Genomic DNA, 115,343 nt, shown 5'->3' on the forward strand with positions numbered 1-115,343 from the left:
AGAATCAATACTTGAGCGATTATATCAAATGGAAGGGGCTTACAGAGGATTTTGAATACTTCAAAGCTCATGCCCATAAGGTTCGTCTTGATGAGGACCTGCCATTCGAAAACTATGTATTATAACTAAAGTAACTCGGGGAATGCTGCTATTGCGGTGTTCCCCATAACAAGAAACTTGGTGGTAAACTTTTTCGGTAGCGTTAGTGGTAAACTTTTTCAGTATCGCTACTGGTAAACTTATTCACCAGCGAAAAATGGTCAAATGGTAAAGTTTTTCGCTAGCGAAGTGGTAAACTAATTCGGTAGCGAGTGGTAAACTTTTTCATTGACGTTTACACTTGACAAAGTAGAGGCTCAATATGCGTTGGAATCAAGTAGCCAACCTATTGGCGTATCCAGTTACGAATTATCAAAGTTGATTCCAGAAGAATTTAAAGGAAGTATGCCAACGATTGAAGAAATTGAAGCAGAGTTTGGAAATATTGATTGAGCTTAGGATTAGACAATGTAAGAAATAAGGCTCACGTTTAAATGAGACTAAATTTTGCAACTGTATCCAGATGAAATTATCCCTCAACTTGAGGGATAATTTGAGAGTAGTTACACCAAATTTTTTGAAATAAAAAGCTTACATAGAGCAGTTATCTCAAACGAGGTAGCTGCTTTTTTGCGCTCATTTTGAGCCTAAAACTATTTACTTTCAGAAGGAGGTAGGCGATGAACTACGAAGAATTCAAAGACAAGGTAGTAGAAGATGTAATAAGAGAGTTAGAGACAAGAACCGGACAAACATCATTTAAGAACCCATATTATTTATGACTCCGTCCACTAGGTCCATTCCCTAGGTTCATTACTGCATGTTTTTACAAATCCGTCCTGACATGGTAATATATATTCGCTGTGTCAGGACTATTTTTATGTCATAATAGATAAATGGTGCCCAGCGTGGTACTCGGTACAATAAGCTGAGATAACAAATGGCTTAAATAAAGCATTTTTAAAAGGAGATACATAAAAAATGAAACTAGGAATCGTGGGACTTCCGAACGTCGGAAAGAGTACACTCTTTAATTCACTTACAAATGCAGGAGCGCTTGCTGCGAACTATCCGTTTGCTACGATTGACCCTAACGTGGGTGTTGTTGCTGTTCCGGATAACAGACTTAAGCAGCTTGGGGACCTTTATCATTCCAAGAAGGTGACACCTGCTACTATAGAGTTTGTCGATATCGCGGGACTTGTTAAGGGAGCATCTAAGGGTGAGGGACTTGGAAACCAGTTTCTTGCAAATATTCGTGAGACTGATGCAATCGTGCATGTGGTTAGATGCTTTGATGACACAAACGTTATTCACGTTGACGGAAGTGTCGATCCCGTGCGTGATATAGAGACAATCAACCTTGAGCTTGTATTTGCCGATCTTGAAGTTCTTGAGCGCCGAATCGCCAAGACTGCCAAGACTGCAAGAATGGATAAGACTGCAGCAAAAGAGCTTGATATATTAAATAGGATAAAAGAGGTTCTTGAAGCTGATAAGATGGCAAGAGAACTTGAGTTTGAAGATCCGGAGGAGAAGGCATTTGTAAACAGCCTTGACCTTCTCACATGGAAACCCGTAATTTATGCGGCTAACGTTAAGGACGAAGATCTTGCGGATGACGGTGCATCAAACAAATATGTTGCTGCCGTTAAAGAGTTTGCATCCAAGACAGGAAGCGAAGTATTCGTTATCAGTGCGCAGATCGAGGCTGAGATCTCAGAACTTGATGAAGACGAGAAGGCTGAGTTCCTTGAAAGCCTTGGTCTTACAGAGTCGGGACTTGATAAGCTCATTGCCGCAAGTTACAAGACTCTCGGACTTATGAGCTTCCTTACATCGGGAGAAGATGAGACAAGAGCCTGGACTATCAAGATCGGAACAAAGGCACCTCAGGCAGCAGGTAAGATTCACACTGACTTTGAGAGAGGCTTTATCAAGGCGGAAGTTATCAATTATCAGGATCTTCTTCGCGAAGGCTCTATTGCGGCAGCAAAAGAGAAGGGACTCGTACGTATGGAAGGAAAAGAGTACGTGGTTCAGGACGGAGATGTTATTCTGTTCAGATTCAATGTTTAATACGGGAGGAATACTATGACAGCCGGTGATATGGGGAGAATGGACATAGATTTTCCTAATCTGCACATATATCTGCACAATGTCCCTAAAAGCTTTGAAGTGTTCGGATTTACCATTGCACTTTACGGAGTGATAATCGGACTCGGCTTTTTGTTTGCTCTTTTTCTTATAGCGAATGTTGCGAAAAAGACAGACCAAGACCCCGATATTTACTGGGATCTTGCGGTATATGTAATTATCTTTTCCATAATTGGAGCGAGATTGTATTACGTCATCTTTTCGTGGGACAGTTACAAGGATGATCTTCTTGGAATCCTTGCGATAAGAAACGGCGGACTTGCGATATATGGCGGTGTTATTGCGGGATTTGCGACGATATACATTTTTTCAAGAGTGAAAAAATGCAAGTTCTTAAAGCTTACCGATACCGTTATGCCGGGACTTCTTCTCGGGCAGGTAATGGGAAGATGGGGGAATTTTACCAACAGAGAAGTTTTCGGTGAGTATACGGACGGCCTTCTTGCAATGAGACTTCCTATTGAAATGGTCAGAAGCAGCGATGTTTCGGATCTCATGATAGAGCACATGAACGGAGCAAACTACATTCAGGTTTCTCCGACATTCCTTTATGAAAGCTTGTGGAACCTGGGGCTTCTTATAATAATTCTTCTTTATACAAAGCATAAGAAGTTCGACGGCGAGATCACACTCATGTATCTGGGCGGATACGGAATCGGAAGAGCATGGATAGAGCATGTGAGAACGGATAGGCTCTTTTTCGCCAATACCAAGATACCGATTTCCATGATGATAGGATTGTGCTGCTTTGTATTTGCGGCTGTTGCTGAGGTAGTCACGAGAGTAAGACTTTCAAAGGTTGCAGTTGGTGGCACAGAAGCCGTGGAAGACCGGGAAAAAGAAGCGGATAAAGAATCTGAGCCTGAATCCGAAGCAATTGAGGGTGAAAAAGCTCAGAAAGAAATGAATAACGAAATTGAATCAGAAAATAAAGAATAAAAAGATAACGGAAACACAATAGCAGAAATTACTTTAGCTTAAAATCGATTAAGAGGAGTCTCGAAAGAGGCTCCTTTTTTATGCTAAAAATGTGCTAATTACGACAATATCTAAGCTAATTACTTTACTAATTTTTTATGTTTTTAAGGTTGTTTAATGATTAATTTTGTTTTATAATGACTTCAGGTGGTAAAAAGTGTTAAAAAGTGGTTGAAAGTGGGAGATAAGTGGGAACAGCATTTAAAGGTGAATACAGCCATTCCATCGATGCTAAAGGAAGGCTCATAATTCCTGCTAAATTCCGTGAACTTCTTGGTGAACAATTTGTGGTTACTAAGGGGTTTGACGGCTGTCTTTTCGTATTCGCCGAAGAAGGCTGGGAACAGTTTGAAGCAAAACTACAATCACTTCCTATGGATAAACCCGAAGCCAGAATGTTAGGGCGTTTCTTTATCGCCGGTGCTATTGATGCGGAGATTGACAAGCAAGGAAGAATACTTCTTCCCGCGAATCTTTTGCAACATGCCAAGATCGAGAAGGAGGCTATAATTGCCGGAGTCGGCAACAGAGCTGAAATCTGGAGCAAGGCTGAATGGGAGAAGGCAAGCACATTTGATGATATCAATTCAATTGCTGCCAAGATGAGCGAATACGGCTTAAGTATCTAAGGTAAACACATGGAATTCAATCACTATTCTGTACTTCTTGAGGAAGTGCTTGATAATTTGAATATTAAACCGGATGGATTATATCTGGACGGAACTCTCGGAGGGGCCGGACACTCTTTTCACATTGCGGAGAGACTTACGGCCGGAGGACACCTGTACGGAACGGATCAGGATGCAGACGCTATCGAGGCTGCAACAAAGAGACTTCAGCCGTTTGAGGACAGAGTAACTGTCATAAGAGACAATTATGAAAATGCGGTAAGCAGGCTGAAAGAACTCGGAGTGACCGGAGTTGACGGGATTTTGCTCGATCTTGGTGTGTCATCATACCAGCTTGACAACGCTGAGAGAGGCTTTACCTACAAAGAAGATGTTCCTCTTGACATGAGAATGGACCGAAGACAGGAACTTACAGCGAGAGATATAGTCAATGAATATTCGGAGACAGAGATCTTTCATATTATAAGAGACTTTGGCGAAGACAAGTTCGCTAAGAATATAGCAAAGCACATCTGTATAGAGCGTGAGAAGAGTCCTATAGAGACGACCTTCAGACTCAACGAGATCATCAAGGCGGCGATACCTGCGAAGATGAGAGAGAAGGGCGGACATCCTTCAAAGAGGACTTATCAGGCATTACGAATTGCTTTGAACAGAGAACTTGATGTTTTGTCAGGTTCACTTGACGGATTCATAGACTTCTTGAATCCGGGTGGAAGACTCTGCGTTATCACTTTCCATTCGTTGGAAGACAGGATAGCGAAGAATAATTTCAGGACCAATGAAAACCCATGCACATGCCCACCGGATTTCCCGGTCTGTGTCTGCGGCAAAGTTTCAAAGGGCAAAGTAATAACAAGGAAGCCGATTCTTCCGAGTGGGAAAGAGCTTTCTGAGAACAAGAGATCACAGAGCGCAAAGCTTAGAGTTTTTGAAAAAGCCCTGTGATGAGATGATCACACACTAAACGGAAAGGAGAATGAATATGGCTAACGCATACATCTATGGCAACACAGTCAGACGTACATATGAACCCGATCATGTGCGTAGAAGAGTCCATGTTCAGGAGCCTTTAAGAAGACATAAAAAACGCCATCATATGAGTTTTGGATACTTATTGTTCTTGTCTTTTGCAATGATTGTAATGGTAGGAACTTTGGCTTTTTATATTTCTCTTCAGTCAAGAGTTACTGCCAGTATGAAGAATATAGCCCAGCTTGAGAAGCAGCTGAACAGTTTAAAGCAGGATAATGACGAGAACTATAACAGAGCCAATGGCAGGATGAGTCTTGATGAGATAAAAGAGGCAGCTATTGGTTTTGGTATGACTTATGCTGATGACGGTCAGATCGTGAAATATACTGACGATGGCGGTGACGACTATGTAAGACAGCTCGCCCCCATACCACAGGCGTCAAATAAGTAATAAGGAAATATCTTTTGCCATGAAAAATATTAAAACTAAAAATGTGCAGAAATTTACAATAGGAATGAAGAAAAAGCTGGTAGTACTTTTTATGTTGGTATTACTGGCTTTTGCTGGATTAGGAGCGAGACTTATCAGTATCACCACCAATAACGGTAAGGAATATGAGAAAAAAGTTCTTTCGCAGCAGCAATATGATTCGAGATCAATTGCATATAAGAGAGGTTCAATCCTTGATTGTAATGAAAGCACGCTTGCATGGAGCGAGAAGGTGTACGACCTTATCCTTAATGCGAATGTTCTTGTGAGTGATGAAGAGAAGATCGAGCCTACACTCAATGCGCTCAATAAATTTTTTTCAAAGCAGATGAGCGCAAACGGGATTGATCTTAAATGGATACAGGATTATGTGCAAAAAAATCCGGATAAGAAATATTATATTCTGGCAAAAAAATTGAGCTATGACGAGATAAAAGGTTTTCAGGATTATGCGTCAAAAGAAAAACTAAAGGGTGTATATTTTGAAGATAATTATATAAGAAAATATCCCGAAAATACTCTGGCAAGCGATGTTATCGGATTTACTTCGGCCGACGGCGTGGGCCAGTGGGGACTTGAAAAGCAGTATAACGACATACTGGGAGGAGTTGAAGGAAGAGAATACGGTCATCTCGACGATGACTTGAAGCTTGAGAGAACTACCATCCCTGCGATAGACGGTAACAGTATAGTTACTTCCATAGACAGTCATCTTCAGTCGGTTGTTGAGAAATATCTCAATGTATTTAATGAAGAGAATAAAGGAAAAGCCCGTCCGGGTAACGGTGCGATGAATGTCGGATGCATCATGACGAACATCAATACCGGCGAGATCCTTGCTATGGCAAGCTACCCGAATTTTGACCTCAATAATCCCTGGGATGCATCTAAGTTGGTAGGAATGCCGGAACTTAGAGTGATTCGGGAAGATATAAAAGATGAAGACGGCAATATCAAAAAGCATAAAGGTGAAGTAGAACAGGTTAAAGACGAAAAAGAAAATCCCGTCTATATCACACAGGAAAGAGCTGATGAGTTTAACAACAGCGACAGCCCCGAACTTTATGAGCAAAAAGTAACCAATCTTCAGAGACTCTGGAAAAATTTCTGCGTATCCGATACATATGAGCCCGGATCGGTCTCTAAGCCGCTTACTGTTGCCATCGGCCTTGACAGTGGCAAGATAACAGGTAACGAAACATACAACTGCGGTGGATATCTTGAAGTCGGCGGACATAAGATTCACTGCCATAACACGGGCGGCGACGGACTTATCTCGGTTCAGCAGGGTATCCAGAAATCTTGCAACGTTGCGATGATGTATGTTGCCCAGGCGACCGGAATACACATTTTTTCCCAGTATCAGAAAAATCTTGGATTGGGACTTAAGACAAATATCGATCTTCCGGGTGAACCTTTCACGGATACGGATGTAATGATCCACAGAGAAAACGGCGAGAACAGTAAAGACGGACAGGTTGTAATGGTTCCTGCCGATCTTGCGACATATTCTTTCGGTCAGGGTTACAACTGTACGATGATAGAGATGATAACAGCTTTCAATTCCTTAATTAATGGAGGAAAGTTCTATCAGCCTCATGTTGTAAAAAAGATTCTTTCAAGCAGCGGAAGCACGATAAAGAATATAGAGCCAAGGCTCTTGAAACAGACTGTTTCGGACAGCACTTCGAAAAAGATAATCGAGTATTGCAACACGGTTACTCAGGAAGGTGGTACAGGTACAACTGCAGTGCCCATCGGATATAGGATAGGCGGCAAGACCGGAACGGCCGAGATGAGTATCAACGGTCGACGTGATAAGAAGAACTATGTTGTTTCTTTCATGGGATATGCACCTGCGGATAAGCCGGAAATCTCGATATATGTTGTTGTTGACAGACCCAATACGATTGCGCAGGATAATGCAAGATTTGCAACAGTTATTGTAAAAAATATCCTCACGGAGGCACTTCCTTATCTGGGATATCCGATGACAGAGGAAATCAGCGAGAAACAGCAGCAGGAGCTTAATGAGCACAGAGAAAAATTCGGTATAACTTCGGCACCTCCCAAAGTAGAAACTGAGCAGGAAGAGGGCGAAGCAGCCGAGGGAGCTTCATCTGAAGAGAAAACAGAAGAAACTGAAGAAAAAAAGGAACCTATCTGGAAATCATTTGACGTTGACCCTGAGACGGGGTATTATATTAACCCGAATACAGGAAATTTAATCGATCCTGACAGTGGATACGAATTGGGCAGCACCGCATTTGAGGATGACCAGGCAGAGGATGCGCCCGAGGAAACAACAAATAATTAAGATTCAGTGGGGGTATTTACGTGAATGATTATATTGTAAGAACTTTGATACCGGTATGTGCATCATGCCTTATTGCCGTACTTGCGGGGCCTAAGATCATATCGATCCTTAAAAAGCTCAAAGCGGGACAGACTGAGAGAGAAGAGGGGCTTGAATCTCATCAGAAAAAGACGGGAACTCCGACAATGGGAGGAATTATCTTTTTGCTTCCCTTCTTTATTATAGGTGTTATCTATGCTGCATTTCATAAGGAAGTAATTCCTGTTCTTATACTTACTTTCGGATTTGGCGTGATCGGATTTATCGATGATTACATCAAGGTTGTAAAAAAGCATAACCTTGGACTCAGAGCCTGGCAGAAGTTTTTGGGACAGCTCATTGTTGCGATTGCTTTTTCATTATATGTAGAGAATTGTACGGATATGACACTTGCAATGCAGGTTCCATTTTTGGGAAACACGATAGATTTTGGAATTTTTAATATTCCTGTTTTGTGTTTCATATCACTTGGTACCGCTAACGGAACAAACTTCACCGACGGAGTTGACGGACTTTGCGCATCGGTAACGGCTGTTGTTGCAGGCTTTTTCGTTTTGGCAGCCATGCGTTACGGATCGACCGGCGCGGAAGTTATGGCAGCTGCAATGATGGGCGGACTTCTCGGATATCTCGTATACAACGTTTATCCCGGAAAAGTTATGATGGGAGATACTGGATCTCTTGCAATCGGAGGTTTCGTTGCGGGAATATCATATGTTATGAATATGCCTCTTTTCATTGTGATCGTCGGATTCATTTACCTTATCGAAGTTATTTCCGTTATCATGCAGGTTACTTATTTCAAGCTTACAAACGGAAAAAGAATCTTCAGAATGGCTCCGATCCATCATCATTTTGAAAAGGGCGGCTGGTCAGAAACAAAGGTAGTTAATGTATTTACAACAGTAACAGTTATCATGTGCCTTATAGCATATGCAGGATTATAACAGAGGTTGAGAGATATGAAAGCTAGTGAGATATCAGGAAAAAAAGTACTTGTGATCGGAACGGGATTGTCGGGAGTAGGTTCTGTGCGACTTCTTCATCAGGTCGGCGCCGTGCCCGTAATGCTTGAAGAAAATACCAAGGTCACAAGAGAAGATATAGTAAAAAAACTTAATGAAGAGGATAGAGAGAATACAGAGATCATCATAGGCGAGATCTCAGACGAAGTTCTCGACGAGCTTGTGCTTGTTGTACCAAGCCCTGCGGTTCCTCTCGATGCACCTACGGTACTTCGTATCAAGGAAAAAAATATTCCTATTTGGAGCGAGATAGAGCTTGCTTATAACTTTGCAAAGGGAAAACTTGTTGCCATCACGGGAACAAACGGAAAGACTACAACAACAACTCTTGTAGGAGAGATAATGAAGGCTCACTTTAAGAGCAGCTATGTTGTTGGAAATATCGGTGTTTCATATGCTGAGAGCGCACTTGAAATGAAGGAAGACACCGTTACTGTCGGAGAGATAAGTTCTTTCCAGCTTGAGGCGGTTGATAATTTCCATGCACAGGTTTCGGCTATCTTAAACATAACACCCGATCACTTAAACAGGCATCACACTATGGAGTGCTATGCCGAGATGAAGCAGAACATTACAAACAACCAGACTAAAGAGGATACATGCGTACTTAACTACGACAATCCATATACAAGAGAGTTTGGAGAAAAATGTCCCGCCAAGGTGGTTTTCTTTTCAACAAGTGAAAAGCTAAAAGACGGATTCTACCTTGACGGTGAAGAGATATTCATGAGTATCGCCGGCGAAGCGGTTAAGGTAATGAATATTCACGATATGAATCTTGTCGGAATGTGTAATGTCGAGAATGTTATGGCTGCTATTGCGATGGCTGTGGCTATGGGAGTTCCTTTTTCAACAATTCTCAGAGTCGTTCGTGAATTCAAGGCGGTTGAACACAGAATCGAGTTTGTTGCGACCAAGAATGGCGTAGATTACTACAATGATTCCAAGGGAACCAATCCCGATGCTGCAATTCAGGGAATCAAGGCTATGTCAAAGCCGACAATACTTATCGGTGGCGGCTACGACAAGGGCAGTGAGTATGACGAGTGGATCGAGAACTTTGGCGATACCGTAAAGATGCTCGTTCTTATCGGACAGACTAAGGAAAAGATTGCAGAGTGTGCGCAGAAGCACGGTTTTAATAAGTTTGTATTTAAGGATACTTTTGAAGAGGCGCTTGAATATTGCAGTTCTAACGCAAAAGAAGGGGAAGCGGTGCTTCTTTCACCTGCATGTGCAAGTTGGGACATGTTCCCGAACTATGAAACAAGGGGTAAGAAATTCAAGGAGTATGTAAACAGACTTTGAGAATATGACAAAAAATATGAGGGGATGATCTGATATGGCAAGGACCGGAGTGAACGTTTTAAGAAGGCAAAGAGAAGAAACATATGTTGACTACAGTTTGATATTTGTAATACTTTTTTTGCTCGCATTTGGACTTGTAATGATATATTCGACAAGTACATATTGGGCTAATCTTAAGATGGGCGGAGACTCGTCATATTATTTCAAGCACCAGTGCGGGGCGGTGTTTGGCGGAATAGTTGTTATGATATTTATGTCTTACTTCCCTTATGGAATCTTAAGAAAGATCGCGTTTCCGCTGTATGCGACATCGGCTGTTTTGCTTCTTTTGACTCCCATCATAGGAAAAGAGATCAACGGTGCGAAAAGATGGATCAGAGTTCCTGTACTTGGGTCGATTCAGCCGGCGGAGATAGCTAAGGTTGCCGTTATCATATTTGTTGCGGCTATTATCTTAAGGCTACAGAAGCTTCTTTTAACCCCTAGGGGATACGGAGTGGCGATAGGATTTCCGGCATTTCTTGCGATAATGATCCGCCTGTGTACCAAAAACCTTAGTTCTGCCATCATCGTAATGGGAATCGCGGTTATCATGCTTTTTGTTGCGACTCCGGGATATAAGAGATATGTAATGGCAGCGCTTTCGGTTGGCGCTTTAGCAACTGTTACGGTTCTTATAATCGCGAACGCGGGAGCAAAAGGAAATTTCAGATCCGAGCGAGTTCTCGCATGGCTCGATCCTCAGGGACATGCGACAGGTAAAGGTTTTCAGACGCTTCAGTCTCTTTATGCGATCGGTTCAGGCGGAACATTCGGAAAAGGTCTCGGCGAGAGCATGCAGAAGATGGGATTTATTCCCGAGGCGCAGAATGATATGATCTTTTCGGTTATATGCGAAGAACTCGGACTTTTCGGTGCTATCGCTGTAATGCTCATGTTCCTTCTTCTTATCTGGAGACTTATGATCATTGCAAACAATGCACCCGATATGTTTGGAGCACTGCTTGTTATCGGCGTTATGGCGCATATAGCAATTCAGGTTATCCTTAACATAGCGGTTGTTACCAACACAATCCCCAACACGGGAATCACACTTCCGTTCATAAGCTACGGCGGTACTGCGGTTGTGTTCCAGCTTGCGGAACTTGGAATGGCACTTAATGTCGGAAGAAATATAGGAAGATAGTTTGAATATGGCAAAAAAGAAACGTAAAAAAAGAAAAAAACGTTCATATGCTGCCGAATCGGCTTTTCATCCTTTTGAGAAACTGAGAGACTCCTTTAGATATAAACGGAGTCTTTATGTTATTACGGGCATAATCATGTTTGCTGTTTTGGTTGTCGCAGCGGCGGTGTTGTATGTTGCGGACAATTATACCGTTAAGAATATTGAGGTTGACGGAAATACTCACTATTCCAAAGATGAGATAGCCGATATGGTCATGACGGACAAACTGTGCCACAACTCAATGTTTTTATCCATGAAATACATGAACAAGAGCATTGAGGACATTCCTTTTATTGAAAAGATCGATGTGGATATAGTATCGAAAGATACGGTCAAGATAAATGTTTTTGAAAAGGCCGTGGCGGGATATATAGCATATCTTGGACGTTATATCTACTTTGACAGAGAGGGCATCGTTGTTGAGTGCTCTTCCGAAACTACCGAAGATGTCCCACAGGTCATGGGACTTAATTTTGATCATATTACCATGCACGAAAAGCTGCCTATCGATGAAGATCATCAGTTGATATTCGGCGAGATTCTCGATATTACGCAGCTTTTGAATAAATACAAACTTCACGCCGATAAGATTTTTTTTGACAGTGATTTTAATGTCTATCTTTATTTCGGCGGAGTTGAAGTCAGTATAGGCAAAAATGATTATATTGACGAAAAAATTCAACAACTTCAATATCAACTGCCAAAACTCGAAGGCCAGACGGGAATTCTTAATCTGAAAGATTTAAATGAAGACACAAAACTTTTTACATTTACTCCGAAAAATTAAAGAATTGTGTCTGTGTAAAGTGAAATTTAAACAAAATTCTACTTAAAAAACGGGTTGATAATTGAGTAAAAAAATCGTATCATAGCTAATAAGGAGTCCAAGTTATGAAGGAGGAGAAAACTTGCTTGAAATAAAGTCAAACGATGCTGAAACTACTTGCAAGATCATCGTCGTAGGGGTTGGCGGTGCAGGTAATAATGCTGTTAATAGAATGGTAGATGAAAATATTACCGGTGTAGAATTTGTCGGTATTAATACAGATAAGCAGGCGCTTCAGCTTTGTAAGGCACCCAAGCTTTTACAGATTGGTGAAAAGCTTACAAAGGGTCTTGGAGCAGGTGCTAAGCCTGAGATTGGTGAGAAAGCGGCAGAGGAGAGCGCAGAAGAGATTTCTGCAGCGCTCAAGGGTGCTGATATGGTATTCGTTACCTGTGGTATGGGTGGTGGAACCGGAACAGGTGCAGCTCCCGTCGTTGCAAAACTTGCCAGAGAAATGGGGATTCTTACCGTAGGCGTTGTTACAAAGCCTTTCAGCTTTGAGGCACGTGTGCGTATGCAAAATGCTATGCTTGGTATCCAGAATATCAAGTCTAATGTAGATACACTTATTGTGATTCCTAATGACAAGCTTCTTCAGATCGTAGACAGGCGTACAACAATGCCTGACGCGCTCAAGAAAGCTGATGAAGTCCTCCAGCAGGCCGTACAGGGAATCACCGATCTTATCAATGTTCCTGCTGTTATCAACCTTGACTTTGCCGATGTTCAGACTGTTATGAAGGACAAGGGCATTGCTCATATCGGTATCGGTAACGGTAAGGGAGACGAGAAGGCTATCGACGCTGTCAAGATGGCGGTTGAAAGTCCTCTTCTTGAGACTAAGATCAACGGAGCTTCCAGTGTCATCATCAATATTTCCGGTGATATCACACTTCAGGATGCTTCCGACGCATCAGAATATGTTCGTCAGCTTGCAGGAAATGATGTAAACATCATCTTCGGTGCAATGTATGATGAGAGCAAGACTGATAATTGTACAATAACTGTTATCGCAACAGGTATTGAAGAGAAGGTTCAGACGACTACACAGACTAAGGCAGCTGCTGCACAGAGCGCAACCAATCGCGTATTTGCAACATCACAGCCTACACCTGTGCCCACACCTGTCGTTCAGACACCTATTACACCTATCGCAACTGTACCTCCGGTACAGCCGATAATTTCGCCTATTTCCGCTGTGACTGATACACCGGCCGCATCTTCTTCACAGAGACCGGGATTTTCAATCAACAGACCCAGCGAGATCAAGGCAACAGTGGAACCCAAATCACTTAAGATTCCGGATTTCCTGCAGAGAAAATAATTTTAAGGGCTGTTGCACTAAATAAGTGCCATAGCCCTTTAATTATGCCCAAAATTCCGCATTTTACCTCGCACCACAGAGTTGCTTATAAATTGTATGGAAAAATACGAAAAATGATGATACAATAATTTGTGGAAATGGATTATGTATAGTCAATATATTGTGGACATAATGGAGGATTCTTTATGAAGTGCCCATTCTGCGGAAAAGATGATACGAGGGTAATTGATTCAAGACCCGCCGATGAAAATACTTCGATCAGAAGGAGACGTGTCTGTGATTCATGCGGGAAACGATTTACGACCTATGAAAAGGTTGAGACAATTCCTCTTATTGTCATAAAAAAGGGTGACATCAGGGAGCCTTATGACAGAGCAAAGATTGAAGCGGGTGTTTTCAGGGCTTGCCATAAGAGACCTGTAAGCGCAGAGCAGATAACCAAGATGGTTGACGCCGTTGAAACGGAAGTTTTTAATATGGAACAGAAGGAAATACCAAGCAGAGCTATTGGAGAGATAGTTATGGATAAGATGAAAAATCTCGATCCTGTAGCTTATGTAAGATTCGCCTCTGTATATCGTGAATTTAAAGATGTGAATACTTTTATGGATGAGCTTAAGTCAGTTCTTAAGAAAGAAGCTGACGGTATTATAACCGACTCAACCGATAAGAGCACACCACTCCTTAAAAAAGAGTGATCTATAGCCTTGACATTTTTTTGTCAAGGCTTTATATTTGAGCAGAGCACTTGCCGAGGTCTTTTCGAGGCTAGTGCGAGCCATGGGGATGAACTTAACGAGGTTTTACACGAGTTTAGTTCATATCCCAGAGCAGAACATAATATTTTAGGAAGGATGATTTAACATGATCACAAGAAGGCATGGCAGAAAGAGAATCTGCTCACTTCTGACTGTTGTGTTATCTACACTGACTGTTGCATTGAGCGGTTGCTCAAGCGACAAGACAGGGAATTCCGCAGGTAACGCGGGAGCAGCTTCATCTGCTACCGAGTCTGCAAATGCGGGAGATACTTCCAAGCTTATCGTAGGAATACCTCAGGATATTGACAGTCTTGACCCTCACCATATGACGGGGGCAGGTACGAAAGAGGTAATGTTTAACGTGTTCGAAGGACTCGTTAAACCCGATGAGAACGGTAATCTTAACCCTGCTGTAGCCAGTGAGTACACAGTATCAGAGGACAACAAGGTTTACACCTTTACACTCAGAGACGGAGTAAAGTTCCACGACGGAACCGATGTTACAGCGGAGGATGTCAAGTATTCTTTGGAACGTAACGCGGGAGTTGACGGTAGCGAACCGCTTATTTCTTCTTTTTCAGAAATTGAAAGTGTAAATATTGTTGATGACAAGCATATTGAGGTAGTTCTCAATAAGGCTGATTCGGAGCTTTTGCCACAGTTTACGGTGGCAATAATTCCTAAGGCCAATGAGAATCCCGAGACCAATCCTATCGGAACAGGTCCTTACAAGTATGTTTCCAATGCTCCGCAGGAGAGTCTTGTGGTTACAAGATTCGATGATTATTGGGGAGAGAAGGCATATATCAAGGATGTAGTATTCAAGATTGAAGCTAACTCAGATGCGATCGTGCTTGACCTTGAGGGCGGTTCAATCGATATGTATGCAAGAATCCCTTCGGCACAGGTTGCTCAGCTTTCGGATAAGTTCGAGATATATGAGGGAACGATGAATCTGGTTCAGGCTCTTTATCTCAATAATGCCGTTAAGCCTTTTGATGATGTGAGAGTCCGTCAGGCGCTTTGCTATGCGATCGATCCGCAGGAGATCATGGATTTTGTTTCCGACGGAGCGGGTACTGAGATCGGAAGTGCGATGTATCCTGCGTTCACAAAATATTTTTTGCCTGAGCTTAATGATACTTACAATCATGACACTGAGAAGGCTAAGGCTCTTTTGGCAGAAGCGGGATATCCGAACGGATTTGAGTTTACAATAACGGTTCCGTCCAACTACAAGCAGCATGTAGATACTGCACAGGTTCTTGTAGAGGAGTTTAAGGCTATCGGAGTTACGGCAAATATTCAGGAAGTTGAGTGGAATACATGGCTCAGCGACGTGTATACTGACAAGAAGTATGAGTCGACGGTTGTTGGTTTCGATGCTTCTACAGTATCTGCGGGAGCACTTCTTGCAAGATATGAGTCGACTTCAAGCAAGAATACATTTAATTACAGCAACAAGGACTTCGACGAGGCACTTCACAAGGCTATGGAGACGGCTGATGATGCGCAGAAGACCGAATATTACAAAGAGTGTGAGCGCATCCTTTCAAAGGACGCAGCAAATGTTTATATTCAGGATCTTCCCGAGTATGTTGCGCTCAATAAGAAATTTACGGGATATGTTTTCTATCCTATATATTTGCAGGATATTGCAAAAATAAGACCGGCTGAATAAGTCATTTTGAGATTTTGCGAGGAATATGCACATGAAATATATCATTAAAAAAATCATTTCTATGATAATTACTTTAGTGGTTGTTTCGCTGTGTGTATTTCTCGCTTTTAGCATAATCCCGGGAGATCCGGCGCTCAAAAAGCTTGGAACGGAGGCTTCTCCCGAACTCATCGCTCAGACAAGAGAGCAGATGGGATTAAATGATCCCGTTATAGTAAGGTATTTTAGGTGGTTCGGAGCTTTTTTACAGGGAGATATGGGAAAAAGCTACAACTACAGCGTTCCCGTTGCGGGGATGATATTAAATAAGATACCGATCACGCTGACTATGGCGATAATGTCTTTTTTACTTACGATCGTGGTCTCGATTCCGATGGGAATCATAACTGCCAAACACGAAGGTGGCATACTTGACCGCGTTGTCACGGTGGTAAATCAGGTGATCATGGCTGTTCCGCCGTTCTTTTCAGGAATACTTATTACTTTTATTTTCGGAATGATATTCAAGCTCTTTAAACCGGGAGGCTTTATATCATATAGTGAAGATTTTGCGGGCTTTGTCGGATATCTTATTTTTCCGTCGATCGCGGTGGCTCTTCCAAAGATTGCCATGACGGTAAAAATGCTTAGGGGAAGCGTCATAGACGAGGCGAAAAAAGATTATACAAGAACCGCTTACAGTAGAGGAAACAATACTAACGGCGTTCTTTACAGGCACGTCCTTAAGAATGCGCTTATTCCTGTTATAACTTTCCTTGGGATGCTTCTTGCGGATATGATAGCGGGAAGTATAGTGATAGAGCAGGTTTTCGGAATTCCGGGGATCAGCAGGATTCTTCTTACGAGCATAAGTAACAGGGATTACCCCGTGGTTGAAGCTATAATCATGGGAATTGCGATGATAGTTATTGTCACCAATCTTTTGGTGGACATTATTTATAGAATTGTTGACCCGAGAATAGGGATTGAAGAATGAGAGATAAGATTACCGAGATTTTTAGGAAAATAAAAAAAGATCCCTATATGTGCGCGGGTGTGATCATTACGGGAATTATCCTGCTTATGATATTGGTGGGACTTTTCTGGATGCCGTATGAACCTACCAAGATGAATGCATCTGAGAAGCTTAAGGGAATTTCTTTTAAACATATAATGGGAACCGACAACATGGGAAGGGACGTGTTCAGCAGGGTTATGTACGGAAGCAGGGTGACGTTCCTTATAGCTCTCGGAACGGTGTTTATCGGTGCGTTTATGGGAACGCTCATCGGTGCTCTTACGGGCTACTACGGCGGTTTGTTCGATGAGATTACGATGAGGGTTATCGATGCGATGTTTGCGTTTCCGAGTATTTTGCTGGCGCTTGTGATCGTCAGTGTTTTCGGAACGGGATGGATGCAGCTTCTTTTTTCACTTGGAATTGCTTTTATCCCGAGTTTTGCAAGAATCGTAAGGGGTGAAGTGCTTCGCTGCAGAAATACGGATTATGTGGAGAGCGCCAAACTTCAGGGAGTATCTGATATCAGGATGATATTTGTACATATTTTGCCCAATATAAAGGGCGTTCTGGCTTCGTCGATACTTATCGGATTTAACAATGCGGTGCTTGCGGAGGCCGGACTTAGCTATCTGGGAGTCGGCTCGCAACCGCCTTATGCAAGCCTTGGAAAGATGCTTTCTGATGCCCAGCAGTACCTGTTCACAACGCCGAGTTATTGTCTTTGTCCCGGACTTGTTATTGTTCTTATGGTTTTGGGCTTTTCGTTTTTGGGTGAGGGAATCAGAAGATGGGAGTAATACTTGATGTAACTGATCTTCATATAGAATTTCACGATCACGGCTTTCCGGAGGTTGCTGTGGAGGATTTCGACCTGATGCTTGAAGAGGGCGAGATTGTAGGTATCGTTGGTGAGTCGGGCTCAGGAAAGAGCATGAGCGCGCTTGCGATAGCGGGGCTTCTGAGCAGACATTCGATAACCAAGACGGGTAGGATCATGTTTAACGGAGACGACCTTCTTACCTGCGACAGAAAGACTTTGAGGTCGTATCAGGGCGATGAAATCTCGATGATATTTCAGGAGCCGATGACGAGTCTCAATCCGGTCAAAAGAATCGGCTGGCAGGTTGAGGAATCTCTTTTCATCCATCATCCTGAGATTGACAAAAAGAAGCGTAAGGAAATGGCGATAGAAATGCTTCTGGCCGTGGGACTAAATGATGCGGAGAATATCTATCATATGTATCCGCATGAATTATCGGGCGGTATGAGGCAGAGAGTTATGATAGCCGCCGCGATGATAGGAAATCCCAAGATCCTGATAGCGGATGAGCCTACGACGGCACTTGATGTGACTGTTCAGGCGCAGATTGTCGAGCTTCTTAAGAAGATAAACAAAGAGCGCGGGACGTCGATAATCTTTATTTCTCATGATCTGAGTCTTGTAAATCAGCTCTGTGAGAGGGTTATCGTGATGCAGAAGGGAAATATTGTAGAGAGCGGCGATACTGCGAGAGTTTTTGGCTCACCGCAGGACAGTTATACAAAGAAACTGATCGCGGCGATCCCGAAGATTGACATAGGAAACTGATTATGAGCGAGGATAAGGTTTTAAGGGCTTCTAATCTGAATGTTTTTTATAAGAACAGAAAGAGAAAGCTCTTTTCCAAAAATAAAAAAATTCAAGTGCTGCATGACGTGACTTTCGATATGGAAGAGGGCGAAGTGCTTGCAATCGCAGGTGAGTCGGGATGCGGTAAGTCGACGCTTGCAAGGGCGATTGTCGGAATCAATAAGGATTACACAGGTGAGCTCGTGCAGAAGTACGACGGGCCGCAGATGGTATTTCAGGATCCGTATAGTTCGCTGAATCCGGCAAAGAAGGTGGGATGGCTTATGGAGGAGCCACTCAAGGTTGACAGGAAGAGAAAGTGGACGAAGGAAGAGCGCATGGCTAGGGTAAAAGAAGTCATGAAGGAGGTTGAGCTTCCGATAGAAATGCTGGACAGATATCCTTCGCAGCTTTCGGGCGGACAGAGGCAGAGAGTGTGCATCGGTATTGCGCTTATGAGATATCCGAAACTTTTGATTGCGGACGAGCCTGTTTCTGCGCTTGATGTGACTATTCAGTCACAGATAATGGAACTTTTGCGGTCACTTCATAAAAAGCTTGGAATATCCATTATTTTCATATCTCACGATCTTAGGGTGGTGTACAGGATCAGTGATCATGTGATGATAATGAAGGACGGAGTCATAGTTGAGCATGGCAAGACGGATGAGGTGTACAGGCATCCGCAGGCTGATTATACCAAGCGGCTTTTGACGGCGGCGGGTATCAGAAAGTGAGATTTGAAGCTTTTTGGATGGAGATGTGTTTGTGTAAGTTAGTTTATATGCGAGATTTCATACTTTTTTAATAATTTGGGCTTAATTTATGGGCTTTTCTTCCGATATATATTTTAAAAGGGCGACAGTACGTTACCTTAAACGATTACGTTTTTTATATCATATGAAATTGCTTCCCTATGATATAAAAAACGCTCCGCAGGGATGCGCAGCTCGCGGAAAGGAATATATTGCTTGTGCAATCCGCTCGCGCGCTGGCATTTCACGAGCGAAATGCTTTTTAAAGTAACTGATGTGGCAAGGAAAGGAGGCTTGGTATTATGGCAATTAACAGAGTTAGCGGTTATGGTGGAAGTAGTGCTTACAAATTTCCGACAACTGTGGGTAATGACGCGAGGGATAATACCGAGTTCCTTAAAAATGACGAAGTTAAGGCCGAAGTACAGGATGATGCAAAGGAAGAGCTTTCGGAGGATTCTTCTGTCAGAGGAAATGCATCGATTGATAATGTTGCGATTTCTTTTGGAATATATGATGATGCCTCAAGAAATCTCTTTAAGATAGACGGCTTGTTCTCAGAAGACATGGTGCAGGCCATTTCCGGAATGCAGAAAGATCAGATTCTTCGCGAGTATCAGTATTTTGTCGGGGATGACCTTTCCGGAAATAAGAGCAGTATTGTTGCAAGTACCGAGGACGGGCTTGTTATAAAGAAGAATTGAGCAAATATAGGTCTGACCTGTATTTTCATTTGAATATAGGAAAAGCGAAAGGGACGTGCATGACGCGTCTCTTTTTTTGTTGAATAGGAGATTTCTCCGAAATTCCCTATTCAACAAAAACGCTCCGCTTGAGCTAAGCACTTGCTGAGGTTTTATCGAAGCTAGTGCTATACAGAGTAGGGGTGCGCAGCTCACGTGAAAGCGGCATGTTTATATAATGTGTAAGTAGCAAATTGCACGGAAGATTGACTAAGAACGAAGAAAAGAGCCGATTTAGTCAACGTAGCTCGCGGAATGCTAAATAATTGCTTTATTAGAGAATAGAAGGTACAATTTATACCAAACGACTAAATTACCGTAATAATACATAAACAGAAGAGGTGGCAAACTATGAATCATACTGATGGAAATACTATGACATGCGGACTGATTGGAAATCCCGTGAGACATACGTTGTCTCCTCTTATTCATAATTCAATCGCTGAGATGAAGGGCGTTAATCTTGTCTATGTTCCGTTTGAGGTTCCGAAGGGCGGCGTGAAGAATGCTGTAAGGGGCGCAAATGCGCTGGGAATCAAGGGACTTAATGTCACAGTTCCTTATAAGAGTGATGTTATCGATCATCTTGTTGAGATTGATCCGCTTGCAGAGGGAATCGGAGCAGTGAATACGCTTGTCAGGACTGAAGGCGGATTTAAGGGCTACAATACCGATATGTCGGGACTTTACCATGCCATGCAGGATGAAGGAATCGTGCTTGATGGAGAGTGCGTTGTTATCCTCGGTGCCGGCGGAGTTGCAAGACCTGTTGCTTATCTTTGTGCTACGAAGGGCGCTGACAGGGTATACGTTCTTAACAGAACATATGAAAAAGCTGAGGCTGTTGCGAAGGAAGTGAACAATGCGCTTGATGAGAGCCTCGGTGAAAAGATAATTCCCATGCCGCTTGATGATTACAAGGAACTTCTTGATAGAGAAAAGAGATTTTTCGTTGTGCAGTGCACTTCGGTAGGTCTTTTCCCCGATGTGAACAGCGCGGTCATAGAGGATGAGAAATTCTATAAGCACGTATATGCGGCAATTGATGTAGTATACAAGCCGCTTGAGACTAAATTTATGAAGCTTGTTAAGAATGCCGGAGGAAAGGTCTTTTCCGGACTTAAGATGCTTCTTTATCAAGGAATCGACGCGTTTGAGCTTTGGTTTGAAAATGAAGGAATAAAGATAAGCAAAGAAGAGGCAGACATCATATACAAGTCACTTATGATGGAAGTACTAGGCGCGACGAATGTTATTCTTGAGGGCTTTATGGGAAGCGGAAAGAGCACGGTTTCGGAGCTTATTTCCGATAAGCTTGAGCTGGAGCTTATAGATACCGACGAAGCTATAGAAGAGGCTGAAGGCAGGAAGATTTCTGAGATTTTCGAGCAGGACGGCGAGGAAGCTTTCAGGGATATGGAAACAGGGCTTATGGAAATGGTCATCTCCGAGCACATGAGAGAGACAGTTATTTCGCTTGGCGGCGGGCTTCCCGTCAGAGAGAAGAACAGAGAGCTTCTTAAGAGAGCGGGCAAAGTTGTTTATCTCAGGACATCGCCTGAAACTGTCTATGACAGGCTTAAGGGGGATGACACGAGACCTCTTCTTAAGAGCGAAAATCCGCTTGCAAGGATAAAAGAGCTTCAGGATGAGCGCGGAAAGATCTATGAAGAAGCGGCGGATATCATTGTTGATACGGATGGAAAGTCACCCGAAGAAGTTGCGAATGAGATAATCGCGGCGATTGGATTTGCCGATTGAGCAGAATATAATAAAAAGCACTTTTTTAGAAAGAAATACAGAAGTGAATAAGGTTAATTATTCTAAAGAACTGGAAAAAAGAATACAGGGATTTCAAAGAAACGGCGAGGTGCCAAAGCTTCTTTTGCATGCGTGCTGTGCCCCCTGTTCTTCGCACTGTCTTGAGTATCTTCGGGAGTTTTTCGATGTGACGGTATTTTTTTACAATCCGAATATCACTGAGCGCGAGGAATATTACAAGAGGGTTGCCGAGGAAAAGAGACTGATAAAAGAGTACAATAAGCAGGTTGATACGCAGAATTTTGATGGGATGCGCTCCGATGAGAAGGCAAGGAAGATTGGCATTATCGAGGGCGAGTATGATGTAAAGGAGTATCTTGATGCCGTGCGTGGGCTCGAGGATGTTCCTGAGGGCGGCGAAAGGTGCAGGAAGTGCTTTGAACTGCGGCTTAGAAAGACTGCTGAGATTGCGGCAAAAGAGAGATTTGAGTATTTTACGACGACGCTTACGATCAGTCCTTTGAAAAATGCGGATGTCCTTAATGAAGTCGGTGCGCAGGCTGCGGAGTATGTGAATGAGAAGATTGCAGTTGGGATGCAGGCTTTTGGCGGAGGCTTCGGCGAGAATGGAGATGATGGCGGGAAGGTAGTTTTTTTGCCATCTGATTTCAAAAAGAAGGAAGGCTATAAGCGGTCTATAGAGTTGTCACAGAAGTTCGGGCTATACAGGCAGGACTACTGCGGCTGCGGATTTTCCAAGGCGGAAAGAGAGAGGCAGAAGGCATTTGACGTTGCCATAGATAATAGATTTTGATAAAATCGTGTAGTTGGTAATCTGAAGAAATATCGTATCGGTGTTTCTTTTCACGGAAATAAAAAGCTTTTAGAAAGAAGGTTTTGATTTGGATAAAGTATTAGAGATTATTTCAAAGGAAGTCGGAGACGCGTTTGAGAAGGCGGGATATGACAGGGAACTCGGAAGGGTTACCATTTCTAACAGACCCGATCTGTGCGAGTATCAGTGTAACGGTGCCATGGCAGGTGCCAAGAAGTACGGCAAGGCGCCGTTTATGATCGCTGACGATGTTGCTGCAAATCTTGCGGGAAATGAGATGTTTGAAAAGGTTGAGTCTGTTAAAACCGGATTTCTTAATATCATCGTGAGCGGTGATTTTGCAAGAAGTTACATCGTAAAGATGCTTCACGAGAAGCACATGGGCGTCACAATGCCGGGGCATGAGCCTACATATATCATTGATTACGGCGGACCTAACGTTGCGAAGCCTCTTCACGTGGGACATCTTCGTTCAGCCGTTATCGGAGAGAGTATTAAGAGGATTCTCAGATATACAGGAAACAAGATCATCGGTGACGTGCATCTCGGCGACTGGGGACTTCAGATGGGACTTGTTATCACAGGTCTCAAGGAGAGAAAACCCGATCTTTGCTACTTTGATCCTGATTATAAGGGCGCTTATCCCAAGGAGGCACCGTTTACAGTGTCAGAGCTTGAGGAGATCTATCCCGCAGCCAGCAAGAAGTCCAAGGAAGACGAGGAGTTCAAGGCTGCAGCTATGGAAGCAACCAAGCTTTTACAGGATGGATACAAGCCTTACAGAGCTCTTTGGCATCACATTTTGAATGTTTCTGTAGAAGATCTTAAAAAGAACTACAACAAGCTCGGAGTTTCTTTTGACCTCTGGAAAGGAGAGTCTGACGCTCACGTAGCTATCCCGGATATGGTCGAGTATATGAAGAGCAAGGGATATGCCCATGAGAGCCAGGGTGCGCTTGTAGTCGATGTTGCAGAGGAGACGGATACAAAAGAGATTCCGCCTTGCATGATTCTTAAGTCAGACGGAGCTTCATTGTACAACACAACCGATCTTGCGACTATCAGACAGCGTATGGACGAGGTTCATCCTCAGGGAATCATCTATGTTGTAGATAAGAGACAGGAGCTTTATTTTACTCAGGTTTTCCGTTGTGCGAGAAAGACAAAGCTTGTTATGCCTGAGACAGAGCTTCATTTCGTCGGATTTGGAACAATGAACGGCGCTGACGGCAAGCCTTTCAAGACAAGAGAGGGCGGCGTAATGCGTCTTGAGAATCTCATCGCAGAGATTGATGAGAAGATGTTTGCAAGGATCAAGGAGGGCAATCCCGAGATTTCTGACGAGGAGGCAAAAGATACAGCGCACAAGGTTGCCGTATCTGCCATCAAGTACGGAGACCTCTCAAACCAGCCTTCAAAAGATTATATATTCGATATTGATAAATTCACTTCTTTCGAGGGAGATACAGGTCCGTACATCCTTTATACAATGGTACGTATCAAGTCTATCCTCAAGAAGTTCGAGGAAGCAGGCGGAAACGTAAAGGATGCAAAGCTTGGCAATCCCGACAGCGATGCTATGAAGAGCCTCATGCTTCTTCTTACAAGATTCGCCGATTCCGTTGAAAGTGCCGCAAAAGACCTTTCACCTAACAGAATCTGTGCATATATTTACGACCTCAGCAATGCATTCAACAGCTTCTATCACGGAACCAGAATCCTTGCAGAGACGGATGAGTATAAGAAAGAGAGCTACATTGCTCTTTTGGCAATCACGCTTAAAATCTTGGAAACAGGAATCGATTTATTGGGATTCTCTGCACCGGAGAGAATGTGAGTGATATATGGAATGAGTAAACAAAGTTTTGTGCTTGCATAAAAAATTTGTTTATGAAATGAATATTGCGGAGTAATCCGCATATCGCGGAAATGCGAAGATTTATGAGAAAAAATATGAGTAAACAAATATCCGAATCTAATCATATGTTCAGCAACAGGAAGCTTTTTCTGTTGCTGATTCCTATTATAGCTGAACAATTCCTTACTTCCCTTATGGGCATGGCGGATTCCATGATGGTAAGTACCGTCGGACCTGCCGCTCTTTCGGGAGTGTCGCTTGTTGATGCCGTAAATCTTCTTGTTGTTCAGGCATTTAATGCTATGGCGACAGGCGGCGTAATAATATGCTCCAATTACATAGGACAGAAGAATATCAAAAAGGCCAATGATTCGGCGCGTCAGGTGCTTTTGGTCTCGCTTTCGATATCTCTTTTTATGACAATTCTGGGACTTGTTTTTAGGACAGGGCTTCTAAGGCTTATATTCGGAGAAGTTGATGCGGATGTCATGAGAGCTTCGCAGATTTATTTTCTTTTGACCATAATCTCTTATCCGTTTGTATCGCTTGCAGCGGCGTGCAGCGCAATTTTCAGAGCTCAGGCCAACACAAAGCTTCCCATGAAGATTGCGATTCTTTCGAACGCGCTTAATGTTGCGGGAAATGCGATACTTATTTATGCATTTGGTATGGGAGTTGCCGGAGCTGCGACATCTACGCTTGTTTCAAGGGTGTTTAATGCCGTTGTGCTTTTGGTGCTTCTTAGAAGTGAAAAGAATGAGATTTCTGTGCGGGATTATCTTAAAATTCGTCCCCATAAGCACAGCGTCAGGAAGATTCTTGCCATGGGCGTTCCGAACGGTATCGAGAACTCGATGTTCCAGTTTGGGCGACTTGCGATACAATCGTCTGTTTCAACGCTTGGAACAATAACCATTGCGGCGCAGTCGATGACGGTTATCCTTGAAAATGTCAATGGTGTGGCCGGAGTCGGCGTTGGAATCGGCCTCATGACTATAGTCGGACAGTGTCTCGGTGCCGGCAAGAAAGACGAAGCTGTCTTTTATACCAAGAAGATGCTCAAATGGGGATATATTGCGATACTTACAAGCTGTCTCATTGCATATGCGATCGCGCGCCCTGTCACCTTGCTGGCCGGGATGCCTGCAGAGAGCGCGAGGCAGTGCATTTACATGATGGGCTGGATTACAATAATCAAACCGCTTATCTGGGCGCCTTCATTTGTTACGGCTTACGGCATGAGAGCTGCAGGAGATGTGAAATTCTCAATGATCGTATCGACTCTTACCATGTGGCTTTGCAGAGTTTCGCTTGCAACCTATCTTATTCGCGTTGCACATATCGGCGCTATGGGCGTCTGGATTGGTATGTTCTGCGACTGGGGAATAAGAGCGGTTATATTTACGATAAGATTTATGAGCAAGAAATGGATTCATAAGGTTGTAGAGTGAGGAAGGGTAGCGGATGCAGAGCTGTGATGGGCGGCATAAGACCGGCTTATAAGCATAAAGTTGGTTTATTATGCGCCGAAAACGTTGGCTTATGTGCATGGAGTGGAATTATTAGTGTTAGTGTGATTACACTTGTTAGTATATTTGTTTTATGCTAGAATGATTTTTGCTTTTTTGAATTGTTTGATTACTCGGGCGCCTGTTCCGGCGCCTGTATCTTGAAGCATCCGTTCGGATGAATGTTCCCGGTAGAGAGGAAATATAACTTAACGGCATACGGTGGGAGATGCTCTTGTTTTATTAGGCGTATGACCTATGAGAGTAAAAATGAGTAAAAAGGTCATGAGCAAACTTTGAAAACAGGGGTTTATGAAAGCAGGTACATGACCCGTGGAGGCGAAAATGGCCAAAAAGGTCATGAGCAAGGCTTGAGAACATAGGCTTTTGAAAGGAGGTACATGACCCGTGGAGGCGAAAACGGCCAAAAAGGTCATGAGCAGGCTTTTAAAACATAGGCTTTTGAAGGAAAGTACATGACCCGCGAGAGCAAAAACGGCCAAAAAGGTCATGAGCAAGGCTTGAGAACATAGGCTTTTGAAAGAAGGTACATGACCCGTGAGAGGAAAAACGGCCAAAAAGGTCATGTGCCGAGCTCAAAACACAGTTTTTGGAATTAAAGAGTCAGCATCAAAGAAACATCAAAGCTGCATCAAAGCCACATTAAAGAAACAACAAAGAAGCACCACAAAACCATCAAAGAAAGGAAACTGAAACATGGACAAATTGATCAAACTTATGGAGAATCGGGCAAAGGTATTACGAAATGGTATTAAGATTGCAGAAAGAGATAAAAAGACATTTCCTGAGGGGCATCTGAGGATAAGCAGAACCAATAATCAGATACGCTACTATGAAGCGGCGGATGGCCCTACACCGGATGAAAAATACATTTCGGTGAAAAACATGAAGCTGATCAGGAGACTTGCGCAGAAAACATATAATAAAACGTTTTTGAGAAATGCCAAGAATGAGCTTGAGGATATAGAAAAGCTGCTAAAAGTTTTTAATAAGGCTGATGCGGATTCATGTTTTACTAATTTATCTTCTGACAGACAAAATCTTATTGTTCCATATATCATACCGGATCATCTATATGCCAAAGAGTGGCAGTCACAAAATTTCCAATCAAATTCATATATGCCTGAAAATATTAAATATGATACTCGAAGAGGAGAAAAAGTCAGATCGAAATCAGAAGCGATACTGGCGGATATAATGTTTGAACTTGGGATTCCGTACCATTATGAAAAGCCATTGATAATAAGCGGAGGAATAGTCAGATACCCTGACTTTACCATGCTTAATGTTAAGACGCGGGAAGAAATCTATATGGAACATTTTGGCCTTCTTGATGATGACGAATATAGAAGAGCGAGCCTTAATAAACTTGATGATTACAGAAGAAGCGGTATCTATCCCGGAAAGAATCTTATATTTACATACGAAACAGATGATAGTCCTCTGGATATCAAAGGAATAAAAGAAATGCTCAAAGAACTTTTATGTGAAGCATAAGAGCTCTTTGAACATTTCCTGTTAAACAAAAAAATCCCTCAACCATGCGGTTGAGGGAAGTAGCGAGAGGGGGATTCGAACCCTCGACACCGCGGGTATGAACCGCGTGCTCTAGCCAACTGAGCTATCTCGCCATCTGTGTGTTTCAGCTGTTTGTCACAGCCGACTTAGATAATATACATCGTAGGTGGGCCCGTTGTCAACACGTATTTTTCAAATTTGAATAAAAAATTACAGCAAATCGGTATATAATATAAATATGAATTTAATCCCGTTTATTAAGGAGGCTGTTATGTGGGCATATGAAACTTCTTTCTACCAGATATATCCGCTTGGTTTCTGTGGCGCACCCTATGAGAATGACGGAAAACTTGAGCACAGGATACTTAAAGTCATAGATTGGATTCCACATCTAAAAAAACTTGGAATAGGAGCGGTTTTGTTTAATCCTGTCTTCGAGTCGGACACTCACGGTTACAACACCAGAGATTACAAAAAGATAGATGTGCGGCTTGGGACAAACGAGGATTTTGCCAAAGTCTGCAAAGCGCTGCACGAAGAAGGCATAAGAGTGATATTGGACGGAGTTTTCAATCACGCCGGAAGAGGCTTTTTTGGCTTCGCCGATGTCTGCGAAAAGAAATGGGAATCCGCCTACAAGGACTGGTTTAATATAAACTTTGACGGAAACAGCAACTACAACGATGGGCTGTGGTACGAGGGTTGGGAAGGCAACTACGACCTTGTGAAATTCAATCTTAAAAACCCGCAGGTCACGGACTACCTTTTGGAGAGCATTCGCACCTGGGTAAAAGAATTTGATATAGACGGCCTGAGACTTGATGTTGCTTATTGCCTCGATCAGGACTTTATAAGGACGCTCAGGCGAGAAACGACGGCGCTCAAGCAGGATTTTTATCTTACGGGTGAGATGATCGGCGGTGATTATAACAGGATCATGGGCGACGATCTGTGTCACAGCGCCACCAACTACGAGTGTTACAAGGGAATGCACTCCGCGCTTAACAGTATGAATCTGTTTGAAATCGTTCACTCCCTGCTTCGACAGTTTGGACCCGAGAATTGGACTTTGTACAGAGGAAGGCATCTTCAGTCGTTTGTTGACAATCATGATGTCAGCAGGATTGCAAGTGTTCTGAAACGTCCGGAGCATCTGAAGCTGATTTATACGCTTATGTTTGGTATGCCGGGAATCCCCACGATCTATTACGGAAGTGAATGGGGAGAGAAGGCGGATAAATCAATGGGTGATCCGGCGCTAAGGCCAAGCTTTGAAAAACCGCAGTGGAACGAGCTTACTGATCATATTGCAAAGCTGTGCAAGGCTAAAGCGGAATCGCAGGCGCTTAACTACGGAGATTTCACATCCCTTCTTCTTACAAACAGACAGTGCATTTTCAGGCGCGCGTGCGATAAGGGGCGCGTTCTTACTGTGATCAATGCGGACGAAGCGTCTTTCCATGCTGATTTTAACGCTGAGGCGGGATGCGGTATAGATCTTATAACCGGCAAAAAAATAGATTTTGGCGGAGGGCTCGATATTCCTCCATACACTTCATACTTAATAGAACTTGAATAACAAACAGGCAAACTTTTTTGATGGTAGCGGCACTATAATCCAATATATACAAGCGCAAAAATAAATATTATAATTAAAACATGGAAATACGTACACTTATTATTGCAATTTTAGTTCTTGGAATTTTGATGCTAATCTATATGAGAAAGAGCATACTACAGCTTTCCACGACTCGTATGTTCTGTCTCTTCTTAGTGTTGTCTGCTTTAAATATAGTTGTTGAGATGGTCGAATACGGCGCTTTCGTTTATCCCGATGAGTCAAATCTGTGGCTGCAGGGCATTTCAAGAGGACTGTATCTGATAACGTTACTTGTCACGGTCTTTTCGCTTTGTATTTACACTTATTCAAGATTTACCATAAAGAGAGGTGTTCCTGTAAAAAATGCAGTTCTGTCCGCGATTCCGGCGGCGCTGGGATTTCTTCTCATTATCCTTTCGAAAGTCTTGTTTGGAGGAACGTCAAGCGACATCCTCCTGACTATTTGCTATATTATCGGCATGTTATACTCGATTGCGTCGGTGGTTCTGGCTTGTGCATATAACGGAAGGACGAAGCGAGAAATTCTTTCTGCAATCGTGGTGTCACATCTTGTATGGTGCGCGATGTTTATTTTCCAGATCATCAGGAAAGGCACGCAGGTTTCATCCGTAGCGATCACGGCTTCGGCACTTATCATTTACATTTTTGTCGAAAATCCCAAAGATTATTATGAAAAAAGCATTCCGGGTGTAAGGAACAAAGATGCTTTTATAGCAATGCTTGCAGAGCGCTTTGCGCGGCCGAAAACGTTTTTCATAATGTCTGTTATTTTTATTGAGAAAAATATTCTTTTCACAGATTCTGCAAGAAAAGCGCTTGAAGACGAGCAGAAGAAGGTTGCAGAGTTTGCTCGCTCGGATTATCAGCTCAGTGCGTACTTGTCGAGCTGGAATACGCTTAGCTTCATGACGGGAAGAGCGGACGTCGTCGAACGTTTCATGTCCGCAATCAATCTTTATAAAGGCATCGGCGCGGGAAGTTACAGGTTTACATTTTCGGTTGTAGAGGCTCCGCGAATTGTAAAAGAGCTTGATAAGGCCATGCAGATACTTACATATGTTTCCGGAGAATATGCGTACAGCCAGTCTTCGCCAAACATTGTGATCGATGAAAATATAGTCGATAAGATGGTTTACAGAAACACGATAGAGGATGTTGTGCGCCAGGCGGTGAAGGATAAGAGCTTTGATGTATATTATCAACCGATCCTGAGCGTCAAAGAAGGCTCTTTTTCCTCGGCGGAAGCTCTTGTAAGGCTTCGCAGGCGCGACGGCGAAAAATATATCTCGCCCGAAGATTTTATCCCAATCGCGGAGAGATGCGGTCTTGTGCAGGAAATCGACGATCTTGTATTTGAGAAGGTTTGCTCTTTTATTGCAAAAGAGAATCTTATAAGCTACGGAATTAAAACGATTGAAGTCAATTTATCCGGAAATGAGGCGGTTGACGCGCATACGCATGAAAGACTTTTCAGGAAAATGGAGAAATACCACATTCCGCCTAATTATATTAACTTTGAGATCACTGATACGTCCCATATAACGGGCGATGCGACATTTAAAGAGAATTTCACGAAGATGCGCGAACAGGGATTTACCTTCTCCATGGATGATTTTGGAGTGGGAGATTCCAACATTTTGGAGCTTCTCAAATTTGATTATGTGCTGATAAAGATGGACAGAGAGTTTATATGGAATTGTCTGGATCCCGAGAATCCCGAGAAGCTGAATGTGCTCAAACATACTATTGATTTTATGAAGAAAAACGGACTTCACGTGCTTGCAGAGGGAGTTGAGACACTTGAGCAGGCAAGGATCCTCATAGATAACGGCGTTGAGTATCTGCAGGGATTCTATTATTCAAGACCCGTTCCCGAAAATGACTATATAGAATTTTTGAATGCACAAAAAGGACTGGTTCATAAAGCGGATGGTACTGCAAACTGATAGACTGTTATTACGAAAATGGGAAACCGATGACGCGGCAGATCTGTACAAGTACGCCAGCGATGAAAGGATAGGCCTTCCTGCGGGGTGGCCGCCTCATAAAGACGAAGCATACAGCAGAGCAATAATAAGAACTGTTTTTGCAAGGGACGAAGTGTATGCTATCTGCATGAAAGAACACGGAAGAACGGTGATAGGAAGCATAGGACTTACTTTGGAAGGCAGCCCCGAGCGCCCTATTGCCGAGAACGAGGCGGAACTTGGCTACTGGATAGGGTATCCTTTCTGGGGTAAAGGAATTGCGACTGAAGCGGCAAAGGAATTACTTAGACATGGCTTTGAGGATCTAAATCTTAGCCGTGTTTTTTGTGCGTATTTTGAGGGGAACGAGCGGTCAAAAAAAGTACAGGACAAGTGCGGGTTCAAACTTCATCATGTGAATCATATGACCAGAGTCGTTATGCTCGGAGAACTTAGGGTGGAATACGTGAATGTGCTTACTTTTGACGATTGGAGTAAAAAATTTAAGGCAAATGAATAAAATTTTTGTAAAGATTTTCGAACGGTATGATATTACATAAAAAACTGTATTGTGATATACTGAAAAAGGTTCGCGGATTTCTTACGTGGAATCATATATTTTTTTCTTGCTTGCTGAAAGCGCTTACATAAAGTTGTGTTGGCTTTTTTGAGAATATTGAAGGAGGAACGGAATGTTGAATGTAGGTGATTGCGTGATTTACGGTAGCCATGGATTGTGTAAGGTTCGGGATATTCTCGTTCCGGCATTTCTGGAGAAGGGAAATGAGAAGCAATATTACATGATGGTTTCCGCTGTGGATGCAGGCAGCGTTATCTATGTTCCCGTCGAAGGGGCAGAGGATAAGGTTCGCGATGTTATGAGCGCGGACGACGCCGAGGAACTTATCTGCGAGATTGAGGATGTGGATGAGCTTGATCTTCCCGATGGCAAGAAAGCTGAACCGGAGATTACCGGAATAATAAAGAGAAATATAGCCGACGAGATGATGAGTCTTGTGAAGTCGCTTCATAAGATCAAGGCTATGCGAGAGGCTGAGGGCAAGAAATTTGCCGCACTTAATGAGAAATATCTGAATATGGCTGAGAAACTTCTTTATACCGAGATGGCATTTTCGCTGAAAACAGAGAAGGAAACGATCAAGGATAGAGTGATTGAAGTGCTGTCAGGTCTTCCGCTTGAAACTATTTAATAAAAAGGTTCGATAAAGAGTCGCTTGTGAAAGATTCAACTTTTTCAAGCGACTCATTTTATATCAGAGGAAATTTCTTCCCTCTGATATAAAAAATACGCTCCGCTATGGATGCGACCGATGCGCAGATGAATTTTGTAAGCTAAGGTTTGCGCGCATCGGCGCGCAAAGAGTTGCAAAGCAACTCTTTGTTCTGATACAATACAACCTATGGGTAAAACAGTTGAACTTTATTATGAAAGTGCATATATAACTGAATTTGACGCGAATGTATTAAGCTGCAGAGAACGTGAGGACGGTAAGTTTGATGTTGTTCTTGATAAGACGGCTTTTTTCCCCGAGCAGGGCGGTCAGACTTCTGATGTGGGAGAGCTTACATCGGAAGACGGAGCAAATTTCGAGGTGTCATATACGGGAATCGGGAAGGAACCTGATTCTGGCGAAGATGAGATCTATCATGTGCTTGATAAGAGCATTGAGGCGGGCACCGGTGTTCATGGCAGGATTGATTGGGAACATCGCTTTAGCAATATGCAGCAGCACACGGGTGAACATATTTTTTCCGGAATAGTAGGTTCAAAGTACGGTTATGACAATGTCGGCTTTCATCTGAGTGATACTGAAGTTACGATGGATTATAACGGTGCGCTTGGCGCCGAGGATATAAAATTTATTGAGAAAAGCGTAAATGAAGCCATCTGGAAGAATGTAAGCGTTATCGCAAGATTTCCTTCCGAGGATGAGCTTAAGGACATTTCATATCGCAGTAAAAAAGAACTTACGGGTGCGATCCGCATTGTTGATATCGAAGGCTACGATTCATGCGCATGCTGTGCACCTCATGTTGCGAAAACAGGCGAGATAGGGCTTTTGAAAGTTGTGGGAGTCCGTAATTACAAAGGCGGAGTGAGAGTTAATATTCTGTGCGGTAAAAGGGCGCTTGAATTTCTTTTGACCGAGCATGATATCTTATCGAAGCTCGCGACAGACTTTACGACATCTTTTGACAATGTACCTTCATCCGTTGCAAAGCTTAGGGATGAAAATGCCGCATTAAAAGAAAATCTGTATGCTGAAAGAGAGAAGCTTTTGGGATATGAACTGGCGGATATAGACAAGAATCTGAAAAACGTATTTCTTTTTAAGGATGCCGATACGGATATGAACCTTATTAGGAAAACCGTCAATTTACTTGTTGCGGAGCACGAGGGATTTTGCGGAGTTTTCGCGGGAAATTCCGAAGCAGGATACAGATATATAATCGCTTCCGGAACGGCCGGTGGCGATGCGCGCACTGTTTCAGGACTTTTGAAAGAAAAGTTTGGAGCAAAGGGAGGCGGAAGCAATCAGATGGTTCAGGGTAGTCTTTCGGGCGCAAGCCGTGATGAACTGATGGATTGCTGTAATAATCTATAAGATTAAGGTGAAAAAGTTTGATATGAATGTTGGCAAATTCAGTGACTTCAGAGACGGAGTCAGGGATGCTGTCCCGATTTTTCTGGGATATATAGCTGTTTCTTTTGCATTCGGAATAGAGAGCTCCAAGATTGGAATGACGGTATTTCAGTCGGCGATGACATCTCTTCTTAATGTCACAAGTGCAGGGCAGTTTTCTGCTCTTGATATAATCGAAAAAAACGGAAGTTTTCTTGAACTTGCCGTATTACAGTTTATAATCAATTTAAGATATATGCTTATGTCTGCGGCATTATCGCAGAAACTTGATCCTAAGGTAAGTATTTTGCACAGACTTGGAATTTCATACGGCGTTACGGATGAGGTTTTCGGAGTGAGTGTCCTTAAAAAGGGCGGGCTTTATCCCATGTATTCGTACGGACTTATAACGCTTTCAGTGTTTGGTTGGGTACTTGGAACTGTTCTTGGCGCGATTGCGGGCCAGATCATGCCGCAGAGACTTATAAGTTGTTTGGGCCTTGCCATTTATGGTATGTTTATTGCAATAATCATCCCGGATACAAGAGAGGACAAAAATGTGCGTATGGTTGTCACTTTTTCGATGATCCTGAGCACGGTTTTTGCGTTTGCACCGTTTCTTAACTGTATATCTTCGGGATTTAGAATTATAATAATTACAGTGCTTGTGGCTGCCTGTGCGGCTGTGATCGCACCTGTCAGGGAGGAAGAAGATGAGTAACGTTTATGCATATATTTTTCTTATGGCAGTTGTGACCTATGCTATAAGGGCGCTGCCGCTGACTCTTATCAGAAAAGAAATAAAGAGTACGTTTATAAGATCGTTTCTTTATTATGTGCCTTATGCAACGCTTGCGGCCATGACTTTTCCGGCTATCTTATCTGCTACAAACAGCCATATTTCTGCGTTTGCGGGTTTTTGTGCGGCACTTGTACTTGCTTTTAACAAAAAGAGTCTTTTGACGGTTGCGGGGCTTGCCTGTGCTACGGCTTTTGTGGTTGAATTTTTTGTTTGATAAAAGAAGTTCGCTTTATGCGATTGGTTGTTTTTAGAATTGGATCGGAGGATATAAGATGCATATTGGAATGGGGTATGATGTACACCGCTTGGTTCCCGACAGGGATCTTATCATCGGCGGAGTAAAGATTCCTTATGAGAAAGGTCTTTTGGGACATTCTGATGCAGATGTACTGCTTCATGCGATAATGGATGCGCTTTTGGGAGCTGCGGCTCTCGGAGATATCGGTAAACACTTTCCGGATACGGATCCCAAATATAAGGGTGCCGATTCGCTTGAACTTATGAGAGAAGTTGGAAGATTGCTTGACGAAAACCGCTTTCTTATCGAGAATATTGATGCTACGATAATCGCGCAGGCGCCAAAGATGAGGCCTCATATAGATGAAATGAGACAGAATATAGCGGATGCGCTCGGAATTGAATTAAGTCAGGTGAATGTCAAGGCAACGACGGAGGAAGGACTTGGATTTACCGGAAGCGGAGAGGGAATCTCATCTCAGGCGATATGTCTTTTGACAAGTCCTATTGAGCTTCATTCAACGAATGTGACGTTCCAAACGGGAGAGGCTCCGAAGGGATGTTGCGGAGGTTGTGAGAAATAGTTGTAAGATGCCGGTCAAACGGTGATCAAAACGCTTCTGATGTTGAGATATATACTTACTTTTCCAGGGAGATATGAAATTTATGGCAAATTTTAAGTTTTACAATACACTTACAAGAACAATTCAGGATTTTGTGCCGAGAGAAGAGGGAAAGGTGTCTATGTACACCTGCGGACCTACGGTTTATCACTATGCGCACATCGGTAATATCCGCACATATATCATGCAGGATGTGCTTGTAAAGGCGCTTATGTACGCAGGCTACGATGTTAAGCGTGTTATGAATATAACTGATGTGGGACACCTGTCTTCCGATGCGGATACGGGCGAAGATAAGATGCTCGCAGGGGCAAAAAGAGAGCACAAGAGCGTTATGGAGATTGCAAAATACTACACAGACGCTTTCTTTGCTGATTTTGACGCTGTCGGAAACAAGCGCCCCGATATTGTTGAGCCTGCGACAAACTGTATTTCAGAGTTTATTCATATGGTGGAAGTTCTTCTTGAGAAGGGTTATGCCTATGTTGCCGGCGGAAATGTGTATTTCGACACAAGTAAGCTCGATGATTACTATGTCTTTTCATCCGATATCGAGAAAGAACAGCTTCAGGTAGGCGTTCGTGACGATGTTGAAGAGGATACGAATAAAAAGAACAAGACAGATTTCGTTCTCTGGTTTACAAAGTCAAAGTTTGAAGAGCAGGCGCTTAAGTGGGACAGCCCATGGGGCGTCGGATATCCCGGATGGCACATTGAGTGCTCATGCATTTCCATGAAGCATTTGGGCGAATATATCGATATTCACTGCGGTGGTGTGGACAATATTTTCCCTCATCATACAAATGAGATCGCGCAGTCTGAGAGTTATCTCGGCCACGAGTGGTGCAAATACTGGTTCCACAGCAATCACTTGAATGACAAGTCGGGAAAGATGTCAAAGTCAAAGGGTGCGATCCTTACGGTTTCCGTTCTTAAGGAAAAGGGATACGATCCGCTTGTTTACAGATTTTTCTGCTTACAGTCTCATTATCGCAAGCCTCTTGAGTTTTCTTTTGAGGCGCTTGATAACGTGACGGGAGCATTTAACAAGCTTATAAAGAAAATTGCGGAGCTCAAGGACGAGGGCAGTGTTGATAATGCTGTGGTAAAAGAGTTTGAGGATAAGTTCAGGGATGCCATCTCAAACGACCTCAACACGTCAATGGCGATCACGCTTCTCTACGATATACTTAAGGCTGATACAAATGATTCAACAAAGCTCGCTGTCGTAAAGAACTTTGATACGGTTCTTTCACTTGATCTTATCGGGCATGCGGCTGCTGTAGGGGAAGTAAAAGAAGTAGATCCCGAGCTTGAAGCTTATGTTCTTGATGCTATTGAGAAAAGAGCTGCGGCTAAGAAAGCAAAAGATTTTGCAACAGCTGATGCGATCCGCGATGAACTCCTTAAAAAGGGAGTTGAGATCAAGGATACTCGTGAGGGAGTTAAATGGCAGCTCATTTGAATGAATATCTAAATGATAAATTTGGCATAGCGGGGAAGGATATAAGGACATATTCTCCCCTTACGCTTGCTTATATCGGTGATGCGATCTTTGATGTTGTTATAAGATCGATACTTGTAAATGAAGGCAATACCGCGGTTAATAAGCTTCATAAGAAAGCAAGTGATATTGTAAAAGCCGGCACGCAGGCTGCTTTTGTAAAAGCTCTTATGGATGATCTTACCGAGGAAGAAAAAGACATTTACAGAAGAGGACGCAACTCAAAGCCTCATACAAAGGCGAAGAATGCCACAACAATGGATTATCTCGATGCTACCGGATTTGAGGCCGTTGTGGGATTTCTTTATCTTACGGACAATATGGACAGGATATGCGAGTTGGTGAAACTTGGAATTGAGAGACTGGAGCTCGATATTCTCAAGTGATGCTTTATAAAGGATATTATCGGCGCGAAAGAGTCACGAGAGACTCTATATTTGATGCGTTTTGAGATTGATATATTTTTTGAGGAATTATGATGGAAGAAAATTTTGAAAGCAGAATAATAGAGGGCAGGAATGCGGTTCTTGAGGCATTTCGTGCGGGAAAGACGATAGACAGGTTATTTGTCTTGGACGGATGCAAGGACGGTCCTGTTCAGACAATAATGCGTGAAGCAAAGAAGCACAAGGACACGGTTGTGAGCTTTGTAAAAAAAGAGAGGCTCGATCAGCTCTCGGAGACAGGAAAGCATCAGGGAGTCATTGCTTATGCGGCTTCGTATGAGTATGCTGAAGTTGAAGACATTCTCGCAAAGGCTGCGGCTAAGAATGAAGATCCTTTTGTGATAATTCTTGACGGGATTGAGGATCCGCACAATCTTGGAGCGATAATCAGAACAGCAAATCTTGCGGGTGCGCACGGCGTCATCATCCCGAAGCACAGAGCGGTAGGCCTTACGGCAACAGTTGCAAAGGCTTCTGCGGGTGCGATAAATTACACGCCTGTTGCCAAAGTTACCAATATAGTAAAGACCATCGAAGAACTCAAAGAGAAAGGGCTTTGGTTTGCCTGTGCGGATATGGGCGGAACCGAGATGTACAAGCTCAATCTTAAAGGGCCTATCGGAATTGTAATAGGAAATGAAGGAAGCGGTGTTTCGAGACTTGTTAAAGAGAACTGCGATATGATCGCGTCAATTCCCATGAAGGGTGACATTGATTCACTTAATGCTTCGGTAGCTGCAGGTGTACTTGCGTTTGAAGTGGTAAGACAGAGGCTTGGTTGACCTATGAAAACAAACTATGACGGACAAAGTGATGAACAGCTTATAGTTAAGTTCCATGATGCGGGAGACAAAGAATCCGGCATCATGGATTTTATTATGGACAAATATAAGAATCTTGTCCGCAAAAAAGCTGCATCTATGTTTATTCTCGGCGCTGACAGGGATGACCTTATCCAGGAGGGGATGATCGGCCTTTTTAAAGCCATAAGAGACTATGATATCGGAAGAGATGCGAGTTTTGCCACGTTTGCGGATTTGTGCATCTCAAGGCAGATGTATTCTGCAATCAAGGCATCTGCGCGCAAGAAACATGCGCCTTTAAACAGTTATATTTCTTTATATTCTGAAAAAACGGATAGTTCCACAGACAATGATGTAGCGCTGGAAGATGTGCTAGAGTCTGATTCCAGTTCTATTCCGGAAGAACAGATAATCGAACGCGAGAATCTTGAAGCTCTTGAGAACGCCATCGAGCGCGAGCTCAGCGACCTTGAGCGCCAGGTTCTTGATCTATACATTACGGGAATGTCTATAAAAGAAGTCTCCGCCGTTCTTGGCAGAGATGAGAAATCCACAGATAATGCCATGCAGAGGATAAAGACTAAGCTTAAGAAGTATTTGCGGAAGTGATGGGGACGAGTTGACGCTTTGGACGCTTTGGGGTAACGGTGAGTGAGTTGCGCGGTGTTTCAGGCGCTTTGGGCGCGGTGATGTGAATGATGCGGGCGTTTGGGCGCTTTTGGTGAGCTGAGTGTGTTGCGGGGAGCGAGATGCTTTACTTTGAGTGGCTGAGGGTGCTATGGGAATGGCGCTGTGCGTGCTTGGAGGAAAAATATGCCTTAAAAGAGTGAAAAGACTGAGGTGAGGCATACTTTTTGCAGTGTTAGCAGTGCTTAGAAAAGTAAGATATGCCTTAAAATAGGAAAATTTCTGTGCTGAGGCATACATTACGCCGAGGAATCAGTGTGTAGGAAAGTAAGATATGCCTTAAAAGAGTGAAAAGTATGAGTTGAGGCATACATTACGCCGAGGAATCAGTGTGGAGAGAAGGGAAATATGCCTTGAAATATGAAAAAATCTGCGCTGAGGCATATTTCATTCCGAGAAAGCAGTGCAGAGGAGAGAAAAGTATGCCTTTGAAGAGGAAAAAGCATGATATGAGGCATTTTTTGTGCTGTGCAAAGGGCACTGCTCAAAGAAATCTATGCCTTATAACAAGAAAAGTCGTTGTATAAGGCATAGTTGTCATTTGCAGAAGAGGACAAAAGAGAAAGATTGAGATGTCATTGAAAGGGAAAAATTATATTTTTTTCATAAAATAATCAATATTTCACAAAGGGTATGTACAATTTGATATCAAATGTTCTATAATTCGATATAGTTCAGAAAAACGAAAATATATAAACAAATTAAAGGGCACTCTATTGAAATTTGAGGGGAAAGAGTAAAGGTGAGTGTGAGCTTTTTGTTTTTATATGAAAATTTTTTTCTGAATAAAAATCAAAGACTGGATGGATGAGTGTATGAAAAAAAGAAACATTGATATCTCACGAATTTTAGTGAAAATAATGGGAACAACGTTGGCGACATTCTTATTTTTTTCGATGAATGTGCATGCTGAGGAAGTAGAAGAATTGGATAATTCAGAAGATATTGCTACGATATCAGATGGAATCGATACTCTTGATGAAAAAGTTGATACTCTTAACGATAATTGCCAGGATGAAGAGCTGTCAGAAGATATTTCTGATATATCTTACGTAATCGATGTTCTTAATGAGACAATTTCAAAGTTAAGCAGGAATTATGCCAAGCTTTCATCAACGATTGATAATAATAGACGTTCAATCATAGATGGTTTAAATAGAACTGTTTTTTCAAATAATAATATATCTAAAAGTGCATCATACTCAGATGTTATTTCAAAGATTAATGGTATAAAGAATCATGGAACATTGGATGTTACACTGGATGGCAATGATAAATTTACACTTGAGAGCGGATACTACGAAGGTGGTACAATTGACGTTTCCGCAATAGTTGAGGCTGTTCGCGAGGAAGCTTACAATGCCGGAAAAGCAGATGGCTATAAAGAAGGAAAAGAAGAAGGCTTAAAGGAAGGAATAACAGAAGGAATTAAATCCGGAAGAGACGAAGGCGTTAAAGCGGGAAAAGAAGAAGGGTTTAATGCCGGAAAAGAAGAAGGCATAAAGGAAGGCTTTGAATCAGGAAAGGAAGAAGGATTTAACGCCGGAAAAGAGGAAGGCATAAAGGAAGGATTTGAATCAGGAAAGGAAGAAGGATTCAATGCCGGAAAAGAGGAAGGCTTAAAAGAAGGCAAGGAAGAAGGTTTCAACGCCGGAAAAGAGGAAGGCTTAAAAGAAGGCAAGGAAGAAGGCTTCAACGCCGGAAAAGAGGAAGGCATTAAAGAGGGTAAGGATATTGCAATTATCGAAAATAAGCAGACTTGGATAGATGAAGGAAAGAATCAAGCTATCAGAGATAATAAGCAGACTTGGATAGATGAAGGAAAGAATCAAGCTATCAGAGATAATAAGCAGGCTTGGATCAATGAAGGAAAGCAACAAAGATATTCTAAAACACAATCAATATCAACAAGATTCGGTGTATATCAAGATACCACAGGATATGGGTATATTAAATTCGATGAATTATCTAATATAAATGGATTTTCGAGTATCTCAGTTACAACTGACGGTCGATTAAATCTTTCTACTTTTAGTGTGTCAGGTAATGTTTTAACCCTAGGTGGTTACTATGACGGGTGGGGAACAGGTTATGTGAATGTTTCAGCCACAGCTTTTCAATATTAAAAAAGATGATAAAAATAGTGACGACTCAATCTAAAAAGGTTTAGCCGTTTTTTGTGGAAAAAAATAACGCAGATAAAAAAAGTCTAATAGACGGTGTTTATCTGTGAAATTTGGCCTGATTTTGATTGAAAAAAAGAAAAACCACAGATAAGGGAAGTTTATTTACTCTACTTATCTGTGGTTTTATGGTTTTTCAATGAGAAATATTGTAAAAATCACAGATAAAGAGAGCAGGAGCTATGGATTTATCTGTGATTGTGTTATTGACATATCTGCATATCGGCGCTGTCGGTATCAGCGCATTCAATCTATATTTGCAATGGCTATGTTTGTTTTGTGTATGTAAATCTTTTTACTTTTTTATTCACATGTCGTGTGCTATAATCAACAAAACGAGGGGTTAATGATTTATAGTAGGAGAGAACAACAATGGTATGTGGAACATGCGGATGCAATAATGAAGATGCAGCTTTATATTGTGCAAATTGCGGTGCACCTTTAAAGACAGATTCGTATGGAACGACTGTAGAGAATAAATATAATACACAAAACAGCTTTTATGTGCAGGATGGCGTTGGTGATATCAACAAAACAGAGGAACTTTGCGTTTCAAATACGCAGGATGATATAGCTGCCGAAAATGGCGCATATCCTAACGATAATATTAGTCAAAACAACAGCAGTTATCAAAATAACGGCGAGAATCTTAACAATAATAGTGGATTTCCGAACAACGGAGGCTATCAGAGCACCAACGGAGTATACCAAAACAATAGCGGATTTCCGAACAACGGAGGCTATCAAAACGCCAACGGAGCATTTCAAAGCAACAATAGTGGATATTCGAGCAACGTAGTCTCCCAAAACAACGGAGCATACCCAAACAATAACGGAGTATATCCGAATAATGGCGTTTACCAAAACGCCGGCGGAGCATATCCAAATAACAATAGTGGATATCCAAGCAACGCAGCCTATCCAAATAAAAATAACGGAGGATTCCCAAACAATAATGGAGTATACCCGAATAATGGTGTCTATCAAAACACCAACGGAGTATTTCAAAATAATAGCGGATACCCAAGTAACGGAGTGTACCAAAACAACACCGGCGCCTATAATCAAAACGGCGTCTACCCCGGCAACAGTACTTACCCCAACAACGGATACGGTGTTCAGGGAAATTACTATGCGCAGAATGGTGTGGATGACCTTGATTCGCTTCTGGGAGCGAACAAAGCTCTTTCAAACAGGATGAAGCCGTCTGATTATTTGAAGCTTCCTGCTATGGCGGGAGATAAAAAGAAAATGACCGGCACGGCTATTTCAATATATGTATTGATCGTCATTTCTGCTGCGTTTAGTTTTTCTCAAGGAAATTACTGGGGAATACTGGATTATATTCTTCTTATTATTTTGTCGGTTAACATTCAACTGAGGGGAAGTCTTGTTGCGGCATATGTACTTCTGGGATATGGTATTTTGAATACTATAATATATACTATTGAGATGGGATTCCCGGCCGGATTTGGATATATTATTGCCGGAATATTTGCGGTTATTGCTACAAATAAATTTCGTAAATCGTACAAAGAATACGTGAGAACGGGCTATATCCCCAATAACATGGTTTTTTGAGGCTGAAATTTTTTAAAGAAAAAATACTTGCATAAAAAATATGTCTATGTTATATTTATATAGCTGTTGTAAACAGTGAATAAATTAGTGATATGAGAAGATTCTTTGTATATAGAGAGGTGAGAAAGAGATGAGACAGGACATTCAGCCAGAATTCCATCAGGCCACTGTTACTTGCAACTGCGGTAACACATTTACAGTTGGATCAACTAAGAGCGACATTCACGTTGAAATCTGCTCAAAGTGCCATCCATTCTACACAGGCCAGCAGAAGGCTACAGCTGCTCGTGGACGTATTGATAAGTTCAATAAGAAATACGGCATGGACAATAAGTAATTTGCAGAAGTAAAGAAGAGAGGTTGAGGCTGTAGCCTCAACCTTTTTTAGATAGTGAGGTGAAGAATGAAGAAACACAAGATAGATCACTATTCCGGAATTGGAGGTCAGGCGGTTCTTGAAGGCGTTATGATGCGTAACAAGGATATGTACGCTGTTGCGGTCAGAAAGCCTGATGGTGATATTGCTGTTGAGATAGATGAGTTTCACGGAGTTGCTTATGGTAGTAAGCTTTTGAATATTCCTTTTATCAGAGGAATGTTTGTGTTTATTGATTCACTATTGCTTGGAATCAGGGTGCTTACTTATTCATCTTCATTTTATGAAGAATTGCCCCAGAAGCCATCCAAATTTGATGAGGAGCTTGACAAGGTGTCGAGCGGACATGAAGACAGTCTCCTTATGGTTTTGACTACGGTTGCTTCATTTGTGCTTGCGATTGCTCTTTTCATGGTGCTTCCGTATGCACTTTCTGAGCTTGTTATCGGAAGATATATCAGAAATGCGTCTCTTACAGCAATTATTGAAGGTGTTTTGAGAATTCTGATCTTTATTATTTATATACTGATAATATCGGGAATGAAGGATATCAAGAGACTTTTTAGATATCACGGAGCGGAACATAAGTGCATCAACTGCATTGAAAAGGGTAAGCCCCTCACTCCTGAGAATGTAAAAAAGAGTTCAAGACTTCACAAGAGATGTGGAAGCAGCTTTATACTCTTTGTTATGTTTGTGAGCATTGTCGTATTTTTCTTTATAAGAGTTGAGTCGGTTTTGTTCAAGGTATTGCTCAGAGTATTGCTTATTCCCGTGATCTCGGGTATTTCATATGAGATTATCAGACTTGCGGGCAGAAGTAACTTTATTCTTGTCAGAATAATATCTGCGCCAGGTTTCTGGCTCCAAAGACTTACAACCAAGGAACCGAATGATGCAATGATAGAAGTTGCGATCAAGTCTGTTGAAGCCGTATTTGACTGGAAGCAGTTCCTCATGGACTCTTTCGGATACGATGTTGACGGCGGAGAATACAATGATTATGAAGCTCCCGTGAAGAAGCAGAGTAAGAGAGAAGCTGCAATAGAGCTTTACGAGCGCAAAAGAGAAGAGACAAAAGAGTTGACCAGAGAGATGCAGATTCGTGAACGTTCAAGAAAACGCGACGAATATGACGACTGATGACTGATAATGCTTTAAGAAAAAATATGAATTATAAAGATTGTTTGGAAAAAGGAACAGAGAATCTTGAAAGAGCCGGAATCACAGAAGCTAAGCTTGATGCCCGGCTCCTTTTAGAATATGTATGTAAGACGGATCACAGCACTCTTTTTGCACACCCTGACAGAGAGGTATCGGATGATGAAGAGAACCTTTATGAGGGATTTATAGCAAGGAGAGTTAAGAGAGAGCCGGTTGCCTATATTCTTGGAAGTATGGGCTTTATGGGGCTTTCTTTTGATGTTTCCAAAGATGTGCTGATACCGGAGCAGGATACTGAGATTCTTGTGGAAGAGGCGCTCAGATTCTGTGAAGACAAGATGAGAGTTCTTGATCTTTGCACGGGATCGGGATGCATAGCTCTCAGTATTTTAAACTATACGAATGAAACTGAGGCTCTTTGTACCGATATATCTGAGAAAGCAATTTCTGTTGCTAAGGGAAATGCCGAGAAAATGGGGCTGTCGGAGAGAGTTGAGATTGTTATGACAGATCTTTTTCCCGGAAAAGAAGTAGGAAAATTTGATATATTGGTCTCGAATCCGCCCTATATTCGAAGCAGCGTTATAGACAGCCTTGCGCCCGAAGTTAAGGACTATGAACCGAGGCTTGCTCTTGACGGAGCTGAAGACGGACTTGTTTTTTACAGAAGAATTGCTGAAAATGCCGAAGATTATCTGTATTCGGGAGCTTATATTTTTCTTGAGATAGGATACGATCAGGGGGATGAGGTAAAAGAGCTCCTTGAAAAGCAGGGAAAGTATCATGATATTGAAGTTATAAAGGACTACAGCGGAAACGACAGAGTGGTGCGTGCGTGTTATTACTGATTGTTGTAAGAGAACGTAAAATCAGCATTTTTCGCTTAGTATTGACAGAAGAAGCAGGTAGATTATGTTTGACAGATTGGAAGATATTTTAAGAAGATACGAAGATATTACGATGGAGCTTAATAATCCGGACGTTATCTCGGATCAGAACAGATTCAGGGCGCTTATGAAAGAGCAGAAGAGCCTTGATTCGCTGGTTGAGTGCTATCGTGAGTATAAGAAATGCAAGGAGACGATTGAGGAGAGTCTGGCTCTTCTTGAGGAGGAATCCGATCCCGAGATGAAGGAAATGCTCAAAGAGGAGCTTGCTGATGCAAAAAATATGATTCCTTCATATGAGGAGAAGCTCAAGATACTTCTTTTGCCTAAGGATCCCAATGATGATAAGAATGTTATTGTCGAGATCCGAGCAGGTGTCGGAGGCGACGAAGCGGCTCTTTTTGCGGCGGATATGTACAGAGTGTACACGAGGTATGCCGAGAGGCAGAATTGGCGCGTAGAGACAATGAGTGTGGAAGATATAGGAATAGGTGGAATCAAGGCGGTCAGCTTTATGATAAAGGGAACCGGAGCTTATTCCAGGCTTAAATTTGAAAGCGGTGTTCACAGAGTGCAGAGAATTCCTGCGACGGAGTCGGGCGGAAGAATACATACTTCGGCAATTACCGTTGCGATCATGCCTGAAGTCGAGGATGTCGAAGTCGAGATCGATATGAATGATTGCAAATTCGATGTTTTCAGGGCGTCAGGAAACGGCGGACAGTGCGTAAATACCACGGATTCTGCGGTAAGACTTACTCATTTTCCGACGGGCATAGTTATTTCATGTCAGGATGAAAAGAGCCAGCAGCAGAACAAGGCAAAGGCGCTGAAGGTTCTCAGGGCAAAGCTCTATGAGATGGAACAGGCCAGAAAACATGAAGATGCCGCAGAACTTAGAAGGAGTCAGGTTGGAAGCGGAGATAGGTCTGAAAAAATAAGGACTTATAATTTCCATCAGGGACGCGTGACGGATCACAGAATAAATTTAACTCTTTATAAGATAGATCAGATAATGGATGGGGATATCGATGAACTTATCGATTCTCTTATAGCCGCAGACCAGGCGGAGAAGCTTTCTACAATGGAAAATTGAAACAGATACGGAATATATTTACGGAATGTAGCATGATAAGGATGTTCAATCTTGCTGTAGTAAAATATATAGTGTAAAATTACACTATAAAACGTTTATTTATGTGAGGTATATGAATGGATGCTGCTTTTAAAGAAGAACTGATTGAATGGGGCGTCGATTGGGAAGATGTCCACAATCGGTTCATGGGAAATGAGGACCTTATTGCCAAGTTTATGCTCAGATTTCTTGGTGATCCGAGCATGACAAGTCTTTCGAAATATCTGGGAGAAGAGAATGTCTCGGAAGCATTTAAGGCAGTACATGCATTGAAAGGCGTGAGTGCGAATCTTGGGCTTAAGGGTTTTTATTCTCAGGTCTATGACCTCACGGAAATCTTAAGAGCAGGAACGATGGACGGTTATGAGCCGTATTACGATCATATCAAGCTTAAGTATGACGACCTCATAAGCATATTGAGGAAATATCAAAGCAGCGCATCATAATAACTGATTTTCAATTCCACATGATTCAAGAAAGCTTGGGAAATAATTGTCCCAGGCTTTTTCTGCGCTCTTATCAAGGGTAAAGACGTTGTATGCCGTTCCTGTGGTTAAAATAAGCTCGTTATTTGCGAATTTGATATTTATCCCGAGATTTAGCATAAAAGGGTCTATATCGCCCTCAGAACCGCTTATAACGGCTTCTTTGGTATCACTGTCGGCATGAAGCACAAATTTAAAGCTTATCGGAGTTCTTTTTCCCTTAATCAGATTAAGGCAGATGGGACGAAGTTCCGACCATAATGAAAAAGAACGGTTGTTATTGTTTGCGGTTTCGTTGCTTTCGCCGGCAAAAAATTCTCTGTTGATATGGCCGTCGATCGAAAAAGTATTGAAAGTTTCGATGGTGACTTCTTCGACCTGAAAATTATCGAAAACCTCGGTTGTGAGGAGCTTTTCCATAAATATTTTTATGTTGTTTATCTTGAGAGCTATCATAATTTCTCCTTAATATTAAGTCATCACAGAAAAAATTATATGATAAATATAGCTATTTGTGTGGATTTTTTTTATGAATTAAATAATGCGCTTTTTTCGGGCGCGCCAACTACTTAAATGAAGATTAATTAGGATAATTTAAATTTCCTGTATATTTTTGTGAGGATATACGGTATACTATAAAAAAATGTCTAAAAAGAGGGACAATATGGCAAAGACAGTTAGACTTAAGGACATTGCTGAAAAAATAGGGGTTAGCACTGTCACAGTATCAAAAGCATTATCAGGACAGAAGGGCATGAGCGACGAACTCAGAGAGAAAATTCATGCTCTTGCAAATGAGATGGGATATATCCCGTCTATTTCTCGTAAGGTAGACATCTTTAGTAAGAGTTATACTATAGGTCTTCTTATTTCTGAAGATAATATGACTGAGTACAGTTCTTACTATACAAAGATGCACCAGAAAGTTTCTCAGATTGCAATGGAGATGGGATGTTTTACCATGCTCGAAGTTGTATCTGAGCAGAGCGAGAAGAAAAAGAATTTCCCGCGTATAGTTGCGGATAAGAAGGTTGACGGTATCATCGTTATCGGAAGATTAAGCGGAGAGTATCTCAGATCCATCAGGGATAATTTCTCTATTCCAATGATATATCTTGATTTCTGTAACCACACAGGAGATGAGGACGCTGTTGTAGCAGACAGTTTCCACGGGGCATATCTTCTTACAAATCATCTCTTTGATATGGGGCATACATCTATTGCATTTGTAGGAACAATAATGGCAGAGGGGAATATTACAGACAGATATCTCGGATATGTTAAGTCGCTACTTGAGCACAGCCATCCTGTGAGAAAAGACTGGGTAATACCGGATAGGGATCTTAGTACAGGCGAGATGGACTACAACAGGTTCTTCAAGCTTCCGGAAGAAATGCCTTCAGCATTTTTCTGTAACTGTGATGTATCTGCAAGTATGCTTATCAAGCGCCTTAATGAAAAGGGATATAAGGTTCCGGATGACATTTCCGTAGCGGGATATGACAATTATATTTTCCCCGGACTTTGCGATATCAAGCTTACAACATTTGAGGTTGATACATACGAAATGGGAAGAAATGCGATCTACAGTCTTATTCGTAAGATTGGTGGAGAACGTTACAGACAGGGTGTCATGATCCTTGAAGGACACATGGTTCTCGGAGACAGCGTAAAGAATTTGAATGCTTAATGATATTTAAAAAATTAAGACCATTGGCTCACAAATAACAGTGAATCAATGGTCTTTTTTTATGATTTTTTTGAAAAACAATCAGCAGGTTACGATGATTCCGCCGTCAGCTGCGTAAGTGGAAGATAAGCCTGCCGTATCAACAATATATGCGGCCTTAAAAGGAACCTTTTTTAGGATCATATCCTTAACTACGGCTGCTCTCTCAAAGCAATTAACGTTTGATATCATAAGAGTCTTTGTCTCGGGGTTTTTTACTTCGGCTGCGACAAGCTCTGTCATCTTAACAAGGGCTTTTTTCATGCCTATTCCCTGACTCTTCTGAAGTATCTCGCCTTTAACACCGTGGCACACGGGCTTGATGTTGAGTGTTGAAGCTACAAGAGCTTTCATGCCTGTAAGTCTGCCGTTTTTTCTGAGAGTCTCGAGCGAATCGAGAACAAAATATGTAAGCATTTCGTCGCGATAAGCTTCAACTTTTTTTACGACTTCATCAAAAGGAAGTCCGGCATCTGCAAGCTCTATTATCTTAAGAGCGATATTTCCTTCGCCGCAACTTGCGGACAGTGAATCGAAAATATGGATATTCTTTTCACCAACTTCTTCGTGATACAGATTTTTTCCGAGAAGAGCACTGTTATAACTTCCGCTGAGCTTGGATGTAAGTGTGACAACATATACATCATCGGCATCTGTGCGGTATGAATTCATATAAAGGTCCGGTGACGGACAGGCTGTTTTTGGGCAATCCTCAGAAGCAGCCACAAGTTCAAGGTACTCTTTCTGGTTAAATGTATCATCATCAACGATCACGTGGTCGTCAACCTGCATGATGAGAGGAATGAACTCAAAACGAGAATCAGTCCTATACTCGACAGGAAGATCGCAACCGCTGTCTACAACTATCTTATAACTCATAAATCCTCCAAAAGCGTTTTTAACGTAGTTTTTGATACTACATACTGTATCATACCACGTATGAAATTCTCAGTAAAGCGCACTTTGAATATGAGGCTGTTTAGGCTGCTACGAGTTTGAGTCCGCATTATTGTTTCTTTGAATCTTCAATGGCTTGTCTGACTATCTTGGAATAGTAGAAAGCGACGAAGAAAGATATTCCGTTATCCATAGTTATGCGTAGAGAAGAACTCTTTTTTACATGATTGATATTTATGAGTCCGTCGTTGGAGACGGGGCATATCTGTGGGAATATTGAGCACTGGTCGTAGAAGTTAAAGACTGAAGTTACGAATGTTAGAATACGACCGTCAGCGAGATAGACGAGGAGGTTTTCTCCTTTCTTTTTTGCACAAACGATATCATCGCCCGATGCATAAATTGTATCTCCGTGATAGCGAAGCTCAACTGTGGAAGGCGGAGCGATTCTTTCTGCCACGATGCGGTCGACAAATTCTGTCAGCTCTTCAACTTTGATCGGCTTGTCAATGAAATAGAGATTATTTGCTTTGAGACCTTCATCATCAGCGAGCTTACGATAATCTATAGAAGAGCAGCATAAGATGATTGGCTTGGTTATACCGATATCAAGGAGAGTTTTGGCAATTACAAAACCGTTTGTCTCTTCCAGAGTCATATCTATGAAAAGAGCTTGATACATCTGAGGTCTTATCATGAATGCTTCTTTGTTTCCGAATGAATCTATATAGATCTGCTCGCCGGATTCTTTGATGACCCTTTCGGCCTGTCTTTTGAGTAGCCTTTCCGACTGCTTTCTGTCGGCGATATTGTCGTCACATATTGCAAAATACATAATCGCAAAACCTTTCGTATATAACAAAAATGAATAATATGATATACGAATTGCCCCAAATTTCCGCAATTCTACAAACATATTATCATATAAAACTAAAATGTAACGGAGATAAACGTAAAAGAATAATAAAAAGAAGCTGTACAAAGATTATCACCGGGATGCCGATCTTGAATTTCAGGTGCTTTGTTTTGTGCCTGAATGTGTACATGCCGATGAACATTCCGATACTTCCGCCGATCAAGGAGAATGCAAAAAGGGTTGCCTCAGGGATGCGAAAGGCGTTTTTACGCGCCCTTCGCTTATCATTTCCCATTAAGGCAAACCCTATAATATTTACTGCTGCAAAATAAATTAACAATAAAGAAAGTGAATCCATCGATTATTTATTGTTGGCTACTTCCTGCATCTTCATAGCGCGAACCTTTGAAGAGAGGCCGAAGAGGTTGATGAATCCCTCAGCATCGTGGTGGTCGTAAAGATCACCTGTCTTGAATGATGCAATGCTCTCGTTGTAGAGAGAGTAAGGTGACTTTGTACCTGCTTTGATGATGTTACCCTTGTAGAGCTTGAAAGTAACTTCACCTGTTACATACTTCTGAGTTGATTCGATAAATGCCTGCTCGGCTTCACGAAGAGGAGTAAACCATTTCCCTTCATATACTATATCGGCAAACTTGTTGCCCATATCTTTCTTCATTGTATAGGTATCACGGTCTAAAATCAACTCTTCAAGCTGCTGATGTGCTTCGTAGAGGATAGTTCCGCCGGGTGTCTCGTATACACCACGTGACTTCATGCCTACTACACGGTTTTCAACGATGTCAACGATTCCGATACCGTTCTCGCCGCCGAGCTTATTAAGAGTACGGATAATGTCTGAAACTTTCATTTCCTTGCCGTTAACTGACTTGGGAACGCCGGCTTCGAAAGTCATTGTAACTGTTGTAGGAACGTCGGGAGCATCTTCGGGAGTTTTGCCGAGTACAAGAAGATGCTTGTAGTTGGGCTCAAGTGCCGGATCTTCGAGCTCAAGGCCCTCGTGTGATATATGCCAAAGGTTTCTGTCACGGCTATAGCTTGAATCAGCTGAGAAAGGAAGGTTTATTCCGTGCTGTCTGCAGTATTCAATCTCAGATTCACGTGAATCAAGTGTCCACTTGTCGTTTCTCCATGCTGCAATGATCTTGATATCGGGAGCAAGAGCCTTGATACCGAGTTCGAAACGGATCTGGTCGTTTCCTTTACCTGTAGCACCGTGGCAGATGGCAACAGCGCCTTCTTTTCTTGCAACTTCTACGAGCTTCTTAGCGATAAGAGGACGAGCCATAGATGTTCCGAGAAGGTATTTGTTCTCGTATACGGCATGAGCCTGTACGCAAGGAACTACGTATTCATCGCAGAACTCATCAACTACATCAAGGATATAGAGCTTGCTGGCGCCGCAGCTTACAGCTCTTTCTTCAAGTCCGTCAAGTTCTTCTTCCTGACCGCAGTCGATACATACACATACTACTTCGTAATCAAAATTCTCTTTAAGCCACGGAATGATAGCAGTTGTATCAAGTCCGCCTGAATAAGCCAAAATAACCTTTTCTTTTGCCATGTTATTCCCTTTCTTCCATTGTAAAATGGTATCTTTATTTATTCGGATTTCTCAATTCCACTTACCATAATATACTCTCGGAAAAAACAAAATGCAACACCAAAATGAATAAATATTAAAAAAATCAACAAAATATGCATAAATATTAAAAATGGGTTGCATAATTTTTTTTGCGGTCGTATACTGAAAAAAGTTTATACATCTTATGTTTATAGTGTAAGTTCATTTATTATGAAAAAACTGAGAGGTTGAATAAAATGATTAAAGTCGGAATAATCGGTGCTACCGGATATGCAGGTGCAGAAATCGTAAGGCTTATACAGGGACATCCCGAGGCTGAAGTTGTATGGTACGGCTCCAGAAGTTATGTTGATGAGAAGTATAGCAGTATATATGGAAACTTCTTTAAATTGGTAGATGCAAAATGCCTGGATGACAATATGGAAGAACTTGCAGATCAGGTTGATGTTATCTTTACCGCAACTCCTCAGGGATTGTGCGCATCACTTGTTAATGAAGATATATTAAATAAGGTCAAGGTTATCGATCTTTCCGCAGATTTCAGACTTAAGGATGTTTCGGTTTACGAAAAATGGTATAAAATAGAACATAAAGCGCCTCAGTTCATAGATGAAGCGGTTTACGGACTCTGTGAGATAAACAGGGATAAAATAAAGGATGCGAGACTTATCGCAAATCCCGGTTGCTATACGACATGCTCCATACTTACGGCATATCCGCTTGTAAAAGAGGGACTTATCGATCCGGAAACTCTTATCGTTGATGCACTCAGCGGTGTTTCGGGCGCAGGAAGAGGCGCAAAGGTTGCAAATCTCTACTGCGAAGTAAATGAGAGCTGCAAGCCTTACGGTGTCACAAGTCACAGACATACACCCGAGATCGAGGAACAGCTTAGCTACGCAGCGGGAAAAGATATAGTGATAAATTTCACACCTCACCTTGTTCCGATGAACAGAGGAATCCTTGCTACGGAATATGCTTCTCTTAAGGAAAAGAGCGGTAAGCTTCCGACAGCTGAAGATATCAGGGCAGCATATGAAAAGTATTATAAGGATGAGTTCTTTATAAGACTTCTCGGAGACGGCGTTTGTCCTGAGACAAGATGGGTCGAAAACGCAAATTTCGTCGATATCGGATTTAAGATTGATGAGCGCACGGGAAGAGTGATCATGATGGGTGCGCTTGATAATATGGTAAAGGGAGCTGCGGGACAGGCTGTTCAGAACATGAATATTCTCTTTGGCCTCAAAGAGTCCACGGGACTTGAGTTTGCACCAAGTTTCCCTTAACAGATAAAAAGAAAGATAGCAGGTGATACAGATGGTTCGTGCAATGACAATGGATGATTATGATGATGTTTATGCTCTGTGGATGTCGATTCATGGCTTTGGAATAAGGTCGGTCGATGATTCCAGAGAGGGCATAGAGAGATTTATAAAAAGAAATCCCGGGCTCAGCGCAGTTGATGTGGAAGACGGTAAGATCGTCGGAGCGATTCTCTGCGGGCATGATGGCAGAAGAGCCTGTCTGTATCATGTTTGCGTAAGCGAAGAATACAGAATGCACGGAATCGGCAAGAAGATGGTTCTTTTTTGCTACGAGGCACTTAAGAAAGAAAAGATAAATAAGGTTTGCTTAAATGCTTTTGTGACAAATGAGGTCGGAAACAAGTTCTGGCAAAAAATGGGTTGGACACTTCGGGATGATATGAATTATTACGATCATACCTTGAACGAAGAAAATCTTACAATCTTTAATAAATGATAATGGAGAACGGATATGGAAGTTATTAAAGGCGGAGTTACGGTTGCAGAGGGATTCAAGGCCGCAAGCTGCGAAGCAAACATCAAATACAAAGACAGAACGGACATGGCTTTTGTGTATTCGGAAGTTCCCTGCGTTTGTGCGGGAACTTTTACAAGTAACGTTGTAAAGGCCGCATGTGTTCAGTGGGATAAGCAGATAGTTGATTCGGGAAAGCCTATGCAGGCTGTTGTCATCAATTCGGGAATTGCAAATGCCTGCACCGGGAAAGAGGGCTTTGATGCCTGTGAAGCTACTGCAAAAGCTGTAGAAAAGAGCCTTGGCGTAGATTATGCATCTGTTGCCGTAGCATCAACCGGAGTTATCGGTATGCAGCTTCCTGTAGATAAGCTTGTTGCCGGAGTCGAGAAGATGAGCAAGACTCTTGATGGAAGTATTGAAGCAGGAACCGACGCTTCTAAGGCGATAATGACAACCGATACTGTGAATAAGGAAGTAGCTGTTTCTTTTCACATAGCGGGAAAAAAGGTAACGCTTGGCGGTATGAGTAAGGGATCGGGAATGATCCATCCCAATATGTGCACAATGCTTGCATTCCTTACAACCGACATTGCAATTGAAAAGAGTCTTTTGCAGGAGGCTGTCAGTGAGGTTGTTTCCGATACATTCAATATGATAACGGTTGACGGGGACACATCGACAAATGATACTCTTCTTTGCATGGCAAACGGCAAAGCCGGAAATGATATTGTAAAAGATAAGAATGACGATTACGAGACCTTCAAAAATGCGCTTTTCTATGTCTGCGAGTTTCTTGCAAAAAAGATGGCGGCTGACGGAGAGGGCGCAAGCAAGCTGTTTGAAGCCAAAGTTGTGAATGCAAAGACTAAGGAAGATGCGAAAACTCTTTCAAGAGCGATTGTAGGATCGAACCTTTCAAAGGCAGCTATTTTCGGATGTGACGCAAACTTTGGAAGATTCTTGTGTGCGATGGGATATTCGGGAGCACAGTTTGATCAGAACGACGTGGAGCTTTTCTTTGAGAGCAAAGCGGGACGCATAGAAGTATTCCATAAGGGAACTCCGCTTGATTTTGATGAAGATAAAGCACTTGAGATAATGAAAGAGGAAACGGTCACGGTATTTGTCGATATGCACGAGGGAGATGCAGAGGCAACCGCGTGGGGATGTGACCTCACATATGATTACGTTAAGATAAATGCAGATTACAGGAGCTGAGAAAATGGATAAGGATATGCAGGATGTGTTAAAAAAAGCGGAAGTTCTCGTTGAGGCGCTTCCGTATATTCAGAAATTCAACAGGAAGATCATAGTTGTTAAATATGGCGGAAGTGCCATGAGCAACGAAGAACTTCAGAAGAATGTAATAACAGATGTTACGCTTCTTAAACTTGTGGGATTTAAGCCAATCATCGTTCACGGCGGCGGAAAAGCCATAAGTTCATGGGTTTCAAAAGTCGGAAAAGAAGCTCAGTTTATAAACGGACTCAGAGTTACCGATGCTGAGACAATGGAAATTGCTGAGATGGTTCTCGGAAGAGTTAACAAGCAGCTTGTTACAATGGTTCAGGAACTTGGCGTTAAGGCCATCGGTATAAGCGGTAAGGATTCGGGACTTCTTCATGTAAAAAAGAAGCTTTCGGATGGAAAAGATATCGGATATGTCGGAGAGGTTGACCGCGTCGATCCAAAGATTCTTTTCGACCTTCTTGATAATGATTATCTTCCTATCATCGCACCTATCGGACTTGATGATAATTTTGATACATATAACATAAATGCGGATGATGCGGCTTGCGCTGTCGCAAAAGCTGTAGGCGCAAACAAGCTTGCATTCCTTACCGATATCGATGGGGTTTACAAGGATATCAACGATCCTTCTTCGTTCATTTCGAGACTTACATGCTCAGAAGCCGACGCTCTTATTGCTTCGGGCAATATCGGCGGCGGAATGCTTCCGAAGCTCAACAATTGTACGGATGCTATCAGAAAAGGCGTTAATAACGTGCATATTCTTGACGGAAGGATTCCTCATTGCATACTTCTTGAGATCTTTACCAAGAAAGGTGTCGGAACAATGTTTATGGCAGATGACGACGCACTTGCACAAAATAACTGATCGTAAAAAATTACGCTGACAGGGAGAAATAAAGATGAGTGAAAAAATGAAGAATTATATTGAAGAAGCTGAGCAAGCGTTACTTCACACATATAACCGTTATCAGATCGTTCTCGACAGAGGAGAGGGCGTATACCTTTATGATATCGATGGTAATAAGTATCTTGATTTTGTTTCGGGAATTGCAGTTTTTGCTCTCGGTTACAATTACAAGGACTACAATGATGCGCTTAAAGAGCAGATTGACAAGATTCTTCACACATCAAATTATTACTACAATGTGCCTGCGATAGAGGCTGCCAAGAAGATAAAAAAAGCTTCCGGCATGGACAGGGTATTTTTTACAAACAGCGGAGCTGAAGCTGTTGAAGGAGCACTTAAGGCTGCGAGAAAATATGCATTTCTTAAGGATGGCAAGACAGATCATGAAATCATTGCAATGAATCACTCATTCCACGGAAGAACATTCGGAGCGCTCTCTGTTACAGGTAATCCGCATTATCGTGAGGCTTTTGAGCCGATGATCGGAAATATTAAGTTCGCGGATTTCAACGATTTTGAAAGTGTGCTTTCATGCGTGACCGACAAGACTTGTGCAATCATCATGGAGACTGTTCAGGGAGAAGGCGGTATCTATCCCGCAACCGAAGAGTTCCTTACCAAAGTAAGGGCACTTTGCGATGAAAAAGATATCCTTCTTATTCTTGATGAGATCCAGTGCGGAATGGGAAGAACGGGCTCAATGTTTGCATGGCAGAAATTCGGAGTAAAGCCTGATATCATGACGACTGCAAAGGCTTTGGGATGCGGAGTTCCGGTCGGAGCATTTCTTATGACCGAGAAAGTCGGAGCAAATTCTCTTGTTGCAGGAGATCATGGTACAACTTACGGCGGTAACCCGCTTGCTTGCGCGGCTGTTAATAAAGTTCTTGATTTATTTAACAATGACAATATAATAGAAAATGTGAATAAAGTGGCACCTTATCTCGAAAAGAGACTTGATGAGCTTAAGGATCGCTACGACTTCATAGTCGACAGAAGAGGCGCAGGATTTATGCAGGGACTTGTATTTAACAGACCTGTTGCGGATGTTATTAACATGGCTCTTGAAAAAGGACTTATTTTGATAAATGCCGGATCCGAGATCATCAGATTTGTTCCCTCTCTTGTCATAACCAAAGAAAATGTTGACGAAATGATCGACATTTTGGACTCATGTTTGGGGAAGATATGAAATTTGAAACCAAAATTTTTTCTATATTTCTAATACTATGCATGCTGGCGGGCGTTTTTGCAAACTCCCGCTCAGATGAAAGCATATTTGAAGATTTTTCTTTCTTTTCAAATAAGACAACTCTGAGAGTTTGGTACACGGATGATGCCATCACTCCGTATCTTCAGAGTATGGCAATCAAGTTTTCCGAGAAAAACAGGGAGGCGCGTGTTGAGCCTAAGCTTGTTTCGGGAATGGAATATCTCGAAGCGGTAAATAAGGCATCTATGGAGAACAAGAACCTTCCTGATATTTTTGTTACAACAAACGATACTCTCGAGAAAGTTTATTGTGCCGGCCTTGCGCTTGAAGCCGATAATTCGGACGGATTTTTTAACAAGGTTCTTTTTCCTAAAGCGGCACTCGATTCCGTAACATACAAAGGTAAATATATAGCTTATCCTTTCTACTTTGAGACCAGTGCTCTCGTATATAACAAGACATATCTTGAAAGCTATGCAAAAGAGCAGATGGAAAAGAGAAAGAAGCAGGAAGAAGAGGCTGTACAGCAGGAGACTGCGCTCGAAGAAGGCGAGGAGAGTGCTTCCGAAGGTGATTCGGCCGAAAAAACCGAGGATTCGGAAAAAGCAACCGAAGAGTCAAGCGAAGCATCAAGTGAAGAGTCTCAGGACGATGAATCTCAGGATGAAGCCGGAGAGGAAAACAGCGGCGAGGGAGAAGAAGGAGAAGATTCAGAGGGCGAGGACGCGGAAGATGTCGAGATTCCCGAAGAAGATTTCTCTACAGAAGAAGTTAATGAAGAGATCAATGATATTCTTTCTTCAGATTTCAAATCGATTCAGGATATCATCAACTTTTCACGAAAGTACGATGCTCCGGAAAAGGTTAAGTCCATCTTTGAGTGGGATGTCAACGACATTTTTTATAACTATTTCTTCGTCGGAGCTTACATGAATCTTGGCGGTGACGCGGGAGATAATATTAACGTTGATAATATAGATCAGGATATAGCTATATATAACGGTAACACGATCAGTTGTATGAAGATCTACAAGCAGCTCAAGCAGTTCTTCGCTATTGATGCAAAAGAGACCACTTACGACGACATGGCGACAAGGTTCCTTAAGGGAGAAATCCTGTTCACCATTGCGACGACCGATATTTTCAAGAAGTATGATGAGATAAAGGTTAAAGACCCTCTTACAATCACGGCAGACGGCGGTGAATACTATGAGTATGCAGTAGCGCCCGCAGTACCGGAACTTCCGAACGGCTTGAAGACAAGGACCATGTCGGTTACAAACTGTCTTGTTGTCAACGGACTTTCGGAACATCCGGATCTTGCTGAAAAATTTGCAAGAATGATCTGTATGGATGAAAAAAATGATATTTACAAAATGTCACATAAACTTGCCGCGCATTACGGAATCGATTACGGCCAGGAAGGACTTAATAAGTTTGTAGATATCTATGCCGATTCCGTTTCCATGCCCAAGACTATTCAGACAAGTAATTTCTGGATGGAACTTGAGATTGCTTTTGCGAAGATCTGGGATGATGAGGATGCGGATTGTAACGCCATACTTAAAGAATTGTCAGAGAGTATAAAAACTCAGGTAGTGGGGAAAGAGTATCACGATCAGCCGATACAGGATCCGATGGATACGCCTATTACCGCAGGACTTTCGGAAGAAGACGAAGAAGGCGATTAACGTATGTTAAATTAGCTTGATAAATTACTTAATATATACTAAAATAAAAAATGCATGGCGGGGACCTCTGTAATGGAGGATACATGCGAAAAATCTTTTTAGTGTTGTTCAGTTCGGTATGTTTACTGGCTGGATGCGCTTCGACAAAGGCTGAAACAGAGCCTGTTATGAACAAGATGATAAGTGATCAAGGAGCAGAAGCATATTCGGAGGACGATTCCGGTGAGGCTATCGTCGGGAGTTCGGAAGAATGTAGTTCCCAAGTGCTTATTGTATATGTATGTGGTGCAGTATCCGAACCCGGAGTATATGAACTTTCTTTTGGAAGTAGGGTAAATGACGCTGTTATTGCTGCCGGAGGATTCAGTGACGAGGCTGACACAACTTATGTCAATCTTGCTGCGGAGATTTCCGACGGTGCTAAATTACGAATTCCAACTCTCACTGAGACGGAAGAGATTAAGGGGAAGGGCAATGTCTTGTCGGAAGAATTTGATTCTTTTGACAAAACCGGACTTGATGTTGATGTAAAATCGGTTAACTATGAATTGATTAATATTAATTCAGCTACCGAAGAGGAACTTAAGACTCTCCCGGGAATAGGCGACAGCATAGCGGCGAGAATTGTTAAGTACCGTCAACAGAATGGAAAGTTCAATTCCATAGAAGATATAATGAAAATATCCGGTATTAAAGACAAGCTTTTTTCCAAGATAAAAGAATACATCACTGTATAACAAAATTATAGGAATGGGTGGATTATGAGTAAAAAAGTTTTGGTTGTTGATGACGAAAAGACAATTGTAAAAGGAATTAAGTTCAGCTTGGAGCAGGATGATTTCGTGGTTGACTGTGCTTACGACGGTGAAGAAGCCGTTGATATGGCTAAACACCATAAATACGACATCATTCTTCTTGATCTTATGTTACCTGTGATGTCAGGTCTTGATGCTTGTCAGCAGATCAGGGAATTTTCAAATGTTCCGATCATTATGCTTACAGCTAAGGGCGATGACATGGACAAGATTCTTGGTCTCGAAAACGGCGCGGACGATTATATCACAAAGCCATTCAATATTTTGGAAGTTAAGGCCAGGATCAAGGCAATAATCAGAAGATCTGCAAAGGCTACTCTTGATGATAAGTGCCTTCAGTTTGGCGATCTTAAGATTTATCAGGAGTACAGAAGAGTATTTATTAATGATAAAGAAATCGATGTAACAGTTCGTGAGTATGAGCTTTTGGAATATCTTGCGGTACATGCCGGAAAGCCTTATACAAGAGACATGCTTATGGATGTTGTTTGGAATAAGGATTGGGATTTCAAGGGCGATGCAAGAACTGTAGACGTACATATCAGAAGACTTCGTGAAAAGCTTGAGGCTAATCCGAGCGAGCCACAGTATATCAGAACAAAGTGGGGAAGTGGATATTATTTCCAGGCATAATCCACGGCTAAAAATATGAAACGTTATTTTGGTGTGATTTTAAGTTTTTTTAAACAATTAAAGATCAGTAACCTATTAAAGAGTCTAAGAGCGCGATTTTTCATAATTGTATTTCTTACAGGATTATTTTCATGTATTATAATGCATATTTTGATTCTTCAAAGTTATGAAGATCGTGCTGTCAATGTAAATTCAAAAGGCGTTCAGACACAGCTGAGAATTTTGGCTAATCACCTTATTACGAATGAGTATTTTACAAATACATCATCGGAAGTCGTAAATGCGGAGTTGGATATGCTGACTACCATTTACGACGGACGTGTGATGGTTATTAATAATGAGCTCAAAGTTATAAAGGACACTTACAATATCAATGAGGGAAAGACTATTATTTCCGAAGAAGTTGTAAATTGTCTTAAGAAGGGCTCAAAAGGGGCAGTTTCAAAGTATAACCATGATGACGGTTATATCGAGTTGGTTACCCCTATTATTCAGGCGCCCATTATTCAGGAAGGCGACATTTCGGATAAGAATGAGCCTACAGAGGTTGTAAGAGGAGTTATCCTTACAAGTGTATCGACAGACTCCATTGAGGCTACACTTGAGATTCTCAGCAGAAGAGCGATGACTATTGAGGTTATTATCGTTCTCGTAATCTTTGTATATGCCGCTGTTGTTTCGGCAACATTGCTGCAACCGTTTGACAGGATTACGGCTGCCATTAACGATGTTAAGGCAGGTTATACGGATGAACCTATCATAGGACCCAATTTCCTTGAAACAGAGCAGATCATAAAAGCTTTCAATGCGCTGCTTAAACGAATGAAAGTTCTTGATGATTCGCGTCAGGAATTTGTTTCAAACGTATCGCACGAGCTTAAGACGCCTATCACTTCGATGAAGGTTTTGGCGGATTCTCTTTTGGCTCAGGAGAATGTTCCCAATGAGGTATATAAGGACTTCATGGTGGACATTGTAAGCGAGATCGACAGAGAGGATAAGATCATAAACGATCTTCTGTCCCTTGTTAAGATGGATAAGACGTCTGCTGATCTTAATATCACAAGTGTGGATGTCGTTGAACTTGTTGAGATAGTCTGCAAGAGACTCAGACCCATTGCGGTTAAACATAACATAGAACTTACACTTGAGAGTAAGAGAGCGGTAACGGCAGAGATAGATGAAGTAAAAATATCACTTGTTGTTATGAATCTAGTTGAAAATGCGATAAAATACAATAAGGATAAAGGACAAGTCAAGGTTGAAGTTGATGCCGACCAGCAATTCTTTGTTGTAAAAGTTATGGATACCGGTATGGGTATTCCGAAGGAATCACTCGATCATATTTATGAGAGATTCTACCGTGTTGAGAAGTCAAGATCCAGACAGATCGGTGGTACGGGACTTGGACTTGCTATCGTTCGAAATGCGATCCTTATGCACAGAGGAACTATCGATGTAGACAGTGAAGTGGATAAGGGAACAACATTTACCGTTAAGATACCGCTTATTTATACAAATCAGAAGTAAGAGAGATATGTTATGAGAACCAGCTGCTTTATGAAAAATAGAATATTGTTTTGCGCAGCAACCATACTTACATCTGCGTTTCTGGTTTCATGCGGGGAAAAAGAGATCGAAGCAGACAACAAGATAAATGTGTTCTACGTGAAAGCGGATGAGTCAAGTATTGTGCCTGTAGAATACGAGCTTAAGACGGATCCTGCGAAGGATATGTACGGCGCGATCACTGAACTTGTTCAGAAGCTTGAGGAGAGTCCCGGAAAGAGTTTGTATGAGGCTCCCATATCGGGCGATGAATCCGGAGAAAAGCCGAGTGAAAAGAACGGCGATGTAGTCGGAGATGCCTGGCTTAACAGATATACTTACGAACACAGAGTTCTTAAACTTGAGTTTGGTGCTCAGTACGGTAAGCTTGGAATAACCAAAGAGGTCCTTACGAGAGCGGCGATTGTCAGTACATTTACGCAGATTGACGGTATAGATAACGTATATTTTTATGTTGGAAAAAAAGAAGCTGTTCATATGAATTTTGAAGGTGATGCCGATTCTGCGACAGACGATCCTTACGAGCCGGCACCTCTCAAAGATCATGCGGGAAATGCCATTGGCCCGATGAAGGGTGAGGATTTCATTTATAATGTCGACAGCGAGATAAACAAAAACAAGAAAGAGGAGATCACGCTGTACTTTGCCAATAAAACAGGCGATAAGCTTAAACGTGTATACAGATATGTTGTATATAACAGCAATATTTCCGAGGAAAAATTAAGGCTTGAACAGTTGATAAACGGTCCCAACACAAATGATGCTTTTCCTACGATCAATAAGGAGACCAAGATCAACAGTGTGAATATCAAGGATAAAGTTTGCTTTATCGATTTTGATTCATCCTTCCTTACTCAGTCAAATAATGTTACCGTTCAGGCTGCGCTTTATTCTATAGTAAATACGGCAACCGAGCTTCCCGGTGTTGACAGGGTTGTTATTTCGGTTGACGGAGATTCTTCGTTCACCTATATGGATTATAATATTTCGGGTGCATACGAAAGAAATGAGGATATTATTTCAAGATAAGGAGTTTTACATAAGTGAAAAGACCGTTATGTCCGGTTGCACTGGTCATTACGGCGATTGTCTTTATTTATCTTAGAATTTCTTTTACAGATTATTTATATCAATTACCTGATGGTATAGATGGGAAAACGGGCTTTATTACCGGCGTTGTTGCACGGAAAGAAGCCCGCCCGGATCCATCCGGTGATAGTCTTAACGTTATTTATGTGGTTCCACAGAATATCTCAATCGGAAAAATGAAATATGTAATGTGCAGTTTAAAAGAGGGAGATGACTATATTCCTTCTATTGGCGAGCACGTAAAGATACGAGGGGAATTTACTTCTTTTAAAAAAGTAAGAAATCCCGGAGGATTTGACAGTCGCTTGTACTATGCGACCATGAAGATTGCTTTCAGATTATTTGATGCGCAGGTTACGGAAACGGATGGAAAAAAAGATGTTCTGCGCGAAAAATTATATAATCTCAAGATGTTTTTCGAAAAGAATCTTGATAGTAATAAGGTGCTCACAGAGAGCGACTGCGCTGTGCTAAAAGCCATGATACTCGGCGATAAAGCCTATATGGATGATGATATAAAGGATATGTATAAAAACAGCGGAATAATGCATATTCTTGCCGTTAGCGGACTGCACATTTCCATAATCGGAATGGGGCTTTACAAAGTACTCAGGAAGTGCAAGCTTAAGCCTTTATTCTATACAGTGATCCCGATAATCGTGATGTATCTGTACGGGGAAATGTGCGGTATCGGTTCATCTTCGTTCAGAGCGATATGTATGTTCACGATGCGGCTTATTGCGCCGCTTGTGGGAAGAACATACGATATTTTATCGGGACTTGCGATGGCTGAGATACTTCTTATTCTGGACTGTCCGCTTTATTTATATAACAGCGGATTTTTATTTTCTTTTTGCGCGGTAATAGGTGTGACTGTGGTTCGCCCCGCTCTTGAAGATATGTTTGAGAAAAAGAAAAACGGAAAGCTCATGTTTTCCGGTGATGAAGATAATATTCTTTATAAAGGAAAGCAGTTCCTTCGCTCGGGATTTATATCCGGGATAGCGATAATGATATCCACTTTACCGATATATATGGCATATTATTACACATATCCGCTGTTTTCTTTGATATCAAATATGATTATAATTCCCTTACTCAGTATACTGATGGGCGTAGGAATCCTGTGTCTTTTTGTGGTAGGGATAACAGGCTTTGTTCCGGGGATTATAGCGCATATAATTCTTCTTTTTTATAAAAATGTGTGCGGTGTTCAGACGTTACTGCCGGGAAACACACTCTATATCGGGCATGCGGGGACTCTTAAGATCGCATGTTATTGTCTGATCGTCTGTATCGGTCTCTTTTTCCCTAAATATTTATTTGGTAAAAGACGGCAAATTATGAATATTGAGAAGTACATAAGGATGGCGCTTATCCCGATAGCAACAGTTATTCTTGTATATAATCCCAAGCCTTCGCTGACAATCTCGGCTCTGTATGTCGGGCAGGGCGACGGCATCGTGATTGAAGACGGAAGAGAGCGGATTCTCATAGACGGAGGAAGTACTTCGGAAAAGAAAGTCGGAAGGTATTCGATAATCCCTTATCTTAAGTACAGAGCAATCGGAAGTCTTGATGCGGCGGTTGTTACACATGAGGACAATGACCATATTTCGGGACTTTTGGAAATAATGGATGATATGGAAAAAGGCGGGATAAGGATAAAAAGGCTGATACTTCCCGATGTCTCGGAAAAATCAAGAGGTGATAACTACAGAGAACTTGAGAAGAGAGCCGGGGAACTTGGCATTCCTGTTTCTTATATTTCGACGGGAGAGGAGATTACTGTTGGAAAAACAAAGTTTTTATGCATAAATCCGGACAAGGGAATGACTACTGAGGGCGCAAATGCATATTCTACGGTTCTTCTTATGAGCTACGGAGAGTTCAAAGCTCTTTTAACGGGAGATGTGGAAGAAGAGGGGCAGGAGAATATCAAAGATCTGATAAGAAAAAATCCTAGGATTTTCAAAGATATTACGCTACTTAAGGTAGCACATCACGGGTCGAAGTATACGACTGATGAAGAGTTCCTTGAACTAATAAGGCCAAAGATTGCGCTAATTAGCTGTGGGGAGAATAACAGATACGGACATCCTCACGAGGAAGTGCTTGAACGACTTGAAAATATTGGCTCGAAGATATACAGGACCGACGAATCCGGAGCGGTTATCTTCAGGATTAAAAATGACAGGATGGAAGCGGAGTGCTTTTTAAATCAAGGGAAGGAATTTCAATAAAAAAGCATTTTCTATAATATAAAAAGCTACAACCTCATTAGATAGAGGCTGTAGCTTAATCGTTATGTTTATATATTTATGAAATATGCAGTAATTATGCAATTCCGTTCATACGATTGTAACTTTCGCAAATGGCATTTGTATTTTTGATAATGAAGTACATAGCAACAAATGAACCTGCACAAGCGAAAAGCAAACCGATAAGAATCCAAAGAAGTATTGTTGTACCGGTCTCTGTGATGTTGACACCGTATCTGGGGCCATTCTCGTGGAGTCTGTCACCCAATGAGTAGTACCAGTAAACACCGTAAATTCCACATGTTACGATAGATAAAAGAATGAGCTTAAGGAGCCCTGCAGTCTCTTTTCCGTCTCCGGCACATGCTACATTAACGTCTTTTGCAAGTGAGTGAATAAAGAATAATGAATAGATACCACATGTTACTAAGGATAAGAGGATATAAATAAGAAGGCTTCTGTCTGTCTTAAGAGGTACAGCGCCTATGTATGACTGATTGTTTCCGTTGAATGAATCCCCTACATAAGTGTTTGATACTTCCTGGCCGGCTGCATTATAAGTCTGTCCGGAAGTATTTGCGAAATCTGATGCCATTGACTCTACGGTTGTTCCGCATGCAGGGCATACTTTTGATCCCTCAGGTATTTCGTTCCCACAATTCTTACAAAACATAAAAATTCTCCTCCTAAAGTAAAGTTATTATTTTGTATATAGCACCGTGACGCGGCATACAGGTTACTACCGATCCGTCAGAGTACAACATACGAAAAACATACACGAGTAAGTATAAGGTAAAAGAAAAAAATATGGAAGCATTATATATTTTATGTGGAATATTTTTTTTGAAAATAACGATAAACGCAGCAGGGATAGGCATCCAGAAGAGTGGATGGAATCTGAACGCTGCGGCGACATCACCTTTAAGAAGAGCAAGCCATGCTCTCGTTGTACCGCATCCAAGGCAGGATACGCCGGTCAGATATTTTATCGGACATCCGATCCCGGTGATATGAAAAATAAAATATATTGCGAAGATAAAACCTGACACGACAAAAAGATCTTTTTTCATGACAACCTCACTTAAGCACAAATTATGATGCCTATATTATCTATACAGAGTTAGTTATACAATCACATCATTATAATGTCCATATATTAAGGTGAGTTTTTGATACATCTGTGGTAACATATTGAATGGAGTGTGATTATATATGGCAGTTAAAACATCGGATTTTCCTGTGAAACAAAGACAGATAAATGAAGACGTAGCGAGCGGGAATTTTAAGCCTTGCTATTTATTATACGGGGATGAGGCTTATCTGAGACTCCAGAATAAGGACAAACTCATTAAGGCAATGGGGGTTGACGCTTCTTCGATGAATTTCACCAGATATGAAGGCGATGCCTGCAATCCGGCTGAGATAATCGATATGGCTGAGACAATGCCTTTTTTGTCGGATAGGAGAGTAATCCTTGTTGAGAACAGCGGCTTTTTTAAGAGCGGCTGTCCCGAACTTGCCGATTACTTGAAGAATCCTTCTGAGACTACATGTTTTATCTTTGTCGAAAAGGAAGTAGATAAGAGAAAAGATATTTTTAAAGCTGCCTCTAAGCTTGGACTTGATATCAGCTGCGATGAACAGAGCGAAGATACCTTGAGAAGGTGGATCGCGGGTAAACTCAAGGCTGAGGGGAAGACTATTTCTCCGCGTGCCCTTGCATTGTTTCTCGGACGCGTAGGAACGGATATGTCAAATATCAGCACTGAGATAGAGAAGCTTGTCTGCTACTGCATTGACAGAAATGAGATCACTGATGAAGATGTTGAAACTGTATGTGCAAACTGGCTTACAGGACGTATCTTTGCCATGACGGATGCAATCGTTGAGAGAAAAAGGACTGTGGCGATAAATCTCTACTACGATCTTCTGGCACTTAAGGAGCCACCTGCAAAGATACTTGCTCTTATAACCAGGCAATTTAATCTTATGCTCCAGATAAAAGAGATGACCCAAAATCACAAGGATAAAGCGCAGATAGCGGCTGCCGTGGGGTTGGCACCGTTTCTTGTCGGTAAATACGTGGGATGGGCAGGCAATTATACGATTGAAGAGCTGAGAGATGCCCTTGAGTTGTGTGCTTCAAATGATGAAGCTGTTAAGACCGGAAAACTTGATTATATTATCAGTGTCGAGATGGTCATAATAGGTTGCACCCGCGACAAACAACCGGACAACTGCTTTCCCAAATGATATTTGAAAAAGAAGTGTTTTGGGCTTATACTTAATTTTGTTTACGCTTATAAGGGAGGATAGATTTTGGAAAGATCAGTACCAAAACCACAGGAGTTATACAGACATTTTAAGGGGAAAATGTATCAGATAGTCACTATTGCGACGCATTCCGAAACTAGGGAAAAAATGGTGGTCTATCAGGCTCTTTACGGTGATTATTCGGTTTATTGCAGACCACTTTCAATGTTTATGTCGGAAGTTGACAGGAATAAGTACCCCGATGTTAAACAGAGATACCGTTTTGAAGAGGTCACAAATGATGTGAATGAAGAGGAGACTCAGGGAGAAGAAGTTATTCAGGAAAATAAAGCTGTTCAGGATAACAAAGTGAATTTGGAAAAAGATATTACCAAAGACACGCAAAATGTAATTAAACCTGAGAAAACTCCGGAAAATAAAAAAGCCGAAGATACGGTAAAGAACGAGAGAAATGAGGCAGGAAAGATGAGTGATGAGAAAAAAGTAACTTCAGCACCGAAGTTTAAAGTAGATACTTCTTACGAACGCTCTGAAGTTATGGAGAAGAGCATTGATGATGAGGCGCGCGATCTTAACCTTGATCCGCTTGTGATAAAATTTTTGGACGCAGACCTTGCTTCCGAAAAGAATGATATTTTGTGCAAGCTTCATCCGATAATTACTAACGATATGATTGATATAATGGCGATGTCGGTTGGCGTTGTCATTAACGAGGGGGATGTTGACGGCAGATACAACGATCTTAGAAACTGCCTTACAACGATGGAAAAATATGAAAGTACCAGATTAAGGAGTTAAATTTAGTATGAAATTACTTTCAGTTGCGATTCCCTGCTACAATTCAGAAGGGTACATGGCTAAATGCATAGAGTCGCTGCTTGTTGGCGGTGAGGATGTAGAAATTTTAGTCGTTGATGACGGATCAAAGGATAGAACAGCGGAGATAGCCGATGAATATGCGGCAAAATATCCCACGATCGTAAAAGCAATCCATAAGCCCAACGGCGGACACGGCAGTGCCGTAAATGCCGGACTTGAGAATGCTACAGGTCTTTTCTTCAAGGTAGTTGATTCGGATGACTGGGTAAAAGAGATTGCCTACAGAAAAATATTGTCGACACTTGCAGATCTTGCGGGCGGAGATACTCAGCTTGATCTTTTGATCAGCAATTTTGTATACAACAAAGTGGGCGAGAAGAGACATAAGGTTATGCGCTACAACACGATGTTTCCTGTTGAAGAGCTCTTTTCATGGAAAGACATAAAGAGAACTCCCAAGGGACACTATCTTCTCATGCATTCTGTAATATTCAGGACAAAGCTTTTAAAGCAGTGCGGATTAAAGCTTCCCGAGCACACATTCTATGTTGATAATATCTATGTGTTCAATCCGCTTCCTTTTGTAAAGACGATGTACTACCTCGATGTAAATTTCTATTATTATTACATCGGGCGCGAGGATCAGTCCGTTAATCAGAAGATCATGCTCTCACGTATCGATCAGCAGATCAGAGTGAATAAGCTTATGATCGATTATTACGTTGAGAATATAGGAATGATCAAGTCGCAGCCTGAGAGATACAGATATATGTTTAATTATCTGGAGATTATCACGGCGATTTCTTCGGTTCTTCTTATTACGGAAGATACAACGGAAAATCTTGCCAAGAGAAAAGATCTCTTAAACTACATCAAGGACAAGAATTACTGGTTATATGTAAGGATCAGATACAGTATTGAAGGCACATATATTTATTTGCCCGGAAAAGGCGGTAGAAAGATAACTTTGGCCGGATATAAATTATTACAGAAAATTTTTCACTTTAATTAATAACGATAAAGTGATAAAGTAGTTTGAGATACAGAAGTAGCAAATACACCTATGAGGAAATTATGAAAGATATATTCGAAAGACTTGTTGGAAAAAAGCCTGACAAGGGCTATTTAAAGAATGTATTCGGAATGGCAATGCCGCTTCTTATGTATGGTGCTTTGTATATTACCTGGTTCTCAATAATAGAGAAACACAGATTTTCACACTATGCCGTTATACATACGGCGCTTGATGACAGGATTCCATTTATAGAAGCGTTTATTGTTCCGTATTATTTATGGTTCTTTTACGTATCACTTACGCTGGTTTTCTTTATACTGACGTTGGAAGTGGAGGATTATTACAAGAACTTCTTTTTCCTGACTACGGGAATGACATTGTTCCTTGTAATATCGACTCTTTTTCCGAATGTACAGCACTTAAGGCCGGCTGTTATGCCAAGGGATAATATTTTTACCGCGCTTGTGCAGATCATATACAGCAAAGATACGTCGGCAAACCTTTGGCCGAGTATTCATGTATATAACTCAATCGGAACCATGATTGCTGTCCGAAAAAGTAAGAAATTTAATAAGAGATTAAAGATCTCAAGTGACATTTTGGGAACACTTATTATTCTTTCAACCATGTTCGTGAAGCAGCATTCGGTTTATGATGTTGCGACCGCGATCTTGATGGCTGTTATCTTCTATATTTTCTATTACCGCACATCGGCAATGGAGAATTTCTGCAAAAGAAAAGAAGAGAAGCTTGCTTTCAGATATGAATAAAAAAATACTCCGTTTTACCTTGATTACTCGGTAAAAACGGAGTTTTTTGATTCTTTTGACATAAAAATTATGTCATCAACTTAAGTTTTTGCTTAAGACATTCCAGTGTTATATCGTCTGATTTTACCGATACCTCTCCGTCTGTGTGAACCCACATGGGAATGAGCGTCTTTATACGTATCTTTGAAGTTCTGTATTTGTACACACCCTTAAAGTAGTAGTGAAGTCCAAAGAAAGAGAACGGAAGAGCGAGCATCATCATGGCTCTTTTCATATCGCCTACAATGCACAGGTCAAATTTTCCGTCGGTAAGCTTTGCTTTGGGAGCGAAGTTAAATCCGCCACCTTCGTAGCGGTGTATCATTGATGCGATAAATAAGAAATGCGTCAAATGCACCTGCTTACCGTTTTCAAATTCGATGTCACACGGTATCTTATCGGCTTTTATGAGCTGTTTTATCGCGATCATTCCGTAGGTCAGCTTTCCGAGACCTATTTTATTAAGGAAATTCTTTGTTCCGGATGAGAGAGCTTCTTCACATACGGCAGCATCAAATCCAATACCTGAGCTTACGCCGAAATATCTGACTTTATCGGGCGTTGTTTTACAAAGTCTGGATATGGGCTTTGTCATTGAGCCGTAGGTGAGCTTTCCTATATCAAGGGTTCTGATAACTTTTCCGTCTATGATGCGCTCAAGAAGGTCGTCATATTCTTTCGGATAATTCAGATCTCTTGAGAAATCATTGCTTGAACCAAGAGGAACGTAGCCGACAATTACTTTTTCAAAATCGGTGATTCCGTTTATTGCTTCATTGAGGGTTCCGTCGCCGCCAAGTACGATCACTTTTATAGGAAAATCCTCTTTGTCTGCGGCTGCGATGAACTGTGACATCAGTTTGGATGCGTGTCCCGGACCTTCGGTGAAGACGGGAGTGTATTCTATTCCCGCAGAGATAAATTTATATTCGAGTCCGGTCCAGATATCTTTTCCTTTTCCGGATCTTGCCGATGGGTTGATTATACAGTAATACATACGAGTCCTCTGTTAAAAAAATAATTAATCCCCAACATTATAGCATTTTTTTTGTATATATGGTACGATATGCAAGATGTTGCTTTAACACATTAAATTGTCGAATTTAACCTATTATTTCGGAGGAGTTGAAATGTATTCATTGGATGAAGTCAGAAAGATTGATCCTGAGATCGCTTCATTGATTGAGGCGGAAGTAGAGCGCCAGAATAACCACATCGAGCTTATCGCATCAGAGAACTGGACAAGCAAGGCTGTTATGTCTGCAATGGGAAGCCCGCTTACAAATAAGTATGCAGAGGGATTACCTGGAAAAAGATATTACGGCGGATGTCACGTAGTTGATGAAGTTGAGAAGATTGCCATTGAGAGAGCAAAAGAGCTCTTCCACTGCGATTATGCAAATGTTCAGCCTCATTCAGGTGCACAGGCTAATCTTGCGGTTCAGTTTGCTCTTTTACAGCCCGGTGATACCATCATGGGTATGAATCTCAGCCAGGGCGGACATCTTACTCACGGAAGCCCGGCTAATATTTCAGGAACATATTTCAAGGTTGTTCCTTACGGAGTTGATGATAACGGAGTGCTTGACTACGAAGAGATGTACAAACTCGCTGTAGAGCACAAGCCCAAGCTTATTATTGCAGGTGCATCTGCATACTGCAGAACAATAGATTTCAAGAAGTTCAGAGAAGCTGCTGACGCATGCGGAGCAATCCTTATGGTTGATATGGCTCATATCGCAGGTCTTGTTGCTGCAGGCGTTCATCCAAGTCCTTTCCCTTATGCGGATGTTGTTACAACAACAACTCATAAGACACTCAGAGGACCCAGAGGAGGACTTATCCTTTGGAATCAGTCTGCTCAGGACAAGTTCAAGATTAACAAGGCTGTATTCCCCGGAATCCAGGGTGGCCCTCTTGAGCATGTTATCGCAGCTAAGGCTGTTTGCTTCAAGGAAGCTCTTTCTCCTGAATTTACAGAGTATGCAAAGAATGTTGTTGCAAATGCTAAGGCTCTTTGCGACGGACTTATGAAGAGAGGCGTTAAGATCGTATCAGGCGGTACAGACAACCACCTTATGCTTGTCGACCTCACAAACTTCGGCCTTACAGGTAAGGAAGTAGAGGCTTGGCTTGATGATGCTCACATCACAGCTAACAAAAATACTATCCCTAACGAACAGCAGTCACCTTTTGTAACAAGCGGAATCCGTCTCGGAACTCCTGCTGTAACAACAAGAGGAATGAACACAGAAGATATGGATCAGATTGCTGAAGCCATCGCCGTTGTCATCAAGAACAAGGGTGAGAAGAACGATGAGGCTCGCGCTATCATCAAGAAGCTCACAGATAAGTATCCGCTTGATTGATACATACAGATAAGAATAAGATAAAGATTGAAAACCATGTAGCTTTATACGGCTACATGGTTTTTTGGTTTCTCCATCTATTTGATTGCATTTATGATTGAGATTTTGATTATATTGTCAAAAAATAAAATAAGATATCATAAATTATTTTATGGAAAATTGTCGGCATTTTTTAAATGTGCGACAATTTTTTCTTTTATACGGCTCTTTATTGCTGGGATTTCTTGGACGGCAAATGAATATGCAGAATTGATTGTAATGTACATACAATTAAGAATATACACAGAATATTTGACAATTATAAATAAAATATCAAAATAAATAAAGAAAAAATATAAAATGTCTTGACAAATTAATGCCCTATAAATATAATGGAGTCAGATAAAGAAAAGGGAATTAATATAAAGAATACTTCTCCTGAGAGTTCTTTAGATCGAAAGAGCAGGGAGAAAGAATAGGAGGTACGGTCCAAAGGGATAGTTAATTAAAATATTCAGGGAAAGGATGGTACAGACCACCAAAATATTTTGAACTAACTAATTAGGTATTGTTTAGGATTTTAATTAAAGTTCAGCTCTTCCGGTACATGATTCGTGGTTTTTCAATATTTAATTCTTGAGCCACAGCATCTGAATGCAAAAATGAATGGAAAGATAGTAGCTGGGAAATTGGAGGACAGTCCATTGGACATGGAAAATTTTAGTTCAGAAGAGTACTCGGTATAGGGCAGAAGCAGGTAAAAAGATGAAGCTTCTGCCCTTTGATTATGCATATTTATGTGTTAAAATAATGGGGAAGAAATAAATGAATAATGGGGATATGAGTGTAATGGATGAGCAAGTTTTAGATGAAAGAAGACTTGAGAGGAGACGGAGAAGAAGGCGAAACCAGAGGATAGCTTATTTGATTTTGGCAGGAGTAATGGTAGTTGCATCTGCCCTGATTTTCATAACGGTATATTCCCTAAATAGAGTATTTAAGTTTGTTAAACCAAACGGAGGAGATCTTGTTGCGGCTGCCGAGATGAGCTCGGAGGAAGTTATTATCGAAAGTCCGGGTGCATCGGGAGGAGAGACATCGCAGACGCAGGAGATGTCGTATGATGATCTGCTTGATGACAGTATTGATACAATCATCGAGGGGATGAGTTTGGAAGATAGGGTTGCGGGACTCTTTATCGTAACTCCCGAACAGCTTACGGGAGTGTCTACAGCCGTCAAGGCAGGGAGCGGAACACAGGAAGCTCTTATGAATTATGCTGTTGGCGGAATGGCTTATTTTTCAAAAAATATTAAAAATGAAGATCAGATCACAGAGATGCTGGATACAACTTCTTCAATGAGTAAGTATCCCGTGTTTACTTTGGTTGCGGAAGACGGAAGCAAGAACGGCGCGATTTCTTCAAATCTCGGTATTGAAGGCGTAACAGATGTTACCGATTCCGATTCTGCGAGAGATAATGCGAAAGCAATTGGAAGTGCCATGTATAAGTATGGCTTCAACTTCAATATCTCACCTGTGATGGATTCATCAAGTAATGATAAGGAAGAAAAGGACTTTAATAAGGTTAAGGATATAGCGGTATCTTTTTCATCGGGTCTGAAAGACGCAGGAATGACTTCATGTCTGAATGCTTTCCCTGCTAAGGTCGATACGTCGCATGGAAAGACTGAAGTGGAAAAGAGTGTAACGGATCTTGAATCTTCTGAGTACAAGATATTTGAGGAAGCTGTAAAAAATGATTCCGTGAATGCAATCATGGTTACGGGTGCTTCTTATCCCAATGTGGACGGAGACGACACACCTGCATGTCTTTCGGAGAAGATGGTTACGGGGCAACTCAGGGATCACCTTGGATTTGACGGTATCATACTTACGGATGCACTTAACACTTCAGCGATAACAAAGTTTTATTCGGCGGATGAAGCGGCAGTTGCGGCAATTAAGGCAGGCGCCGACATGATATATCTTCCGGAAGATTTCAAGAAGGCATACGAGGGCGTCAAGAAGGCTGTTGCGGATGGAACGATATCCGAGGACAGGATCAATGAATCTCTCAGAAGGATCTACAAGATCAAGTATGCAGGACGCGTTGATATGATCATGGATAAAAAAGATAATGTGCAGTAATGTGGACCAATCAAAGGCTGTACCGTGACGTGAGTTATGGGTACAGCCTTTTTGTTACGCTCTGCTCCAAAGCCATCCGCTTGGAGGTAGTTGCTTTTCACCGTGCGGCAATAAGGCGGATTTTCTTGTAGTTGCGTATGTTGATATTCAAGGCATAAAAAGATTTAAGCTTCCATTCTTCGCTCCAAAACTCGCCCATAGATGGGCTCAAACAGTTGGAGCGAAAGCAGAATGAAATCTTAAATCTTTTTATTGCTCTTGAATATGGCAACATACTTAAATACTGCGAAAATCCGCCTTATTTCCGCACGGTGAAGTTTCTACATTTCTAAACGGATGGCTTTGGGGCAGGGCTGTGTATGAAGAGCTATAGTAACCAATGGCGTGAGGAGGCGTAAGGCAGTGTTATCTGAAATGGATACACAGCAGCACTCTATAATTTTATAAAAAGGCTATTAAATCTAGTCAATAAATATTTCTTTTTACGTTTTGACGGAGTACAATGAGGGTGCAGAATAGTATGTAATCTTTGCACTGAAATTCGCGGTGATATACCGGTGCAAAGTGAAGGAGGTAATATGGCAGATTTAAGTATTAATAGTCAGATATCTAATTCGCTGAATTCATCCGTAAATGCACGTGGTATTGAACCTCAGAAAACGGCAGATGCAAAGAGCATTGATACTCAGAATAGGAATACCGATGACGGCAGACAGAATGCGACAAAGGAAGCGGCGTCTAAAGCAGAGGAAGTCAGAACATCGGAATATGGGCCTATTATAGCGAAATCCGGTGATGGTGATACAGTTCGTGTAAAGAATGAAAAGTCAGACCTTAGAGCGGATGATAAGGAAAATTCAAAAGCCCTCTACGATGTCAATAAGGCAGCGAATGACAGGAGGGAAAAAGAGGTTGTTCCCAATATAGATCTTCCCGAGAAAAAGAAGGATGATGCTGCTGTTGATGCTCAGAAGCGGGAACAGAAGATTGAAGATGATGCAAAAGAAAATATAAGAGCAGAAGCAAAAACCGAAGCAGAAGAAGCGAAAGAAGCTCCAAAGTATGAGCAGAAGAGAAGCAAGATAGATCTCACGGATAAAGGTGAGAGAGAAAAAATGGCAAAGAAGGCTGCCGAGAGTGCTAAAAAGCAGTCTATTGAAGAGACCAATCCCGGACTCGTTGACAGAAAGAATCAGGAAAAGATCGCACAGGCCGGTTCAAGTGCTTATGCCGGTTATACGGATGCGCAGTTGCAACAGATGTACTTAAGGGGAGATGTGTCCCAGATTGAGTATAATGCAGAGGTTGAAGCAAGAGATGCTGCAAGGGAAGCAAGGCTTGAAAGTGCTAACGAGAATTTTCGTAAGATCATAGAGGATGAGGCAGAGAGCAGGGAGATTGAGCGTACCGAAGATATGGTAAATACGATCCAAACGGGAGACGTTTTGGAAGGTGAAGGAACGGTGCCTCTTGAAGTTCGTCTTCAGGCGATACAGAATGCGGAAAATATGGTAGCATCCGGCTAAACAGCAGTTAAAAAGGTATAGACATAAACAAACAGCTCGGACCAAAAAAACGATCCGGGCTGTTATTTTTTTACCCAACTTTTCTATTTATAAGACTGCTTAGCGTTTCGTATATGCTGTCTTTATTTAAATAAATAAGATTTGCGACGATGATTCCGAGAGTCACCGTGATAAATAAGAAGTTTTGCCAGTGCATCTTGTATACCGTGTGGAAAAACTCTCTGTACATGACAGATTTTATGGTATATCCCAAAAAACCGATAGCAAACGGCGAGGTAACAAGTGTTTCAAGGTTTTTGGCATTCTTCATAACGGCCTTGAAAGCAATTGCGCATAAAAAAGCAACCAGGATATAGAGAAGAATTGAAACAACATCGAATACAGCCCATTTAATCATTGCTATATTGCCCGGTTTAATCCTGAAATCCTGAGGAAATGACAAAATGATACTTGAAATCGCATTGATCAGATTGTAAGCCCCGGCACAAAAAAGTGATCCGTATACGATCACCAGTTTATAAATGCTTATGGATTCCGGAACGTAGTCTGCGTCTGATGTAATTTCATTCAAATAGTTATTGCTGTTCATAATATCCATGTTTTTTCCTTTATATAAAGCACATAGTGCGTAAAAATTATTTGGGTTATATCCCACCTTGGGATTATCTATCAGCAGAAGGAGGTAATCCGATCGTGATAATCTCAAGATGGGTGGTAAAAGTATATATACAGAGTCGTTTGATCACCCCTAGAGTGAGACATCTGTTTAGTAAGTTATGGCAATGTCAGTACCGGTAGATAGGATAGCAGAGATACCGATATTCCCCGTTTTTGCGTCAGTAGTGATGCCACTTGATGAAGAAAGAGAGGACCCTGTAGATGCGGCATCTGAAGTTGATGCCAAAGCATCAACTCCGGAGAATGAAGAACCCGTATCTAATGAAGGGGTGGCATCCGAAGGGGATGCGGTATCTTCTATATTTGTGCCTGACTCGGATGTTTCTCCCGAAGACTGACATGCCATAAGCGTGAAAGCTAATGATGTTGCAACCAAAATTGCAAAAATATTTTTTTTCATATATCTAAACCTCCGAAACAATCGTGTATTAGTAGTGTTAATACAGTTATAACATGATTGCTTATGGGTGTCAACAAAGTAATTTATTTTTTTGCAATTTTTTTGTGGAGCCGCTGATACACTGAGAGAAAGGATGTGGTGTGAAAGAAATTTTAATAAGAAATTTAAAAAAAAGTAATTTTTTCAAAAAAAGTCTACCAAAACGGATAAAAATGATGTATACTTGTGAACGTTGTGTGGTAAGAATGTGTTTAAATTGTGAAAACGGTGGTATTTGTTAATGTTTACGAAAGAAAAACTGATTTTTGAATTACCAAAAGTGGACTATGATCTTTATTTTACTAAAGATTCGATCCTCTTCCTGGCAATCATCGTATCGATACTGTTTTCGATATGTATGTGTCTTTGGGGACACCGTTGTTTTAAGGTGATTGCTTCTATTCTTATTGCGACCGGACTTATGGCCGGAGGAATGATCGTATTGGAACCGCTTGTTCCAAGTCCGACACTTAAAATGTTCTTGCTTGTGCTTTTTGTCTTTATAGTAATGAGCTTATTCTTGGGCTTGTTATCTCTTATTGAAAAGAAGAGACGCGAAAAGGGCGAGGACAAAACAGGAATGAAGCGGATTATCCGCGCGATTGCACCAATTGTAGGAGCAGGAGTTATGTTTGGCGTTATATACACGGGTGTATACAGCGACATAATCGTGGATGCTTGCATCGCTGCAGTATTTGCAGTATTGGGCTACATTATCCAGATGTGCTCAAAGGGCGAAGATATTCAGTTCCGCACCTATGATGATATATATTACGGGAGGTGAATATGCTTGATGTAAGTAGAAAAGAACTAAAGTATATCATTGGAACAGATGAGATATACATTTATAAGAGCAAGCTTGAGAAGATCATGGACGCCGATCCGCATAATAGGGACGGCGGTGGTTATACAATAAGATCACTTTACTTTGATACATTCCATGATAACGATTATATGGAGAAGCTGGACGGACTCGATAAGAGACAGAAGATCAGAATGAGGATCTACGATGGCCAGACCAATATAATTAAGCTTGAGCTTAAAGCTAAAGAGGGCGATTTCCAGAGAAAAAGATCGCTTAGTCTAAGTCTCGAAGAGGCGGAGAGTATGATAGATGGGGACTATACTTTCTTATTGGAGAGACCTGAGCATTTAGCTCACGGACTTTATACTTTTATGAATACGAAGGGATATGTTCCTAAGTGTATCGTTGAATATGACAGAATGGCTTTTATGAACGAATTCAATGATATAAGAATAACGTTCGATATGAATCTTAGAGCGTTGGAAGATCCTTCACAGTTCTTTAAGGATGACATTGAGTCATACAGAGTTGCCGATCCTTCGGAAACAACAATGGAAGTTAAATACAATGGGTTCCTATTCTCATATATTAAGCAAACACTTGATATTGTAGACAAGCCCAGAGTATCAAACAGTAAATATGGTCGTTCAAGATCATTTGCAAAATAAAAGGAAAAACGAGAAAGAGAGAGTAAAAAAATGAAAGAGTATCTTTACACAGGACTATTGGACAAAGCAGGAAGTTTATCAATTCAGAATGTAATTCTTAACTTTGTAGCAGCATGTATTTTGAGTCTTATGATATACATCTCATACAGAGTATCTCATTCAGGAGCAGTTTACAGTCGTAAATTCAATGTATCCCTTGTTATGCTTGCACTTGTAACAACACTTGTTATGAATGTAATCGGCAATAACATTGCTTTGTCACTTGGTATGGTTGGTGCGTTATCAATCGTTCGTTTCAGAACAGCCATCAAGGATCCCAGAGACACAGCTTATATTTTCTGGGCAATAGCAATTGGTATTACTTGTGGTGTATCAGACTATATCATGGCAGGAATCGGAACATTCATCATCTTTGTATTCCTTGTACTCTTCGGTGTTGTAAGAGATAACGAGAGAATTATGATCGTTATGAAGGCAGAGGCAGACAAGGTAGAGGATATCGATAAGGAAATTGCTTCTTTCTTTGCAGGTAAAGCTGTCATGAAGCTTCAGAATGTCAACAAAGACAAGAATGCAGCAGAGCTTATCTATGAAATTTCAGAAACAATCCTTAAGAAGCGTGAGAAGGCTAACGGTTCATTTGTTCCTAATTTCTCTGCAAAAGTAGGAATCAAGTCAGTTAGTCTTGTAAGACAGGACGAAGAGATTAACCAGTAATTATAAAGAGTGAATGGGGCTACTAAATGCGTAAGAAAATTCATTTTAGTGAAAGAAAGGTTCTTATTGCCCTTTTTCTTCTTGTAATTGTGGTTATGGGAGTTTTGAGCATTTTTAGTTCGGATGAAAGCTTGAAGGAAAGAAATTCCGGAACATATGCAGAGCTTACTCCCGATTCATCAACTGAAGATCCGCTTCTTTATGTTAACAACGAATATAAAGTAAAAGCTGGTTTCCATACAAACCTTCCGATAGTCGTAATTTCAGTTGATAAAGAAATGCCTCAGTATAAGAAATACAGAGATGGACAGGAGATCCTTTCGGGTGATGATCCCTATGTAACGGGAAACATCAAGGTAATTGACGGCGGAACAGGAGACAATAATCTCTCAACCCCCGTTTCATTTAACAGTCAGATCCGTATCAAGATGAAGGGACATTCTTCAATCGGATACGATAAAAAACAGTATAAGATAAAGACCGTTTTGGCAGGCGGAGAAGAGAATAATTCAGATATCCTTGGAATGGGTAAGGGATCTGAGTGGGTTCTCAACGGAAGTATGGCTGATAAGAGCATGATAAGAAACTATCTTGCTTACAGGATTGCATCTGAGATTGATGGCAACAGCATGGCTCCCGACAGCAGATTCTGTGAAGTCCTTATGGAAAAGAACGGTGTTTATACGTATCAGGGCGTATATCTTTTTATGGAGACAATCTCAAGAGGAGATGAAAGAGTTAAACTTGACAAGTATAAGCCCAAAAACGTGTATTCAAGCTATATCGTAAGAAGAGACAGAAAAACATCTTCGGATGTAATGCTTGATACATATGGCAGACTTTCAGGAAAAGTTGAAGGCACTAATAAGCAATTTGATAACTGGATCGGTCTTAAGTATCCGTCTCAGTCTAAGCTTACTGATGCGACCAAAGAGTACATTGAAAAAGATTTTTCAAAAATGGAAAAAGTCATATATTCGGATGATTATTCAATATTCAGAACATACGATCAATATATTGATACACAGTCATTTGCGGATTATTTCCTGATAAATGAGTTTTTTGGAAACTATGACGCCGGTAAACATTCAACATACATGTATAAGAACTCGGGTGAAAAGCTTAAGATCGGACCTGTATGGGACTATGACCAGGCGATGAATAATAACCCTACTGTTGAGATGGATCTTGAAGATCTTGCGTTCCATACACGAGATATTTATACACAGATATGTAATGATAAGAAGTTCATGAAGCAGTTGAAGAGTCGATTTGCATATCTTCGCCAGTATCACCTTTCTGAGGAACACTTATTTGATGTTATAGATGAGACAACTGCGTACCTCAAGTCTGCACAGGTGAGAGAGTGGTACAGATGGGCCGATGATTATCTAGATCCTACAGATGATAATTCAGGTAATTATCATCTTGCATCATATGAAAAAGACGGTGTGACATTATCGAGATTTACGGATGACTATATGGATGAGATATATGTCATCAAGAATTTCATACAGAAGCACGGCAAGGTAATACAGGTTGACCTCGGATATATTCTTGATAGTGCCGAATATGACACATCGGTTGAGGGTATTAGAGAACTCTTGCTTATTGCAGCTTTGTTGTTACTTATAATTCCGTCATATCTGATTCAGAGAAAGGGGTAAAGAATGTTATTTTCCAGCATACCATTTTTGGTATATTTCTTCCCAATTGTGTTTCTGGGATATTATTTGCTCTCTTTTTCTAGGATGGCACAGAATATATGGCTATTATTAGCCAGTCTTTTGTTCTATGCATGGGGAGAGCCTGTTTACGTATTTCTTATGATCGGATCCATACTGTTCAACAGTATAATTGCGATCATTATTGAGAAAGTTGAAGATAGCAAGGTTAAGAAGGGATTGCTCATCACTTCGATAGTTGGAAATATTGCGGTGCTCTTTTTCTTCAAATACCTTGGATTTGTATTTGGAATAATTAACAGTGGTTTCAAGGGACTGTTGCCTGATTTGAAGATTGCACTTCCTATCGGAATCTCATTTTTCACATTCCAGGCATTGTCATATGTCGTTGACGTGTACAGGGGTGTGACAAAGGCAGAGAATCCTTTTTATGTAGGACTTTATATTGCATTTTTTCCTCAGCTCATTGCTGGACCTATTGTACAGTACAATACTATTGCAGAGCAGATCAGAGACAGAAAGAGCAGTATAGATAAGATTGCGCTTGGACTTTCACGTTTTGCAGTCGGAGTAGGAAAGAAAATCATAATTGCCAACAGTTTCGGTACGATCGCAGACAATGTATTTAACTGGTCCCGTATCGGTACCGATAAGCTTCCTGTTCCTGCTACACTTGCTTGGCTTGGATCAATCGCATACTCATTGCAGCTCTATTACGACTTCTCTGCATATTCAGATATGGCGATAGGACTTGGACTTTGCTTTGGATTTAAGTTTAAAGAGAACTTCAATTATCCATATATTGCCGGATCTGTTTCAGAGTTCTGGAAGCGCTGGCATATCTCTTTGACTGACTGGTTCAGAGAGTATGTATATATTCCTCTCGGAGGAAACAGAGTTGCAAACAGAGATACTATGGTAAGAAACCTTGCAATTGTATGGCTCCTTACAGGTATCTGGCACGGTGCGAACTGGACATTTATTATTTGGGGAATGTTCTTTTTTGTATTACAGCTTCTTGAGAGACTTTTGGATTTTGACAACCGTGTTCATAACACATTTTTAAAGCATGCATATACTTTGCTTATAGTTAATTTCCAGTGGGTAATCTTCAGAGCTGATGATATTTATCAGGCAGGACGTTTTTACCTTAATATGTTCGGAGCCAATAACAATGGTATATTGAGTGCAACAGCGTTTATGATGTTTAAGGAGTATTTGCCGGTATTCATTTTAGGAATTATTTTCTCAATACCGGTTATACCTATGATGAACAAGTGGTTCCATGAACATGAGGGTTCAGTTTGGCACAAGGTATACTCGATAGCATATCCGGTTCTTATGCTTGGGATGATTATAATTTGCGTGAGTTATCTTGTTATCGGAAACTACAATCCGTTTATTTACTTTAACTTTTAAGGGAAGGCGCCGTTATGAAATATTTTGTTAAAAAAAGAATATTTGCGGTAGTTTTCCTGCTGGCAATGTTTTCGTTTAGTGCCGTAAATATTTACTTGAATAAAGATGCTTTTATCAAAGAAGCAAACAAACATTTGAATGAACCCGACAAATTGCCCTCTGAGTTTGAAGAGGTCATGCAGGATGAGATTGTCGGTAAGAGACATTTTGTTGAAGCTTATGGTCTTACACAGAAGACTTTGGGTAAAAAAGAATTTAATTCTTTTGAATTTGTCAAAGACAATAATGGATTTCTTCATTACGCAGCATTTTATCGTGATGATGAAAAGAAAATTTTTGAGTGCGCGCTCAGAGTAAAGAGGCTTCAGAATTATGTGGAGAAGTACGGAACAAAGGTGCTCTTTGTTATGGCTCCTTCGAAGTACAACAGAAAGTACTCTGACTTTGAAATGGGGTTGCCGGTAAATAATCCCACTGAGGATACATATGAGATGATGATATATCTCAACAGACTCGGTGTTCCGAGTATCAATCTCGGAGAGGTTATTCCAAGTAAGGATATTCCTTATGAGCAGGCATTCTTTAAGACCGATCACCATTGGACCGTTCCGGCAGCATTCGAGGCTACAAAGGTAATGATCGATGAGCTCAATGACAGATATGGTGCAAATTTTGATCCTACAGGATTTTATTTGTCAGACAAGGCATATACTGTAAAGAAATATGAAGGTCATATGCTTGGATCAATGGGAAGAGATACCGGAATAGCATATTCCGGACTTGAAGATTTTACAGCTCTTCTTCCTAATTTTGACGGTCATTATAAGAGAACTTACATAATGGATGATGAGGAGACTTTGGAAGGTACATATTCGGAGACTCTTTTGGATATGGATGTTCTTGAGCCGGATATTGATTATTATGAGGATTCACAGTATTCACTTTATCTTGATCAGGTTACAAACCTTGAAAATATTGAGAATTTTGATAATCCTGACGGACCAAGTGTACTCATGATAAGAGATTCATATTTTGGACCTGTAATTCCTTTCATGGCACCTATGTGTAGCAAACTTGATGCTATATGGGCTTTGGAAAAGATGGACGACATGAATGTAGGTGAGTACATTAAGAAACAGTATGAGAGTGGGGAAAGATACGATTATCTTATAGTCGAATACTATCCTCATAACATCGACGAAGAAGCTTTCAAATTCTTCCGCGGAGATAACTAATATGAAAATTAAGATTTGCTTTTGGATAAATACATTTTTTTCTGTGCTGTATCTGGTCTGGAGAATATTTTTTACAATTCCGTTCAGAGCAGGTGCGTTGTCGGTAGTATGCGGCGTTATTCTCCTTGTTTTTGAAGTGCTTGGTATGGTAGAGGCTCTCATTCACTTTATGAACATGCATACATCGCATGATTATAAAGTTCCCGATGTGCCGAAGGACAGATTTCCTCACATAGATGTTTATATCTCTACATACAGTGAGGAACCGGAGCTTTTATACAAGACCATTAATGGCTGCAAAAATATGGATTATCCCGATAAGAGTAAGGTGCATATCTATCTGTGCGATGATAACAGAAGACCCGAGATGGAAGAGCTTGCCAAGAAGATGGGCGTAAACTATCTAAAGCGTGCCAATAATATTGGTGCGAAGGCGGGTAACCTTAACCACGCTCTTGCAAACTCCACATCTCCTTACGTTGTTACATTCGATGCTGACATGATACCTCAGAAGAGGTTCCTTATGCAGCTCGTACCGTATCTTGTTGATGCGGAGATGAAGAATGAAGGAAAGAGTGAGGAAGATAAGGTAAAGATCGGCTTTATCCAGTCTCCTCAGAACTTTTACAATCCTGACCTGTTCCAGTTTAATCTTTTCTCAGAAAACAGGATTCCTAACGAACAGGATTATTTCTATAAGGATATTCAGGCTGCCAGAACTAAGAGTAACAGTGTTATTTATGGTGGCTCAAATACTATTATTGCTAGGGAAGCTCTTGAGAGCATTGGAGGTTTTTATACAGAGGCTATTACAGAGGACTTTGCTACAGGTATCCTGATTCAGAGAGCAGGCTTTGTCTGCCTTGGAACAAGCGATCCTTTGGCTTCAGGTCTTTCGCCCACAGATATTCCTAACCTTATCCAGCAGCGTATCCGCTGGGGACGAGGTGTTATTGCAACAGGAAGAAAGATGCACATATACACTGCAAAAGATCTTTCTCTTTCTCAAAAAATGAATTACTGGGCATCAATTTGGTATTGGTATTCACCGGTTAAAAGACTTGTATACATGATATCACCTATCTTGTACGCTGTTTTCGGATTTACAATATTCAAATGTACCCTGCCGCAGGTATTGGCATTCTGGCTTCCGATGTACCTGACTTCAAATCTGGCTTTGAGCCAGCTCTCAGGGAACGTCCGCTCTAATAAGTGGACGGGCATATATGAGACTATCATGTTCCCTTATATGCTTCTTCCCATAGTTTTAGAGACTTTCGGAATTACTCTTAAGAAGTTTAAGGTTACGGCAAAGAGTCAGCTCAGTGGCAAGCAGCACTACGAGCTCTATATGATCCCGTTCCTGCTTCTTATAGCACTTTCGTTGTTTGGTATATTCAGATGTGTAGCTGTAATTTTCGACAGTTCATCGTTTGGTCCGGGAGTAGTTTTATTCTGGATGATCATGAACCTGTACTATATGGTCATGGCTGTTCTGTTTATTGACGGACGTGTTGCGTACAGAAGAACAGAGAGAATTCCTTTGGAAGTTCCTTGTACATTTACTGTTGACGGTGAAGAGATCCAGGGTACTACAGTTGATATTTCAGAAGAAGGTCTTTCGGTTCAGTTCGACAAGCCATATTATATCAACGAAGAAGCTATGGTTCCTGTAAGTCTTAATTGGGAGAATTGCGATACCAATGTTCTTACAAAGCTTGTTTATGTAAAGAGACACAAGAACACATGGCGCTATGCTATGGAGATCATTGATTACAAGGATAGCTACAATGATTGGCTCAACCTTGTATTTAACAGAATCCCGCCTCTTCCGTCTGAGATCATCAAAGACAGCGGAAGTTACGACGATATCCTGCTCAATACCAAGAAGAGACTCGATCCTCCTACATTCCAGAAGAGAATCTATCCGAGAGTGCTTCTTAACTATGATGCAACTGTACTCGGAGAAGGTGAGAGCAAGGTTCGTGTAAAGAACTTCAACTATGCATGCGTTAACCTGGCTATTTCAAAGGGACCTAAGAAGATGATGATAAAGCTCTTTGACGACGTTATCTTTGACTGTACATTCCAGTTTAAGAGCCGCGGAGAGAACTGCATCTATACTATCAACAACATGCAGGAGATAATCAAGGATAAAGAGAAGTATCACAAGTTCCTTGACTTTGTTGTTGAGAATAATGCTATAGCCAGAGGCGAAGCTAAGGCTGAGCAGATTGAAAAAAACAGAATGATAAAAGAATATGAGAAGAAGAGACTTATCGTATTCGATGAGATGAATTACGTATAAGATTACCATCAATTTCACAATTCACCATAACGGGCTGAAGGATCAAACCTTCAGCCCGTATATTTTGTCGGAAATCTTTGTTTTGTGATAGATGTCGGCATATTGAGACGGCGTCAGGTCTTCTACATAATTTACCGAGAAGTTCTTCTTTATGCCGTTTTTTATAAGTATATCTGCGGCTTTGTTGTATGCAATCGCAGCTTCGGCCTCGCTGTTGTATTTGCCGATGACATAGTTGCTCTTTACATGGATCACGGCTTTGTAGCGGACAAAGCCCTTTTCGGCAAACTGTCTTACGCCTCGATATCTGTTGAGAATGATTATGTTTTCATACCTAAGGTCTGTCGGATCGTCATTGGCAAAGCGGTAGTCACGTCCTCTTACCGAATAGCTGTTGATTCCGTATCTTTGAAGGACGGAGAGCTGACTTCCGTAGTCTGCAACAAACAGATGCGAGCCTCTTCTCATTATTTTATGAGATGAATAGTAGAAGAGATCGTCTATGTCAAATTTTAATTTTTCATCTTTTGAAAGGTAATAAGTGAAATATTTTTTTTCCAAATAGATCGGATTGGCGATATACATCCCTTTATCGCGGTAATTTATTAGCGAAACAAATTTTTCGAAGGGAAGCGTCATTGATGAAGTGTACGAATCAATATCTATAGATAAACGATTTAACACTCTTTTTGCTTCTCTGTAAACTTTGGAAGCGTCCTTCCTGCTTGGGAAAGAGCCAAGTGCGATGTGTTTTCCGCAATATGTTATGGAAGCCCTGAAGGATGGGGTTCCGTCTTTTAAAGTTGTCTCGTAAACACCTATTGAATTATTTTTTTTCACACAATCCCCCGGTTTGTATGTTATAATTTTAACTTAAGGGCTCTGTTTTTTTGTCCTTAAATCATTTATTTTTAAATATTGTATCAACAAAAGAGGAGTAAAAGCAATGGCAAAGGAAGTTTTGTACAGTAGCACCAGAGGAGCACAGGGTAATATTAAGGCTTCAGAAGCAATTCTCAGAGGACTTGCACCGGACGGAGGTTTGTATGTCCCTGATCATATACCGCATCTTGAAAAGACTTTAAGAGAGATCGCGCAGCTCGATTACCAGGGTACTGCATATGAGGTAATGAGACTTCTTCTTACCGATTATACAGAGGAAGAGCTTAAATACTGCATTTCACATGCATATGATTCAAAGTTCGACACAAAAGAGATAGCTCCGATTTCAGAGGCAGACGGTGCTTTTTATCTTGAACTGTACCACGGCGCAACTATTGCTTTTAAGGATATGGCACTTTCAATTCTCCCATATCTCATGACAACGGCTGCAAAGAAGAATAATGCAAAGAACGAGATCGTTATTCTTACAGCTACGAGCGGAGATACGGGAAAGGCTGCTCTTGCAGGATTTGCAGATGTTCCGGGCACAAGGATCATAGTTTTTTATCCCAAGCACGGCGTCAGCCCCATTCAGGAACAGCAGATGGTAACACAGAAGGGTGACAACACATGTGTTATCGGTATCGAAGGAAACTTCGACGATGCTCAGACAGGAGTAAAGAAGCTCTTTACAGACGAAAAGCTTGCAAAAGAAATGGATGAGAAGGGATTCCAGTTCTCATCTGCAAACTCCATCAATATTGGACGTTTGGTTCCCCAGATCGTATATTACGTATACTCTTACGCAAAGCTTTTGAAAGAGGGAAGAATTGCAGACGGCGATCCCATTAACGTAGTTGTTCCGACAGGTAATTTCGGTAATATTCTTGCAGCTTATTATGCAAAAAATATGGGTGTGCCCATCGGAAAGCTTATCTGCGCATCAAATTCAAACAAGGTGCTTTTCGACTTCTTCAAGACGGGAGAATATGACAGAAATCGTGAGTTTGTTCTTACAGCTTCACCTTCAATGGATATTCTTATTTCGTCTAACCTTGAGAGACTTATTTATCATATCTCCGGCGACAATGCCGCAGCTGATGCCGAGTACATGAGCAAGCTCTCCAAGGACGGAAAATATGAGATAACAGATGATATGAGATCGAAACTTGTTGATTTCTTTGGCGGATATGCTTCTGAGCAGGAGACATTCGATACTATCAGAAGAATATTTGAAAAGACAGGTTATCTTATGGATACACATACTGCTGTTGCAAGTGCTGTATACAGCAAATATACGGAAGAAACCGGCGATAAGACACCTACAGTAATCGCATCAACGGCAAGCCCCTTCAAGTTCACAAGAAGCGTAATGAATGCACTTGGCAAGGGGGATGATTCTAAGGGGGATTTCGAGCTTGCAGACGAACTCTCCGAGGTTTCAAAGGTTAAGATTCCCGAGGCGGTATCTTCAATCAGAACCGCTGAGATAAGACACAAAAAAGTAGTTGATAAGACTGAGATGGAAGGCGCAGTTAAAGAATTCCTCGGTCTTTGATCTGAAAAACATTATAAAATGCTTAAACGGAGGTGCGGATGGAAAACGGAAAGAATATCTACTCTGAAAACACACCTGAGATAGTTGAGCTTGCCAAACTGTCAGAAGCTGCTGATCAGATTGAAAATGAGCTTTTTGTCAAGTATGACGTAAAAAGAGGACTTAGAGATTTAAACGGAAAGGGCGTACTTACAGGCCTTACACGTATTTCGGAAATAGTTGCAAAAGAAGAAAAAGACGGAAAGAGTATTCCAAAAGACGGAGAGTTGTACTTTAGAGGATATGATGTAAAGAAACTCATAAAGGCAGCATCCGACGATAACAGATTTGCTTTTGAAGAATGTGCGTATCTGCTTCTTTTTGACAAGCTACCGAGTAAAAATGAACTTAGTGATTTTAATAGACTTCTTGGCTTTTACAGAAGTTTGCCCACAAGCTTTGTAAGAGACATAATCATGAAGGCTCCGAGCAGGGATATGATGAATACCCTTGCCCGCAGTGTCCTTACTCTTTACTCTTACGATGATCTTGCGGATGATACATCGCTTCCAAATGTGCTTAGACAGAGTCTTCAGCTTATAAGTTTGTTCCCGCTTTTATCAATTTACGGATATCAGGCTTATAATCATTACCACGAGGGTAATACTTTATTTATTCACCCTCCTCTTGAGGAACTGTCAACGGCGGAGACAATTTTGTATCTGCTAAGACCCGACAGCAAGTACACGGAACTGGAGGCTAAACTTCTTGATATCTGTCTTGTGCTTCATATGGAGCACGGCGGCGGTAACAATTCATCTTTTACAACACACGTAGTCAGCTCAAGTATGACCGATACATATTCGGTTATCGCAGCGGCAATTGGATCTCTTAAGGGACCCAGACACGGTGGTGCCAATATCAAGGTTGTGCACATGTTCGATGATATTGAAGCCAATGTCAAGAACTGGGAAGATGAGGCGGAAGTTGAGGCATATCTCAGAAAGATACTTAACAAGGAAGCCTTTGATAAGGCGGGACTTATTTATGGTATCGGACATGCCATTTATTCCAAGTCGGATCCGAGAGCAACGGTACTAAAGGGCTTTGTAGAGAAGCTTGCTATAGAAAAAGGCCGCGAAGATGAACTCAAGTTATATGAGCTTGTTGAGAAACTTGCACCGCAGATCATTAGCGGAGAGCGCAAAATGTACAAGGGTGTAAGTGCTAATGTTGACTTCTATTCAGGATTTGTATATCGTATGTTAGGACTTCCCGAGGAACTTTATCCGACTATATTTGCCATGGCGAGAATTGTCGGATGGAGTGCTCACAGAATGGAAGAACTTGCCAACAACGGCAAGATCATTCGTCCCGCATATATGGCAATCGAGCCCAGAAAGGGCTATATGGATATGAAGGACAGAGATTAAGAAAGGGGTTCAATATGGACGAGAAAGAAATATTAAAACTTATTGACCACACTCAGCTTCAGGCAGATGCAACATGGGAAGACATTGTAAGTCTTTGTGATGATGCGGTTAAGTACAAGACAGCGACGGTTTGTATACCGCCAACATATTTAAAGAGAGTACACGACAAGTACGGTGACGATCTCAAACTTTGCACCGTTATCGGATTCCCTCTCGGCTACAGCTGCACAGCGGCTAAGGTTGTAGAGGCACAGGAAGCCATTAAGGACGGAGCGGAGGAAATCGATACCGTCGTTAACGTCAGTGATGTAAAGAATCACAGATATGACGAAGTAAAGAAGGAACTTGAAGAGATCAGAAAAGCGTGCGGAGATAAGCTCCTTAAGGTTATTATCGAGACATGCTATCTTACAGAGGATGAGAAAAAAGAACTCTGCAAGATCGTTACTGATGTAAAGGCTGATTATATCAAGACTTCAACTGGATTTGGCAGCGCCGGTGCAACTCTTGAAGACATAGAGCTCTTTAAGAAAAATATCGGTCCTGATGTTAAGATCAAGGCAGCAGGAGGAATCCGTACGATCGAGGATGCTGTGGCTTATGCGGAAGCAGGATGCAGCAGGATCGGATCTTCTAAGGTATTACCTCTTGTAGTTAAGAAGTACGGACTTTAATATTTGAGAAAAATATTCATTTACTACTCACAGTTTATGGGCTTTTGGCGCTATGGATTGTGAGTAGTAGTGGTTTATAGGAAGAAGTAGATATGGGAACAGAGAATAAAGAAATAAAAAACAGATTGTCACAGCTTAGAAAGAAGATGAAGGAAAATGGGATTGATTATTATATGATCCCTACTGCTGACTTTCATAATTCGGAGTATTCAGCCGATTATTTTAAGACAAGAGAGTATTTCTGCGGCTTTGACGGATCAAACGGAACTCTCGTAGTAAGTGCCGATGAAGCGGGACTTTGGACTGACGGAAGATATTTCATTCAGGCTGCAAACCAGCTTTCAGGTACGGGCGTTACTCTCTTTAAAATGGGAGAAGAGGGAGTTCCGACTATAGAGAAATATCTTACGGATAATATGATTTCAGGTCAAACGTTTGGATTTGACGGAAGAGTTGTTCCCGCTGAAGAAGGAGAACTGCTTGAATATCTGGCTAAGCTTAAAAACGTGACCATAAAGATCGATAAAGATCTTGCTGAAGAAATATGGGAAGACAGACCGACACTTCCGTGTCACGATGCGTATGTGCTTTCTGATGAACTTTGCGGCAGGTCTTTTAAAGAAAAGCTTGCTGATGTGAGATCAAAGATGAAGGAGAATAATACTTCGATGCATCTTTTGTCCAAGCTTGATGACATCATGTGGCTCACAAACCTTAGAGGAAATGACGTTGAATGTAATCCTGTAGCTCTTTCTTACGCAATGATAACGGACGATATGTTTATCCTGTTCATACAAAGCGGAGAGATCACGGACGAAGTGCGCGCATATTGTGAGAGCAATGATATTGTTTTAAAAGATTATGCGGAGTACGGTGAGTATCTTTCGGAGCTTGTGCTTACCGGAAATATCCTAATCGATAAGAGAAATACAAATTATCTTACTTATAAGCTTGTTGCGGATAAGGCAAGTGAAGCGGGTTATGAGATCAAAGATTGCAGTAACCCGACAGAACTTATGAAAGCAATCAAGAATGAGACTGAGCTTAAGAATATACGTGAAGTATATTTAAGAGACAGTGCCAAGCTTACGGAGTTTATTTATTGGGTAAAAGAAAATGTCGGCAAGATCCCTATGACGGAGTATTCTGCGGCAATGAAGCTTGACGGTATGAGAGCGGAGCTTCCGGGATTTATTGAATTATCTTTTCCTACTATCAGTGCATATAATGCAAATGCAGCAATGGCGCACTATGAGGCTACAGAGGACAGCGCTGCCGAAGTAAAAGCGCAGGGTATGCTTTTGGTGGATTCCGGCGGAACATATATGGGCGGAACAACCGATGTAACAAGAACAATCGTTGTCGGTGAAATCTCTGATGAGATCAAGAAGCACTACACAGCGACGGTATCAGGCATGCTTGAACTTGCGGATGCGATTTTTAAGGATGGATGCACCGGAAGAAATGTAGATATATATGCGAGAAGACCGCTCTGGGATATAGGAATCGATTACAATCACGGAACGGGACACGGAATCGGATATATGCTGAATGTCCACGAGGGTCCTCACAACATCAGATGGAAAAACTCCGATGCCGCAAACAAAACAGAGCTTAAGCCCGGAATGATCGTATCCGACGAGCCCGGTGTTTACATTGAGGGAAGTCACGGAATACGTATCGAGAATATTGTGGAGGTCGTAAATAGAAGCGAAAGCGAATATGGAAAATTTTACGGATTTGACCATCTCACTTATGTTCCGATCGACCTTGAGGCAATAGACAAAAAGTATATGAAGCCTGAGACGGTCAAACTGCTCAACAAGTACCACAAGACAGTTTACGACAGAATATCACCTCTTATCGAAGATGAAGAAGTGAAAGCGTGGCTCAAAAAAGCAACCGCAGAGATTTAAAGCGGTAAAACTATCCGCACCTTAGTGGCTCGCAGATTAAGTTTTTTGTCGCTTTCATCGAAATTATATTGTGCAGGAAAGTGATCAATGACCTTAAGAAAAACAGACGAGGGTATAAAAATCATCTGCAATGAACGGATAAAAAATTCTTTGGTGCATATGTGAGTTTATGAGCGCAGCATATGTTTATCCAATCCACTGACCAATATAATGTTTTGAGATGACGCGACAAAAAACTTAATCTGTGAGTTGCCTTTGGGCGGATAGTTATAAAAAAACATAACATACTACACGGAAATTTTAGTAATATATGTGTAAAAATACTCTTAAATCACGCGTAAAGCCTTGAAAAATGAGCATGTATGGATATAATTATAGTAGAAGTACAAAGAACTACATGGGTAGTTCTCCTGGGATGTCCGACAACTCCTGTGTAATTTGAACCTACATTACTTTAAACGGGACTCCTACATCATCGGTATAAATGTCACGCCTTCGGCTCTGCGCATGCGCAGACAAAGCTACGGGAGAGGAAGACAGGCATATCGGTTGCGGTAACCCACCTGGCGTCAGCTAGGAGTCAAATAACAGGAACCGGCATTTTGGGAATTACATTGGGAATAAAAGCAGTCATATAAGTATGACTGCTTTTTCCATGACATTTAACAGAACGTTATGGACGGGAGAGTGAAATGAAGTTAGATGACAAGTTCTTTAAAAAGAAGTGGTTTTCTTACACGATCGCTACGTGTTCAGCTGTTGTTTTGTATATGATATTGTCCAATTTCTCTTCAATATTCGATGGGATAAATTCTTTTTTTGGTTTCCTGAGACCTGTGATCCTGGGCATGGTTATAGCGTATATATTTAATCCTATAGCAGTCATGCTTGAAAAAGGGATATTTAAGAAAATAAAAAAAGAGAGCAGAAGATGGAAAATGTCTGTCGCATTTACCATATTTTTTATTGTTCTTGCAGTAGTGCTTTTGTTTGTGGCACTCGTTCCGCAGCTTATCGACAGTGTTTCTAAACTGATCTCCAGTATCGGCGAGTATGTCGATCCTTCAAATAATTTTTTGAAAGACCTTGAGAGCAATAAGATTGTACAGCTTCTGGGTATTAATCTTTCTGTTTTGGAGAGCTTTGAGAAAAATGTTCTCGGTATGATAGGCAGTTATTTCTCGGATAATATGCTAAACTTTGTGAGCGGATCTTTGAATGCCGGAAAGGGAATGTTCGATCTCGTTCTTGCATTTATTTTCGCGATATATTTTCTTTTGGACAACAGAAGACTTATTAAAGGTATTTCTAAGTTCCTTAGCCTTGCAATGAATGAAAAGACATACAGAAGAACCTGTGATGTTACGGACAGATGTAATACGATCCTTATCAGATACATCAGCTTTGATATCATAGACGGAATCATAGTCGGATTTGCAAACCTCATCTATATGCTTATAGCGGGGCAGCCGTATTCAGTGCTGATCTCGGTCATTGTCGGAGTGACAAACCTTGCGCCGACATTCGGACCTATAGTCGGTGGAGCGATAGGCGCATTCATCCTGGTTCTGGAGAATCCGTGGTATGCGCTTTGGTTTATTATTTTTACGATCATACTTCAGACTGTTGACGGATATATCCTTAAGCCCAGACTCTTTGGTGAGAGCCTTGGAGTATCACCTCTTATGATACTTGTTGCAATTGTCCTCGGAGGAAGGAAGTTTGGCGTTATAGGAATCGTACTTGCGATTCCTATTGCGGCGATAATAGATTTTATCTGGAAGGACTATGTGATAAAAAAACTTGAGGAAAAACGTTCACAGAGGTACAATATATAGTAGATAAATGATTTGAATTGTTTCTATTTTGGGGGTAATGTAATGATAGAGTTTGTACAGAACGCTGTGGATTTTGGAAAGAAGAAGCTGGATAAAGCGATCAAATTCTGGAACGGGCTTGATGATGACAAGAAGAGACTTTACACTGTATGTGCCATTGTCGTTGTAAGCTTTGTTATCGTAGCTTCTATCGCATATAGCTTTGGCAAGAGCCGCAGAGGGAAGTTTATCTGATAAAGGTGAAATGTGCCCGCAGTTATGTTTTTTATATATGATACTTTTATTTAGTATGCTCAAAAGAGCTTGTTAAGCGAAAAAACGTTTAGCAAGCTCTTTTTTAGTATAGCTCTTAGCGAGGTTTTTTCGAGCTTAGTGCGAACAATACAAGTTCACTTGACGAGGTTTTGTCGAGTCTAGTGAAGCTTGTAGATGACAGTTATCGTTTTTTCGAATATAATGGAAATATACTTTCGAAAGGGGACAGGAGTTATGGTGCAGAAAAAGAAAAGAAACGTAATTGTTGGGCAATCAGGTGGACCTACCGCGGCAATTAATTCTTCACTTGCCGGCGTGTACAGGACTGCAATGGATCGCGGATACAAAAAAGTATACGGTATGATCCATGGCGTCCAAGGTCTCATGGAAGGTCGTTATGTCGATCTTTCGGATCACATTCAGTCAGGACTCGATATCGAGCTTTTGAAAAGAACTCCCTCGGCATATCTTGGTTCTTGCAGATTCAAGCTTCCGGAGATTTTTGAAAGTAAAGAGATATACGAGAAAATCTTTGAGATTCTTGTGAAGCTTGAGATCGATTGTTTTATCTATATCGGTGGTAATGACTCCATGGATACGATAAAGAAACTTTCTGATTATGCCATCATTACAGGCTCTGATATCAGATTTGTCGGATGTCCCAAGACAATCGACAACGATCTGGCGCTTACGGATCACACACCGGGTTATGGCTCGGCAGCTAAGTATATCGGTACGTCCGTAAAAGAAATAATAAGAGACAGCTGGTCTCTTGAGACAAGTCACGGACAGGTTATCATTGTAGAAGTAATGGGAAGAAATGCAGGCTGGCTCACGGGAGCCACAGCACTTGCAAAGGGCGAAGACTGTGACGGTCCCGATGCAATCTATATGCCTGAGATTCCTTTTGAAATGGATGCATTCCTTAAGAAGATCAAAACTCTTTTGAAGACAAAAGCATCAATAGTGGTTGCCGTATCTGAGGGTATCAGGACGAAAGACGGCAAGTACGTAAGCGACCTTGATAATTCGGTTGAGTACGTTGATGCATTCGGACATAAGCAGCTTACGGGTACAGCGAGATATCTTTGCAATGTTGTTTCCACCGAGTGCGGATGTAAGACACGTGCGATCGAACTTTCTACACTTCAGAGAGCCGCAAGCCACTGTGCATCAAGAGTAGATATCCTTGAGGCATATGAAGTCGGCGGTGCTGCGATGAAGTCTGCCGATGAAGGAGACAGCGGAAAGATGGTAGTCATTGAGAGGCTTTCCGACGATCCGTATCAGGCAGGAACAGAGGTAAAGGATGTTCACAAGATCGCCAACGACGAAAGACTTGTACCCAGAGAGTGGATCAGCAAAGACGGCACATATGTGACCAATGAGTTTATTACCTATGTAAGACCGTTGATTCAGGGAGATGTAGGCCCTATCATGGTTGATGGCATTCCCAGACACCTTTATAGACCCGGATTCCAGGATATCCTCTGATGAAAATGGCTAAAATTAAGCATTTTTAAAGGAAAAAACTTGAAATTTCCGCATTTTTCCGCTTTTTCTTGTTGTTATGCTCCTGAAATGGTGGTAAAATGGGCAATGTAGTAAAATAAATTTCTTTTTGGAGGGAAATTACATGAACAAGACAGAACTTATCGATGCAATCGCTAAGGAAGCAGGTCTTTCAAAAAAGGATGCTGCAGCAGCACTTAATGCTTTCACAGAGACAGTTACTAAGGAGCTTAAGAAAAAAGGAAAGGTTCAGCTTGTTGGTTTCGGAACATTCGAGACAACAAAGAGAGCTGCTAGAACAGGTAAGAATCCTCAGACTGGCGAAGCTATCAAGATTCCTGCTTCAATAGCACCTAAGTTCAAAGCTGGTAAGGCTCTTAAGGATCTTGTAAACAAGAAGTAATTTTATTTTATAAAAAGGCTGTGCCGTATGGTACAGCCTTTTTTGTAGTTCTGCTATATTGAAAAAACATAAATTTTTTATTAAAATTATATTATGTAAAACTGAAGAAAACTGATAAGGACGGGTGTATATGAATTTTGAAAAGAGTTTTGAGAACTTTGTTCAGATACTTTCGGAAGAGGCAATAACACCGGAAATATCGCCAAGTGCTATTGCTGATTTAGCCAAAGAATATTCTTTACGTTCTATTGTTTCCATAGTTTCTTTTATAAAAGGCTCCGATCATGAAGGTGAGCCTGATACAATAATCCCGCTTTTTGGCCCTGTTCCTGAGGGCGAGCCGCCGGCATACTATTTTCAGAATAAGATGGCGGGGCAGAAGCTTGTCACTTATAATATCTATCTTTACGGTGACAGGCATTGGAATGATGAGGAATATAAGAGTTTCTCGGTTCTTATAGATATTCTTTCTTTTCATATGGAGAGATTTCTTCTTAATACTGTTGTCAGAGAAAGCTCGCTTAAGCAGTATCTGACAGGCCTTCCAAATTCGGGAGGATTCTTTGTGTTCGCCAATAAGCTATGCGACAGCGGCGAAATAATGCTTTATGATTCCTTTTATTTTAATTTAAAGAGTTTTGGCCTTTACAGCAGGCGTTACGGGATTGCTGAGGGCGACGAGATTATGAAAAGATATGCCCGTAAGCTAAAAGCTTTTTTCCAAAAAGATGAGATTGTTGCCCATCTTGGCGGTGATAATTATGCAGCTCTCGTTAAGAAGGAGAGGACAAAAGACTTTCTTGAGTTCCTTTCCGGTGTTGACGTTTATGGTATAAGAAACGGAAAAGAAGAGCCTATTAAGATTGCTGCGGTGTGTGGCGTATATGCCGTGGACGATTCGCTGAAAGACCCGGGACAGCTTCTCTCAAGGGCTGCGATGGCGCTTAACTATGCAAAAAATGTGGCAAGTAAGCCGTATGTTTTTGTCAATAAGGCTATGAGTACGCGAATCTACAGGCAGAAGCAGATTGAAGACAGGTACGAAGAGGCTCTTGCCAACGATGAATTCAGAATATATCTTCAGCCTAAGGTTGATACCGTGACCGGCGAGATCGTGGGGGCAGAAGCACTGTCCAGATGGTTTTGCAACGGAATTGTACTCTATCCCACGGAGTTTGTTCCTATTCTTGAGCAGGAGGGGATAGTTGCTTCGCTTGATATCTATGTGCTCAAAAAAGCCTGTGAATTTGTTAAAGACTGGCAGACGCGCGGAATACCCGTTGTTCCCATATCTGTTAATTTTTCAAGGCGAGATCTCAGTTATAAGCGCATAGTGGATGAGATTGTCGAAGTGATAGACGGCTGCGGAATTGACAGGAAGTTCATTGAGATTGAAGTTACGGAAACCGTAAGCGAAGATGAGAGATCTCTCATGACGGGCTTTTTGTCAAAGTTAAAAGATGTCGGAATAAATACAGCCATTGATGATTTTGGAACAGGTTATTCGTCTCTTTCAACACTCAGAGACTTCCCTGTCAAAGTCATAAAGATAGACAGATCCTTTATAAGTAGCGACAACCTCAACAAAAATGATGAGATTGTACTAAAGAACATAATTACCATGTCAAAGGAACTCGGAATCGACGTAGTGACCGAAGGTGTCGAGAGAGAAGACCAGGTCACACTCCTCAAAGAAGTAGGTTGCCACATCGTTCAGGGCTTCCTTTACGACAACCCCATGCCTAAACCAGATTTCGAAAAACGCTTAGAAAAAAAGTACTACTCTGAATAAGCTGCGCACTCTTTTTCTAAATACGACTTCACAACCATATATCCGAAAATACTTGCCGTACATATGCTGCGTATTTTCGGATATAAGGGCTGTTGAAGTCTTACGTAGATAAATGAGCCTGCGCAGCTTATTCAGTGTGCAGTTTTTTCTTAGCATCAGGCCCTTCGGGCATCTGTTCGAAAATGTGCAGTTCTTGGACGAGGAGATAATTCATAAGATAAAAATCCTGAAAAAAGTCGACTTCTCTGAGCAACGCCGAAAGGAGACTTTTTTCAGGATTTGAATCTTAATGAATTACGACGCAGCCGAACACAAGCATTTTTGAACAGAGCCTGTGGGGCTGAGATAAGAAAAAACCTGCCACGGATTTGAAGCGTGGCAGGTTGGGTTTATTCTATGCGGGTGTCTCCCCAGAAGAAGAGTGCGACTGTGCCGGGGCCGGTGTGGCTTCCGATTGTTGTTCCGATATCAAATATCTGAATCTTGCCCTTGAGACCGGGAATCTGAGCTTCAATCATATCGGCTACAGCTCTGGCATCATCGTAGCAATCTGAGTGAGAGATAAAACAACTGTCATTGTAATCTGTTCTGTTCTCACAAAGCTCAAACATTTTCTTTACCTGAGCTTTCATAACGGCATTTTTGCCTCTTACCTTTGCTTTTACAGCAAGATGTCCTTCTCTGTCGATATTAAGAAGAGGGCAGATATTAAGTACATTTCCGATTGCGCCGGCTGTTTTTGAAACACGGCCGTTTCTCACAAGGTACTTGAGGTCGGAAACAAAGAACCAGCTCTGAACATTGTATTTGTTTTCTTCTATCCAGTTATAGAGAGTATCGATATCTTTTCCCTCATCACGAAGATCTGCAAGCTTGTCCGCAACAAGTCCGAGACCTGCTGAAGCGGCGTAAGTATCAACTATATAGATCTTGCGGTCCGGATATTTTTCTTTTAACTGCTCACAAGCAACGGAAGCGGAATTGAATGTTCCCGATATTCCCGAGCTGAGTGCAAGATGAAGGATGTCCTTGCCTTCTTTAAGGAAAGGCTCAAAGAATTCTACATATTCACCGATACTTACCTGAGAAGTTCTCGTCATGGCGCCCTGTGCCATCATATCATAGAATTTTTTGAAAGGAATTGAATCTCCGAGATCGTCCGGATAATCTTTTCCGTCTATTTCAAAGTGAAAGTAAACATATTTGATGTTTCTTTTATCAAAATGCTCACGCGAAAGATCCGCAGTGGAGCATGTGCTAATAATAAATTCGCTCATATTATCCCCTTTTTTGCTGTGTTTAATACCCTAATATCATACAATAATAACCTTTTTGTATCAAATTAATTAAGAGGATAAATTGTTTACGCGAGTTCATGGGAATTGTTTGAATTGTCTGAATATAAAAACAATTAGAAAAAGATGATTGACAAAAGTGTAGGGTGATGGTATATTATAGTTACAATCACTTAAGAGATAAAACCTAAGTATCCGAGGTGGCTTAAGCTTCACCAAAGGAAAGCGAATGGTTATCGGAACGGCTGACATCTACAGCTAGGGTGGCGAGGCTTCACATATGCCGAGGGATGTCGAGGTGCCGTTGCAGTAAGTGATTTAATATAAATAAAATTGAAAAGAGAGGACAGACCATTGGAAAACCAGACATGAGGGCGAGTGTTCATTAGTTTAATGGATGCTTGCCTTCAATTTTTTTGCGTTTTTAGGAAATATTATCTCTTGAGGCAAAACTATATTATTGATACAAAGACTCGGGTTTGATAATATATAGAAATATTATTCTGTAGGAGATAATTATGGCAAATACTATACTATTTTTTGTAAATAGCGTTATGTTGGGGCTTGGGCTCGCCATGGACGCTTTTTCTGTGTCACTTGCAAACGGTTTTGCCGATACTAAGATGAGCAGGAGAAGAAGGCTGGAAATTTCCGGTGTATATGCGGTTTTTCAGTTTATAATGCCGTTTATAGGATGGTTTTTGGTACATAACGCAGCTAATATATTTAGCGGTCTAAATGTTCTTATCCCATGGATAGCGCTTTTTTTACTTGCATTCATCGGTGGAAAGATGCTGATAGAGGGGTGGCATGAAAGAAAGTGTTACAGCGGAAAGAATTGTAAGGACTGCAAGAACACTGAATGTGTCAATAAGGATCCGAGTTCTTTTTCCAAGACATTATCCAACAAAACACTTATGATTCAGGGAATTGCAACATCTATAGATGCTCTTTCTGTTGGATTTACAATCTCGCAGTACGGCGTTCTTATGGTCCTTGTATGCGTTGCGATAATCGGAGCGGTTACCTGGGTCGTATGCTATGTGGGGCTTAAACTTGGAATCAAATTCGGAACGAAACTTGCGGGAAATGCAAAGATAGTGGGCGGACTTATCCTTATCGGAATAGGTCTTGAGATATTCTTTGGATAAATTCTTTTGGTAAAAAAGAGATGAATTACACATATATAGTTGAATGCGCGGACGGCTCTTTGTACTGCGGATGGACCAATAATCTTGAAAAGCGGATCGCAGATCACAATGCCGGGAAGGGCGCCAAATATACCAAGACGAGACTTCCTGTCAAGCTTGTTTATTATGAGGAGTTTGATACCAAGGAAGAAGCCATGAGCAGGGAGTGGCATATCAAGCAGCTTAGGCGTGAGAAGAAGATGGAACTCATAGATATGAGCAAAACATGATCGTCGTAATGGCCAGGGTTGACAAAAAAGCTATCGAACAATACAATAAATTGTTGAATAAAGAATAAATGCTATGAAGATGTGGGCAGAGCCCAAGATGTTATACTACATGGTTCAGAGAATGGAAGTCGTCGGCTGTGAGCTTCTTACTACGGGTATATACGGAACATTCGCATCGGAGCAGTCCTTCTGAAGGCTATCTGTTTAGTATGCTTGTAGGTTGGACCGTGTTGTCTACGTTACAGATATAATGAGTGTCCGTACATAATTATATATGACGGGAACTTGGGTGGTACCGCGATAATTTCGTCCCATGTGTTAATTACTAACACATGGGATTTATTATTTTGAGCAGAGCACTTAGCGAGGTATTGTCGAGCTTAGTGCGAGCCATGGGGATGTACTTAACGAGGTTCTTTCGAGTTTAGTACATATCCCAATACTGAAGCCAGATATTACAATTAGGAGGAAAAAAATGATTAGTGAACAGCTGGACAAAATCCGTGAAGAAGCCCTGAAGCAGATTAAAGGATCTGACGGACTCGAGAAATTAAATGAGATCAGAGTCAACTTCCTTGGTAAAAAGGGTGAACTTACAAGCATCTTAAAGAGCATGAAGGACGTTGCTCCCGAGGACAGACCAAAAGTTGGTCAGCTTGTAAACGAGACAAGAGAGGCGATTGAGAAAGTTCTTGAAGAGACCAAGAACAAAATGGAAGCTGCTGCTAGAGATGCCAAGCTCAAAGCTGAAGTCATCGACGTAACACTTCCCGCAAAGAAGAACAAAGTTGGACACTGTCATCCAAATACAATTGCTCTTGAAGAGGTAGAGAGAATCTTTACCGGAATGGGATATGAAGTGGTTGAAGGACCTGAAGTTGAGAAAGATTATTACAACTTCGAAGCTCTTAACATTCCCGCAGATCATCCCGCAAAGGACGAGCAGGATACTTTCTATATTAACGGAGACCTTCTCCTTAGAACTCAGACATCTTCAACACAGGTGCATGAGATGGAAAAGGGCAAGCTCCCTATTAAGATGATCGCTCCCGGAAGAGTATTCCGTGCAGATGAAGTTGATGCTACACACTCACCTTCATTTCACCAGGTTGAAGGTCTTGTTATCGACAAGAACGTTACATTTGCAGATCTTAAGGGAACTCTTGCAGAGTTTGCAAAACAGCTCTTCGGACCTGAGACAAAGACAAAGTTCAGACCTCATCACTTCCCGTTCACAGAGCCTTCTGCCGAGATGGACGTAAGCTGCTTTAAGTGCGGCGGAAAGGGATGCCGTTTCTGCAAGGGCGAGGGCTGGATCGAGATCCTCGGATGCGGAATGGTACATCCTCACGTTCTTGAAATGAGCGGAATCGACCCTAACGAGTACACAGGTTTTGCATTCGGTGTAGGACTTGAGAGAATCGCACTTCTTAAATACGAGATCGATGATATGCGCCTTCTCTATGAGAATGATATTAGATTTCTTAATCAGTTTTAGCGATATAGGGATTCATGTACATTCAATGCTGTGCTTGCACAAAGCATTGAATGTATATGAAGACCGAACGGAAATGAGGAAAAAAGATATGCGAATGAAATGAGCATATCGATTTCCGAATGAACGTAGGATTGCGAGAGCGAAGCGAAGCAATCCGTATATCGCTAAAAGAGCAAATAATATTGATCATCACTTTTTACATAAATAGGAGAAAAAAATATGAATTCATCAAAATCATGGATTAAAGCATATGTGCCGGATCTTTCATGCACCGATCAGGAATTCTTCGATGATATGACACTTTCCGGAACAAAGACTGAAACATATACAGCACTTGATAAGAACCTTGAGAAGATTGTTGTCGGCCAGATCAAGACAATCGAGCAGCATCCTGATGCAGATAAGCTCGTTATCTGCCAGGTTGATATCGGCAAGGAGACAATTCAGATCGTTACAGGTGCAAAGAATATGAAGGAAGGCGATAAGGTGCCTGTTGTTCTTGACGGCGGACGTGTTGCCGGAGGTCATGACGGAAGCCCGAATCCCGCAGAGGGAATCAAAATCAAGGCAGGCAAGCTCCGTGGTGTTCCGAGTGCAGGTATGATGTGCTCAATCGAGGAACTTGGCTCAACAAAGGATTTTTATCCCGAGGCTCCCGAAGACGGACTTTATATCTTCCCTGAAGATACAGAGGTTGGCGCTGATGCCGTTGAGGTATTGGGGCTCCACGACACAGTATTTGAATTTGAAGTTACATCTAACCGTGTAGACTGCTACAGCATTCTTGGTCTTGCAAGAGAAGCTGCAGCTACATACAAGCTTCCTTTCAAAGCTCCCGTAGTTAAAGTTAAGGAAGACGGAAAAGGAAACGTTAAGGATTTCATAGACGTTGAGATTAAGGATACAGACCTTTGCTCAAATTATTGCGCAAGGGTTGCTACTGATATAAAGATCGCACCTTCACCCGAATGGATGCAGAGAAGACTTGCAAGCGTAGGAATCAGACCTATCAATAACCTCGTAGATATCACAAACTACGTAATGATGGAATACGGTCAGCCTATGCACGCTTACGACCTTTCAACTATCGCAGGAAACAAGATTGTTGTAAAAAGAGCTAAGGACGGCGAGACTTTCGTAACTCTTGACGGACAGGAGAGAAAGCTTGACAGCGAAGTTCTTATGATCTGTGATGCTGAGAAAGAAGTAGGACTTGCAGGAATCATGGGCGGTGAGAATTCAATGATCACTGACGATGTTAAGACAGTTCTTTTCGAAGCTGCTACATTTAACGGACCTAACATCAGAAAGTCCGCTAAGAGAGTAGGCCTTCGTACAGATGCTTCGGGATTCTTTGAAAAAGGACTTGATCCCGCAAACGCACTTGATGCTATAAACCGTGCCTGCCAGCTTATCAACGAGCTTGGATGCGGTAAAGTTGTTCCGGGCGTAGTTCAGGTCGGACTTCCAATCAAGCCTTTAAAGAGATTTGCGCTTGAAGCAGATAAGATCAACAGCCTTCTCGGAACAGATATTTCAAAGGATGAGATGATCGAGATCTTAAAGAGAGAAGAAGTTGAATATGATAAGAAGACTGATGAAGTTATCATTCCTTCTTTCCGTCAGGATCTCAATCAGATGTGCGATATTGCGGAGGAAGTTGCAAGATTCTCAGGATATGACAAGATTCCTACAACTCTTCCCAAGACAAGCGCTACAACAGGTGGTATCTCATTCAAGATGAGAGTTGAGAAGAAAGCAAGAGAAGTAGCACAGTTCTGCGGATTCTCACAGGGATATACATATTCGTTTGAGAGCCCCAAGGTATTTGATAAGCTTCTTTTACCCGAGGATGCAAAAGAGAGACAGGCAATCAAAATCTCAAATCCTTTGGGAGAAGATTTTTCAGTAATGAGAACAATCTCCTTAAACGGAATGCTTACAAGCCTTGCAACCAACTATAACCGCAGAAACAAGGACGTTCGCCTCTATGAGATGGGTAACATCTATGTGGCAAAGAGCCTTCCTCTTACAGAGCTTCCCGATGAGAGAATGCAGCTTACTCTCGGATTCTACGGAGACGGTGATTTCTACAGCATGAAGGGCGTTATTGAAGAACTCCTTGACGGCGTAAACATGCTTGATAAGGTTGAGTACGATCCAAATGCCGGCAAATCATTCCTTCATCCCGGAAGACAGGCCAATGTCATCTATGACGGTGAAGTTATCGGATATCTCGGTGAAGTTCATCCTGCCGTATGCGATAACTATGACATCGATACAAGAGTTTATGTTGCCGTGATCGATATGCCTGAGGTTGTTAAGTACGCTAAATTTGATACAATATATACAGGAATTGCCAAGTTCCCTGCAGTTACAAGAGACATCTCAATGGTAGTGCCAAAGAACGTTCTTGCGGGTGATATCGAGAAGATGATCCGTCAGCGTGGCGGCAAGAAACTTGAAGAATTAACACTCTTTGACATTTACGAAGGTTCACAGATCAAAGAGGGATTCAAGTCTATGGCTTATTCTCTTTTGTTTAGAGATAAAGAAAAGACAATGGAAGATGATGAGATCAATTCAGCAATGAAGAAAATACTTAAGGGCTTACAGGATCTTGGCATAGAACTTCGTTCATAAGATAAGATTTATTTAAGAGGTACAAAATATGAATAAGAAGAATGTATGGACAACTTATAACCGTACACAGCTCAAGGAATGTGATAAGTTTGCAGAGAAGTACAAAAAGTTCCTTGATAATTCCAAGACTGAACGCGAGGCAATCGACACGATCGTAAATGAGATCGAGGCTGAGGGCTATAGAGAGCTTAACAAGCTTGTAAAGGAAAATACCAAGCTTAAAAAGGGTGATAAGGTTTATTCCGTGTGGATGAATAAATCCATCGTTATGTTTAAGATAGGTTCTGAGCCTTTGGAAAAAGGACTTAACATCCTCGGAGCACATATTGATTCTCCGAGACTCGATGTTAAGCAGAATCCTTTGTATGAGGATAACGGACTTGCATATCTTGATACCCATTATTACGGCGGTATCAAGAAGTATCAGTTCGTGACTATCCCCCTTGCTCTTCACGGAGTTGTGGCTAAAAAAGACGGTACGACAGTTATCTTAAATGTCGGTGAAGATGAGGACGATCCGGTATTCTTCATTTCAGATATTCTCGTTCATCTTGCAAGCGAGCAGATGGGCAAGAAGGCTTCAAACGTAATTGAAGGTGAAGCCCTTGATCTCGTTATAGGAAACAGACCCTTTGTTATTGAGGGAAAAGAGAAGTCTGAAGATAAAAAAGATGATTCTAAGCTTACAGAGGGTGAGCAGTACGCAGTTAAGGCTGAAAAAGAAGAAAAAGCTGAGGCCGGAAAGCTTTCAGGCGCTGTAAGAAGAGGAGTCGTAGCACTTTTATACGATCTGTACGGAATCGAGGAAGAAGATTTCATATCTGCAGAACTTGAGATAGTTCCTGCAGGAAAGAGCAGAGATGCAGGTTTTGACAGATCCATGGTGCTTGGTTACGGGCACGATGACAGAGTATGTGCATATCCTTCTGCAGTAGCTCTTCTTGAAGCAGGAGACCTTAAGAGAACGGGATGCTGCATCCTTGTTGATAAAGAAGAGATAGGCAGCGCCGGTGCTACGGGCATGAAGTCAAGATTCTTTGAAAATGCTGTTGCAGAGATAGTTGCTCTTGTAAACGGAAATTATGATGAACTTGTATTCAGAAGATGCCTTGCAAATTCAAGTATGCTTTCATCTGATGTAAGTGCAGCATTTGATCCTTGCTATGCTTCTGTTTTTGAGAAGAAGAATACTGCATATCTTGGCTTTGGCCCTGTGTTTAACAAGTATACAGGATCAAGAGGAAAATATGCTTCAAACGATGCAAATGCAGAGTACATTGCAGCAGTAAGAAAGGTATATGACGATGCAGGCGTATTGTTCCAGACTGCAGAGCTTGGCAAGGTAGATGCAGGTGGCGGCGGAACAATCGCATATATTCTTGCAGAATACGGCATGAATGTTATTGATTCGGGAGTAGCAGTTCTTAACATGCACTCACCGTGCGAAGTGATCAGTAAGGCAGATCTCTATGAGTCTCTAAGAGGATATATCGCATTCCTTGAGAACATGGATTTTTGCAATGAATAAAAACGTTCTTTTTAGAAAGTAAGATATTATGTCAGAAACAACACAGATTGGATTATCAACCGCAGATTACTTCTTTGATCTGCCACAGGAGCTCATAGCTCAGGACCCTCTTGAAAAAAGAGATGAGTGCAGGCTCCTTGTGATAGACAAAGAGACCGGCAAAACTAAACATAAGATTTTTAGTGATATCATCGACTATCTTGAGCCCGGTGACTGCCTTGTTCTTAATAACACCAAGGTTATTCCCGCAAGATTACTTGGTGAAAAGGAAGGAACAGGCGCAGCGGTTGAAATCCTTCTTCTTAAGAGAAAAGAAAATGATATATGGGAAACTCTGGTTAAGCCCGGAAAGAAGCTTCGTCCCGGTGCAAGAGTTTCTTTTGGCGGTGGAATCCTTACCGCCGAGATCCTTGATATAGTAGAAGACGGAAACAGACTTGTTAAGTTCTATTATGAAGGAATCTGGGAGGAAGTTTTGGACAGGCTTGGCGAGATGCCGCTTCCTCCTTATATCACGCATAAACTCAAAGACAAGAATATGTATCAGACCATTTACGCCAAATATGAAGGCTCTGCGGCAGCACCAACTGCAGGGCTTCATTTTACGGATGAACTTCTTAAGAGAATTTCAGACAAGGGCGTAGATATGGCTTTTGTAACGCTTCATGTGGGACTTGGAACATTCAGACCCGTTAAGGTGACCAATGTCAAAGAGCACCATATGCATACCGAATGGTATCAGGTTACAGCTGAGGCAGCAGAGAAGATAAACAGGGCAAAAGAAAACGGTCACAGAGTTATCTGTGTCGGAACGACCAGTTGCAGAACGATAGAGAGCGCCGCCGATGAGAACGGCAGACTTTCTGAGTGCAGCGGTGATACTTCGATTTTTATTTATCCCGGTTATAAGTTTAAGGTTCTCGACTGTCTTATCACCAATTTTCATCTTCCCGAGTCGACGCTTGTAATGCTTGTTGCGGCACTTGCGGGAAGAGAGAACATTTTGGCCGCATATGAAGAAGCCATAAAAGAAAAGTACAGATTCTTTTCGTTTGGCGATGCGTGTTTTATTACTGACAGGATGGAGTAGGACAGTGTGGCAACTTATGTAATATCAGATCTTCACGGTCAATATGGATTATTTAAAAAACTGCTCGAAAAAGTAGGTTTTTCGGGCGCTGACAAATTGTATATGCTCGGAGATGCTATTGACCGCGGTCCTGACGGCATAAAGATATTGCGTCATGTGATGCGTGCACGCAATATGTATTTTCTTTTGGGAAACCATGAGACTATGATGCTTCACGTGACGGCTCCAAACGGAAGTGTTACTCCGAATCTCAGTGAGATTCACGGAAGAAGAGCTGTAAACTGGCTTTTTCAAAACGGAGGCGCCGTAACATATCACAGGTACAGGCTTCTTAAAAAGAGGGAGAGAAAAGAACTCCTTAACTGGCTTAATTCCTGTCCGGTCTCCACTAAAGTCGATGTGAACGGAACAACTTTTTTCCTTACTCATACCGCTTTTGTAAAAGAAGTTACGGACATTCCATATAAAGATATGGATTCTGATATTGCGCGTTATATTGTCTGGTATTCTCCGTTTAGAGAGGATATATATAAGAGTATTAAAGACTATGCTGCGTGCAGACCGTGGGTATTTGTCATCGGCCATGTACCGGCTTATTATCTCGGAAAAGACAGAGATTCCCGCCCGCTTTCATCATATCGGGAAGAGAATGTTATAGACATCGACGGCGGTTGTGCCGAGCCTGATGATAAAGAGCGTAAGGGCGGAATCCTTTTAAGGCTTGATGATATGAAAGAATTTACGATGTCGTTTGCGGAATATGAGAATAGTTTGAAATGATTTTACTTTAAGTTCCGCGCCCTGATGGTATACTGTATCTATATGCAACAGGGTGGGAAGTTTTTATCGTTTACTGAAAATGACCGAAAAAATGTAAAGTAGTTGCTATTTTTTCCGAATAAGGTATTATATTAGTAACACTTTTTATCGGGGGTTATATAATGGATAATAGAAGAAGAACCAAGAGACTTGATTTGGCAGGCGAAATACTCCTTAAGGAAATCGGCGGTGAAAGCTTCGAAACAGTTGAGATCACAATTACCGATGCATCAAGAGACGGCGTTGGATTCTCAACAAACAAGCAGCTTACAATCGGCGCTAATTACGAAGCTAACCTTACAATATGGACAAAAGAGGTCCTTCATGTATTTATTCAGATCGTAAGAGCATCAAAGAACGGTGATACTTTCCACTATGGCTCTATGTTTGTAGGAATGCCTGAAGATATGAAGGCTCGTATCGACGTTTACTCAACTATTCAGGAATATACTGAGAAGAACGGCGATAAATAATTATAGATATAATACTCGGCTCAATGCAGTAAAATCCGCATTGAGCCGTTTTTTTTATTTCAGAGCAAATAGTGCGATTTTATAGCCGGTTCAGGCGCATGGGCCATGGGTTTGGATAAGCGTGTTTTTGTACGAGGTGATTGATTTTCAAAATTCATGAGTCGGCAGATGCCGATTGCTTTGAGCAACGCGAAATGAGGCATCTGCCGATTCATGAATTTTAGAAAATCACACCGAAGACGTACACACGCCTATCCGCCCCTATGGTCCTGCGTCTGAACGTCCCCAAAGGCAAGGCGTCCAAAGGCAAAGTCTAAATCATTGACCGCCCCAGTGCAGCACAGTATACTGAATTTAGTATGAAAACTGTGCCGAAAAATAATAAACCACGGGTAAAGAAGCCTTTGAAAAGAAGGCTGATCATATTGGCGGCAATGATAACGGTGCCGTTTGTGCTGATAATTTTGTACATGATCTTTTCACTTACAAATTATTCCGATGCATACAACACCATCGTAAGTAATCTGACCGTTGCAAACAGCTATAATCTTACTTTTAAGGAACAGATGGATGAAAGCGTATATAGGATAATCGTAGGAAGAGATATGTTCGGAAAAGGCGATGAGAGCGATCCGTATGTTCTTGTTGAGAATATTCGAAGAGATTTCACGGAACTTAAGTCAATCACGACAGAAGTAAACAGTAGGACGTGGCTTGAGACACTTATCAGAAACGTAGATACTCTCGAGAACAGGCTTGACGATATCAAAAAAAGCGTAGAAGCAGGCGGTAACTACGATGAAGACGTCGAGATGCTCGATTCCAATATATATTCGCTGACAGAGCTTATACAGGACAATATTCAGTATTATATCTATTATCAGACCAAGACCATCGAGGTTATCAATAAGGGCCTTATTAAAGAGATGGAAGATCTTCTGGTTTTTCTTATCTTTCTCCTTATCCTCGGAATATTATGTACCGTGCTTACTACGGACAAAATAGCAAGGAGTATTGTTAAACCCATTGATGCGCTCAGCTCCGCAACAAAGGAAATTGCGGAAGGAAATTTTTCCGTAAGAACCTCTGTTGACCTTGAGGATGAGATTTCTCTTCTTTCCGAGAGCGTAGATGATATGGCGGCTCATCTTGAGATACAGATGGAACAGATAAGAGAGGATGAAAAGAAAATGCGAATGGCGGAGGCAAGGCTTTTGCAGGAGCAGATAAATCCTCATTTTCTGTATAACACTCTTGATACCATCGTCTGGCTTATCGAGGATGGGAAAAATCAGGAGGCGGAAGACATTGTTGTTTCTTTGTCCAAGTTCTTTAGGATATCGCTAAGTCACGGCAAAGAATGGATAACCATACGCGAAGAAGCGCAGCATATAAGGAGTTATCTTGAGATTCAGAGCGTAAGATATTACGATATACTGTGTTATTATATAGATATCGATGACAGTTTAAATAATTATAAGATTTTGAAGATGACGCTTCAGCCGCTTGTTGAGAATGCATTGTATCACGGCATTAAGAATAAGAGAGGGTCCGGACTTATCAGGATCACAGGCAGGATAGAAGATGAACTTATCAGATTTGAAGTAAGTGATGACGGAGTCGGAATGGATGAGGAAGCACTCGGTCATATCAGAAAAGAGCTGACCAAGCCTGCCAAAGATACCGACACGGGATTTGGCATGGCAAATGTCAACGAAAGAATTAAGATGAATTTCGGTGACAGGTACGGAATTTCAATAGAATCGGAACTTGGAAAAGGGACCACGGTATCTGTGGTTATCCCTGCAATTTTGTTCAATTACGAAGAGGATAAGAATGCTGATAAACAGAAATAAGATCGCGGCTCTTTTGACGGCTGCCGCGGTTTTGCTGACAGGGTGCGGGCCGTTTACAGGTTTTTATGTATATGATGTGTCATCCGAAGACGGCGGGATTGAGACGAAGGCAAACGATGCGCTGATCAGTGTAGGCTTTTCACAGCTTGGAAGTGAGTCCACGTGGAGAAGTGCAAACACTGAATCCGTGAAAGCCGCATTATCTACGGGCAACGGCTTTTTTCTCATATTTGACAATGCAAGGCAGAAACAGGAGAAGCAGTTTAAGGCTGTGAGAAATTTCATATCCCAGAGGGTTGATTATATAGTGATCTGCCCTGTAATTCAGGAGGGATGGGATGTGGTCCTCGCCGAAGCAAAAGATGCGGGGATTCCCGTGATATTGCTCGATAGAAATATCTCTGTAAATGACGAATCAATGTACACATCTTTTATTGGGGAAGATATGTATGCGGAAGGAGCGTCTGCGGGGAAGTGGCTTGAAGAGTATCTTGACAGCCGGGGGAAGAGCGAAGAAGAAATCAATATTGTTGTGATTGAAGGGACAAGCGGATCGTCTGCGAAGGAAGGACGGGCGCAAGGTTTTGGGGCAATTGCGGCAAGACACATGAACTGGAAGATGCTTGCTTCTGCAACAGGGGAGTTTACGCAGACCAAAGGCAAGGAGACGATGGCCAGACTCTTGGGGGAGTTTGACGATATCGATGTGATCGTGTGTCAGAATGATGATATGACCTTTGGTGCGATAGAAGCTTTGAAAGAAGCGGGTGTCAAGACGGGGGGCGTAGGAGAGCCTGTTCTTATCTCTTTTGATGGTACGAGGAAAGCTCTGGAGCTTGTAAAAGAAGGTGTTATAAATGTCGATGTCGAGTGCAATCCAAATTCGGGAGAACTTCTTGCTCAGATAATAAACGATCTTGAAGCGGGAAGAGAAGTCGACAAGGCTTATTATATGGAAGAGAAGGTTTTTACAAAAGAAAATGTCGATGAGTATATCGAAGACAGAAATTATTAAGGGGTTATTATGCTTAAGGTTTTTCTTGTGGAGGATGAAAGTGTTGTGAGGGAGAGCCTCAGAGACAACATTCCGTGGAAAGAGTATGGATTTAGTTTTGTCGGAGAAGCAAGTGACGGTGAGGTGGCGCTTCCGCTTATCAGGAAGACGGCGCCGGATGTTCTTATAACGGACATCAAGATGCCTTTTATGGACGGCCTGTCACTTAGTCATATCGTGAAAAAAGAATTTCCGTCAATGCGTATTGTCATCATGAGCGGGTACGATGATTTTGAATATGCAAAAAGAGCTATCAAAGAGGGCGTCGATCAGTATATCTCAAAGCCGATCACAAAGTCGGGAATGAAGGAAGTTCTCGACAGTGTAAAAGAGAAGATTGAGAAAGAGCGCACTCAGCAAGGATATCTGATGCAATATCAGATGGAGACGCAGGAGTATGAGCAGCTTCAAAGGAGAGAATTTTTTGAAAAAGTCCTTACGGGCACCATGCCTGTAAAAGATATTTATGTAGAAGCGGGGAAACTTTCGCTTGATATCACGGCTTCGGCATTCAGTCTCATTCTTTTTTCCATAAAAGATAAAGAGAAGCCATTTGAGGAAATAGGCTCCGTTCAGTATTGCAGGGCACTCGAGGAACTTATGAGTTATTTCCTTAGGTTCCCCGCATATATACTTTCGAGATGGTCGCTGAACACTTACATAGTTATTGTTAAGGGCGAAAAAGATATTGTTGCGGATTACGTGGAAAAAGGCGTTTCTAAGATCACGGAGATCTGCGATGATAAGGATGACAAGATAGAGTGGTATGTTTCGGCTGGTAAGCCAGTTGAGAGGTTCAGCGCGCTTGTTAAGTGCTTTAATCAGGTCAACCATGCTTTTGCATGCAGATACTTTGTGCAGGATACTCATATTCTCACGGAAGAGACCACAGCGAAATATACATCCGCTCAAAATGACGGTTCGATCGAGAATATAGACAGTTCAAAGGTTGACAGCGCGGTCATTAAGGGATTTCTTTCAACGGGAACGGAAAGTGAGATTGGTGAATTTGTTTCGGAGTATCTGTCGAGTCTCGGTGATGCGTTAAAGAGTCATGTGTTCAGGAATTTCTTTGTGCTCAACTCACTTTTTGCCGCAAGCAGTTTCCTTGAAGCAAGCGGAGTTACGGGAAAAGATATTGATGAGAATCTCTTTTCTCTTAAAGACGGGTACGAGATAAAGAGTAAGCAGGTTTCGGAGTTTATGACGTCGCTGCTTAAGAGTGCGCTTGAACTTAGGGATGGCGCATCTAACAGGCGTGGAAATAAGCTTATCAGCGATGCCATTGCATATATTGATGAGAATTACATGAATGAGAGCTGCACGCTGGTTGATGTTGCGGAGGCGCTTTCTGTCAACAGCAGCTATCTGAGCACGGTTTTTAGTAAGGAGATGGACACGACATTCGTGAAATTCCTTACGGCAAAACGCCTTGAAAAGGCAAGAGAGCTTCTTGCAAAAGAGAGGATGCATACGGCGGATGTTGCCGCCGCGGTAGGATATAAGGATTCACATTATTTCAGCTTTGTATTTAGGAAGATGTACGGGATGTCCCCGAGAGAATACAGAAATCAAAACAGCTGATAGGGAAGGACAATCGAGACTTTCGGTTGTCCTTTTATTGTAGAAAGAATTCTTTTGGCGATAGTATAGGAAAGCGTCTTTCCGCGGTGGGAAAAGCTTTTTATGCGAAAAGAATTTACCTGTGAAAGATAACTGTTGTCAAAGCTGTATACTTTCTTTTCCTTAAGATTTATGAGCTTCTTGTCTCTAAGCGCCTTTACATGCGGGTAGGCAAATTCGTCGCTTCCAAATATGATCGCATCTGATTCTTTGCAAAGGGCGCTTATGTCGGAAGAGGGAGCATCTTCAATCACATATCTTTTTTTGCCAAAATCAAGGTCAAGGTCTCTGAGGGCAGAGATGAAGCCGGATATCATGGAAGAGTCCTGAGGATTGGTATTTTTGAAAACGCCTGAGATCCTGCGGTGTCCGCTTATATGAAGCTGCATAACAAGATTGTAAGCGGCATCGTATGCTCCTTCCGCTATGGAGGGGAAATCCGGCATGTTTCGGTAGGTTCCGTAGAGGAAGATGACGGAGCACCCTTTCTTTTCAAGAGCTTCGTATAAATCGTGGTTTGGATTATCCATAAGCGAAAAGCATTCGGATAAAATAACCAGCGGAGGATTCTTAAGAAGGTCTTTCAGAATGTTTCTTTCCCTGAAAAAGTCGGACTGAGTCTCGGAAACGGAGACGGAAAGAGGAATGTCGCTTCCTGAAGAGATGTTCTTTTCGATATCGTAGATAAGAGAGGGATAAATATATTCGTCAGGCCTTGCGAAAAGAAGGCATATATGATTTCTTCCTGAGTCCGGATTTAGACCCGTAAGATGATATCCGCTTCCTTGGCGGGAGTTGATAAGTTTCTCTTCTTTTAGGTTTGACAGCACCTTTCTTATGGTCTGGCGGCTGCAGGAGTATTTTTCACACAGCTCTTTTTCGGTCGGAAGCGCCATTTTACCTGAAAGAAGTCTTTGTGAGATATCTTTTTTTATTTTTTTTGTAATATTTTCTTGTTTTGTCATTTTTTTCTTCGCCTTTTAATAAAAAAATGGGTAAAAAAATTTGTATTCTTTTGATCATAAAAAATATTCTGCGTAAATTTATAAGTCTTTATCAAAACTATCAGATAATTTCCCGGAGTTTTTTTCAATATAATCCAAAAAATTTTATTCAAATATAAAGAAATTCAACCAAAAGTATTTCTAAAAATAGGTCTTTTCAAATTTGTACTTTTTATAAGAGTATAGCACCTGAATTTGTATTGTCAAAAGTTAGAAAATTGTGCAAGGTGCCTCCAAATTCTATGAATACATGCGGGTCCTAAGTAAAATGTGTATAAGAAACATTCATTCAACATTTATATATTAAATGGAGGGTACAAAGTATGAAGAAGAAAGTGTTGGCAACTATTATGGCTACGGCAATGTCAGTTTCGATGCTGGTAGGATGTGGCGGATCAGGCGGAGCGGACGCAACGGCTCCCGATGCTACAGATGCAACAGAAGCACCGGCAGATACATCTGCAGACGCGGGAGAAGCACCGGCAGCAGACGGAGAAGCAATAACGGTTGGATTTGCACAGGTTGGTCACGAGTCAGATTGGCGTACTGCTTCAACAAATTCGGTTAAAGCAGCTCTTTCAAGTGAGAACGGCATCGATCTTCAGTTTGTAGATTGTGATAACGATTCGGCTGCACAGCTTGAGGCGGTTCGTAACTTTATTGAGCAGGATGTTGATTATATCGTTATCGATCCCATTGTATCTACAGGATGGGATACGGTTCTTACAGAGGCCGATGATGCCGGAATTCCTGTTATTGTAATTGACCGTACTATCGATGATTCCGATAAATATGTTTCATGGGTTGGCTCTGAATTTACAAACGAAGGTCTTGCGGCAGGCGCATGGCTTAAGGCTTATGCAGAAGCTAAGGGCATCAAGGAACTCAATATTCTTGAGATCACGGGAACAACAGGTTCTTCTGCTGAAATCGGACGTACAAAGGGATTCCATCAGTTTGTAGATTCGGAAGGCTGGAAGCTTCTTGATTCACAGACAGGCGACTTCACGCAGGAAGGCGGCCAGAAAGTTATGGAGTCTTACTGCAAGTCTTATGCAGGTAAGTT

101 protein-coding genes, 1 tRNA gene, 1 other RNA gene and 2 pseudogenes (1 of these 105 running past the window's edge) are annotated in these 115,343 nt (G+C 41.5%); 92 read left to right on the forward strand and 13 right to left on the reverse strand.

The features are described 5' to 3' along the window. Window positions 1-342: 342 nt before the first annotated feature. The 24 genes and pseudogenes from BLP87_RS15845 to BLP87_RS03885 form a co-directional block, all read left to right on the forward strand. Window positions 343-492, forward strand: a pseudogene (locus BLP87_RS15845) (DUF1016 domain-containing protein); the annotation flags it as partial. Window positions 493-1,020: 528 nt separating this feature from the next. After that, complete coding sequence (gene ychF, locus BLP87_RS03775; protein ID WP_074461518.1) at window positions 1,021-2,118, forward strand: redox-regulated ATPase YchF; 1,098 nt, start codon at window positions 1,021-1,023, stop codon at window positions 2,116-2,118. 15 nt (window positions 2,119-2,133) lie between these two features. Further along, on the forward strand, window positions 2,134-3,135 hold the full coding sequence (gene lgt, locus BLP87_RS03780) for a prolipoprotein diacylglyceryl transferase (protein ID WP_074461519.1): 1,002 nt from the start codon (window positions 2,134-2,136) through the stop codon (window positions 3,133-3,135). A 227-nt stretch (window positions 3,136-3,362) separates the two neighbouring features. Next, entirely contained in the window at window positions 3,363-3,803 is a 441-nt protein-coding gene (gene mraZ / locus BLP87_RS03785; RefSeq protein WP_026654308.1) for a division/cell wall cluster transcriptional repressor MraZ, read from the forward strand. Window positions 3,804-3,812: 9 nt separating this feature from the next. Further along, window positions 3,813-4,751 carry a 16S rRNA (cytosine(1402)-N(4))-methyltransferase RsmH gene (gene rsmH / locus BLP87_RS03790; RefSeq protein WP_074461520.1) on the forward strand — a complete coding sequence of 313 codons (939 nt, stop codon included), beginning with the start codon at window positions 3,813-3,815 and terminating at the stop codon, window positions 4,749-4,751. Between the two features lie 37 nt (window positions 4,752-4,788). Continuing rightward, complete coding sequence (locus BLP87_RS03795) at window positions 4,789-5,229, forward strand: cell division protein FtsL (protein WP_074461521.1); 441 nt, start codon at window positions 4,789-4,791, stop codon at window positions 5,227-5,229. 19 nt (window positions 5,230-5,248) lie between these two features. Further along, window positions 5,249-7,585, forward strand: coding sequence for a penicillin-binding transpeptidase domain-containing protein (locus BLP87_RS03800; protein ID WP_074461522.1), 2,337 nt, complete (start codon window positions 5,249-5,251; stop codon window positions 7,583-7,585). 20 nt (window positions 7,586-7,605) lie between these two features. Continuing rightward, on the forward strand, window positions 7,606-8,571 hold the full coding sequence (mraY, locus tag BLP87_RS03805) for a phospho-N-acetylmuramoyl-pentapeptide-transferase (protein WP_074461523.1): 966 nt from the start codon (window positions 7,606-7,608) through the stop codon (window positions 8,569-8,571). 15 nt (window positions 8,572-8,586) lie between these two features. Continuing rightward, window positions 8,587-9,957 carry a UDP-N-acetylmuramoyl-L-alanine--D-glutamate ligase gene (murD, locus tag BLP87_RS03810; RefSeq protein WP_074461524.1) on the forward strand — a complete coding sequence of 457 codons (1,371 nt, stop codon included), beginning with the start codon at window positions 8,587-8,589 and terminating at the stop codon, window positions 9,955-9,957. A 34-nt stretch (window positions 9,958-9,991) separates the two neighbouring features. Beyond that, a complete protein-coding gene (locus BLP87_RS03815) occupies window positions 9,992-11,143 on the forward strand; it encodes an FtsW/RodA/SpoVE family cell cycle protein (RefSeq protein ID WP_074461525.1) in 1,152 nt (383 codons plus the stop codon). Window positions 11,144-11,150: 7 nt separating this feature from the next. Next, entirely contained in the window at window positions 11,151-11,972 is an 822-nt protein-coding gene (locus tag BLP87_RS03820; RefSeq protein WP_074461526.1) for a cell division protein FtsQ/DivIB, read from the forward strand. 121 nt (window positions 11,973-12,093) lie between these two features. Further along, complete coding sequence (gene ftsZ / locus BLP87_RS03825; RefSeq protein WP_074461527.1) at window positions 12,094-13,335, forward strand: cell division protein FtsZ; 1,242 nt, start codon at window positions 12,094-12,096, stop codon at window positions 13,333-13,335. A 185-nt stretch (window positions 13,336-13,520) separates the two neighbouring features. Continuing rightward, the gene (gene nrdR, locus BLP87_RS03830; RefSeq protein ID WP_026654317.1) at window positions 13,521-14,033 is read left to right on the forward strand and encodes a transcriptional regulator NrdR; all 513 of its coding nucleotides are present in this window, start codon (window positions 13,521-13,523) and stop codon (window positions 14,031-14,033) included. Window positions 14,034-14,199: 166 nt separating this feature from the next. Beyond that, entirely contained in the window at window positions 14,200-15,777 is a 1,578-nt protein-coding gene (locus BLP87_RS03835; RefSeq protein ID WP_074461528.1) for an ABC transporter substrate-binding protein, read from the forward strand. Between the two features lie 31 nt (window positions 15,778-15,808). Next, on the forward strand, window positions 15,809-16,753 hold the full coding sequence (locus BLP87_RS03840; RefSeq protein WP_074461529.1) for an ABC transporter permease: 945 nt from the start codon (window positions 15,809-15,811) through the stop codon (window positions 16,751-16,753). Beyond that, window positions 16,750-17,574, forward strand: coding sequence for an ABC transporter permease (locus BLP87_RS03845; protein WP_074461530.1), 825 nt, complete (start codon window positions 16,750-16,752; stop codon window positions 17,572-17,574). The genes BLP87_RS03840 and BLP87_RS03845 overlap by 4 nt, the downstream gene beginning before the upstream one ends. Further along, complete coding sequence (locus tag BLP87_RS03850; protein ID WP_074461531.1) at window positions 17,565-18,365, forward strand: ABC transporter ATP-binding protein; 801 nt, start codon at window positions 17,565-17,567, stop codon at window positions 18,363-18,365. The genes BLP87_RS03845 and BLP87_RS03850 overlap by 10 nt, the downstream gene beginning before the upstream one ends. 2 nt (window positions 18,366-18,367) lie before the next feature. Continuing rightward, window positions 18,368-19,123, forward strand: a complete 756-nt coding sequence (locus tag BLP87_RS03855; RefSeq protein WP_074461532.1) for an ABC transporter ATP-binding protein — start codon at window positions 18,368-18,370, stop codon at window positions 19,121-19,123. Window positions 19,124-19,443: 320 nt separating this feature from the next. Continuing rightward, window positions 19,444-19,845, forward strand: a complete 402-nt coding sequence (locus tag BLP87_RS03860; protein ID WP_074461533.1) for a hypothetical protein — start codon at window positions 19,444-19,446, stop codon at window positions 19,843-19,845. Between the two features lie 390 nt (window positions 19,846-20,235). Beyond that, entirely contained in the window at window positions 20,236-21,645 is a 1,410-nt protein-coding gene (gene aroE / locus BLP87_RS16280; RefSeq protein ID WP_074461534.1) for a shikimate dehydrogenase, read from the forward strand. A gap of 43 nt (window positions 21,646-21,688) precedes the next feature. Then, window positions 21,689-22,459 carry an epoxyqueuosine reductase QueH gene (locus BLP87_RS03870; protein ID WP_074461689.1) on the forward strand — a complete coding sequence of 257 codons (771 nt, stop codon included), beginning with the start codon at window positions 21,689-21,691 and terminating at the stop codon, window positions 22,457-22,459. 88 nt (window positions 22,460-22,547) lie between these two features. Further along, window positions 22,548-24,317, forward strand: a complete 1,770-nt coding sequence (gene argS / locus BLP87_RS03875; protein WP_074461535.1) for an arginine--tRNA ligase — start codon at window positions 22,548-22,550, stop codon at window positions 24,315-24,317. Between the two features lie 116 nt (window positions 24,318-24,433). Next, window positions 24,434-25,789 carry an MATE family efflux transporter gene (locus tag BLP87_RS03880; protein WP_074461536.1) on the forward strand — a complete coding sequence of 452 codons (1,356 nt, stop codon included), beginning with the start codon at window positions 24,434-24,436 and terminating at the stop codon, window positions 25,787-25,789. Window positions 25,790-26,563: 774 nt separating this feature from the next. Beyond that, complete coding sequence (locus BLP87_RS03885; protein WP_074461537.1) at window positions 26,564-27,364, forward strand: hypothetical protein; 801 nt, start codon at window positions 26,564-26,566, stop codon at window positions 27,362-27,364. Window positions 27,365-27,424: 60 nt separating this feature from the next. On the opposite strand, the gene BLP87_RS03890 is transcribed toward BLP87_RS03885, so the two are convergent. Then, window positions 27,425-27,498 (reverse strand) — tRNA-Met (locus BLP87_RS03890). A 158-nt stretch (window positions 27,499-27,656) separates the two neighbouring features. On the opposite strand from BLP87_RS03890, the gene BLP87_RS03895 reads away from it, so the two are divergent. The 19 genes from BLP87_RS03895 (at window position 27,657) to BLP87_RS03985 (ending at window position 46,492) form a co-directional block, all read left to right on the forward strand. Next, window positions 27,657-28,964, forward strand: a complete 1,308-nt coding sequence (locus BLP87_RS03895; protein ID WP_074461538.1) for an alpha-amylase family glycosyl hydrolase — start codon at window positions 27,657-27,659, stop codon at window positions 28,962-28,964. A gap of 140 nt (window positions 28,965-29,104) precedes the next feature. Then, window positions 29,105-30,952, forward strand: coding sequence for an EAL domain-containing protein (locus tag BLP87_RS03900; RefSeq protein ID WP_176756599.1), 1,848 nt, complete (start codon window positions 29,105-29,107; stop codon window positions 30,950-30,952). Further along, window positions 30,936-31,493, forward strand: a complete 558-nt coding sequence (locus BLP87_RS03905) for a GNAT family N-acetyltransferase (protein ID WP_074461540.1) — start codon at window positions 30,936-30,938, stop codon at window positions 31,491-31,493. The genes BLP87_RS03900 and BLP87_RS03905 overlap by 17 nt, the downstream gene beginning before the upstream one ends. 172 nt (window positions 31,494-31,665) lie before the next feature. Beyond that, a complete protein-coding gene (locus BLP87_RS03910; protein ID WP_074461541.1) occupies window positions 31,666-32,184 on the forward strand; it encodes a CarD family transcriptional regulator in 519 nt (172 codons plus the stop codon). 210 nt (window positions 32,185-32,394) lie between these two features. Then, window positions 32,395-33,600, forward strand: coding sequence for an alanyl-tRNA editing protein (locus tag BLP87_RS03915; protein WP_074461542.1), 1,206 nt, complete (start codon window positions 32,395-32,397; stop codon window positions 33,598-33,600). Window positions 33,601-33,622: 22 nt separating this feature from the next. After that, entirely contained in the window at window positions 33,623-34,339 is a 717-nt protein-coding gene (locus tag BLP87_RS03920) for an AzlC family ABC transporter permease (RefSeq protein WP_074461543.1), read from the forward strand. Next, the gene (locus BLP87_RS03925; RefSeq protein ID WP_074461544.1) at window positions 34,332-34,634 is read left to right on the forward strand and encodes an AzlD domain-containing protein; all 303 of its coding nucleotides are present in this window, start codon (window positions 34,332-34,334) and stop codon (window positions 34,632-34,634) included. Before BLP87_RS03920 ends, BLP87_RS03925 begins: the two co-directional genes overlap by 8 nt. Before the next feature lie 58 nt (window positions 34,635-34,692). Continuing rightward, entirely contained in the window at window positions 34,693-35,241 is a 549-nt protein-coding gene (ispF, locus tag BLP87_RS03930) for a 2-C-methyl-D-erythritol 2,4-cyclodiphosphate synthase (protein WP_074461545.1), read from the forward strand. Between the two features lie 82 nt (window positions 35,242-35,323). Further along, the gene (gene cysS, locus BLP87_RS03935) at window positions 35,324-36,745 is read left to right on the forward strand and encodes a cysteine--tRNA ligase (protein ID WP_074461546.1); all 1,422 of its coding nucleotides are present in this window, start codon (window positions 35,324-35,326) and stop codon (window positions 36,743-36,745) included. After that, window positions 36,730-37,170: a Mini-ribonuclease 3 gene (locus BLP87_RS03940; protein ID WP_074461547.1), complete on the forward strand. Its 441-nt coding sequence runs from the start codon at window positions 36,730-36,732 to the stop codon at window positions 37,168-37,170. The genes cysS and BLP87_RS03940 overlap by 16 nt, the downstream gene beginning before the upstream one ends. Window positions 37,171-37,262: 92 nt before the next feature. Then, on the forward strand, window positions 37,263-38,012 hold the full coding sequence (gene rlmB, locus BLP87_RS03945) for a 23S rRNA (guanosine(2251)-2'-O)-methyltransferase RlmB (RefSeq protein ID WP_143002088.1): 750 nt from the start codon (window positions 37,263-37,265) through the stop codon (window positions 38,010-38,012). A 3-nt stretch (window positions 38,013-38,015) separates the two neighbouring features. Then, window positions 38,016-38,642 carry an RNA polymerase sporulation sigma factor SigH gene (gene sigH, locus BLP87_RS03950; RefSeq protein ID WP_074461549.1) on the forward strand — a complete coding sequence of 209 codons (627 nt, stop codon included), beginning with the start codon at window positions 38,016-38,018 and terminating at the stop codon, window positions 38,640-38,642. A gap of 893 nt (window positions 38,643-39,535) precedes the next feature. After that, window positions 39,536-40,846 (forward strand): hypothetical protein, encoded by a 1,311-nt coding sequence (locus BLP87_RS03955; protein WP_074461550.1) that lies wholly within the window; start codon window positions 39,536-39,538, stop codon window positions 40,844-40,846. 429 nt (window positions 40,847-41,275) lie between these two features. Further along, window positions 41,276-42,484, forward strand: a complete 1,209-nt coding sequence (locus tag BLP87_RS03960; protein ID WP_074461551.1) for a zinc ribbon domain-containing protein — start codon at window positions 41,276-41,278, stop codon at window positions 42,482-42,484. A 130-nt stretch (window positions 42,485-42,614) separates the two neighbouring features. Further along, the gene (rpmE, locus tag BLP87_RS03965; RefSeq protein ID WP_026654342.1) at window positions 42,615-42,821 is read left to right on the forward strand and encodes a 50S ribosomal protein L31; all 207 of its coding nucleotides are present in this window, start codon (window positions 42,615-42,617) and stop codon (window positions 42,819-42,821) included. Between the two features lie 66 nt (window positions 42,822-42,887). Then, on the forward strand, window positions 42,888-44,003 hold the full coding sequence (locus tag BLP87_RS03970; RefSeq protein ID WP_083334465.1) for a DUF1385 domain-containing protein: 1,116 nt from the start codon (window positions 42,888-42,890) through the stop codon (window positions 44,001-44,003). Window positions 44,004-44,029: 26 nt separating this feature from the next. Continuing rightward, window positions 44,030-44,872 carry a peptide chain release factor N(5)-glutamine methyltransferase gene (gene prmC, locus BLP87_RS03975; RefSeq protein WP_074461690.1) on the forward strand — a complete coding sequence of 281 codons (843 nt, stop codon included), beginning with the start codon at window positions 44,030-44,032 and terminating at the stop codon, window positions 44,870-44,872. Window positions 44,873-44,936: 64 nt separating this feature from the next. After that, the gene (gene prfA / locus BLP87_RS03980) at window positions 44,937-46,007 is read left to right on the forward strand and encodes a peptide chain release factor 1 (protein WP_074461552.1); all 1,071 of its coding nucleotides are present in this window, start codon (window positions 44,937-44,939) and stop codon (window positions 46,005-46,007) included. A 116-nt stretch (window positions 46,008-46,123) separates the two neighbouring features. After that, window positions 46,124-46,492 (forward strand): Hpt domain-containing protein, encoded by a 369-nt coding sequence (locus BLP87_RS03985; RefSeq protein WP_074461553.1) that lies wholly within the window; start codon window positions 46,124-46,126, stop codon window positions 46,490-46,492. Here BLP87_RS03985 and BLP87_RS03990 read toward each other — a convergent pair. Beyond that, the gene (locus BLP87_RS03990) at window positions 46,487-46,987 is read right to left on the reverse strand and encodes a DUF5721 family protein (protein ID WP_074461554.1); all 501 of its coding nucleotides are present in this window, start codon (window positions 46,985-46,987) and stop codon (window positions 46,487-46,489) included. The two genes, BLP87_RS03985 and BLP87_RS03990, sit on opposite strands and share 6 nt — an antisense overlap. Window positions 46,988-47,195: 208 nt before the next feature. Here BLP87_RS03990 and BLP87_RS03995 point away from each other — a divergent pair, with 208 nt between their 5' ends. Continuing rightward, window positions 47,196-48,221 (forward strand): substrate-binding domain-containing protein, encoded by a 1,026-nt coding sequence (locus tag BLP87_RS03995; protein WP_074461555.1) that lies wholly within the window; start codon window positions 47,196-47,198, stop codon window positions 48,219-48,221. Between the two features lie 81 nt (window positions 48,222-48,302). Here the strand turns inward: BLP87_RS03995 and BLP87_RS04000 are convergent, their stop codons facing one another. The 4 genes from BLP87_RS04000 to BLP87_RS04015 all read right to left on the reverse strand — a co-directional run bounded on the left by BLP87_RS04000 (window position 48,303) and on the right by BLP87_RS04015 (window position 51,598). Then, complete coding sequence (locus tag BLP87_RS04000; protein WP_074461556.1) at window positions 48,303-49,139, reverse strand: DegV family protein; 837 nt, start codon at window positions 49,137-49,139, stop codon at window positions 48,303-48,305. 127 nt (window positions 49,140-49,266) lie between these two features. Beyond that, window positions 49,267-49,992: a response regulator gene (locus tag BLP87_RS04005; RefSeq protein WP_074461557.1), complete on the reverse strand. Its 726-nt coding sequence runs from the start codon at window positions 49,990-49,992 to the stop codon at window positions 49,267-49,269. An 85-nt stretch (window positions 49,993-50,077) separates the two neighbouring features. Beyond that, complete coding sequence (locus BLP87_RS04010; protein ID WP_074461558.1) at window positions 50,078-50,371, reverse strand: DUF1294 domain-containing protein; 294 nt, start codon at window positions 50,369-50,371, stop codon at window positions 50,078-50,080. Window positions 50,372-50,374: 3 nt separating this feature from the next. Beyond that, entirely contained in the window at window positions 50,375-51,598 is a 1,224-nt protein-coding gene (locus BLP87_RS04015) for an argininosuccinate synthase (RefSeq protein WP_074461559.1), read from the reverse strand. Between the two features lie 257 nt (window positions 51,599-51,855). Between BLP87_RS04015 and argC the strand changes: the two genes are divergently transcribed. The 11 genes from argC (at window position 51,856) to BLP87_RS04070 (ending at window position 64,818) form a co-directional block, all read left to right on the forward strand. Continuing rightward, window positions 51,856-52,908, forward strand: coding sequence for an N-acetyl-gamma-glutamyl-phosphate reductase (argC, locus tag BLP87_RS04020; protein ID WP_074461560.1), 1,053 nt, complete (start codon window positions 51,856-51,858; stop codon window positions 52,906-52,908). A gap of 31 nt (window positions 52,909-52,939) precedes the next feature. Beyond that, window positions 52,940-53,383, forward strand: a complete 444-nt coding sequence (locus BLP87_RS04025) for a GNAT family N-acetyltransferase (protein ID WP_074461561.1) — start codon at window positions 52,940-52,942, stop codon at window positions 53,381-53,383. Between the two features lie 15 nt (window positions 53,384-53,398). After that, window positions 53,399-54,622 (forward strand): bifunctional glutamate N-acetyltransferase/amino-acid acetyltransferase ArgJ, encoded by a 1,224-nt coding sequence (gene argJ / locus BLP87_RS04030; RefSeq protein ID WP_074461562.1) that lies wholly within the window; start codon window positions 53,399-53,401, stop codon window positions 54,620-54,622. Window positions 54,623-54,626: 4 nt separating this feature from the next. Next, window positions 54,627-55,523 (forward strand): acetylglutamate kinase, encoded by an 897-nt coding sequence (gene argB / locus BLP87_RS04035; protein WP_074461563.1) that lies wholly within the window; start codon window positions 54,627-54,629, stop codon window positions 55,521-55,523. Between the two features lie 34 nt (window positions 55,524-55,557). Next, the gene (locus BLP87_RS04040) at window positions 55,558-56,757 is read left to right on the forward strand and encodes an aspartate aminotransferase family protein (RefSeq protein WP_074461564.1); all 1,200 of its coding nucleotides are present in this window, start codon (window positions 55,558-55,560) and stop codon (window positions 56,755-56,757) included. Further along, window positions 56,754-58,469: a type 2 periplasmic-binding domain-containing protein gene (locus BLP87_RS04045; protein ID WP_074461565.1), complete on the forward strand. Its 1,716-nt coding sequence runs from the start codon at window positions 56,754-56,756 to the stop codon at window positions 58,467-58,469. Before BLP87_RS04040 ends, BLP87_RS04045 begins: the two co-directional genes overlap by 4 nt. Before the next feature lie 83 nt (window positions 58,470-58,552). Continuing rightward, window positions 58,553-59,206 carry a helix-hairpin-helix domain-containing protein gene (locus BLP87_RS04050; protein WP_074461566.1) on the forward strand — a complete coding sequence of 218 codons (654 nt, stop codon included), beginning with the start codon at window positions 58,553-58,555 and terminating at the stop codon, window positions 59,204-59,206. Window positions 59,207-59,230: 24 nt separating this feature from the next. Further along, entirely contained in the window at window positions 59,231-59,917 is a 687-nt protein-coding gene (locus BLP87_RS04055) for a response regulator transcription factor (protein ID WP_026654359.1), read from the forward strand. Between the two features lie 141 nt (window positions 59,918-60,058). Beyond that, a complete protein-coding gene (locus BLP87_RS04060; RefSeq protein ID WP_242871808.1) occupies window positions 60,059-61,447 on the forward strand; it encodes a sensor histidine kinase in 1,389 nt (462 codons plus the stop codon). 30 nt (window positions 61,448-61,477) lie between these two features. Continuing rightward, the gene (locus BLP87_RS04065) at window positions 61,478-62,515 is read left to right on the forward strand and encodes a GerMN domain-containing protein (RefSeq protein WP_176756600.1); all 1,038 of its coding nucleotides are present in this window, start codon (window positions 61,478-61,480) and stop codon (window positions 62,513-62,515) included. 14 nt (window positions 62,516-62,529) lie between these two features. After that, a complete protein-coding gene (locus BLP87_RS04070) occupies window positions 62,530-64,818 on the forward strand; it encodes a DNA internalization-related competence protein ComEC/Rec2 (RefSeq protein WP_074461569.1) in 2,289 nt (762 codons plus the stop codon). 94 nt (window positions 64,819-64,912) lie between these two features. On the opposite strand, the gene BLP87_RS04075 is transcribed toward BLP87_RS04070, so the two are convergent. Further along, complete coding sequence (locus BLP87_RS04075; RefSeq protein WP_074461570.1) at window positions 64,913-65,509, reverse strand: DUF4234 domain-containing protein; 597 nt, start codon at window positions 65,507-65,509, stop codon at window positions 64,913-64,915. A gap of 13 nt (window positions 65,510-65,522) precedes the next feature. Continuing rightward, the gene (locus BLP87_RS16575; RefSeq protein WP_074461571.1) at window positions 65,523-65,906 is read right to left on the reverse strand and encodes a DUF2752 domain-containing protein; all 384 of its coding nucleotides are present in this window, start codon (window positions 65,904-65,906) and stop codon (window positions 65,523-65,525) included. A 142-nt stretch (window positions 65,907-66,048) separates the two neighbouring features. On the opposite strand from BLP87_RS16575, the gene holA reads away from it, so the two are divergent. The 4 genes and pseudogenes from holA (at window position 66,049) to BLP87_RS04100 (ending at window position 69,714) form a co-directional block, all read left to right on the forward strand. Beyond that, the gene (holA, locus tag BLP87_RS04085) at window positions 66,049-67,089 is read left to right on the forward strand and encodes a DNA polymerase III subunit delta (protein WP_074461572.1); all 1,041 of its coding nucleotides are present in this window, start codon (window positions 66,049-66,051) and stop codon (window positions 67,087-67,089) included. A 120-nt stretch (window positions 67,090-67,209) separates the two neighbouring features. Further along, a pseudogene (locus BLP87_RS16580) lies at window positions 67,210-67,387 on the forward strand (DUF1653 domain-containing protein); the annotation flags it as partial. A 528-nt stretch (window positions 67,388-67,915) separates the two neighbouring features. Next, a complete protein-coding gene (locus BLP87_RS04095) occupies window positions 67,916-68,941 on the forward strand; it encodes a glycosyltransferase family 2 protein (protein ID WP_026654366.1) in 1,026 nt (341 codons plus the stop codon). A 62-nt stretch (window positions 68,942-69,003) separates the two neighbouring features. Continuing rightward, window positions 69,004-69,714: a phosphatase PAP2 family protein gene (locus BLP87_RS04100; RefSeq protein WP_074461573.1), complete on the forward strand. Its 711-nt coding sequence runs from the start codon at window positions 69,004-69,006 to the stop codon at window positions 69,712-69,714. 67 nt (window positions 69,715-69,781) lie between these two features. Here BLP87_RS04100 and BLP87_RS04105 read toward each other — a convergent pair whose 3' ends face one another. Continuing rightward, window positions 69,782-70,750, reverse strand: coding sequence for a diacylglycerol/lipid kinase family protein (locus tag BLP87_RS04105; protein ID WP_074461574.1), 969 nt, complete (start codon window positions 70,748-70,750; stop codon window positions 69,782-69,784). A gap of 133 nt (window positions 70,751-70,883) precedes the next feature. On the opposite strand from BLP87_RS04105, the gene glyA reads away from it, so the two are divergent. The 3 genes from glyA (at window position 70,884) to BLP87_RS04120 (ending at window position 75,778) form a co-directional block, all read left to right on the forward strand. Continuing rightward, a complete protein-coding gene (gene glyA, locus BLP87_RS04110) occupies window positions 70,884-72,122 on the forward strand; it encodes a serine hydroxymethyltransferase (RefSeq protein ID WP_027209305.1) in 1,239 nt (412 codons plus the stop codon). Window positions 72,123-72,926: 804 nt separating this feature from the next. Further along, on the forward strand, window positions 72,927-74,252 hold the full coding sequence (locus BLP87_RS04115; RefSeq protein WP_083334468.1) for a glycoside hydrolase family 3 N-terminal domain-containing protein: 1,326 nt from the start codon (window positions 72,927-72,929) through the stop codon (window positions 74,250-74,252). Between the two features lie 578 nt (window positions 74,253-74,830). Further along, on the forward strand, window positions 74,831-75,778 hold the full coding sequence (locus tag BLP87_RS04120) for a hypothetical protein (RefSeq protein WP_074461575.1): 948 nt from the start codon (window positions 74,831-74,833) through the stop codon (window positions 75,776-75,778). A 70-nt stretch (window positions 75,779-75,848) separates the two neighbouring features. On the opposite strand, the gene BLP87_RS04125 is transcribed toward BLP87_RS04120, so the two are convergent. Next, the gene (locus BLP87_RS04125; RefSeq protein ID WP_074461576.1) at window positions 75,849-76,376 is read right to left on the reverse strand and encodes a hypothetical protein; all 528 of its coding nucleotides are present in this window, start codon (window positions 76,374-76,376) and stop codon (window positions 75,849-75,851) included. A gap of 184 nt (window positions 76,377-76,560) precedes the next feature. Between BLP87_RS04125 and BLP87_RS04130 the strand changes: the two genes are divergently transcribed. From BLP87_RS04130 to BLP87_RS04165, 8 genes are all read left to right on the forward strand, one after another. Beyond that, entirely contained in the window at window positions 76,561-76,794 is a 234-nt protein-coding gene (locus BLP87_RS04130) for a hypothetical protein (RefSeq protein ID WP_176756601.1), read from the forward strand. Window positions 76,795-77,136: 342 nt separating this feature from the next. Continuing rightward, window positions 77,137-77,679, forward strand: coding sequence for a hypothetical protein (locus tag BLP87_RS04135; protein WP_026666965.1), 543 nt, complete (start codon window positions 77,137-77,139; stop codon window positions 77,677-77,679). Between the two features lie 2 nt (window positions 77,680-77,681). Continuing rightward, window positions 77,682-78,368, forward strand: coding sequence for a polyphosphate polymerase domain-containing protein (locus BLP87_RS04140; protein ID WP_034461916.1), 687 nt, complete (start codon window positions 77,682-77,684; stop codon window positions 78,366-78,368). 30 nt (window positions 78,369-78,398) lie between these two features. Continuing rightward, window positions 78,399-79,085: a DUF4956 domain-containing protein gene (locus tag BLP87_RS04145; RefSeq protein ID WP_074461578.1), complete on the forward strand. Its 687-nt coding sequence runs from the start codon at window positions 78,399-78,401 to the stop codon at window positions 79,083-79,085. Between the two features lie 26 nt (window positions 79,086-79,111). Next, window positions 79,112-80,752, forward strand: a complete 1,641-nt coding sequence (locus BLP87_RS04150; protein WP_026654394.1) for a CotH kinase family protein — start codon at window positions 79,112-79,114, stop codon at window positions 80,750-80,752. 3 nt (window positions 80,753-80,755) lie between these two features. Continuing rightward, window positions 80,756-82,189 (forward strand): MBOAT family O-acyltransferase, encoded by a 1,434-nt coding sequence (locus BLP87_RS04155; RefSeq protein ID WP_026654395.1) that lies wholly within the window; start codon window positions 80,756-80,758, stop codon window positions 82,187-82,189. Between the two features lie 14 nt (window positions 82,190-82,203). After that, entirely contained in the window at window positions 82,204-83,424 is a 1,221-nt protein-coding gene (locus tag BLP87_RS04160; RefSeq protein WP_026666966.1) for a DHHW family protein, read from the forward strand. A 1-nt stretch (window position 83,425) separates the two neighbouring features. Further along, the gene (locus BLP87_RS04165; RefSeq protein WP_051199199.1) at window positions 83,426-85,732 is read left to right on the forward strand and encodes a glycosyltransferase; all 2,307 of its coding nucleotides are present in this window, start codon (window positions 83,426-83,428) and stop codon (window positions 85,730-85,732) included. Between the two features lie 42 nt (window positions 85,733-85,774). Here the strand turns inward: BLP87_RS04165 and BLP87_RS04170 are convergent, their stop codons facing one another. After that, window positions 85,775-86,572: an AP2/ERF family transcription factor gene (locus BLP87_RS04170; RefSeq protein ID WP_026666967.1), complete on the reverse strand. Its 798-nt coding sequence runs from the start codon at window positions 86,570-86,572 to the stop codon at window positions 85,775-85,777. Between the two features lie 106 nt (window positions 86,573-86,678). On the opposite strand from BLP87_RS04170, the gene thrC reads away from it, so the two are divergent. From thrC to BLP87_RS04220, 10 genes are all read left to right on the forward strand, one after another. After that, complete coding sequence (gene thrC / locus BLP87_RS04175) at window positions 86,679-88,172, forward strand: threonine synthase (protein WP_074461579.1); 1,494 nt, start codon at window positions 86,679-86,681, stop codon at window positions 88,170-88,172. A gap of 38 nt (window positions 88,173-88,210) precedes the next feature. After that, the gene (locus tag BLP87_RS04180; protein WP_074461580.1) at window positions 88,211-89,584 is read left to right on the forward strand and encodes a citrate/2-methylcitrate synthase; all 1,374 of its coding nucleotides are present in this window, start codon (window positions 88,211-88,213) and stop codon (window positions 89,582-89,584) included. Between the two features lie 14 nt (window positions 89,585-89,598). Then, complete coding sequence (gene deoC / locus BLP87_RS04185) at window positions 89,599-90,258, forward strand: deoxyribose-phosphate aldolase (RefSeq protein ID WP_074461581.1); 660 nt, start codon at window positions 89,599-89,601, stop codon at window positions 90,256-90,258. A gap of 92 nt (window positions 90,259-90,350) precedes the next feature. After that, window positions 90,351-92,174 carry an aminopeptidase P family protein gene (locus tag BLP87_RS04190; RefSeq protein WP_074461582.1) on the forward strand — a complete coding sequence of 608 codons (1,824 nt, stop codon included), beginning with the start codon at window positions 90,351-90,353 and terminating at the stop codon, window positions 92,172-92,174. Between the two features lie 404 nt (window positions 92,175-92,578). Further along, window positions 92,579-92,787: non-coding RNA, 6S RNA (gene ssrS, locus BLP87_RS04195), on the forward strand. Window positions 92,788-92,866: 79 nt separating this feature from the next. After that, window positions 92,867-94,012: an AI-2E family transporter gene (locus BLP87_RS04200; protein WP_074461583.1), complete on the forward strand. Its 1,146-nt coding sequence runs from the start codon at window positions 92,867-92,869 to the stop codon at window positions 94,010-94,012. Between the two features lie 42 nt (window positions 94,013-94,054). Next, window positions 94,055-94,246, forward strand: coding sequence for a hypothetical protein (locus BLP87_RS04205; RefSeq protein WP_074461584.1), 192 nt, complete (start codon window positions 94,055-94,057; stop codon window positions 94,244-94,246). A gap of 255 nt (window positions 94,247-94,501) precedes the next feature. Further along, the gene (locus tag BLP87_RS04210; protein ID WP_074461693.1) at window positions 94,502-95,761 is read left to right on the forward strand and encodes a 6-phosphofructokinase; all 1,260 of its coding nucleotides are present in this window, start codon (window positions 94,502-94,504) and stop codon (window positions 95,759-95,761) included. A 142-nt stretch (window positions 95,762-95,903) separates the two neighbouring features. Further along, window positions 95,904-96,182, forward strand: a complete 279-nt coding sequence (locus BLP87_RS04215; RefSeq protein WP_026513150.1) for an HU family DNA-binding protein — start codon at window positions 95,904-95,906, stop codon at window positions 96,180-96,182. 130 nt (window positions 96,183-96,312) lie between these two features. Next, window positions 96,313-97,974, forward strand: coding sequence for a putative bifunctional diguanylate cyclase/phosphodiesterase (locus BLP87_RS04220; RefSeq protein WP_074461585.1), 1,662 nt, complete (start codon window positions 96,313-96,315; stop codon window positions 97,972-97,974). 389 nt (window positions 97,975-98,363) lie between these two features. Here BLP87_RS04220 and BLP87_RS04225 read toward each other — a convergent pair whose 3' ends face one another. Further along, window positions 98,364-99,251 carry a DegV family protein gene (locus BLP87_RS04225; protein ID WP_074461586.1) on the reverse strand — a complete coding sequence of 296 codons (888 nt, stop codon included), beginning with the start codon at window positions 99,249-99,251 and terminating at the stop codon, window positions 98,364-98,366. Between the two features lie 536 nt (window positions 99,252-99,787). Here BLP87_RS04225 and BLP87_RS04230 point away from each other — a divergent pair. From BLP87_RS04230 to BLP87_RS04280, 11 genes are all read left to right on the forward strand, one after another. Then, on the forward strand, window positions 99,788-100,420 hold the full coding sequence (locus tag BLP87_RS04230; protein ID WP_074461587.1) for a manganese efflux pump MntP: 633 nt from the start codon (window positions 99,788-99,790) through the stop codon (window positions 100,418-100,420). A 20-nt stretch (window positions 100,421-100,440) separates the two neighbouring features. Next, window positions 100,441-100,689, forward strand: coding sequence for a GIY-YIG nuclease family protein (locus tag BLP87_RS04235; protein WP_074461588.1), 249 nt, complete (start codon window positions 100,441-100,443; stop codon window positions 100,687-100,689). Window positions 100,690-101,164: 475 nt separating this feature from the next. Next, a complete protein-coding gene (pheS, locus tag BLP87_RS04240) occupies window positions 101,165-102,187 on the forward strand; it encodes a phenylalanine--tRNA ligase subunit alpha (protein ID WP_330365496.1) in 1,023 nt (340 codons plus the stop codon). A gap of 219 nt (window positions 102,188-102,406) precedes the next feature. Beyond that, window positions 102,407-104,830 (forward strand): phenylalanine--tRNA ligase subunit beta, encoded by a 2,424-nt coding sequence (pheT, locus tag BLP87_RS04245; protein ID WP_074461589.1) that lies wholly within the window; start codon window positions 102,407-102,409, stop codon window positions 104,828-104,830. 28 nt (window positions 104,831-104,858) lie between these two features. Next, complete coding sequence (locus tag BLP87_RS04250; RefSeq protein ID WP_074461590.1) at window positions 104,859-106,358, forward strand: aminopeptidase; 1,500 nt, start codon at window positions 104,859-104,861, stop codon at window positions 106,356-106,358. Between the two features lie 28 nt (window positions 106,359-106,386). Further along, the gene (queA, locus tag BLP87_RS04255; protein ID WP_074461591.1) at window positions 106,387-107,448 is read left to right on the forward strand and encodes a tRNA preQ1(34) S-adenosylmethionine ribosyltransferase-isomerase QueA; all 1,062 of its coding nucleotides are present in this window, start codon (window positions 106,387-106,389) and stop codon (window positions 107,446-107,448) included. A 6-nt stretch (window positions 107,449-107,454) separates the two neighbouring features. Next, window positions 107,455-108,228 (forward strand): metallophosphoesterase, encoded by a 774-nt coding sequence (locus BLP87_RS04260; protein WP_074461592.1) that lies wholly within the window; start codon window positions 107,455-107,457, stop codon window positions 108,226-108,228. Window positions 108,229-108,389: 161 nt separating this feature from the next. Beyond that, window positions 108,390-108,740 (forward strand): PilZ domain-containing protein, encoded by a 351-nt coding sequence (locus tag BLP87_RS04265; RefSeq protein ID WP_074461593.1) that lies wholly within the window; start codon window positions 108,390-108,392, stop codon window positions 108,738-108,740. A gap of 434 nt (window positions 108,741-109,174) precedes the next feature. Further along, a complete protein-coding gene (locus BLP87_RS04270) occupies window positions 109,175-110,596 on the forward strand; it encodes a sensor histidine kinase (RefSeq protein WP_242871813.1) in 1,422 nt (473 codons plus the stop codon). Beyond that, window positions 110,577-111,611, forward strand: a complete 1,035-nt coding sequence (locus BLP87_RS04275; protein ID WP_143002085.1) for an ABC transporter substrate-binding protein — start codon at window positions 110,577-110,579, stop codon at window positions 111,609-111,611. Before BLP87_RS04270 ends, BLP87_RS04275 begins: the two co-directional genes overlap by 20 nt. 9 nt (window positions 111,612-111,620) lie before the next feature. Further along, a complete protein-coding gene (locus tag BLP87_RS04280; protein WP_074461595.1) occupies window positions 111,621-113,234 on the forward strand; it encodes a response regulator transcription factor in 1,614 nt (537 codons plus the stop codon). Here BLP87_RS04280 and BLP87_RS04285 read toward each other — a convergent pair. Further along, on the reverse strand, window positions 113,222-114,238 hold the full coding sequence (locus BLP87_RS04285) for a GntR family transcriptional regulator (protein WP_074461596.1): 1,017 nt from the start codon (window positions 114,236-114,238) through the stop codon (window positions 113,222-113,224). The genes BLP87_RS04280 and BLP87_RS04285 overlap by 13 nt on opposite strands. Before the next feature lie 362 nt (window positions 114,239-114,600). Between BLP87_RS04285 and BLP87_RS04290 the strand changes: the two genes are divergently transcribed. After that, on the forward strand, window positions 114,601-115,343 hold the 5' portion of the coding sequence (locus BLP87_RS04290; protein WP_074461597.1) for an ABC transporter substrate-binding protein. 376 nt of this gene lie beyond the right edge of the window; 743 of the gene's 1,119 nt are visible here — the first part of the coding sequence; its start codon is at window positions 114,601-114,603; its stop codon lies beyond the right edge, outside the window.

The sequence above is a fragment of the Butyrivibrio hungatei genome (assembly GCF_900101605.1).
GTDB lineage: Bacteria > Bacillota > Clostridia > Lachnospirales > Lachnospiraceae > Butyrivibrio > Butyrivibrio hungatei_B.

What these genes read in the sequence shown, in the direction of transcription:
- ychF (WP_074461518.1), top strand. Translation starts at nt 1,021, where the DNA reads ATGAAACTAGGAATCGTGGGACTTCCGAACGTCGGAAAGAGTACACTC.
- lgt (WP_074461519.1), top strand. Translation starts at nt 2,134, where the DNA reads ATGACAGCCGGTGATATGGGGAGAATGGACATAGATTTTCCTAATCTG.
- rsmH (WP_074461520.1), top strand. Translation starts at nt 3,813, where the DNA reads ATGGAATTCAATCACTATTCTGTACTTCTTGAGGAAGTGCTTGATAAT.
- BLP87_RS03795 (WP_074461521.1), top strand. Translation starts at nt 4,789, where the DNA reads ATGGCTAACGCATACATCTATGGCAACACAGTCAGACGTACATATGAA.
- BLP87_RS03800 (WP_074461522.1), top strand. Translation starts at nt 5,249, where the DNA reads ATGAAAAATATTAAAACTAAAAATGTGCAGAAATTTACAATAGGAATG.
- murD (WP_074461524.1), top strand. Translation starts at nt 8,587, where the DNA reads ATGAAAGCTAGTGAGATATCAGGAAAAAAAGTACTTGTGATCGGAACG.
- BLP87_RS03815 (WP_074461525.1), top strand. Translation starts at nt 9,992, where the DNA reads ATGGCAAGGACCGGAGTGAACGTTTTAAGAAGGCAAAGAGAAGAAACA.
- BLP87_RS03820 (WP_074461526.1), top strand. Translation starts at nt 11,151, where the DNA reads ATGGCAAAAAAGAAACGTAAAAAAAGAAAAAAACGTTCATATGCTGCC.
- nrdR (WP_026654317.1), top strand. Translation starts at nt 13,521, where the DNA reads ATGAAGTGCCCATTCTGCGGAAAAGATGATACGAGGGTAATTGATTCA.
- BLP87_RS03835 (WP_074461528.1), top strand. Translation starts at nt 14,200, where the DNA reads ATGATCACAAGAAGGCATGGCAGAAAGAGAATCTGCTCACTTCTGACT.
- BLP87_RS03840 (WP_074461529.1), top strand. Translation starts at nt 15,809, where the DNA reads ATGAAATATATCATTAAAAAAATCATTTCTATGATAATTACTTTAGTG.
- BLP87_RS03845 (WP_074461530.1), top strand. Translation starts at nt 16,750, where the DNA reads ATGAGAGATAAGATTACCGAGATTTTTAGGAAAATAAAAAAAGATCCC.
- BLP87_RS03850 (WP_074461531.1), top strand. Translation starts at nt 17,565, where the DNA reads ATGGGAGTAATACTTGATGTAACTGATCTTCATATAGAATTTCACGAT.
- BLP87_RS03855 (WP_074461532.1), top strand. Translation starts at nt 18,368, where the DNA reads ATGAGCGAGGATAAGGTTTTAAGGGCTTCTAATCTGAATGTTTTTTAT.
- BLP87_RS03860 (WP_074461533.1), top strand. Translation starts at nt 19,444, where the DNA reads ATGGCAATTAACAGAGTTAGCGGTTATGGTGGAAGTAGTGCTTACAAA.
- aroE (WP_074461534.1), top strand. Translation starts at nt 20,236, where the DNA reads ATGAATCATACTGATGGAAATACTATGACATGCGGACTGATTGGAAAT.
- BLP87_RS03880 (WP_074461536.1), top strand. Translation starts at nt 24,434, where the DNA reads ATGAGTAAACAAATATCCGAATCTAATCATATGTTCAGCAACAGGAAG.
- BLP87_RS03885 (WP_074461537.1), top strand. Translation starts at nt 26,564, where the DNA reads ATGGACAAATTGATCAAACTTATGGAGAATCGGGCAAAGGTATTACGA.
- BLP87_RS03895 (WP_074461538.1), top strand. Translation starts at nt 27,657, where the DNA reads ATGTGGGCATATGAAACTTCTTTCTACCAGATATATCCGCTTGGTTTC.
- BLP87_RS03900 (WP_176756599.1), top strand. Translation starts at nt 29,105, where the DNA reads ATGAGAAAGAGCATACTACAGCTTTCCACGACTCGTATGTTCTGTCTC.
- BLP87_RS03905 (WP_074461540.1), top strand. Translation starts at nt 30,936, where the DNA reads ATGGTACTGCAAACTGATAGACTGTTATTACGAAAATGGGAAACCGAT.
- BLP87_RS03910 (WP_074461541.1), top strand. Translation starts at nt 31,666, where the DNA reads ATGTTGAATGTAGGTGATTGCGTGATTTACGGTAGCCATGGATTGTGT.
- BLP87_RS03915 (WP_074461542.1), top strand. Translation starts at nt 32,395, where the DNA reads ATGGGTAAAACAGTTGAACTTTATTATGAAAGTGCATATATAACTGAA.
- BLP87_RS03920 (WP_074461543.1), top strand. Translation starts at nt 33,623, where the DNA reads ATGAATGTTGGCAAATTCAGTGACTTCAGAGACGGAGTCAGGGATGCT.
- BLP87_RS03925 (WP_074461544.1), top strand. Translation starts at nt 34,332, where the DNA reads ATGAGTAACGTTTATGCATATATTTTTCTTATGGCAGTTGTGACCTAT.
- ispF (WP_074461545.1), top strand. Translation starts at nt 34,693, where the DNA reads ATGCATATTGGAATGGGGTATGATGTACACCGCTTGGTTCCCGACAGG.
- cysS (WP_074461546.1), top strand. Translation starts at nt 35,324, where the DNA reads ATGGCAAATTTTAAGTTTTACAATACACTTACAAGAACAATTCAGGAT.
- BLP87_RS03940 (WP_074461547.1), top strand. Translation starts at nt 36,730, where the DNA reads ATGGCAGCTCATTTGAATGAATATCTAAATGATAAATTTGGCATAGCG.
- rlmB (WP_143002088.1), top strand. Translation starts at nt 37,263, where the DNA reads ATGGAAGAAAATTTTGAAAGCAGAATAATAGAGGGCAGGAATGCGGTT.
- sigH (WP_074461549.1), top strand. Translation starts at nt 38,016, where the DNA reads ATGAAAACAAACTATGACGGACAAAGTGATGAACAGCTTATAGTTAAG.
- BLP87_RS03955 (WP_074461550.1), top strand. Translation starts at nt 39,536, where the DNA reads ATGAAAAAAAGAAACATTGATATCTCACGAATTTTAGTGAAAATAATG.
- BLP87_RS03960 (WP_074461551.1), top strand. Translation starts at nt 41,276, where the DNA reads ATGGTATGTGGAACATGCGGATGCAATAATGAAGATGCAGCTTTATAT.
- rpmE (WP_026654342.1), top strand. Translation starts at nt 42,615, where the DNA reads ATGAGACAGGACATTCAGCCAGAATTCCATCAGGCCACTGTTACTTGC.
- BLP87_RS03970 (WP_083334465.1), top strand. Translation starts at nt 42,888, where the DNA reads ATGAAGAAACACAAGATAGATCACTATTCCGGAATTGGAGGTCAGGCG.
- prmC (WP_074461690.1), top strand. Translation starts at nt 44,030, where the DNA reads ATGAATTATAAAGATTGTTTGGAAAAAGGAACAGAGAATCTTGAAAGA.
- prfA (WP_074461552.1), top strand. Translation starts at nt 44,937, where the DNA reads ATGTTTGACAGATTGGAAGATATTTTAAGAAGATACGAAGATATTACG.
- BLP87_RS03985 (WP_074461553.1), top strand. Translation starts at nt 46,124, where the DNA reads ATGGATGCTGCTTTTAAAGAAGAACTGATTGAATGGGGCGTCGATTGG.
- BLP87_RS03990 (WP_074461554.1), bottom strand. Translation starts at nt 46,987, where the DNA reads ATGATAGCTCTCAAGATAAACAACATAAAAATATTTATGGAAAAGCTC.
- BLP87_RS03995 (WP_074461555.1), top strand. Translation starts at nt 47,196, where the DNA reads ATGGCAAAGACAGTTAGACTTAAGGACATTGCTGAAAAAATAGGGGTT.
- BLP87_RS04000 (WP_074461556.1), bottom strand. Translation starts at nt 49,139, where the DNA reads ATGAGTTATAAGATAGTTGTAGACAGCGGTTGCGATCTTCCTGTCGAG.
- BLP87_RS04005 (WP_074461557.1), bottom strand. Translation starts at nt 49,992, where the DNA reads ATGTATTTTGCAATATGTGACGACAATATCGCCGACAGAAAGCAGTCG.
- BLP87_RS04010 (WP_074461558.1), bottom strand. Translation starts at nt 50,371, where the DNA reads ATGGATTCACTTTCTTTATTGTTAATTTATTTTGCAGCAGTAAATATT.
- BLP87_RS04015 (WP_074461559.1), bottom strand. Translation starts at nt 51,598, where the DNA reads ATGGCAAAAGAAAAGGTTATTTTGGCTTATTCAGGCGGACTTGATACA.
- argC (WP_074461560.1), top strand. Translation starts at nt 51,856, where the DNA reads ATGATTAAAGTCGGAATAATCGGTGCTACCGGATATGCAGGTGCAGAA.
- BLP87_RS04025 (WP_074461561.1), top strand. Translation starts at nt 52,940, where the DNA reads ATGGTTCGTGCAATGACAATGGATGATTATGATGATGTTTATGCTCTG.
- argJ (WP_074461562.1), top strand. Translation starts at nt 53,399, where the DNA reads ATGGAAGTTATTAAAGGCGGAGTTACGGTTGCAGAGGGATTCAAGGCC.
- argB (WP_074461563.1), top strand. Translation starts at nt 54,627, where the DNA reads ATGGATAAGGATATGCAGGATGTGTTAAAAAAAGCGGAAGTTCTCGTT.
- BLP87_RS04040 (WP_074461564.1), top strand. Translation starts at nt 55,558, where the DNA reads ATGAGTGAAAAAATGAAGAATTATATTGAAGAAGCTGAGCAAGCGTTA.
- BLP87_RS04045 (WP_074461565.1), top strand. Translation starts at nt 56,754, where the DNA reads ATGAAATTTGAAACCAAAATTTTTTCTATATTTCTAATACTATGCATG.
- BLP87_RS04050 (WP_074461566.1), top strand. Translation starts at nt 58,553, where the DNA reads ATGCGAAAAATCTTTTTAGTGTTGTTCAGTTCGGTATGTTTACTGGCT.
- BLP87_RS04055 (WP_026654359.1), top strand. Translation starts at nt 59,231, where the DNA reads ATGAGTAAAAAAGTTTTGGTTGTTGATGACGAAAAGACAATTGTAAAA.
- BLP87_RS04060 (WP_242871808.1), top strand. Translation starts at nt 60,059, where the DNA reads ATGCATATTTTGATTCTTCAAAGTTATGAAGATCGTGCTGTCAATGTA.
- BLP87_RS04065 (WP_176756600.1), top strand. Translation starts at nt 61,478, where the DNA reads ATGAAAAATAGAATATTGTTTTGCGCAGCAACCATACTTACATCTGCG.
- BLP87_RS04075 (WP_074461570.1), bottom strand. Translation starts at nt 65,509, where the DNA reads ATGTTTTGTAAGAATTGTGGGAACGAAATACCTGAGGGATCAAAAGTA.
- BLP87_RS16575 (WP_074461571.1), bottom strand. Translation starts at nt 65,906, where the DNA reads ATGAAAAAAGATCTTTTTGTCGTGTCAGGTTTTATCTTCGCAATATAT.
- holA (WP_074461572.1), top strand. Translation starts at nt 66,049, where the DNA reads ATGGCAGTTAAAACATCGGATTTTCCTGTGAAACAAAGACAGATAAAT.
- BLP87_RS04095 (WP_026654366.1), top strand. Translation starts at nt 67,916, where the DNA reads ATGAAATTACTTTCAGTTGCGATTCCCTGCTACAATTCAGAAGGGTAC.
- BLP87_RS04100 (WP_074461573.1), top strand. Translation starts at nt 69,004, where the DNA reads ATGAAAGATATATTCGAAAGACTTGTTGGAAAAAAGCCTGACAAGGGC.
- BLP87_RS04105 (WP_074461574.1), bottom strand. Translation starts at nt 70,750, where the DNA reads ATGTATTACTGTATAATCAACCCATCGGCAAGATCCGGAAAAGGAAAA.
- glyA (WP_027209305.1), top strand. Translation starts at nt 70,884, where the DNA reads ATGTATTCATTGGATGAAGTCAGAAAGATTGATCCTGAGATCGCTTCA.
- BLP87_RS04115 (WP_083334468.1), top strand. Translation starts at nt 72,927, where the DNA reads ATGAATAATGGGGATATGAGTGTAATGGATGAGCAAGTTTTAGATGAA.
- BLP87_RS04120 (WP_074461575.1), top strand. Translation starts at nt 74,831, where the DNA reads ATGGCAGATTTAAGTATTAATAGTCAGATATCTAATTCGCTGAATTCA.
- BLP87_RS04125 (WP_074461576.1), bottom strand. Translation starts at nt 76,376, where the DNA reads ATGGATATTATGAACAGCAATAACTATTTGAATGAAATTACATCAGAC.
- BLP87_RS04130 (WP_176756601.1), top strand. Translation starts at nt 76,561, where the DNA reads ATGTCAGTACCGGTAGATAGGATAGCAGAGATACCGATATTCCCCGTT.
- BLP87_RS04135 (WP_026666965.1), top strand. Translation starts at nt 77,137, where the DNA reads ATGTTTACGAAAGAAAAACTGATTTTTGAATTACCAAAAGTGGACTAT.
- BLP87_RS04140 (WP_034461916.1), top strand. Translation starts at nt 77,682, where the DNA reads ATGCTTGATGTAAGTAGAAAAGAACTAAAGTATATCATTGGAACAGAT.
- BLP87_RS04145 (WP_074461578.1), top strand. Translation starts at nt 78,399, where the DNA reads ATGAAAGAGTATCTTTACACAGGACTATTGGACAAAGCAGGAAGTTTA.
- BLP87_RS04150 (WP_026654394.1), top strand. Translation starts at nt 79,112, where the DNA reads ATGCGTAAGAAAATTCATTTTAGTGAAAGAAAGGTTCTTATTGCCCTT.
- BLP87_RS04155 (WP_026654395.1), top strand. Translation starts at nt 80,756, where the DNA reads ATGTTATTTTCCAGCATACCATTTTTGGTATATTTCTTCCCAATTGTG.
- BLP87_RS04160 (WP_026666966.1), top strand. Translation starts at nt 82,204, where the DNA reads ATGAAATATTTTGTTAAAAAAAGAATATTTGCGGTAGTTTTCCTGCTG.
- BLP87_RS04165 (WP_051199199.1), top strand. Translation starts at nt 83,426, where the DNA reads ATGAAAATTAAGATTTGCTTTTGGATAAATACATTTTTTTCTGTGCTG.
- thrC (WP_074461579.1), top strand. Translation starts at nt 86,679, where the DNA reads ATGGCAAAGGAAGTTTTGTACAGTAGCACCAGAGGAGCACAGGGTAAT.
- BLP87_RS04180 (WP_074461580.1), top strand. Translation starts at nt 88,211, where the DNA reads ATGGAAAACGGAAAGAATATCTACTCTGAAAACACACCTGAGATAGTT.
- deoC (WP_074461581.1), top strand. Translation starts at nt 89,599, where the DNA reads ATGGACGAGAAAGAAATATTAAAACTTATTGACCACACTCAGCTTCAG.
- BLP87_RS04190 (WP_074461582.1), top strand. Translation starts at nt 90,351, where the DNA reads ATGGGAACAGAGAATAAAGAAATAAAAAACAGATTGTCACAGCTTAGA.
- BLP87_RS04200 (WP_074461583.1), top strand. Translation starts at nt 92,867, where the DNA reads ATGAAGTTAGATGACAAGTTCTTTAAAAAGAAGTGGTTTTCTTACACG.
- BLP87_RS04205 (WP_074461584.1), top strand. Translation starts at nt 94,055, where the DNA reads ATGATAGAGTTTGTACAGAACGCTGTGGATTTTGGAAAGAAGAAGCTG.
- BLP87_RS04210 (WP_074461693.1), top strand. Translation starts at nt 94,502, where the DNA reads ATGGTGCAGAAAAAGAAAAGAAACGTAATTGTTGGGCAATCAGGTGGA.
- BLP87_RS04215 (WP_026513150.1), top strand. Translation starts at nt 95,904, where the DNA reads ATGAACAAGACAGAACTTATCGATGCAATCGCTAAGGAAGCAGGTCTT.
- BLP87_RS04220 (WP_074461585.1), top strand. Translation starts at nt 96,313, where the DNA reads ATGAATTTTGAAAAGAGTTTTGAGAACTTTGTTCAGATACTTTCGGAA.
- BLP87_RS04225 (WP_074461586.1), bottom strand. Translation starts at nt 99,251, where the DNA reads ATGAGCGAATTTATTATTAGCACATGCTCCACTGCGGATCTTTCGCGT.
- BLP87_RS04230 (WP_074461587.1), top strand. Translation starts at nt 99,788, where the DNA reads ATGGCAAATACTATACTATTTTTTGTAAATAGCGTTATGTTGGGGCTT.
- BLP87_RS04235 (WP_074461588.1), top strand. Translation starts at nt 100,441, where the DNA reads ATGAATTACACATATATAGTTGAATGCGCGGACGGCTCTTTGTACTGC.
- pheS (WP_330365496.1), top strand. Translation starts at nt 101,165, where the DNA reads ATGATTAGTGAACAGCTGGACAAAATCCGTGAAGAAGCCCTGAAGCAG.
- pheT (WP_074461589.1), top strand. Translation starts at nt 102,407, where the DNA reads ATGAATTCATCAAAATCATGGATTAAAGCATATGTGCCGGATCTTTCA.
- BLP87_RS04250 (WP_074461590.1), top strand. Translation starts at nt 104,859, where the DNA reads ATGAATAAGAAGAATGTATGGACAACTTATAACCGTACACAGCTCAAG.
- queA (WP_074461591.1), top strand. Translation starts at nt 106,387, where the DNA reads ATGTCAGAAACAACACAGATTGGATTATCAACCGCAGATTACTTCTTT.
- BLP87_RS04265 (WP_074461593.1), top strand. Translation starts at nt 108,390, where the DNA reads ATGGATAATAGAAGAAGAACCAAGAGACTTGATTTGGCAGGCGAAATA.
- BLP87_RS04270 (WP_242871813.1), top strand. Translation starts at nt 109,175, where the DNA reads ATGATAACGGTGCCGTTTGTGCTGATAATTTTGTACATGATCTTTTCA.
- BLP87_RS04275 (WP_143002085.1), top strand. Translation starts at nt 110,577, where the DNA reads ATGCTGATAAACAGAAATAAGATCGCGGCTCTTTTGACGGCTGCCGCG.
- BLP87_RS04280 (WP_074461595.1), top strand. Translation starts at nt 111,621, where the DNA reads ATGCTTAAGGTTTTTCTTGTGGAGGATGAAAGTGTTGTGAGGGAGAGC.
- BLP87_RS04285 (WP_074461596.1), bottom strand. Translation starts at nt 114,238, where the DNA reads ATGACAAAACAAGAAAATATTACAAAAAAAATAAAAAAAGATATCTCA.